The 110,301-nt window shown below is 66.1% G+C and carries 110 protein-coding genes, 1 tRNA gene and 1 rRNA gene (1 of these 112 only partly in view); 71 read left to right on the plus strand and 41 right to left on the minus strand.

The window, feature by feature from the left end; translation table 11 throughout:
• The first annotated feature begins 14 nt into the window (after nucleotides 1-14).
• Nucleotides 15-127, plus strand: a 5S ribosomal RNA gene (gene rrf / locus AvAM_RS13005).
• 186 nt (nucleotides 128-313) lie between these two features.
• On the opposite strand, the gene AvAM_RS13010 is transcribed toward rrf, so the two are convergent.
• The 5 genes from AvAM_RS13010 to AvAM_RS13030 all read right to left on the minus strand — a co-directional run bounded on the left by AvAM_RS13010 (nucleotide 314) and on the right by AvAM_RS13030 (nucleotide 5,655).
• Nucleotides 314-1,081, minus strand: a complete 768-nt coding sequence (locus tag AvAM_RS13010) for a class II glutamine amidotransferase (protein ID WP_137747469.1) — start codon at nucleotides 1,079-1,081, stop codon at nucleotides 314-316.
• A gap of 90 nt (nucleotides 1,082-1,171) precedes the next feature.
• Nucleotides 1,172-2,632, minus strand: coding sequence for a DHA2 family efflux MFS transporter permease subunit (locus AvAM_RS13015; RefSeq protein ID WP_171012218.1), 1,461 nt, complete (start codon nucleotides 2,630-2,632; stop codon nucleotides 1,172-1,174).
• 70 nt (nucleotides 2,633-2,702) lie between these two features.
• Nucleotides 2,703-2,891: a 4-oxalocrotonate tautomerase gene (locus AvAM_RS13020; RefSeq protein WP_063462131.1), complete on the minus strand. Its 189-nt coding sequence runs from the start codon at nucleotides 2,889-2,891 to the stop codon at nucleotides 2,703-2,705.
• 40 nt (nucleotides 2,892-2,931) lie between these two features.
• Nucleotides 2,932-3,183 (minus strand): cysteine-rich CWC family protein, encoded by a 252-nt coding sequence (locus AvAM_RS13025; protein ID WP_137747470.1) that lies wholly within the window; start codon nucleotides 3,181-3,183, stop codon nucleotides 2,932-2,934.
• A gap of 261 nt (nucleotides 3,184-3,444) precedes the next feature.
• Entirely contained in the window at nucleotides 3,445-5,655 is a 2,211-nt protein-coding gene (locus AvAM_RS13030) for a malate synthase G (protein ID WP_137747471.1), read from the minus strand.
• Between the two features lie 229 nt (nucleotides 5,656-5,884).
• On the opposite strand from AvAM_RS13030, the gene AvAM_RS13035 reads away from it, so the two are divergent.
• The 5 genes from AvAM_RS13035 to AvAM_RS13055 all read left to right on the plus strand — a co-directional run bounded on the left by AvAM_RS13035 (nucleotide 5,885) and on the right by AvAM_RS13055 (nucleotide 12,237).
• A complete protein-coding gene (locus tag AvAM_RS13035) occupies nucleotides 5,885-7,810 on the plus strand; it encodes an acyl CoA:acetate/3-ketoacid CoA transferase (RefSeq protein WP_137747472.1) in 1,926 nt (641 codons plus the stop codon).
• Nucleotides 7,811-7,953: 143 nt separating this feature from the next.
• Nucleotides 7,954-8,877, plus strand: a complete 924-nt coding sequence (locus AvAM_RS13040) for a LysR family transcriptional regulator (RefSeq protein WP_094290427.1) — start codon at nucleotides 7,954-7,956, stop codon at nucleotides 8,875-8,877.
• Nucleotides 8,878-8,883: 6 nt separating this feature from the next.
• Nucleotides 8,884-9,528: a response regulator transcription factor gene (locus AvAM_RS13045; RefSeq protein ID WP_137747473.1), complete on the plus strand. Its 645-nt coding sequence runs from the start codon at nucleotides 8,884-8,886 to the stop codon at nucleotides 9,526-9,528.
• Between the two features lie 38 nt (nucleotides 9,529-9,566).
• Entirely contained in the window at nucleotides 9,567-10,262 is a 696-nt protein-coding gene (locus tag AvAM_RS13050) for a response regulator transcription factor (protein ID WP_137747474.1), read from the plus strand.
• On the plus strand, nucleotides 10,228-12,237 hold the full coding sequence (locus AvAM_RS13055; RefSeq protein WP_171012219.1) for a 7TM diverse intracellular signaling domain-containing protein: 2,010 nt from the start codon (nucleotides 10,228-10,230) through the stop codon (nucleotides 12,235-12,237). Before AvAM_RS13050 ends, AvAM_RS13055 begins: the two co-directional genes overlap by 35 nt.
• 86 nt (nucleotides 12,238-12,323) lie before the next feature.
• Here AvAM_RS13055 and AvAM_RS13060 read toward each other — a convergent pair whose 3' ends face one another.
• Together AvAM_RS13060 and AvAM_RS13065 are read right to left on the minus strand one after the other, a co-directional pair.
• Nucleotides 12,324-14,924 (minus strand): FG-GAP repeat protein, encoded by a 2,601-nt coding sequence (locus AvAM_RS13060; RefSeq protein WP_249368128.1) that lies wholly within the window; start codon nucleotides 14,922-14,924, stop codon nucleotides 12,324-12,326.
• A 224-nt stretch (nucleotides 14,925-15,148) separates the two neighbouring features.
• Nucleotides 15,149-17,824 carry a PAS-domain containing protein gene (locus AvAM_RS13065; RefSeq protein ID WP_137747476.1) on the minus strand — a complete coding sequence of 892 codons (2,676 nt, stop codon included), beginning with the start codon at nucleotides 17,822-17,824 and terminating at the stop codon, nucleotides 15,149-15,151.
• Nucleotides 17,825-18,065: 241 nt separating this feature from the next.
• On the opposite strand from AvAM_RS13065, the gene AvAM_RS13070 reads away from it, so the two are divergent.
• Nucleotides 18,066-19,436, plus strand: a complete 1,371-nt coding sequence (locus AvAM_RS13070; RefSeq protein ID WP_137747477.1) for a dicarboxylate/amino acid:cation symporter — start codon at nucleotides 18,066-18,068, stop codon at nucleotides 19,434-19,436.
• Nucleotides 19,437-19,598: 162 nt separating this feature from the next.
• Entirely contained in the window at nucleotides 19,599-20,045 is a 447-nt protein-coding gene (locus tag AvAM_RS13075) for a DUF2214 family protein (protein ID WP_137747478.1), read from the plus strand.
• Nucleotides 20,046-20,135: 90 nt separating this feature from the next.
• On the opposite strand, the gene AvAM_RS13080 is transcribed toward AvAM_RS13075, so the two are convergent.
• Complete coding sequence (locus AvAM_RS13080; RefSeq protein ID WP_137747479.1) at nucleotides 20,136-20,480, minus strand: PsiF family protein; 345 nt, start codon at nucleotides 20,478-20,480, stop codon at nucleotides 20,136-20,138.
• 218 nt (nucleotides 20,481-20,698) lie between these two features.
• Between AvAM_RS13080 and argS the strand changes: the two genes are divergently transcribed.
• The 6 genes from argS to AvAM_RS13110 all read left to right on the plus strand — a co-directional run bounded on the left by argS (nucleotide 20,699) and on the right by AvAM_RS13110 (nucleotide 26,946).
• Nucleotides 20,699-22,408 (plus strand): arginine--tRNA ligase, encoded by a 1,710-nt coding sequence (gene argS / locus AvAM_RS13085; RefSeq protein WP_137747480.1) that lies wholly within the window; start codon nucleotides 20,699-20,701, stop codon nucleotides 22,406-22,408.
• Between the two features lie 15 nt (nucleotides 22,409-22,423).
• Complete coding sequence (locus AvAM_RS13090; RefSeq protein WP_137747481.1) at nucleotides 22,424-23,077, plus strand: SPOR domain-containing protein; 654 nt, start codon at nucleotides 22,424-22,426, stop codon at nucleotides 23,075-23,077.
• Nucleotides 23,078-23,144: 67 nt separating this feature from the next.
• Nucleotides 23,145-23,792: a thiol:disulfide interchange protein DsbA/DsbL gene (locus AvAM_RS13095; RefSeq protein WP_137747482.1), complete on the plus strand. Its 648-nt coding sequence runs from the start codon at nucleotides 23,145-23,147 to the stop codon at nucleotides 23,790-23,792.
• Nucleotides 23,793-23,927: 135 nt separating this feature from the next.
• Nucleotides 23,928-24,584, plus strand: coding sequence for a lipopolysaccharide transport periplasmic protein LptA (gene lptA, locus AvAM_RS13100; protein ID WP_137747483.1), 657 nt, complete (start codon nucleotides 23,928-23,930; stop codon nucleotides 24,582-24,584).
• On the plus strand, nucleotides 24,581-25,363 hold the full coding sequence (gene lptB, locus AvAM_RS13105; RefSeq protein WP_137747484.1) for an LPS export ABC transporter ATP-binding protein: 783 nt from the start codon (nucleotides 24,581-24,583) through the stop codon (nucleotides 25,361-25,363). Before lptA ends, lptB begins: the two co-directional genes overlap by 4 nt.
• Nucleotides 25,363-26,946 (plus strand): RNA polymerase factor sigma-54, encoded by a 1,584-nt coding sequence (locus tag AvAM_RS13110; RefSeq protein ID WP_137747485.1) that lies wholly within the window; start codon nucleotides 25,363-25,365, stop codon nucleotides 26,944-26,946. Before lptB ends, AvAM_RS13110 begins: the two co-directional genes overlap by 1 nt.
• Before the next feature lie 64 nt (nucleotides 26,947-27,010).
• Here AvAM_RS13110 and AvAM_RS13115 read toward each other — a convergent pair whose 3' ends face one another.
• Nucleotides 27,011-27,499, minus strand: coding sequence for a glutaredoxin domain-containing protein (locus AvAM_RS13115; RefSeq protein WP_137747486.1), 489 nt, complete (start codon nucleotides 27,497-27,499; stop codon nucleotides 27,011-27,013).
• 227 nt (nucleotides 27,500-27,726) lie between these two features.
• On the opposite strand from AvAM_RS13115, the gene AvAM_RS13120 reads away from it, so the two are divergent.
• From AvAM_RS13120 to AvAM_RS13135, 4 genes are read left to right on the plus strand one after another with little or no spacing between them, the layout of a single operon-like run.
• The gene (locus tag AvAM_RS13120) at nucleotides 27,727-28,209 is read left to right on the plus strand and encodes a thioesterase family protein (RefSeq protein WP_137747487.1); all 483 of its coding nucleotides are present in this window, start codon (nucleotides 27,727-27,729) and stop codon (nucleotides 28,207-28,209) included.
• Nucleotides 28,206-29,498: a class I SAM-dependent RNA methyltransferase gene (locus AvAM_RS13125; RefSeq protein ID WP_137747488.1), complete on the plus strand. Its 1,293-nt coding sequence runs from the start codon at nucleotides 28,206-28,208 to the stop codon at nucleotides 29,496-29,498. Before AvAM_RS13120 ends, AvAM_RS13125 begins: the two co-directional genes overlap by 4 nt.
• Entirely contained in the window at nucleotides 29,488-29,979 is a 492-nt protein-coding gene (locus AvAM_RS13130) for a putative toxin-antitoxin system toxin component, PIN family (RefSeq protein ID WP_137747489.1), read from the plus strand. The genes AvAM_RS13125 and AvAM_RS13130 overlap by 11 nt, the downstream gene beginning before the upstream one ends.
• A 16-nt stretch (nucleotides 29,980-29,995) precedes the next feature.
• On the plus strand, nucleotides 29,996-30,490 hold the full coding sequence (locus AvAM_RS13135; RefSeq protein WP_137747490.1) for a type II toxin-antitoxin system VapC family toxin: 495 nt from the start codon (nucleotides 29,996-29,998) through the stop codon (nucleotides 30,488-30,490).
• Between the two features lie 106 nt (nucleotides 30,491-30,596).
• On the opposite strand, the gene AvAM_RS13140 is transcribed toward AvAM_RS13135, so the two are convergent.
• Together AvAM_RS13140 and AvAM_RS13145 are read right to left on the minus strand one after the other, a co-directional pair.
• A complete protein-coding gene (locus AvAM_RS13140; RefSeq protein ID WP_171012220.1) occupies nucleotides 30,597-31,415 on the minus strand; it encodes a hypothetical protein in 819 nt (272 codons plus the stop codon).
• 8 nt (nucleotides 31,416-31,423) lie between these two features.
• A complete protein-coding gene (locus tag AvAM_RS13145) occupies nucleotides 31,424-33,166 on the minus strand; it encodes an FMN-binding glutamate synthase family protein (protein WP_137747492.1) in 1,743 nt (580 codons plus the stop codon).
• 216 nt (nucleotides 33,167-33,382) lie between these two features.
• On the opposite strand from AvAM_RS13145, the gene AvAM_RS13150 reads away from it, so the two are divergent.
• Both AvAM_RS13150 and AvAM_RS13155 read left to right on the plus strand, forming a co-directional pair.
• Entirely contained in the window at nucleotides 33,383-34,237 is an 855-nt protein-coding gene (locus AvAM_RS13150; RefSeq protein ID WP_137747493.1) for a YecA family protein, read from the plus strand.
• Between the two features lie 262 nt (nucleotides 34,238-34,499).
• A complete protein-coding gene (locus AvAM_RS13155; RefSeq protein WP_137747494.1) occupies nucleotides 34,500-36,011 on the plus strand; it encodes a SulP family inorganic anion transporter in 1,512 nt (503 codons plus the stop codon).
• Between the two features lie 15 nt (nucleotides 36,012-36,026).
• Here the strand turns inward: AvAM_RS13155 and AvAM_RS13160 are convergent, their stop codons facing one another.
• From AvAM_RS13160 to AvAM_RS13185, 6 genes are all read right to left on the minus strand, one after another.
• Nucleotides 36,027-36,518 carry a nuclear transport factor 2 family protein gene (locus AvAM_RS13160; protein ID WP_137747495.1) on the minus strand — a complete coding sequence of 164 codons (492 nt, stop codon included), beginning with the start codon at nucleotides 36,516-36,518 and terminating at the stop codon, nucleotides 36,027-36,029.
• Nucleotides 36,519-36,612: 94 nt separating this feature from the next.
• Entirely contained in the window at nucleotides 36,613-37,518 is a 906-nt protein-coding gene (locus AvAM_RS13165; protein ID WP_137747496.1) for an alpha/beta fold hydrolase, read from the minus strand.
• Between the two features lie 169 nt (nucleotides 37,519-37,687).
• The gene (locus AvAM_RS13170; RefSeq protein WP_137747497.1) at nucleotides 37,688-38,218 is read right to left on the minus strand and encodes a CinA family protein; all 531 of its coding nucleotides are present in this window, start codon (nucleotides 38,216-38,218) and stop codon (nucleotides 37,688-37,690) included.
• Entirely contained in the window at nucleotides 38,218-38,745 is a 528-nt protein-coding gene (locus AvAM_RS13175) for a phosphatidylglycerophosphatase A (protein WP_137747498.1), read from the minus strand. The genes AvAM_RS13170 and AvAM_RS13175 overlap by 1 nt, the downstream gene beginning before the upstream one ends.
• Before the next feature lie 166 nt (nucleotides 38,746-38,911).
• Nucleotides 38,912-40,597, minus strand: a complete 1,686-nt coding sequence (locus tag AvAM_RS13180; RefSeq protein WP_137747499.1) for a DUF4139 domain-containing protein — start codon at nucleotides 40,595-40,597, stop codon at nucleotides 38,912-38,914.
• A gap of 68 nt (nucleotides 40,598-40,665) precedes the next feature.
• Nucleotides 40,666-41,550 (minus strand): LysR family transcriptional regulator, encoded by an 885-nt coding sequence (locus tag AvAM_RS13185; RefSeq protein ID WP_137747500.1) that lies wholly within the window; start codon nucleotides 41,548-41,550, stop codon nucleotides 40,666-40,668.
• Between the two features lie 142 nt (nucleotides 41,551-41,692).
• On the opposite strand from AvAM_RS13185, the gene AvAM_RS13190 reads away from it, so the two are divergent.
• From AvAM_RS13190 to AvAM_RS13200, 3 genes are all read left to right on the plus strand, one after another.
• Nucleotides 41,693-42,733, plus strand: coding sequence for an NAD-dependent epimerase/dehydratase family protein (locus tag AvAM_RS13190; RefSeq protein ID WP_137747501.1), 1,041 nt, complete (start codon nucleotides 41,693-41,695; stop codon nucleotides 42,731-42,733).
• A 32-nt stretch (nucleotides 42,734-42,765) separates the two neighbouring features.
• Nucleotides 42,766-43,953, plus strand: a complete 1,188-nt coding sequence (locus AvAM_RS13195) for an Acg family FMN-binding oxidoreductase (RefSeq protein WP_137747502.1) — start codon at nucleotides 42,766-42,768, stop codon at nucleotides 43,951-43,953.
• 152 nt (nucleotides 43,954-44,105) lie between these two features.
• Complete coding sequence (locus AvAM_RS13200; RefSeq protein ID WP_171012221.1) at nucleotides 44,106-45,422, plus strand: ferric reductase-like transmembrane domain-containing protein; 1,317 nt, start codon at nucleotides 44,106-44,108, stop codon at nucleotides 45,420-45,422.
• Between the two features lie 23 nt (nucleotides 45,423-45,445).
• On the opposite strand, the gene AvAM_RS13205 is transcribed toward AvAM_RS13200, so the two are convergent.
• The 4 genes from AvAM_RS13205 to AvAM_RS13220 form a co-directional block, all read right to left on the minus strand.
• Complete coding sequence (locus AvAM_RS13205; protein ID WP_137747503.1) at nucleotides 45,446-45,997, minus strand: RNA polymerase sigma factor; 552 nt, start codon at nucleotides 45,995-45,997, stop codon at nucleotides 45,446-45,448.
• A 6-nt stretch (nucleotides 45,998-46,003) separates the two neighbouring features.
• Nucleotides 46,004-46,207 (minus strand): DUF2892 domain-containing protein, encoded by a 204-nt coding sequence (locus AvAM_RS13210; protein ID WP_010466405.1) that lies wholly within the window; start codon nucleotides 46,205-46,207, stop codon nucleotides 46,004-46,006.
• A gap of 120 nt (nucleotides 46,208-46,327) precedes the next feature.
• Nucleotides 46,328-47,302, minus strand: coding sequence for a thiamine-phosphate kinase (thiL, locus tag AvAM_RS13215; RefSeq protein WP_137747504.1), 975 nt, complete (start codon nucleotides 47,300-47,302; stop codon nucleotides 46,328-46,330).
• 36 nt (nucleotides 47,303-47,338) lie between these two features.
• Nucleotides 47,339-48,256 carry a LysR family transcriptional regulator gene (locus tag AvAM_RS13220; protein ID WP_137747505.1) on the minus strand — a complete coding sequence of 306 codons (918 nt, stop codon included), beginning with the start codon at nucleotides 48,254-48,256 and terminating at the stop codon, nucleotides 47,339-47,341.
• Between the two features lie 112 nt (nucleotides 48,257-48,368).
• Between AvAM_RS13220 and AvAM_RS25665 the strand changes: the two genes are divergently transcribed.
• Nucleotides 48,369-48,602, plus strand: coding sequence for a hypothetical protein (locus AvAM_RS25665; RefSeq protein WP_171012222.1), 234 nt, complete (start codon nucleotides 48,369-48,371; stop codon nucleotides 48,600-48,602).
• The gene (locus tag AvAM_RS25670) at nucleotides 48,584-48,982 is read left to right on the plus strand and encodes a tautomerase family protein (RefSeq protein WP_171012223.1); all 399 of its coding nucleotides are present in this window, start codon (nucleotides 48,584-48,586) and stop codon (nucleotides 48,980-48,982) included. Before AvAM_RS25665 ends, AvAM_RS25670 begins: the two co-directional genes overlap by 19 nt.
• Before the next feature lie 42 nt (nucleotides 48,983-49,024).
• Here the strand turns inward: AvAM_RS25670 and AvAM_RS13230 are convergent, their stop codons facing one another.
• The 4 genes from AvAM_RS13230 to apaG all read right to left on the minus strand — a co-directional run bounded on the left by AvAM_RS13230 (nucleotide 49,025) and on the right by apaG (nucleotide 54,249).
• Nucleotides 49,025-50,149 carry a YbdK family carboxylate-amine ligase gene (locus AvAM_RS13230; protein ID WP_137747690.1) on the minus strand — a complete coding sequence of 375 codons (1,125 nt, stop codon included), beginning with the start codon at nucleotides 50,147-50,149 and terminating at the stop codon, nucleotides 49,025-49,027.
• Nucleotides 50,139-51,398, minus strand: a complete 1,260-nt coding sequence (locus AvAM_RS13235) for a cation:proton antiporter (RefSeq protein WP_137747507.1) — start codon at nucleotides 51,396-51,398, stop codon at nucleotides 50,139-50,141. The genes AvAM_RS13230 and AvAM_RS13235 overlap by 11 nt, the downstream gene beginning before the upstream one ends.
• A gap of 446 nt (nucleotides 51,399-51,844) precedes the next feature.
• Nucleotides 51,845-53,845 carry a site-specific recombinase gene (locus tag AvAM_RS13245; protein ID WP_137747508.1) on the minus strand — a complete coding sequence of 667 codons (2,001 nt, stop codon included), beginning with the start codon at nucleotides 53,843-53,845 and terminating at the stop codon, nucleotides 51,845-51,847.
• A complete protein-coding gene (gene apaG / locus AvAM_RS13250; RefSeq protein WP_137747509.1) occupies nucleotides 53,842-54,249 on the minus strand; it encodes a Co2+/Mg2+ efflux protein ApaG in 408 nt (135 codons plus the stop codon). Before apaG ends, AvAM_RS13245 begins: the two co-directional genes overlap by 4 nt.
• Before the next feature lie 88 nt (nucleotides 54,250-54,337).
• On the opposite strand from apaG, the gene rpe reads away from it, so the two are divergent.
• A complete protein-coding gene (gene rpe / locus AvAM_RS13255; RefSeq protein ID WP_137747510.1) occupies nucleotides 54,338-55,021 on the plus strand; it encodes a ribulose-phosphate 3-epimerase in 684 nt (227 codons plus the stop codon).
• Nucleotides 55,022-55,066: 45 nt separating this feature from the next.
• Here the strand turns inward: rpe and AvAM_RS13260 are convergent, their stop codons facing one another.
• Together AvAM_RS13260 and AvAM_RS13265 are read right to left on the minus strand one after the other, a co-directional pair.
• The gene (locus tag AvAM_RS13260; protein ID WP_137747511.1) at nucleotides 55,067-57,280 is read right to left on the minus strand and encodes a HAMP domain-containing sensor histidine kinase; all 2,214 of its coding nucleotides are present in this window, start codon (nucleotides 57,278-57,280) and stop codon (nucleotides 55,067-55,069) included.
• Between the two features lie 166 nt (nucleotides 57,281-57,446).
• On the minus strand, nucleotides 57,447-58,145 hold the full coding sequence (locus tag AvAM_RS13265) for a response regulator transcription factor (RefSeq protein WP_137747512.1): 699 nt from the start codon (nucleotides 58,143-58,145) through the stop codon (nucleotides 57,447-57,449).
• A 228-nt stretch (nucleotides 58,146-58,373) separates the two neighbouring features.
• Between AvAM_RS13265 and AvAM_RS13270 the strand changes: the two genes are divergently transcribed.
• From AvAM_RS13270 to gph, 4 genes are all read left to right on the plus strand, one after another.
• Nucleotides 58,374-59,720, plus strand: a complete 1,347-nt coding sequence (locus tag AvAM_RS13270; RefSeq protein WP_137747513.1) for an SPFH domain-containing protein — start codon at nucleotides 58,374-58,376, stop codon at nucleotides 59,718-59,720.
• Between the two features lie 2 nt (nucleotides 59,721-59,722).
• Nucleotides 59,723-61,243 carry a hypothetical protein gene (locus AvAM_RS13275; protein ID WP_249368130.1) on the plus strand — a complete coding sequence of 507 codons (1,521 nt, stop codon included), beginning with the start codon at nucleotides 59,723-59,725 and terminating at the stop codon, nucleotides 61,241-61,243.
• Between the two features lie 52 nt (nucleotides 61,244-61,295).
• Nucleotides 61,296-61,598, plus strand: a complete 303-nt coding sequence (locus AvAM_RS13280) for a putative quinol monooxygenase (RefSeq protein ID WP_137747514.1) — start codon at nucleotides 61,296-61,298, stop codon at nucleotides 61,596-61,598.
• 81 nt (nucleotides 61,599-61,679) lie between these two features.
• Nucleotides 61,680-62,345, plus strand: coding sequence for a phosphoglycolate phosphatase (gene gph / locus AvAM_RS13285; RefSeq protein ID WP_283202040.1), 666 nt, complete (start codon nucleotides 61,680-61,682; stop codon nucleotides 62,343-62,345).
• Nucleotides 62,346-62,367: 22 nt separating this feature from the next.
• Here gph and AvAM_RS13290 read toward each other — a convergent pair whose 3' ends face one another.
• Entirely contained in the window at nucleotides 62,368-64,011 is a 1,644-nt protein-coding gene (locus tag AvAM_RS13290; protein ID WP_137747692.1) for a methyl-accepting chemotaxis protein, read from the minus strand.
• A 271-nt stretch (nucleotides 64,012-64,282) separates the two neighbouring features.
• A complete protein-coding gene (locus tag AvAM_RS13295; protein ID WP_137747516.1) occupies nucleotides 64,283-64,870 on the minus strand; it encodes a chalcone isomerase family protein in 588 nt (195 codons plus the stop codon).
• A gap of 366 nt (nucleotides 64,871-65,236) precedes the next feature.
• On the opposite strand from AvAM_RS13295, the gene trpE reads away from it, so the two are divergent.
• The 8 genes from trpE to AvAM_RS13335 all read left to right on the plus strand — a co-directional run bounded on the left by trpE (nucleotide 65,237) and on the right by AvAM_RS13335 (nucleotide 71,342).
• A complete protein-coding gene (trpE, locus tag AvAM_RS13300; RefSeq protein WP_137747517.1) occupies nucleotides 65,237-66,736 on the plus strand; it encodes an anthranilate synthase component I in 1,500 nt (499 codons plus the stop codon).
• Nucleotides 66,733-67,080, plus strand: a complete 348-nt coding sequence (locus AvAM_RS13305; protein ID WP_137747518.1) for a chorismate mutase — start codon at nucleotides 66,733-66,735, stop codon at nucleotides 67,078-67,080. The genes trpE and AvAM_RS13305 overlap by 4 nt, the downstream gene beginning before the upstream one ends.
• Complete coding sequence (locus AvAM_RS13310) at nucleotides 67,077-67,664, plus strand: aminodeoxychorismate/anthranilate synthase component II (RefSeq protein ID WP_137747519.1); 588 nt, start codon at nucleotides 67,077-67,079, stop codon at nucleotides 67,662-67,664. Before AvAM_RS13305 ends, AvAM_RS13310 begins: the two co-directional genes overlap by 4 nt.
• On the plus strand, nucleotides 67,661-68,332 hold the full coding sequence (locus tag AvAM_RS13315; protein WP_137747520.1) for a LysE family translocator: 672 nt from the start codon (nucleotides 67,661-67,663) through the stop codon (nucleotides 68,330-68,332). The genes AvAM_RS13310 and AvAM_RS13315 overlap by 4 nt, the downstream gene beginning before the upstream one ends.
• Before the next feature lie 18 nt (nucleotides 68,333-68,350).
• Nucleotides 68,351-69,391, plus strand: coding sequence for an anthranilate phosphoribosyltransferase (trpD, locus tag AvAM_RS13320; RefSeq protein ID WP_137747521.1), 1,041 nt, complete (start codon nucleotides 68,351-68,353; stop codon nucleotides 69,389-69,391).
• A gap of 22 nt (nucleotides 69,392-69,413) precedes the next feature.
• Nucleotides 69,414-70,214, plus strand: coding sequence for an indole-3-glycerol phosphate synthase TrpC (trpC, locus tag AvAM_RS13325; protein WP_137747522.1), 801 nt, complete (start codon nucleotides 69,414-69,416; stop codon nucleotides 70,212-70,214).
• Between the two features lie 69 nt (nucleotides 70,215-70,283).
• Nucleotides 70,284-71,000, plus strand: coding sequence for a uracil-DNA glycosylase (locus AvAM_RS13330; protein WP_137747523.1), 717 nt, complete (start codon nucleotides 70,284-70,286; stop codon nucleotides 70,998-71,000).
• A 66-nt stretch (nucleotides 71,001-71,066) separates the two neighbouring features.
• A complete protein-coding gene (locus AvAM_RS13335; protein WP_137747524.1) occupies nucleotides 71,067-71,342 on the plus strand; it encodes a DUF3253 domain-containing protein in 276 nt (91 codons plus the stop codon).
• A gap of 3 nt (nucleotides 71,343-71,345) precedes the next feature.
• Here the strand turns inward: AvAM_RS13335 and AvAM_RS13340 are convergent, their stop codons facing one another.
• Nucleotides 71,346-72,257, minus strand: a complete 912-nt coding sequence (locus tag AvAM_RS13340; protein WP_137747525.1) for a LysR substrate-binding domain-containing protein — start codon at nucleotides 72,255-72,257, stop codon at nucleotides 71,346-71,348.
• A 150-nt stretch (nucleotides 72,258-72,407) separates the two neighbouring features.
• Here AvAM_RS13340 and AvAM_RS13345 point away from each other — a divergent pair, with 150 nt between their 5' ends.
• A complete protein-coding gene (locus AvAM_RS13345; protein WP_056647910.1) occupies nucleotides 72,408-73,391 on the plus strand; it encodes a tripartite tricarboxylate transporter substrate binding protein in 984 nt (327 codons plus the stop codon).
• Between the two features lie 145 nt (nucleotides 73,392-73,536).
• A complete protein-coding gene (locus AvAM_RS13350) occupies nucleotides 73,537-75,147 on the plus strand; it encodes a gamma-glutamyltransferase family protein (protein ID WP_137747526.1) in 1,611 nt (536 codons plus the stop codon).
• A 74-nt stretch (nucleotides 75,148-75,221) separates the two neighbouring features.
• On the opposite strand, the gene AvAM_RS13355 is transcribed toward AvAM_RS13350, so the two are convergent.
• From AvAM_RS13355 to AvAM_RS13370, 4 genes are all read right to left on the minus strand, one after another.
• Nucleotides 75,222-76,127 carry a DMT family transporter gene (locus AvAM_RS13355; RefSeq protein WP_137747527.1) on the minus strand — a complete coding sequence of 302 codons (906 nt, stop codon included), beginning with the start codon at nucleotides 76,125-76,127 and terminating at the stop codon, nucleotides 75,222-75,224.
• Entirely contained in the window at nucleotides 76,124-77,269 is a 1,146-nt protein-coding gene (queA, locus tag AvAM_RS13360) for a tRNA preQ1(34) S-adenosylmethionine ribosyltransferase-isomerase QueA (RefSeq protein ID WP_137747528.1), read from the minus strand. Before queA ends, AvAM_RS13355 begins: the two co-directional genes overlap by 4 nt.
• A 90-nt stretch (nucleotides 77,270-77,359) precedes the next feature.
• The gene (locus AvAM_RS13365) at nucleotides 77,360-78,322 is read right to left on the minus strand and encodes a 1-phosphofructokinase family hexose kinase (RefSeq protein ID WP_137747529.1); all 963 of its coding nucleotides are present in this window, start codon (nucleotides 78,320-78,322) and stop codon (nucleotides 77,360-77,362) included.
• 51 nt (nucleotides 78,323-78,373) lie between these two features.
• Nucleotides 78,374-79,651: an HD-GYP domain-containing protein gene (locus AvAM_RS13370; protein WP_137747530.1), complete on the minus strand. Its 1,278-nt coding sequence runs from the start codon at nucleotides 79,649-79,651 to the stop codon at nucleotides 78,374-78,376.
• 100 nt (nucleotides 79,652-79,751) lie between these two features.
• On the opposite strand from AvAM_RS13370, the gene recG reads away from it, so the two are divergent.
• From recG to ubiA, 5 genes are all read left to right on the plus strand, one after another.
• Nucleotides 79,752-81,908 carry an ATP-dependent DNA helicase RecG gene (gene recG / locus AvAM_RS13375; RefSeq protein ID WP_137747531.1) on the plus strand — a complete coding sequence of 719 codons (2,157 nt, stop codon included), beginning with the start codon at nucleotides 79,752-79,754 and terminating at the stop codon, nucleotides 81,906-81,908.
• Nucleotides 81,909-81,946: 38 nt separating this feature from the next.
• Entirely contained in the window at nucleotides 81,947-82,912 is a 966-nt protein-coding gene (locus tag AvAM_RS13380) for a LysR substrate-binding domain-containing protein (protein ID WP_094290364.1), read from the plus strand.
• A 154-nt stretch (nucleotides 82,913-83,066) separates the two neighbouring features.
• Nucleotides 83,067-84,809 carry a dipeptidase gene (locus AvAM_RS13385; protein ID WP_137747532.1) on the plus strand — a complete coding sequence of 581 codons (1,743 nt, stop codon included), beginning with the start codon at nucleotides 83,067-83,069 and terminating at the stop codon, nucleotides 84,807-84,809.
• 116 nt (nucleotides 84,810-84,925) lie between these two features.
• Entirely contained in the window at nucleotides 84,926-85,429 is a 504-nt protein-coding gene (locus tag AvAM_RS13390; RefSeq protein ID WP_063462452.1) for a Dps family protein, read from the plus strand.
• Nucleotides 85,430-85,545: 116 nt separating this feature from the next.
• The gene (ubiA, locus tag AvAM_RS13395; RefSeq protein ID WP_137747533.1) at nucleotides 85,546-86,436 is read left to right on the plus strand and encodes a 4-hydroxybenzoate octaprenyltransferase; all 891 of its coding nucleotides are present in this window, start codon (nucleotides 85,546-85,548) and stop codon (nucleotides 86,434-86,436) included.
• Between the two features lie 96 nt (nucleotides 86,437-86,532).
• Here the strand turns inward: ubiA and proC are convergent, their stop codons facing one another.
• The 3 genes from proC to AvAM_RS13415 form a co-directional block, all read right to left on the minus strand.
• The gene (gene proC / locus AvAM_RS13400; RefSeq protein WP_137747534.1) at nucleotides 86,533-87,369 is read right to left on the minus strand and encodes a pyrroline-5-carboxylate reductase; all 837 of its coding nucleotides are present in this window, start codon (nucleotides 87,367-87,369) and stop codon (nucleotides 86,533-86,535) included.
• Nucleotides 87,370-87,527: 158 nt separating this feature from the next.
• A complete protein-coding gene (gene glpK / locus AvAM_RS13405) occupies nucleotides 87,528-89,021 on the minus strand; it encodes a glycerol kinase GlpK (protein WP_137747535.1) in 1,494 nt (497 codons plus the stop codon).
• Nucleotides 89,022-89,213: 192 nt separating this feature from the next.
• The gene (locus AvAM_RS13415) at nucleotides 89,214-89,978 is read right to left on the minus strand and encodes a DeoR/GlpR family DNA-binding transcription regulator (protein ID WP_137747536.1); all 765 of its coding nucleotides are present in this window, start codon (nucleotides 89,976-89,978) and stop codon (nucleotides 89,214-89,216) included.
• Nucleotides 89,979-90,171: 193 nt separating this feature from the next.
• On the opposite strand from AvAM_RS13415, the gene AvAM_RS13420 reads away from it, so the two are divergent.
• The 25 genes from AvAM_RS13420 (at nucleotide 90,172) to AvAM_RS13540 (ending at nucleotide 107,178) form a co-directional block, all read left to right on the plus strand.
• Nucleotides 90,172-91,263: an ABC transporter ATP-binding protein gene (locus AvAM_RS13420; RefSeq protein ID WP_137747537.1), complete on the plus strand. Its 1,092-nt coding sequence runs from the start codon at nucleotides 90,172-90,174 to the stop codon at nucleotides 91,261-91,263.
• Nucleotide 91,264: 1 nt separating this feature from the next.
• Nucleotides 91,265-92,341 (plus strand): ABC transporter ATP-binding protein, encoded by a 1,077-nt coding sequence (locus AvAM_RS13425; protein WP_137747538.1) that lies wholly within the window; start codon nucleotides 91,265-91,267, stop codon nucleotides 92,339-92,341.
• A complete protein-coding gene (locus AvAM_RS13430; protein ID WP_137747539.1) occupies nucleotides 92,338-93,234 on the plus strand; it encodes a carbohydrate ABC transporter permease in 897 nt (298 codons plus the stop codon). The genes AvAM_RS13425 and AvAM_RS13430 overlap by 4 nt, the downstream gene beginning before the upstream one ends.
• On the plus strand, nucleotides 93,227-94,039 hold the full coding sequence (locus tag AvAM_RS13435) for a carbohydrate ABC transporter permease (protein WP_137747540.1): 813 nt from the start codon (nucleotides 93,227-93,229) through the stop codon (nucleotides 94,037-94,039). The genes AvAM_RS13430 and AvAM_RS13435 overlap by 8 nt, the downstream gene beginning before the upstream one ends.
• A gap of 12 nt (nucleotides 94,040-94,051) precedes the next feature.
• Entirely contained in the window at nucleotides 94,052-94,360 is a 309-nt protein-coding gene (locus AvAM_RS13440; protein WP_137747541.1) for a DUF2160 domain-containing protein, read from the plus strand.
• Between the two features lie 136 nt (nucleotides 94,361-94,496).
• Complete coding sequence (locus tag AvAM_RS13445; protein ID WP_137747542.1) at nucleotides 94,497-96,230, plus strand: ABC transporter substrate-binding protein; 1,734 nt, start codon at nucleotides 94,497-94,499, stop codon at nucleotides 96,228-96,230.
• Between the two features lie 183 nt (nucleotides 96,231-96,413).
• Entirely contained in the window at nucleotides 96,414-98,006 is a 1,593-nt protein-coding gene (locus AvAM_RS13450; protein ID WP_137747543.1) for a glycerol-3-phosphate dehydrogenase/oxidase, read from the plus strand.
• 195 nt (nucleotides 98,007-98,201) lie between these two features.
• Entirely contained in the window at nucleotides 98,202-98,570 is a 369-nt protein-coding gene (gene rplN / locus AvAM_RS13455) for a 50S ribosomal protein L14 (protein ID WP_007861702.1), read from the plus strand.
• Between the two features lie 9 nt (nucleotides 98,571-98,579).
• Nucleotides 98,580-98,900, plus strand: coding sequence for a 50S ribosomal protein L24 (gene rplX / locus AvAM_RS13460; RefSeq protein ID WP_108618710.1), 321 nt, complete (start codon nucleotides 98,580-98,582; stop codon nucleotides 98,898-98,900).
• A gap of 9 nt (nucleotides 98,901-98,909) precedes the next feature.
• A complete protein-coding gene (gene rplE, locus AvAM_RS13465; protein ID WP_063462381.1) occupies nucleotides 98,910-99,449 on the plus strand; it encodes a 50S ribosomal protein L5 in 540 nt (179 codons plus the stop codon).
• A gap of 8 nt (nucleotides 99,450-99,457) precedes the next feature.
• The gene (gene rpsN, locus AvAM_RS13470; RefSeq protein WP_007861712.1) at nucleotides 99,458-99,763 is read left to right on the plus strand and encodes a 30S ribosomal protein S14; all 306 of its coding nucleotides are present in this window, start codon (nucleotides 99,458-99,460) and stop codon (nucleotides 99,761-99,763) included.
• A gap of 20 nt (nucleotides 99,764-99,783) precedes the next feature.
• Complete coding sequence (gene rpsH, locus AvAM_RS13475) at nucleotides 99,784-100,179, plus strand: 30S ribosomal protein S8 (RefSeq protein ID WP_008906523.1); 396 nt, start codon at nucleotides 99,784-99,786, stop codon at nucleotides 100,177-100,179.
• Between the two features lie 25 nt (nucleotides 100,180-100,204).
• Nucleotides 100,205-100,738, plus strand: coding sequence for a 50S ribosomal protein L6 (rplF, locus tag AvAM_RS13480; protein ID WP_137747544.1), 534 nt, complete (start codon nucleotides 100,205-100,207; stop codon nucleotides 100,736-100,738).
• A gap of 11 nt (nucleotides 100,739-100,749) precedes the next feature.
• Nucleotides 100,750-101,115, plus strand: a complete 366-nt coding sequence (gene rplR / locus AvAM_RS13485) for a 50S ribosomal protein L18 (protein ID WP_005793639.1) — start codon at nucleotides 100,750-100,752, stop codon at nucleotides 101,113-101,115.
• A gap of 17 nt (nucleotides 101,116-101,132) precedes the next feature.
• Nucleotides 101,133-101,651, plus strand: a complete 519-nt coding sequence (rpsE, locus tag AvAM_RS13490) for a 30S ribosomal protein S5 (RefSeq protein WP_034711783.1) — start codon at nucleotides 101,133-101,135, stop codon at nucleotides 101,649-101,651.
• A 14-nt stretch (nucleotides 101,652-101,665) separates the two neighbouring features.
• Nucleotides 101,666-101,848 (plus strand): 50S ribosomal protein L30, encoded by a 183-nt coding sequence (rpmD, locus tag AvAM_RS13495; protein WP_063462383.1) that lies wholly within the window; start codon nucleotides 101,666-101,668, stop codon nucleotides 101,846-101,848.
• 10 nt (nucleotides 101,849-101,858) lie between these two features.
• Nucleotides 101,859-102,290 (plus strand): 50S ribosomal protein L15, encoded by a 432-nt coding sequence (gene rplO / locus AvAM_RS13500; RefSeq protein ID WP_137747545.1) that lies wholly within the window; start codon nucleotides 101,859-101,861, stop codon nucleotides 102,288-102,290.
• A 24-nt stretch (nucleotides 102,291-102,314) separates the two neighbouring features.
• Nucleotides 102,315-103,634: a preprotein translocase subunit SecY gene (gene secY / locus AvAM_RS13505; protein WP_063462384.1), complete on the plus strand. Its 1,320-nt coding sequence runs from the start codon at nucleotides 102,315-102,317 to the stop codon at nucleotides 103,632-103,634.
• A gap of 146 nt (nucleotides 103,635-103,780) precedes the next feature.
• On the plus strand, nucleotides 103,781-103,894 hold the full coding sequence (gene rpmJ / locus AvAM_RS13510) for a 50S ribosomal protein L36 (RefSeq protein ID WP_005793651.1): 114 nt from the start codon (nucleotides 103,781-103,783) through the stop codon (nucleotides 103,892-103,894).
• A gap of 23 nt (nucleotides 103,895-103,917) precedes the next feature.
• Nucleotides 103,918-104,283 carry a 30S ribosomal protein S13 gene (rpsM, locus tag AvAM_RS13515; RefSeq protein ID WP_008906516.1) on the plus strand — a complete coding sequence of 122 codons (366 nt, stop codon included), beginning with the start codon at nucleotides 103,918-103,920 and terminating at the stop codon, nucleotides 104,281-104,283.
• Nucleotides 104,284-104,299: 16 nt separating this feature from the next.
• Nucleotides 104,300-104,704, plus strand: coding sequence for a 30S ribosomal protein S11 (gene rpsK / locus AvAM_RS13520; protein WP_005793662.1), 405 nt, complete (start codon nucleotides 104,300-104,302; stop codon nucleotides 104,702-104,704).
• 92 nt (nucleotides 104,705-104,796) lie between these two features.
• Nucleotides 104,797-105,420 carry a 30S ribosomal protein S4 gene (rpsD, locus tag AvAM_RS13525; protein ID WP_026435318.1) on the plus strand — a complete coding sequence of 208 codons (624 nt, stop codon included), beginning with the start codon at nucleotides 104,797-104,799 and terminating at the stop codon, nucleotides 105,418-105,420.
• 115 nt (nucleotides 105,421-105,535) lie between these two features.
• Complete coding sequence (locus AvAM_RS13530; RefSeq protein ID WP_137747546.1) at nucleotides 105,536-106,528, plus strand: DNA-directed RNA polymerase subunit alpha; 993 nt, start codon at nucleotides 105,536-105,538, stop codon at nucleotides 106,526-106,528.
• 158 nt (nucleotides 106,529-106,686) lie between these two features.
• Complete coding sequence (rplQ, locus tag AvAM_RS13535; RefSeq protein ID WP_063462385.1) at nucleotides 106,687-107,079, plus strand: 50S ribosomal protein L17; 393 nt, start codon at nucleotides 106,687-106,689, stop codon at nucleotides 107,077-107,079.
• Between the two features lie 22 nt (nucleotides 107,080-107,101).
• A tRNA-Met gene (locus AvAM_RS13540) sits at nucleotides 107,102-107,178 on the plus strand.
• A gap of 264 nt (nucleotides 107,179-107,442) precedes the next feature.
• Here the strand turns inward: AvAM_RS13540 and nhaR are convergent.
• Nucleotides 107,443-108,339, minus strand: coding sequence for a transcriptional activator NhaR (gene nhaR / locus AvAM_RS13545; protein WP_137747547.1), 897 nt, complete (start codon nucleotides 108,337-108,339; stop codon nucleotides 107,443-107,445).
• 169 nt (nucleotides 108,340-108,508) lie between these two features.
• Between nhaR and AvAM_RS13550 the strand changes: the two genes are divergently transcribed.
• Nucleotides 108,509-109,057 carry an Rrf2 family transcriptional regulator gene (locus AvAM_RS13550; protein WP_137747548.1) on the plus strand — a complete coding sequence of 183 codons (549 nt, stop codon included), beginning with the start codon at nucleotides 108,509-108,511 and terminating at the stop codon, nucleotides 109,055-109,057.
• Between the two features lie 35 nt (nucleotides 109,058-109,092).
• Here AvAM_RS13550 and AvAM_RS13555 read toward each other — a convergent pair whose 3' ends face one another.
• The 3 genes in view from AvAM_RS13555 to AvAM_RS13565 are tightly spaced (at most 54 nt apart) and all read right to left on the minus strand, a layout consistent with a single transcriptional unit that may run on beyond the window.
• Nucleotides 109,093-109,686, minus strand: coding sequence for a MarC family protein (locus tag AvAM_RS13555; RefSeq protein ID WP_137747549.1), 594 nt, complete (start codon nucleotides 109,684-109,686; stop codon nucleotides 109,093-109,095).
• Nucleotides 109,683-110,096, minus strand: coding sequence for a VOC family protein (locus tag AvAM_RS13560; protein ID WP_137747550.1), 414 nt, complete (start codon nucleotides 110,094-110,096; stop codon nucleotides 109,683-109,685). The genes AvAM_RS13555 and AvAM_RS13560 overlap by 4 nt, the downstream gene beginning before the upstream one ends.
• A 54-nt stretch (nucleotides 110,097-110,150) precedes the next feature.
• Nucleotides 110,151-110,301: the 3' portion of a TraR/DksA family transcriptional regulator gene (locus AvAM_RS13565; RefSeq protein ID WP_137747551.1), read on the minus strand. 221 nt of this gene lie beyond the right edge of the window; 151 of the gene's 372 nt are visible here — the last part of the coding sequence; its start codon lies beyond the right edge, outside the window; it ends in the stop codon at nucleotides 110,151-110,153.

Consider the following 110,301-nt stretch of genomic DNA (forward strand, 5'->3'; position numbering starts at 1 on the left):
AGCACCAAGTTATGCCTGATGACCATAGCAAGTTGGTACCACTCCTTCCCATCCCGAACAGGACAGTGAAACGACTTTGCGCCGATGATAGTGCGGGTTCCCGTGTGAAAGTAGGTCATCGTCAGGCTCTTACAGCCCAAACCGCCCTTCTGCTCTACCGAGTAGAAGGGCGTTTTGTTTTAGGGCATCCAGATCTTCTGCTCACAGGCCCGCGCCGAGTTTTTTTGCAGCTCAGCTCACTGTGCTGATTGAAGACCCAAGCAGATCCCTTCCCAAGGGCATTCCGCTTCTCGCGGGCTGTCTTGGGTCTGCGTCAAACAGGCCGCCGCTGGCCTTCCTCAAACACCAGCAATTCGCCCTTGCCGAACGCCGTCCACGTCTCGTTCGTCGTGAGTGGACTCGTCACGATCACTGCGACCTGATCGTTCTCGCCAGTTTCCTTGGAAAAATCCAGCTGTAAGTCTTCGTCACTCAGTTGTGCTGCGCCAAATGGATGGCGGCGCTCTATGTAGTGCAGGTTGGTGGAGGCGTGTGCCCACAGGGCCTGGCCGTTGGAAAGCAGAAAGTTGAACGTGCCATGGGGCGCTATGCGCGCAGCAAGCTCCTTGAGCGTCAAGGACAGCTCTGGAACAGAGGGGACGCTGGCGTGGGACTTCGCCAGCTCCTGCATGATCCAGCAGAACGCATGTTCACTGTCGGTGTCGCCCACAGGGCGGAAATGTGAGTGCAGGCGGGGACGGAAGTCCTTGAGGTCCCCGTTGTGGGCAAACACCCAGTAGCGGCCCCACAGCTCCCGCACAAAGGGATGGCAGTTTTGCAGGCTGACCACCCCCTGGGTGGCTTTGCGGATGTGGGCGATAACGTTCTTGCTCTTGATCGGATAGCGGCGGATCAGCTCGGCCACAGGGGAGTCCACTGCCGCCTGGTGGTCCACAAAATGCCGAAGGCCCTTGTCCTCGAAAAACGCAATGCCCCAGCCATCGCTGTGGTGGTCGGTATTGCCGCCGCGCTGCGCAAAACCTGTGAAGCTGAAGGTCACGTCGGTGGGGACATTGCAGTTCATGCCGAGCAGTTGGCACATGGCGCGGATTCCGTTTCTGGGTGTTGTTGAGGGGCCACCGAATGATGCCCTATCCGCTGAGCGCCGCTGCTGATGTGCAACCCCAACTGCTCAGCGCGGCTTGGCCTCACGCAACTGCCAGGCGGCCACCAGGGCCAGTAGGCACAACAAGGTCAGCATCAAGAACGTCTCTCCGAACGCCGCGATGCGGGCGGGGTTGCTGCCGCCAGCGGTCAGCGACGCCCCATGGGCCCCAAGCCGCCATTCCAGCACGATGCCGCACAGGCTCACCCCAGCGGCGCCGCCCAGCATGCGCAAGAAACCGATGGCACTGGAGCCCTGCGAGATCAGGGACTTATCGAGCGGCCGCATCGCTCCCAGGTTCAGCGAGGGCAGGATGAACCCGAGCCCGATGCGCCCCAGGATGGCGAAGGCCACCAGCATCCACAGCGGTGAACCCAGGCCAACAAACACCATCAGCCCAAATGAAAGTGCCAGCAGGCCCAGGCCCGTGCTGACCAGGAAATGCGTAGGTTGCCGGTCTGCAAGCCGCCCCACCAGCGCGATGGTGACCGCCAGCACAAACCCGGCGGGCAGCATGAGTGTGCCCACGTGCGAGGCGGATAGTTCCAGCCCCAGCTGCATGAACACGGGCAGCAGGTAGGTGGACCCGAACAGGGCCGTGCCATAGATAAACGCCACCACACTGCCCATGGCAAATTGCCGGTACTGGAACAGCCGCAGGTCCATCAAGGGTTTGCGGCCCTGCTGAATCTGCCGCCGTTGCCAGGCAATGAACCCGGCAACCGCCAGTGCAGCCCCCACCAGCAGGAGGGCCGCTTCAGCCGCAGAGCCCCCATGCAGCGACACCAGGCCATTGAGCAGGCACAGCGTGCCCACGGTGCCCAGCAGCAGACCGCGCCAGTCCAGCGCCTCGCCCTGTCGGTTGGCTTCCACGCCCCCGGGCGCCGTCACGGGGACAAATTTGTAGGCCAGCCAGATCGAGGCCAGGCACAGCGGCACGACCATGAAAAAAATCGAGCGCCAGCCAAACCAGTCCACCAGCAGGCCTCCGATGCTGGGGCCGATGGCAGGCGCCAGCACCACGCCCATGCCGAAGATGCCGCTGGCGCGGCCTTGTTCATGGGGCTGGAAGGCATAGAGGATGATGACGGCAGGGATGGGCTGCACGACCCCAGCCGCCAACCCCTCGGCGACCCGCGCGGCCAGCACCAGGCCAAAATCGCGCGCCAGCCCGCCCCCCACGCCGCCCAGCAGCAGCAGCAGCATCGCGCCCACATAGGTGGCGCGGTAGCCGTAGCGTGACAACAGCCAGGGTGTGGTGAGCATGGACACCGTGGTGGCCACCATGAAGCCCGATGTGACCCACTGGGCGCGCTCCTGCCCCAGGGTGAAGTAGTGGCTCATGTCCGGGATGGCCACGTTCACGATGGTGGAGGACATGATCGACGCCATGGTCCCCACCATGACCGACAGCAACAGCAGCCAGCGATAGCGCTCGCCGTAGCGCTCACGCAGCACCGACAGGGAGCCGGGGATGGCGGTTGTCATGGAGTCTTCAACCGATTCGATGCGACCAGGGGTGGCGCGGAACCACCCACGGGGGGCGCATCGTCGCAGTTCAGCTGCGTTCCAGCCAGAGCTTGCCGCCGGTGGCCCAGTTTTCGCGCTTCACATCGGTGATCAGGATGTCCACCGATTCGGGCGAGCCGCCCAGCACTTCGACGCTCACGCGGGTGATCTCTTCGACCAGCTTGCGCTTTTGCTCGACCGTGCGGCCTTCCATCATTTCAACGTGGTACGTGGGCATATCAGACTCCTTCAAGGCGCATCGCCGCAAAAAGCAGAAATCATAGCGGCGCAGACCCCGGCAGGCCTGCAAAGGGTTGCTGGGTGTCTGCAGGCATCGCGCCGCAGGCCGGGCAGATGCAGACCTGACCCCGCTGCGTCTCGGGCACCGCCGCCAGCGCGGCGGGCGCAATGGGCTGCACCATGCACCAGCAACTTTCTGGTGGGCGGCCTGCGGCGATGGCGCATTGGTTGGCCGCGCCGCACAGCGGGCAGCGGGATGGGGACGTGGGGAGCGGGTTCGGTGCGGGCATGGTGCCGTGCCGGTGGCGGCGCGAGTCACCCAGTGTAAGGCGATGACCCAGGAAGGAGCGTGTCGCTCGAACCCATTGGCATCGGCCCCCAAACGCTTCTGTATTGAGCAATGAGCATCCCGGTGCCCGGGGATGACTCAAGAGTTCAAGAAAAAATAGCTGCTTGCGCGCATTCCTATTGCGCTAGCAGCTATCAAAAGAATAGTGACCATCGCGATGGCGCCCACCGGGCGCACACCGCGTGGTGCATCGGGCCTGGGGTCAGGCCGCCTGGGCCGCCTTCAGCTTCAGGCGCCAGGCGTGCAGCAGTGGCTCGGTGTAGCCGCTGGGCTGTTCCATGCCCTTGAAGACCAGGTCGCAGGCCGCCTTGTACGCCATGCTGGTGTCAAAGTGTCCGGCCATGGGCTGGTACAGCGGGTCGCCGGCGTTCTGGCCGTCCACCACGGCAGCCATACGCTCAAACGTGGCGCGCACCTGGGCTTCGGTCACCACACCGTGGTGCAGCCAGTTGGCCAAGTGCTGGCTGCTGATGCGTAGCGTGGCGCGGTCTTCCATCAGGCCCACGTTGTGGATGTCGGGCACCTTGGAGCAGCCCACGCCCTGGTCCACCCAGCGCACCACGTAGCCCAGGATGCCCTGCGCGTTGTTGTCCAGCTCCTGCTGCTTCTCGGCATCGCTCCAGTTGGGGGCGGCGGCCACGGGCACGGTGAGCAGGCCGGTCAGCAGGTTGTCGCGTTCGGCGTTCACATCGGTCTTTTCCAGCTCGATCTGAATGTCGCTCACCTTCACCTGGTGGTAGTGCAGCGCGTGCAGCGTGGCGCCCGTGGGGCTGGGCACCCAGGCGGTGTTGGCACCGGCCTTGGGGTGGGCGATCTTCTGCTTGAGCATCTCGGCCATCAGGTCGGGCATGGCCCACATGCCTTTGCCGATCTGCGCCTTGCCGCGCAGGCCACAGCTCAGGCCCACGAGCACGTTGTTCTTCTCGTACGACTGGATCCAGGCGCTGGTCTTCATGTCGCCCTTGCGCACCATGGGGCCGGCGTGCATGGCGGTGTGCATCTCGTCGCCCGTGCGGTCCAGGAAGCCGGTGTTGATGAAGGCCACACGGCTCGATGCGGCGGCAATGCAGGCCTTGAGGTTGACGGACGTGCGGCGCTCCTCGTCCATGATGCCCAGCTTGACGGTGCTGTCGGGCAGGCCCAGCAGCTTCTCGACGCGGCCGAACAGCTCGGCGGCAAAGCCGACTTCGGCGGGGCCGTGCATCTTGGGCTTGACGATGTAAACGCTGCCCTTGCGGCTGTTGCGAATACCGTTGGCGCCGTGCCCTTGCAGGTCGTGCAGGGCGATAGCCGTGGTCACCACCGCATCCATGATGCCTTCAGGGATCTCGCGTTGTTGACCCTGTGCGTCCTTCCACAGGATGGCCGGGTTGGTCATCAGGTGGCCCACATTGCGCAGGAACATCAGCGAGCGACCATGCAGGCGCACTTCGCCGCCTTGGGGGCCCGTGTAGATGCGGTCACCGTTCAGCCCGCGTGTGATGGTCTTGCCACCCTTGGCGACCTGCTCGGTCAGCGTGGCCTGGATGATGCCCAGCCAGTTGCTGTAGCCCAGCACCTTGTCTTCGGCGTCCACGGCGGCCACGGAGTCTTCCAGGTCCAGGATGGTGGACAGAGCTGCTTCCAGCACCAGGTCGCTCACGCCAGCGGCATCAGATTGGCCGATGGGAGTGGCGCGGTTGATCTGGATATCGAGGTGCAGGCCGTTGTGCTGCAGCAGCACCGACGAAGGCGCGGCAGCGTTGCCCTGGTAGCCCTTGAATTGCGACGCGTCCTTCAGGCCTGTGGTGCTGCCGTTGGCGAGCGAAACGACCAGCTGGCCGCCCTCGACCTTGTAGCCGGTGGAGTCCTTGTGCGAGCCCGAGGCCAGGGCCGCCGTGTCATCCAGCACCTGGCGCGCAAACGCGATCACCTTGGCGCCGCGCACGGGGTTGTAGCCCTTGCCCTTTTCGGCACCGCCTTCCTCGCTGATGGCGTCCGTGCCATACAGCGCGTCATACAGGCTGCCCCAACGCGCGTTGGCGGCGTTCAGCGCATAGCGCGCGTTCAGGATGGGCACCACCAGCTGCGGGCCGGCCTGCGTGGCCAGCTCGTCGTCCACGTTGGCGGTGGTGGCCTTCACATCGGCGGGCTGGGGCACCAGGTAGCCGATCTTTTCGAGGAAGCTGCGGTAGGCCACCATGTTCTGGATGGGGCCGGGGTTGGCCTTGTGCCAGGTGTCCAGCTCGGTCTGCAGGCGGTCGCGCTCGGCCAGCAGGGCGATGTTGCGCGGGGCCAGGTCCGACACGATGGCGTCGAAGCCCTTCCAGAACGCTTCGCTGCCCACGCCCGTGCCGGGCAGCACCTTGTCTTCGACAAAGCGGTACAGGGAGGTGGCCACTTGCAGGCCGTGGATGGGGGTGCGGTCGGTCATGGAAAAGCTCGCTGAAAAAAGAGGAAAAAAGCCGCTACGAAGCGATGATGGACAGACTGTATTGCAAATATTCGCACACATAAATACGCTGAAAATCTCTAAACCAGTGACTTTTAAGCAAAAGTGGTGGGCGGCATGGGCACCACGCCATCCGTAGTCGTCCGTAGTGGTGCTGGCGCCCAGAAGCCACTACGCTGCGCGCACAACCACACCAACGGGAGACAAACCCATGCAGGCACCCCTGTCCGCTGGCGCGCTGAACGCTGCCTACAAGAACAAGATCGTGAGCGCTGCCGATGCCGTGCAGCTCATCCACGACGGCGACACCGTGGCCACGGGCGGTTTTGTGGGCATCGGCTTTGCCGAGAGCATTGCGGTGGCGCTGGCCCAGCGCTGGGAATCGACGCAAACCCCACGCGATCTCACGCTGGTTTACGCCGCAGGCCAGGGCGACGGCAAGCAGCGCGGCCTCAACCACCTGGGCCATGCGGGCCTGCTCAAGCGCGTGATCGGCGGGCACTGGAGCCTGGTGCCGCGCATCCAGAAGCTGGCGGTGGACAACCAGATCGAGGCCTGGAACCTGCCGCAGGGCGTGATCACGCACCTGTTCCGCGACATCGCTGCGGGCAAGCCCGGCACGCTCACGCGCGTGGGCCTCGACACCTTTGTGGACCCCCGCCACGGCGGCGGCAAGCTCAATGCGCGCACCACCGAAGACCTGGTGCGCATCCTGCCCATCGACGGGCAGGACTACCTGTTCTACAAGGCCTTCCCGATCCACGTGGGCATCATCCGCGCGACCACGGCCGACGCCGACGGCAACCTCACCATGGAGCGCGAGGCGCTCACGCTCGAAGCGCTGGCCATCGCCATGGCGGCGCGCAACTCGGGCGGTGTGGTCATCGCGCAGGTCGAGCGCATTGCAGAGCGCGGCACGCTCAACCCCCGGCAGGTCAAGGTGCCCGGCGTGCTGGTGGACGCCGTGGTGCTGGCCACCGAGCCCGCGCACCACCACCAGACCTTTGCTGAGCCCTACAGCGCCGCGTTTGCGGGCGAGCTGCGCGTGCCCATGGACACGCTGGAGGCGATGCCCCTCACCGAGCGCAAGATCATCGCCCGCCGCGCGGCGCTGGAGCTGTGCCCGCACCAGGTGGTGAACCTGGGCATCGGCATGCCCGAGGGCGTGGCCAACGTGGCGGCTGAAGAGCGCATCATCGACCTCGTCACGCTCACGGCCGAGCCCGGCGTGATCGGCGGCATCCCCGCCGGCGGCCTGAACTTTGGCGCGGCCGTGAACCCCCAGGCCATCATCGACCAGCCCAACCAGTTCGACTTCTACGACGGCGGTGGTCTCGACATCGCCATCCTGGGCCTGGCGCAGGCCGACCAGCACGGCAACCTCAACGTGAGCAAGTTCGGCCCGCGCCTGGCGGGTGCGGGCGGCTTCATCAACATCAGCCAGAACGCCAAGACCGTGGTGTTTGTCGGCACCTTCACGGCAGGCGCGCTGCAGGTGGAGGCGGTGGACGGCCACCTGCACATCCTGCACGAAGGGGGCGCGCGCAAGCTGGTGCGCGAAGTCGAGCACCGCACCTTCAGCGGCGCCGAAGCCCTGCGGCGCGGCCAGCGCGTGTTGTATGTGACCGAGCGCTGCGTGTTCCGCCTGGTGCCCTCGGGCGAGGCGGATGGCGGCGGTGCGCTGGAACTCATCGAGTTGGCGCCCGGCATCGACCTGCACCGCGACGTGCTGGCCCACATGGCATTCACGCCGCGCATCAGCCCCGGCCTGCAGACCATGGACCTGCGCCTGTTCGAGCCCGGCCCGCTGGGCCTGCGCGAGCAGCTGCTCAACCGCCCGCTGGTGCAGCGCTTCGAGCTGGACGCCGCGCGCCAGCTGCTGCACATCGACTTCTCGGGCCTGCAGATCAACACCGCCAGCACCATCGACGCCATCGAGCAGGAGGTGCGCCGCCTGCTCGCCCCGCTCGCCGCACAGGGCGAGCGCGTGGGCGTGATCGTGAACTACGACCACTTCACCATCGCCCCCGACCTGGCCGACGCCTACACCGCCATGGTGCAGGGCCTCACGCGCGACCACTATGCCGAAGTCAAGCGCTACGGCACGGTGGGGTTCCTCAAGTCTCGATTGGTTTGATTGCTATTGAAAATATAGCTATCAGAGCAATGTGGTCGCGCGCAGGGGCCTGTTTTTGCTTCAAACCTCTCTGCCACTGGGCAGTGCTGCGCCACCAAGGCCAGGCGCGGGCCCTGGCGTGGATGTCTCCATAATCACCGCCCATGGACAAACTCAAGGCCTTCGAATCCTTTGTGTCGGTGGCCACGCGCGGCAGCCTCACGGCAGCGGCCAAGGCCGAGGGCGTGGCGCCCGCCATCATGGGGCGGCGGCTCGATGCGCTGGAAGAGCACCTGGGCGTCAAGCTGCTGGTGCGCACCACACGCCGCATCAGCCTCACGCACGAGGGCAGCGCGTTTCTGGAAGACTGCCAGCGCCTGCTGGCCGACGTGGCCAATGCCGAAGCCAGCGTGTCCGAAGGCGGCGTCAAGGCCACGGGCCATCTGCGCATCACTGCGCCCGCCGGGTTTGGCCGCCGCCATGTGGCGCCGCTGGTGCCGCGTTTTCGCTCGGCCCACCCGGACGTGACCATCTCACTCAACCTCAGCGACCGCGTGGTGGACCTCGCGGGCGAGGGTTTTGACTGTGCGGTGCGCGTGGGTGATTTGCCCGACTCGTCCCTGGTCAGCGTGCGCATTGCCGACAACCGCCGCCTGTGTGTGGCCACCCCCGAATATCTGGCCCGGCGCGGCACCCCGCGCGCCCCGGCCGAACTGGTGCAGCACGACTGCCTCACGCTCTCCAGCGACGCATCGCAGACGCGCGGCTGGGCATTCAGGGTGCCGCATGCCGATGGCTCCACCGAAGTGATGCACCTCAAGCCAGGCGGCCCGCTCGATTGCTCCGACGGCCAGGTGCTGCACGACTGGTGCCTGGGCGGCTGGGGCATCGCCTGGCGCAGCACCTGGGAGGTCGAGGCCGAGATCGCCGCAGGCCGCCTGGTGGCGGTGCTGGAGGACTTTGCCGCCCCGCCCAACGGCATCTACGTGGTCTTCCCACAGCGCAAACACCTGCCCCTGCGCGTGCGGCTGTGGATCGAGCACCTTAAGCACCAGTACGCGCAGCCCGCGTTCTGGAAAGGCGAATGACGCGGTATGTCCGAGCCCACGCTCCTCGTCGCTGACGACCACCCGCTGTTCCGTGCGGCCGTGCTGCACGTGCTGCGCGAGCGGCTGCCGCAGTTCCGCACGCTGGAGGCCGCCAGCGCCGCCACGCTGGGCCAGGCGCTGCAGGACCACCCCGAGGTCGAGCTGGTGCTGCTGGACCTGAGCATGCCCGGCGCACGGGGCTTCTCGGCACTGCTGCATGTGCGCGGCGAATACCCCGAGCTGCCCGTGGTCATCATCTCGTCCAACGACCACCCCCGCGTCATCCGCCGCGCCCAGCAGTTTGGCGCGGCAGGCTTCATCCCCAAGTCCGCGCCCGCCGAGGCCATGGGCGAAGCGATCGAGGCCGTGCTGGACGGCGGCAGCTGGTTCCCGCCCATGGCGGCCGAGCGCTCCGAGGCCGATGCCGAGCTAGCCGCCCGGCTCGCGCAGCTCACGCCCCAGCAGTTCCGCGTGCTGCTGTGCCTGGCCGATGGTTTGCTCAACAAGCAGATCGCGAGCGCGCTGGGCCTGGCCGAGAACACCGTCAAGGTGCATGTCACCGCCATCCTGAAAAAGCTTGCGTGCTACAGCCGCACGCAGGCGGCGGTGTTGGTGAAAAGCCTGGAGGCCGAGGACGGCGGCACAGGCTGAGAACCTTCTGCGCACAGGCGCGTGGTGATAATCGCGCCATGCCCACGCCCGCCCCTTCGTCCCCGCCCACGTTGCGCGTCGGGGTGGTGGAAGACGATGCCGCCAGCCGCGAGACCCTGGTGGCCATGATTGCCGCCCAGCCCGACCTGGCGCTCGCACTGGTGGCCACCGGCCGTGCCGAGGCACTGGCCCTGCTGCCCCACGCGCCCATGGACGTGCTGCTGGTGGACCTGGGCCTGCCCGACGGCTCGGGCCTGGACGTGATCCGCGCCGCACGCGTGCAGTGGCCTGATTGCAGCATCCTGGTCAGCACCATTTTTGGCGATGAGGACCATGTGCTGCGCTCCATCGAGGCCGGGGCCATGGGCTACCTGCTCAAGGACGTGGATGCCGCCGAGCTGGCCGAAGAAATCCGCAACCTCCACGCGGGCGGCAGCCCCATCAGCCCCATGGTGGCGCGCAAGATCCTGGCGCGCGCCGCCGCCAGCCTGGCCCCAGCCAGCGAACCGGCCAGCGAACCGGCCAGCGAGCCGTCCACCCTCCTGTCGGCACGCGAACACGAGGTGCTGCGCTACGTGAGCAAGGGCTTCACCACCGAAGAAACCGCAAGCGCCATGGGCGTGTCCCGCACCACCGTGCTTACCTTTGTGCGGCGCATCTATGCCAAGCTCCAGGTCAACACCCGCGCCGAAGCCATCCATGCCGCCTACAAACAGGGCCTGTTGGCTGATTAAGGTCGCGGCCCTGTGGCTGCTGTCCGCGTGGCTTGCCGCCTGCAGCGGACAGGGGCAGGCCGGTGAGGCCCTGCATTTGAAGCAGGCGGGCTTTCGCCTGCAGGCCGGTGCGGGCTGGGAGCCACCGCCCGAGCTGCCTTTTTCCGAGCAAGAGGTGCAAGGCGCCCAAGAAGCCCAAGGCGCCCAAGACGCCCAAGACCCGCACGGCTGGGCCCAGGTGCCGCTGCCCCACGCCCGCCCCCGCAGCCTGGCAGAAGGCAACGCATCGCTGCAGGCTGCGCCCGAGGTGGCCTGGTACCGGCTCACCCTGCCGCCGGGCTTGCCGGAGCAGGAGCTATTTCTGTACCTGCCGCGCTGGCAGACCATTGGCATCGTGGCGGTGTATGTGGATGGCCGCATCGTCTACCGCACCCGGGGCAGCCGCGTCTGGAACAGCTTCAACCGGCCGCTGTGGGTCCCCCTCGGCGGCAGCAACGGCAATGGCAACAGGAGTGCTGGTGCCGAGCAGCCCCACACCGTCTGGGTGCGCATGGCCAGCCAGCAGGGCGTGGGCGGGGCCCTCTCCACCGCCTGGGTGGGCACCGAAGATGCGCTGCTGTGGCGCTACAACCTGCGCCGGTTTGTACAGACCGACCTCATCAGCCATGCGAGCGCGGCTTTCCTGGTGATCGGGCTGTTTGCGCTGGCCGTGGGGCTGGTGCGCCGCCGCGAGCCCATTTACCTGCTGTTCTTTGCTGTCGCCGTCACCTGCGGGCTGCGCAACCTGCACTACGTGGTGGACGACCGGCCCCTGCCCGTGCCGGACGACTGGTTTGGCTGGCTCACCGTCAATGCGCTGGGCTGGGCCATGGTCGCCGCCTTTGCCTTCGCCCTGCGCGTGCACCGCAAGCGCATGCCCCGGCTGGCGTTGGGCATCGTCACGCTGGTGGGGCTGTGCACCGTGCTCACCCTGCCCGTGCCGCATCTGCTGCCGCACCTCAACGCCATCCTGCCGCTGGTGTACATCGCCATCGCGCTGCTCACGGCGGTGGTGGCCATCTCGGGCCTGTGGGCCTCGTGGCAGGCGCGCTCGGGCGAAGGCATGGTGCTGTTTGCCTGGATCTCGCTCAACGTCCCCGCCGGGGTGCACGACCTGCTGCTGCAGAACTACCGCATCAACATTGAGCGCGTGTACCTGGCGCCCTACCTGTCCATCGGCCTGTTTGCCATCTTCCTGGCCATCGTCTACCGCCGCTACGTGGGCGCCATCCATGCGGTGGAGGTAGCCAACGCCGGGCTGGAGAGCCAGCTGGCCGCGCGCGAGCGCGAACTCACCGCCAGCCACGAGCAGCTGCGCACCCTGGAGCGCGAGCAAACCCTGGCCGCCGAGCGCCAGCGCATGATGCAGGACATGCACGACGGCATCGGCTCGTCCCTCATGAGCGCGCTGCGCATGGTCGAGCGCGGGCAGGCCAGCACGGCCGACACAGCCCTCGTGCTCAAGGACTGCATCGACGACCTCAAGCTCGCCATCGACTCGCTCAGCCCCGCCGACGCCGACCTGCTGGCGCTGCTGGCGGCCCTGCGGTTTCGCCTGGCGCCACGGCTCAAGGCCGCAGGCATCACCCTCACCTGGAGCGTGCAAGACCTGCCCCCGCTGCCCTGGCTCGACCCGCAGGCCGCCCTGCATGTGCTGCGCATCCTGCAAGAGGTGCTCACCAACATCCTCAAGCACAGCCAGGCGACTGTCATCGATTTGGCCACCGAGTCCCGCCCCGCAGAGGGGGCGCAGCCAGCCTGCGTGGTGGTGCGCATTCGTGACAACGGCAGTGCGTTTGTGCCCACTGCCAATGCACCGCATGCCGCAAAGGCAGGCCAGGGCTTGGCCAACGTGCGTTATCGGGCCGAGGCGCTGGGCGGGCACTGCCAATGGGCTGCGTGGGAGGGCGGGGGGGAGTTCCGCCTGGGGTTGCCGCTGGTGCGTGGGAGTAGGTAGGTTGCTATTATTTGTATATCTGTTGGCGATTGTGCAGTGCGCGGTAGGGGCTTATTTGGCTTGAGGTTTTGGTGGGTTGCATGGCGTCAGTACACGTACACCGCGCCAGAGTTGCTGGCTGAGTTGTCCGCCTGGTTGCCGCCGATACCCGTGGCATTGCTGCCCTCCCAGTACGCCCCCACGGCCAGGGTATTGCCGTCGCCCGACAGGGCCACGCTGTAGCCAAAGTTGTCATTCACCCCGGTATTACTGGCCTTCACATAGGCCTGCTGGCTCCAGGTGCTGCCGCTGCGGGTGAACACATAGACCGCGCCCGAATTGACAGCCGAGCTATCCGCCTGGTTGCCGCCGATGCCTGTGGCATTGCTGTCCTCAAGGTGCGCCCCCACTGCCAGGGTATTGCCGTCGCCCGACAGGGCCACGCTGTGGCCAAACCAGTTAAGCGTCGCCCCGGTATCGCTGGCCTTCACATAGGCCTGCTGGCTCCAGGTGATGCCGCTTCGGGTGAACACATAGACGGCGCCCGCATCGTGGGCCGAGTTGTCCGCTTGGATGCCGCCGATGCCCGTGGCATTGCTGTCCTCAAGGTGCGCCCCTACTGCCAGGGTATTGCCGTCGCCCGACAGGGCCACGCTCTTGCCAAAGTAGTCATTCCCCTCGGTATTGCTGGCCTTCACATAGGCCTGCTGACTCCAGGCGCTGCCGCTCCTGGTGAACACATAGACTGCGCCCGAACTGGAGGCCGAGTTGTCTAGCTGATCGCCATCTATGCCAATGGCGTTGCTGTCCTCAGAGTACGCCCCCACCGCCAGGGTGTGGCCATCGCCCGACAGGGTCACGCTGGTGCCAAACAGGTCATTCCCCCCGGCATTGCTGGCCTTCAAATAGGCCTGCTGGTCCCAGGTGATTCCGCTCCTTGTGAACACATAGACGGCGCCCGTAGCGCTGGCATCCCCTTGGGCTCCCACGGCGAGGGTATTGCCGTCGCCCGACAGGGCCACGCTCCAGCCAAATCGGTCACCTGCAGTGGCACTGCTGGCCTTCACATAGGCCTGCTGGCTCCAGGTGCTGCCGCTTCGGGTGAAGACATAGACGGCACCTGCAAAGCTGTCCTCATTGGGTGCTCCCACGGCCACGGTATTTCCATCGCCCGACAGGGTCACGCTGTAGCCGAACCAGTCGCCTGCCTCGGTATTGCTTGCCTTCACATAGGCCTGCTGGCTCCAGACGCCGCCGCTTCGGGTGAACACGTAGACGGCGCCTGCAGCGAAGGCCGAGTTGTCCGCTGGGTTGCCGCCGATGCCCGTGGCATTGCTGGCCTCCCTGTACGCCCCCACGGCTAGGGTGTTGCCGTCGCCCGACAGGGCCACGTTGTAGCCGAACTCATCGTACATCCCCGTATTGCTCGCCTTGAAATACCCAATGGCCTGGGTGAGGTTGACCACCTGCGCCGCCGACAACGCGCTGCACCCCCCACTGTTGCAGGCCTGCACACGGTACGTAGCATTCAGCCGCGTGTGCAGCAGCCCCGTCACCACCCGGTCGTAGCTGGTGCCCGTGAGGCCCGTGGCAATCTGCGTGGCCGCTGCAGGCCCGGCGGCTCCATCGGCGTCTTCCGTCACACGGTAGGTCACGGCGCCGCCGCCTGCAGGCGGCGCAATGGCGCCCCAGCTGAGCTTGAAGGTCTTCACGTCATACGCCAGCGTGAGCGTGGGGATGGCCGGGACGGCCACCGGAGCGGGCGGCGGTGCATCCTCCTCGCACCCCACCGTGATCTGCGTGACATCCGCCATGGCAAAGCCCGTGCCGCCGCCCACGCTGCAGGTCTGGCCTGCGCTCATGTCAAACACCGTGACGGAATAGGCCGTGCCCGCCAGCACCGGCTGGGCAAAGCTGAACGCGCCATTGCCGCCCACGGTGACCGTGTCGCCATTGGCCGAGTTGCGCAGCGCCACCACGCCGATGTTGCCGCGCACGGTGCCCGAGAGCCGGAAGGCCGTGGCTGCGCAGGCCACGCTGATGGACGGGGCAGGGCCATTGGAATCGGCCACGCCTTCGCCACCGGAGACCGTGCAGGTCTGGTTCAGCGGCTGGCTGCGCACGGTGATGCGGTAGGGCCCGGCCACCGGCTGGGCAAACACAAACAGGCCGTCGGCCGCCACGCTGGCGTCCTGCGTGGTGTCGCCCGCACTGAGCTGCAGCACCAGGGTCTTGCCCGCGCCCAGGCCAGCCACGCTGCCGCCCAGTGTGCGGGCGTTGGAAGGCACCGCGTTGTCCAGACAGGCCACGCTGATGTTGTTGACCTCGGCGCTGACGGTGCCCGCAGCGTTGGTGAGGGTGCAGGTCTGGCCCACGGGCTGGGCCGCAATGCGCAGGCTGTAGGCGGTGCCTGCGGGCAGCTGCAGGCTGTAGCTGCCGTTGGCCGAGACGGCGGCACTGGGGCCGCTGGCATCGGCAATGACCACGGTCTTGCCCACCCCGAGCCCGGCGAGCTGGCCGCCCACGCGGAAGGTGGGGGTGCCAGCGGGCGGGGCTTCGTCACCGCCACCCCCGCCGCCGCAGGCGGCCAGCACCAGGGCGGTGCCCAGCAGCCAGGTGCGGGCCAGGCCGTGGAGGGTGCGCGTTGCTGCGCCGGGCGCGGTGGGCGGGTGGGGCGTGGGCGCCTGCGCTGCTGTCTTGGCCATCATGCTGTCGCTTCTCCTCGTGTCCTTGTGAATCTGGCGCGCTGAAGCTACCGGATTCGCCGAGGGTTGTATGTCCTCAGAACTGAGGACATGGGGACTGGGGAGAGGGGGCCGTTGCCAGTGTGTGGCGAACTAAACTTTTGGCAAAAAAAGGCCCTGCCGCGCAACCAGCATGCCTTTACAGCTATTGTTTTTGATGTTCTGCGGCCGCCCTGGGCGGCCTGCCATCAGGCTTGTTCTCGCCAGCGCAGCAGCGTCTGGCTCACCAGCGCCCGCAGCGCAGGGGCGCGCACCGGCTTGGCGAGAAAGCCCCAGCCGCGCTCGGCCGCTTGGCGGCGCAGGGTGGCGTCGCGCTCGGCCGTGACCAGGATCACGGCGGGCGCCTGGCCCCAGCGCTGGCACAGCGCGGCGTACACGTCGGGGCCGTGGTGGCCCACGCCCAGGTGCACGTCCAGCAGCACCAGCTGGGGGGCCTGGCCGGGCTGGGCTGCGGCCAGTGCTTCGGGCGCGCCTGCGGCCAGCGGCACCGCGCAGCCCCAGCGCTGCAGCAGGGCCTGCGTGGCGGCGCAGGTGGGGCCATCGTCGTCGATCACCCAAGCGCTGCTGCCTTGCAGGGGGGCGTCGTCGGCGGGTTGTTGTGCGGTGGCGGGGGCCGGGGCCTGCTGCGCGGCGGCCGGGTTGCCCAGCGGCACACACACCCAGAACACGCTGCCGCGCCCCAGTTGCGAGCGCAGGCCAATTTCGTGGCCCAGCAGGCGGCCCAGGCGTTCGACGATGGCCAGGCCCAGGCCTGCGCCCCGGTCGTCGGCGCGGCCTTCGTCCAGGCGGCGGAATTCTTCAAAAATCTCGCGCTGCAGCGCCTCGGGGATGCCGGGCCCCTGGTCGTGCACCTCGATGCGCAGGTGGTCGCCCGCCACCCGCTTCACCCGTCTGCAGCCCACCACGATGCGCCCGTGGCGGCTGTAGCGGATGGCGTTGGAGACAAAGTTCTGCAGGATGCGGCGCAGCAGGTTGTCGTCGGTGCGTACCACGGCGCGGGTGGGCACGCAGCGCAGCTTTAACCCTTGGCTTTCGGCCAGCACGCCAAAGTTGTGGCCCAGCACCTGCAGCAGCGGGCCCAGCGCCACGTCGTGGATGTGCACGTCGAACTGGCCCGACTCCATGCGCGAGATGTCGAGCAGGCTGTTGAGGATGGCGTCCTGCGCGGCCAGGGCGCCGTCGATGCTGTCCACGGCGTGCCGTTCGGCATCGCCGGGCAGGTGGCTGCGCAAGAGCGAGGTGAACATGCGCGCGGCGTTCAGGGGCTGCAGCAGGTCGTGCACGGCGGCGGCCACAAAGCGGGTTTTGGAGCGGTTGGCCTGCTCGGCTTCGCGCCGCGCGGCGTCCAGGTCGCGGGTGCGGTCGGCCACGCGCTGCTCCAGCGCATCGGCCAGCGACCGCAGCTCGCGCGCGGCGTTCTTGTAGCTGGTGATGTCAGCGTAGCTGGTCACAAAGCCGCCCTCGGGCAGCGGGTTGCCCCGGATCTCCAGCACCGTGCCGTCGCCCTTGGCGCTTTCGTGCAGGTGGGGCGTGGCGCTGCGCAGGTGGGCCAGGCGGCGTTCGATGGCTTCTTCCACCGGGCCCGGGCCTAGCAGGCCCCGGCGCGCGTTGTGGCGCATCAGGTCTTCGATGGGGCGGCCCACCTGCATCAGGTCGGCGGGGTAGCGGAACAGCTGCACGTAGCGCGAGTTCCAGGCCACCAGCTTCAGGCCGGCGTCGATGATGACCACGCCCTGGGGCAGGTGCTCCAGGCTGCGGGAGAGGCCCATGTCTGCTTGCTGGGCAGCCTGCACGATGCCGTCCTGTGCGGTGCGCAGCTCCTGCGCGTGCTGTTGCAGCACGGTCTCCAGCTCCTGGCGGCTGCGCTGACGCAGGCGGGCCAGGCGCTGGCGCTGGCGCACAAACAGCACCAGCAGCGACAGAGCCAGCCAGCCGCCGCCCCCGGCTGCGGCCGCCCAGCGGCTGTCGGCAATGCTGCTGTGGGTGGTGTGCACCAAGTGCAGTTGCCAGGGTGTGCCGGGCAAGGGCTGGCTCAGCCACAGCATGCGCCCTGGGGGCACGGGCATGTCGGTAGAGGGCTGCACGCGCACCAGCCGCCCGCCGTTGTCCAGACGGTCGTCTTCGCGGTAGTCGAGCGGGCGCAAGGGCTGGTCGGAGTATTGGCGGGTGGCGTTCAGCTCGCGGCGTTCCTCATCATCCAGCGGCTCCAGCAGGCGGTAGCGCCAGGCGTCCTGGCTGGCGAGGAAGACCACGCCATGTGCGTCCGACGCCAGAACGATGTCGGTGGTTTGCAGCCACTCACGCTCCAGCTCCTGCAGCGCAATCTTGATGGCCACCAGGCCCAGGATATGGCCGCTGTCGTTGCGGATGGCCTGCGACAGAAAGTAGCCCGGCTCGCCCGTGGTCACGCCAATGCCGTAGAAGCTGCCGCGCCCCTGGGCCAGCGCCTGCTGCACATAGGGGCGAAAGCTGTAGTCCACGCCCACGTTGCTGGTGGCCGTGCGCCAGTTGCTGGCGGCCACGGCCAGGCCGTCGCGGTTGAGCAGGGTGAGGGTGGACGACTGGCTGGCGCCGTTGGCCTGCTCCAGCTTGCGGTTGAGCTGCGCCACCTCGTCGGTGCTCAGGGGGCGGCGCAGGGCGTCTTGCAGTTGGGCGTCCAGCGCCAGCACCTCGGGCAGGGTGCGGTAGCGGTCGATGCGCTGGGCCAGCGTCTGCCCGTACAGGGCCAGCTGGCGCTGCACGCTGTCGCTTTCGTCCAGCAAAGACCGGTGCCAGGCCCACTGGCCGGCCGCGAACATGCTGGCCGCTGTGCCTGCAAGCAGGATGAGCAGCGTCCAGAACTGGCGAAGGCGGGGCGTGGGCATGGAAATCCGGCGGGGTGGTTGTGCGGCGACGAGGCTAATGTGGCGCGAGTGGGAGTGTGCCGCACCAGGCTGGGGACTAAGTAGTTACCCTGATTTGGTGCACGCGTTCTCCTATGAGGCCGCTCTCGACTAATACCAATAGGTTATCGGCTGAAACAAAGTGCAGCGGTACAAACGGCACCCTGACAGCGCACCGGTGCACTCCGGCGGTGCAGTCCCAAGACTCCAGGAGACCCGTTCCATGCACAACCATTCCGCTCCCGCAGCCTCGACCTTGAAGCTGCCCTTTTATCGGCAACTGTACTTCCAGGTGGTGTTCGCCATCGTTCTGGGCGTGCTGCTGGGCCATTTCGAGCCGTCCTATGGCGAGGCGCTCAAGCCGCTGGGCGACGCGTTCATCAAGCTGGTGAAGATGATCATCGCCCCGGTGATTTTTCTGACCATCGTGACTGGTATCGCGGGCATGTCGCAGCTTTCCACCGTGGGCCGCGTGTTTGGCAAGGCCATGGCGTACTTCCTGTTCTTCTCCACACTCGCCCTGGTGGTGGGCCTGGTGGTGGCCAACGTGGTGCAGCCCGGCGCGGGCATGAACATCAACGTGGCCGATCTGGACCAGACGGCGGTGAAGGGTTATGTGGCCAAGTCGCACGAGATGACGCTCACGGGCTTTGCGCTGGACATCATCCCCAAGACGCTGGTCAGCCCCTTTGTGGGCGACAACATCCTGCAGGTGTTGCTGGTGGCCGTGCTGTTCGGCGTGGGCCTGGCGATGGTGGGTGAGGCAGGCCGTCCGGTGCTGAACTTTCTGGACGCCCTGACGACGCCTGTTTTCAAGGTGGTCGGCATCGTGATGAAGGCTGCGCCCATCGGTGCGTTTGGCGCCATGGCGTTCACCATTGGCAAGTTTGGCCTGGGCTCGCTGGTCAACCTGGCTTGGCTGGTGGGTTCGTTCTACATCACCTCGCTGCTGTTTGTGGTGGTGATCCTGGGCTTTGTGGCGCGCCTGTGCGGCTTCTCGGTGTTCAAGCTGTGCCGCTACCTCAAGGCCGAGCTGATGCTGGTGCTGGGCACGTCGTCGTCCGAATCCGCCCTGCCATCGCTGATGGAAAAGATGGAAAAGGCCGGTTGCAGCAAGTCGGTGGTGGGCCTCGTGGTGCCCACAGGCTACTCGTTCAACCTGGACGGCACCAACATCTACATGACGCTGGCCGCGCTGTTCATCGCCCAGGCCACCAACACCGAGTTGACGCTAGGCCACCAGGTGGCGCTGCTGCTGGTTGCCATGCTCAGCTCCAAGGGCGCGGCGGGGGTGACGGGCGCGGGCTTCATCACCCTGGCCGCCACGCTGGCTGTGGTGCCTGAGGTGCCGGTGGCGGGCATGGCGCTGATTCTGGGCGTGGACCGCTTCATGAGCGAATGCCGCTCGCTGACCAACTTCATCGGCAACGCTGTGGCCACGGTGGTGGTGTCGCGCTGGGAAAACGCGCTGGACCATGAGCGTCTTGATGCTGCGCTCAACGGCCACCCGCTGCCGGTGGCTGTGCCAGCCGCCGCTGCACCCGTGGTGCCTGCGGATGTGCCGGTGGGGGCTGTGGCCCGCACTGTGGCCTGACCTTTTTTCAGGATTCCGCTTGATACGGCGCAGGCCCTCCAGCCTGCGCCGTTTTCTTTTGGGCCGGGTCAGATGCCTTCGGCCACCGTGGACAATGGTGGTCGAACACGCCGTTGCCTGCGTGACCCACTGCGCGCAACCCAGTCCCCAAGGAATCTGACCATGACCCTCGAAGCCGTTCTGGCCGCTCTCCACCTTCTGGCCATCCTGACCTTTGTGGTCTTCTTGTCGAGCCAGGCGGCGCTGTGCCGCATTGAATGGCTCAACGCCGCCGTGGTCGAGCGCCTGGCCCGGCTGGATGTGATCTATGGCGTGGCCGGGGCGGTGATGATCGGCAGCGGCCTGGCGCGGGTGATCTGGGGTGTGAAGGGCGCGTCGTGGTACCTCTCGCAGCCCTTGTTCCACATCAAGATCACCATCGTGGTGGCCATGATCCTGCTGTCGTTTGTGCCCTCGGCCGCGTTTCGCCGCTGGCGCCAGAACCTGCACAGCACAGGGGCCTTGCCGCCAGCGCAGGAGGTGGCCAAAGTGCGCCGCCTGGTGATGATCCAGTCGCATGTGCTGCCGGTGGTGGCGGTGATTGCGGTGTTCTGGGCACGCGGCTGGTAAGCCCAGGCGTTCAAAAAGTAAAAGCCCGCAGGCCGGTGGTCTGCGGGCTTTTCTGCTTTTGCACCCTGGTGGCAGGGCGCGGGGCGTGTCTTACTTCTTCAGGCACTCGCTCATGAAGGCCTTGCGCTCGTCGCCCTTGAGGGTCTTGGCCTTGGCGTCGGCGTTGCAGGTTTTCATCTTGTCTTGCTGCGTGGCGGGCTTGTTGCTCAGGCAGGTTTTCATGAAGGCCTTGCGCTCGTCGCCCTTCATGTCGCCTGCCTCCTTGTTGCAGGTGCCCATCTTGGACTGCTGCTTGGTGGGCTCGGCCGCCGGCGCGGCAGATGCCGCCGTGGCAGCGGGCGCGGCGGCGGCCGCTTTGGCGGGGGTGTCGGCGGCGTGCACTGCACCGAACGAAAGGACCAGGCTCAGGGCAGACAGGGTGAGAAGCTTCTTCATGGTGGCTCCATTGGATAGTGGCATCAGACGCAACCCGCGTCGGATTGCCCGATTACAACGTACCGGGGACACGCGTGGCTGACTCGGCGATACGGGCGGAAAGAATTCCTGACAATCTGTTGCGTCTTGGCTGCGCGCGGCATGGCGCCGGGTGCTGGGCAAATGCGCCATGCACCAGCCCGCAGGGGCGGGTGCGGCCCGGCCCGTAAAATCCCCGGATGCTTTCTGTCAAATACGATCTGCTGGCCGCGCTCGCGGCCGAGCTGGACAAACTCTCCCCCGGCGCTGGCGCCAAGGCGGCCTTTGAATCCCCCAAGGTGGCGGCGCATGGCGACTTTGCCTGCACGGCGGCCATGCAGCTGGCCAAGCCGCTCAAGCTCAATCCGCGCGCTTTGGGCGAACAGCTCAAGGCGGCCCTGGAGGCCACGCCCGCATTCACCCGCTGGGTCGATGCCATCGAGATTGCCGGACCCGGTTTTCTGAACATCCGCCTCAAGCCCGCTGCCAAGCAAGAGGTGGTGCGCGAGGTGCTGGGCGCGGGCGAGCGCTTCGGCTACCAGGCCGACCGCGGCGCCAACGTGCTGGTCGAATTCGTCTCGGCCAACCCCACGGGCCCGCTGCACGTGGGCCATGGCCGCCAGGCCGCGCTGGGCGACGCCATCTGCAACCTGTTCAGCACCCAGGGCTGGAAGGTGCACCGCGAGTTCTATTACAACGACGCGGGTGTGCAGATCGACACCCTGACCAAAAGCACGCAGCTGCGCGCCAAGGGCTTCAAGCCGGGTGACGACTGCTGGCCCACCGACAGCGACAACCCGCTGGCCAAGAACTTCTACAACGGCGACTACATCGCCGACATTGCCGAGGCCTTCAAGGCCAAGGCCACTGTGAAGGCCGACGACCGCGAGTTCACGGCCAATGGCGATGTAGAGGATTACGACAACATCCGCCAGTTTGCCGTGGCCTATTTGCGCAACGAGCAGGACAAGGACCTGCAGGCGTTCAACCTGCACTTTGACGAGTACTACCTGGAGTCGAGCCTGTACACCAGCGGCCGCGTCGAGGCTACGGTGAACAAGCTCGTCGCCAACGGCAAGACCTATGAGCAGGACGGCGCGCTGTGGCTCAAGAGCACCGACTACGGCGACGACAAGGACCGCGTCATGCGAAAGCAGGACGGCAGCTTCACCTACTTCGTGCCCGACGTGGCCTATCACATCGCCAAGTGGGAGCGCGGCTTCACCAAGGTCGTCAACATCCAGGGCACCGACCACCACGGCACCATCGCCCGCGTGCGTGCGGGCTTGCAGGCGGCCGATGTGGGCATCCCGCAGGGCTACCCCGACTACGTGCTGCACACCATGGTGCGCGTGGTCAAGGGAGGCGAAGAGGTCAAGATCAGCAAGCGCGCGGGCAGCTACGTCACGCTGCGCGATTTGATCGAGTGGACCAGCAAGGACGCGGTGCGCTTCTTCCTGCTCAGCCGCAAGCCCGACACCGAGTACACCTTCGACGTGGACCTGGCCGTGGCGCAGAACAACGACAACCCGGTGTACTACGTGCAGTACGCGCACGCACGCATCCAGTCGGTGCTGCGCGCCTGGCAGGAGGCCGGCGGTGGCGACGTGGCCTCACTCCAAAACGTTGACCTGTCGGCTCTGGAAGGCCCGCAGGCCCAGGCCCTGATGCTGCAGCTGGCCAAGTACCCCGAGATGCTCACGGCTGCTGCCGAGGGCGAAGCCCCGCACGACGTGACCTTCTACCTGCGCGACCTGGCCGCCAGCTACCACAGCTATTACGATGCCGAGCGCATCCTGGTGGACGACGAAGCGGTGAAGAAGGCCCGCCTGGCGCTGGTCGCCGCCACCGCGCAGGTATTGCACAATGGGCTGGCCGTGCTGGGCGTGTCGGCTCCAGCCAGAATGTAAGCAGTTACTACCAATATGAAAAAGCAACAGACGGGCGGGACCATCATCGGCTTTATCGTCGGCGTCATCGTGGGCCTGGGCGCCGCGCTGGCGGTGGCCGTGTATGTGACCAAGGTGCCGGTGCCTTTTCTGAACAAGGGCGGCGGGCGCACGGCAGACATGGACGCCGCCGAGTCGCAGAAGAACAAGAACTGGGACCCGAACTCGCCGTTGTATGGCAAGAACCCGGCCCGGCCCGCAACGCCGCCCGTGGCGGCTGCCGCGTCTGCACCCGCTTCGGCCGCTGCGCCAGCGCCCGAGGTGCGCGCTGCGGCATCTGCCCCCAAGCCCGCCGCCAGCAAACCCGAGGCCGCCAAGGCCGAAACCAAGTCGGGTGCCGACCCGCTGGGCGATCTGGCCGTGGCCAAGGCGGCTGCCAAGGGCAACGTGGACCCGTTTGACTACTTCGTGCAGGCTGGTGCCTTCCGCACCCAGGCCGACGCCGATGCCCAGCGCGCCAAGCTGGCCATGATGGGCTGGGAGGCCCGTGTGAGCGAGCGCGAACAAAACGGCCGCGCGGTCTTCCGTGTGCGCGTGGGCCCGTTCACCAAACGGGACGATGCCGAGCAGCTCAAGGAAAAACTCGACGGCGCGGGGCTGGAGTCCGCCCTGGTGCGTGTGCAGCGCTGACGCTGCGTGAACTTTTTGCGGGGGCCCGGCTCCCATCCCCCAGACCTGAACTAGGAGAGTCTTTGCCATGAAACGCCGTGAGTTTTCTTTGTCCGCTGCCTCGGCAGTTGCCGCTTCCGCCCTGACGCTGCCCGTCGCCACCCCTGCGCTGGCCCAGGCCCGCCAGTTCAAGGAGGGCAAGGACTACAAGCGGCTGGACAAGCCCGTGGCGCCCGATGCTCCCGCTGGCAAGGTCGATGTGATCGAGTTCTTCTGGTACAGCTGCCCCCACTGCAATGCTTTTGAGCCCACGCTGGACGCCTGGGTCAAGGCCGCTCCCAAGGACCTGTTCATCCGCCGGGTGCCCGTGGCCTTCAACGCCAGCTTTGTGCCCCAGCAAAAGCTTTTCTACACGCTGGAAGGCATGGGCAAGCTCGAAGCGCTGCACGCCAAGGTGTTCCGCGCGATCCATGTAGAAAAGGCCAAGCTCGCCAAGGACGACGAAATTTTTGCCTGGGTGGCTCAGCAGGGTGTGGATGCCGCCAAGTTCAAGGAGGTCTACACCTCGTTCACCGTGTCCAACCAGGTCCGCCGCGCTTCGCAGCTGCAGGACGCCTATGGCGTGGAAGGCGTGCCCTCGATGGGCGTGGCGGGCAAGTTCTACACCGACGGCACCATGGCAGGCAACATGCAGAACGTGCTGCAGGTGGTGGAAGCGCTGGTCAAGCAAAAGTAAGCCCCAGGCCGACCTGGGCGCAGGTTGCAACGCGCCAAAGGCCCTGGATACCCTGCGAAGAAAGCCCGCTGATGCGGGCTTTCTTCATGGAGGGCGTGTGGGGATGGCTACAATGAACTGCAAGATTCGTGCCCTATGAACCACCGCCTCCTTCCGACCCTCCTGCTCGCGGCCCTGGCCTGCCTTCACGGCGTGGCCTATGCTGAAAAAGCCGACCGCGCCAAGCCCATGAACATCGAGGCCGACGCTTTGCGCCACGATGAACTCAAGCAGACCAGCGTGTTCTCGGGGCGCGTGGTCATGACCAAGGGCACCATCGTGCTGCGCGGCGCGCGGCTGGATGTGCGCCAGGACGCCGATGGCTACCAGTTCGGCGTGGTCACGGCCGAGGCGGGCAAACGCGCCTTCTTCCGCCAGAAGCGCGACACCTTGCCTGGCGCGCCCGATGAATACATCGAGGGCGAGAGCGAGGTCATCGAATACGACGGCAAGGCAGACAACGTGCGCTTCATCACCCGCGCCGAGCTGCGCCGCTACCGGGGCGCCGCGCTCAGCGACGAGATCACTGGCGCTGTGATCGTCTACAACAACCTCACCGACGTGTTCACCGTGGACGGCCAGCGCGCTCCCGCCACCAATGCGGCGGGCGATGCCCCGGCCCCCGGCAACCGCGTGCGCGCGGTGCTGGCGCCCAAGGACCCGCCCGCAGGCGCTGCGGCGCCCGCTCCCACCACACCGGGTGCGGCACCCGTGCTGCGCCCCAGCAGCAACCTTGGTGGCGGCTCCAAGTGAGCGCGGTGCCCGTTCATCCCGGCCCTGACACCCAGGCCGGCAGCCGCCTGGAGGTGCAGAATCTGGCCAAGTCCTATGGCAGCCGCAAGGTCGTCAAGGATGTGTCGCTGGTGGTGCAAAAAGGCGAGGTGGTGGGGCTGCTCGGGCCCAATGGCGCTGGCAAGACCACATCGTTCTACATGATCGTCGGCCTGGTGCGCAGCGATGCGGGCGACATCCGCATCGACGGCCATTCGGTGGCCCACATGCCCATCCACCGCCGCTCGCGCCTGGGGCTGTCGTACCTGCCGCAGGAAGCCTCGATTTTTCGCAAGCTCACGGTCGAAGAAAACGTGCGCGCCGTGCTCGAACTGCAGCGTGGCGACGACGGCCAGCCGCTCTCGCGCGATGCCATCGAAGAGCGCCTCACGGCCCTGCTGGAAGAGCTGCGCGTGCAGCATCTGCGCGCCTCGCCTGCCATGGCGCTGTCGGGGGGCGAGCGCCGCCGGGTGGAGATCGCCCGCGCCCTGGCCACCCAGCCGCGTTTCATCCTGCTGGACGAGCCCTTTGCGGGCATTGACCCCATCGCCGTGATCGAGATCCAGCGCATCATCGGCTTCCTGAAGGCGCGCGGTATTGGCGTGCTGATCACGGACCACAACGTGCGCGAGACGCTCGGCATCTGCGACCACGCCTTCATCATCAGCGACGGCCGCGTGCTGGCGCAGGGCACGCCGTCCGAGATCGTGGACAACGCCGAAGTGCGCCGGGTGTACCTGGGCGAACACTTCAGGATGTGATGAAGCCTGGACTGTCGCTGCGCGTCTCGCAGCACCTCGCACTGACCCCCCAGCTCCAGCAGTCCATCCGGCTGTTGCAGTTGTCCACGCTCGAACTCTCGCAGGAAGTCGAGCAGATGCTCGACGAAAACCCGTTCCTCGAACGCAATGCCGACGAAGCCCCGCGCGAGGAGTTTGGCCTGGAAGCTGCCGATACCCCCGCGCAGGCCGATGACTACAGTGCAGATGATGCTATATTTTCGGGAGCATCCAGCGCAAGTGCAGCAGGCGCAGAGCCCCAAAATGATACTGAAACGCCGGGTGCTGGCGCCGACGAACCCGACTGGAGCGGCGACGGCACCGTGGAGATGGTGCCCAACGATGCCGAGTGGGGCGGCGATGCCCCGGCACGCACCCACAACGGTGCCGAAGGCGACGAGGCCGACGCCACCGAGCTGGCCCGTTCGCACGAATCGCTCACCGCCTTCCTGCACCGCCAGGCGCTGTCGCTGCGCCTGTCCGAGGTGGACTGCGCCGCGCTGCGGTTCCTGATCGAATCGCTGAACGACGATGGCTACCTCGAAGAGCCGCTCGAGGAACTCGCTGCCGCCCTGGCAGGCCCCGAGGACCTGGAGCAGATCGAGGAACTGGTGCACCGCTTCACGGTGGCCCAGCGCCTGCTGCAAAGCCTGGAGCCCACGGGCGTGGGCGCGCGCGACCTGGCTGAATGCCTCACGCTGCAGCTCAAGGCGCTGGACGCTGACGAAGAGGCCGACCCTGACACCGTGCAGACGGCGCTGCGCATCTGCCAGCAGCCGCTGGAGATGCTGGCCCGCCGCGATGTGCGCCGCCTCACCCAGGCCTGTGGTGATGGCGAGGAGCGCACCCGCGCCGCCATGGCGCTCATCGCCCGCCTGGAGCCCCGCCCCGGCCGCCGTTTTGCGGATGTGGAACGCAACATCGTCATCCCCGACGTCATCGTGCGCAAGGCCGGGCGCGCCAACGGGCGGGATGGCCAGCACAACTTCATCGTGCAACTCAATCCCGATGTGATGCCGCGCCTGCGCGTGCACGACATCTACGCCGGTGCGCTGCGCGGCCACAAGGGCGGCGAAGGCCACCAGGGCATGCAGCAGCGCCTGCAGGAGGCGCGCTGGTTCATCAAGAACATCCAGCAGCGCTTTGACACCATCCTGCGCGTCTCGCGCGCCATCGTGGAGCGGCAGAAGAACTTCTTCACCCACGGCGAACTGGCCATGCGCCCCCTGGTGCTGCGCGACATCGCCGACGAGCTGGGCCTGCACGAGTCCACCATCAGCCGCGTGACCACTGCCAAGTACATGGCCACGCCGATTGGCACCTACGAGCTGAAGTATTTCTTCGGCTCGGGCCTGGGCACCGAGACCGGTGGCAACGCATCGAGCACCGCCGTGCGCGCGCTCATCAAGCAGTTCGTGTCGGCCGAGAGCCCGACCAAACCGCTGTCGGACAGCCAGATCGCCGAGATGCTCAAGGAGCAGGGCATCGAATGCGCACGCCGCACCGTGGCCAAGTACCGCGAGGCGCTCAAGATTGCGCCAGCGAATTTGCGCAAGGCGCTGTAGCGCTGCTGCGTTGAGGGGCGCGCGTGTTGCCTGGGCGCGCTGAAGGTGGCGGGATGGTGTCCGATTACTTGCGCGCCGCGAACACCGCGTCATACGCCTGCGGCGTGAATCCCGCGATCTTCTGGCCGTTGGTCAGCAAGACGGGCACGCCCCGGGCACCCAGTTGCTTGAATGCAGCTTTGCCCGAAGGCGTGTCGATGTCCAGCTCCCGGTACGCGATGCCCTTGCCCGCCAGGTAGGCCTTCGCCGCCTTGCAGTAGCCGCACCAGGTGGCCATGTAGAGCACGACATCGCCCCTGGGGGCTGTGGTTTGTGCGGTCTGTGTGGTGTCTGGGGGCGCTGGGCTGGGTGCGGGCGATGCGCCCGGCACCACACTCACCGGCAGGTTCTCTAGCTTCATGGCCTTTTCCACGGCGCCTGTCACCGGGGGCTTGTCGCTGTAGACAACGCGGCCGTCCGTGCCCACCGATTTGTAGAGCGTCTGGGCGCCTGCTGCCAAAGGCACGGCGGCCAGCACCAGCACGGTCAGCAGGGTCCGATGGAAAGGGCGCATAGGGGGCTCCAGTAAAATCCGCTGCCCGAGAGCATAAGAGACAAGGGGCACACCTCATCTGCAGTACCCCTGTGCTGCACACACCCTTGCGGCGCGATCCGTGGTTCCTGGGCGTGCATGCCGCCCCTCGGCCGGTTGTTACGCAAGCCCCAGCAACCCTCGCCGCGTGACATTCCTGCACGCGCTCCCGCTCTCTGCCTCCTGTTTTTCCTACCCCTGTCCGCCCCATGGCCCGCATCGTTTTCAACCTCCCCCCGCACTTTGGCTTTGCCACCGAGCTGCAGATCTACATCAGCCACGTGAACCAGGGCGGGCACCTGGACAATGCGCAGCTGCTCACGCTGGTGTCTGAAGCACGCGTGCGCTTCTTCCAGTCGCTGGGCTACCCCGAAGCGGATGTGGGCGGCCTGTCCATCGTGGTCGGCGACATCGTGGCGCAGTACAAGTCCGAAGGCTTCCATGGCGAGACCATGCGCGTGGAGATGGCGCCCGCAGACTTCAACCGCTACGGTTTCGACCTGGTGTTCTGCATGACCGAGAAGGCCTCAGGCCGCGAAGTGGCGCGCGGCAAGATCGGCATCGTCTTCATCGACAAGGCCGACCGCAAGGTGGCGGCTATCCCTGAATCCATCCGCCAGCTGCTGCTGGCCCGCGCGGGGGAGCCCGGTTCCCCCGCCGTGCCCGAGCGCGTATCCTCCCCATCGACATGAATCAACTCCAACTTTTTCTCCCTTGCGCTGCTGGCGTGGAGGGCTTTCTGGCCGACGAGGTGCATGGCATCACGGGCCTTACGGGGCAAGACCTGCTGGTGGGCCGGGGAGGCGTGCTGCTGCGCGCCTCGTGGCGCCAGGCCATGCAGCTCAACCTGCACAGCCGCCTGGCCCAGCGCGTGCTGGTGCAGCTGGCCCACCGCCCATACCGGTCTGAAAACGACCTCTACAACATGGCCAGCGATGTGGCCTGGGAGATCTGGTTCACCACGCGCCAGACCTTCAAGGTGGAGGTGACGGCCCAGCACAGCCCGCTGCAGAGCCTGAACTTCGCGGGCCTCAAGGTGAAAGACGCTGTGGCTGACCGCTTCCGCCACAAGAGCGGCGTGCGCCCCGATGTGAACACCCAGTGGCCCGATGTGCGCATCCACCTGCACCTGACCACCGACGAAGCCACGATCTACATCGACACCTCGGGCGAGCCGCTGTTCAAGCGCGGCTGGCGCGAGGACAAGGGCGACGCCCCGCTCAAGGAAACCCTCGCCGCCGCCATGATCGCCGCCAGCGGCTGGGACCCGCACGGCGACAACCCTCAGCCCCTGTACGACCCCTGCTGCGGCAGCGGCACCATCGTGGTCGAGGCCGCACAGATCGCCTGCCGCATCCCGGCGGGCATGTTGCGTCGCTTTGCGTTTGAAAAGCTGCTGCCCTTCCAGGCCCATGTCTGGGGTGCTATCAAAAGCGAAGCTGAAAGCGCAATACAGACCAGCGCAGTGCCCATTTTTGGCAGTGATGTGGCCTTCCGCATGGTCGATTTCGCCCAGCGCAACGCCGAGCGCGCGGGTGTGGCCCAGGCCGTGCAGCTGCGCGGTGGCGACGCCCTGCAGCGCATGCCACCCTGCGACCAGCCCGGCGTGATGCTGCTCAACCCCCCCTATGGCGAGCGCATTGCCGCCGCAGGCAGCGCCGGCCGCAACGCCAGCGAACGCGCGGCCGACCGCGCCCAGGGCATGGCCGTGGGCCGTGAAGAGGCGCAGACCGAAGACGGTGGCGAATTCTTCAGTCAGCTCGCCACGCACTGGAAGAAGAACTACAGCGGCTGGACGGCCTGGATGCTCACGCCCGACCTCAAGCTGCCCGGCAAGATGCGCCTGAAGGAATCGCGCCGCGTACCGATGTGGAATGGCCCCATCGAATGCCGCATGTTCCGCTTCGACATGATCAAGGGCGCCGTGCGTGACCGGGCCGCCAAGGCCGCCCCCGACGGCGGCCCGCGCCATGAAGGTTGAATTGCGCCTGCCCGCCGAGGCGCCAGCGGACGAACCCACGCGCCCCGTGGTGGTGGACACCAATGTGGCGCTCGACCTGCTGATCTTCAGCGACCCGCGCACCGCCCCCCTGCGCGCGCTGCTGGCCCAGGGGCGCCTGACCTGGATCGCCACCCAGGTCATGCGTGACGAGCTGGAGCGCGTGCTGGCCTACCCGCACATCGTTGAGCGCATGGACTACTACCGCGTGGATGCAGTGCAGGTGCTGACGGCGTTTGATGCGCAGTCGCGGCGGGTGGACATCGCACCCAAGGTGGCCTATGTGTGCAAGGACGCGGACGACCAGAAGTTCATCGACCTGGCGGCGGCCCACAGGGCGATCTTGCTGAGCAAGGACAAGGCGGTGATCTGCATGCGCAAGCGGTTGGCGAACCTGGGGGCGGATGTGGCGACGGCGCTGGTGTTGAAGGACGCGGACCAGGACCAGGGTGCTAAATCCTAGACGGAGTGAGCCCTCAATGACGAAACCCTCCGCTCGGGCGAACTGTTTTGATGCGTCTGCCTTGGTCAAGGTGTACGCAGAAGAGCCGGGCAGTGCCATTGTTCGTGAGTACTTCTTCCATCAAGCACCTACTCGGTATACGACGCCATTTTGCTTTTACGAAGCACTGAACATTTTGAAGACCAAATGGCGTTTTCGTGACCAACTTTCGGAGGCTCAATACCGAAGCGCCTGTTTCGCGCTGACGGCGTGGTTCCGTTCAAGCTCTCGCTACATCAAGGACATTGACCTTACAGATATTCAAGTCTTCAACGACGTCCAAGAAATTGCCAACAAGCATTCGCTGGACATATCCGATGCTTTTCAGATAGTCAGCGTCAAGAGCGGATATTTCTCCGCGCTCGCAAATGAATCGCAGACCTTGCTCATTACTGCTGACCAAGGGCTTGCTACTGCTGCGCGTGCTGAAGGTGCTAAGGTCTGGTACATCCTTGGGGAGCCACCCCCATAGGTCAGTCTTAGGTCGGGTTAGTGAAGCGTAACCCGACGATTTCTTGTTTGGTCGCTGCATGCCGATTTACGCCTACGGCTAACCGGACCTACCTGATTTGGATGCATCAGGCCAGCAAGTCATACGCAGCCCGCACCCGCTGCAAGTCCCGCCCTAGCCTCCGGCTCGAAGGCAATCGCCGCATCCACCCCATCCGCCGCACGCTGGTCGCCAGCACCTCCTGCATTTCCGCGCTCCCTTGCGCCACCCACGCCGCCCAGCGCGCGCGCCCCTCGGCCAGCGTGCCGCTGGTCTGCAGGTAGATCGCGGTGGAGTGCGCATAACACAGCGCATCGCGCACATGGCACACCGCCAGGGGCAGCACGGCGGCGGGGTCGTCTTCAAAGTCGATGCAGGCCACCTCGCCATCGGGGCAGCGCACCAGGTTGCGTGCGAACGCCTGGCTCAGGCAGGTACCCTGGTGGTGCACCTGGGTGAGCGTGTCCAGTCCTTGTTGCCACAGCGCCAGCACGGTGGCCGTGTCGCCCGCCTGCACAGCGTGGTCGATCTCGTTGCCCAGCGAATGGATCTCTTCGCCCGTGTGGCCCAGGTGGCGCATGGCAAAGCCATTCGTGGATGCGGCCAGCACCACGGGCACGCGGATGCCGCGCGCGGCCAAGTCCCGCAGGCGCTGCACTTCGGTGGCGATGGCCGTGGGGCCGCCAGGGTTGGGCACGGGGCGCAGGGCGTCCAGCCGCAGCAGGGCGGCCAGCACGGCCATGGCGCGGTAGCGGCCCGTGCCGTGGGGCGCGCCCGCACGCTTGATCCAGATCTGTTCGTGGCCCAGCACATGGGCCATCACGTTGTGGGGCTGGGTGGCCAGTTGCTGCTGCAAAAAGGCGGCGTAGTCCGGGGCGGTGGTGTGGGTAGGGGCGGATGCGTCCATCGTCAAATTCATACTGCGGCGTCCCCCGCCACCGCCGCTGCGGTGCCCACGGCTGCGGCGTGCACCAGCTCGACATGGTGGGGGATGGAGGGCTCCAGCGCAGGCTCGCTGGCCTGAAAACTGTGGGCATTGGCCAGGGGCCAGTACAGGCGGAACACGTTGTGCTGCGCATCCAGCGGCCCCAGCAGCGCGCCCGGTTGCATGCGGGTGATGAGGTTGGACAGCAGGCGCACCTCGGTGTCGGTGATGCGGCGCACGATGTGGTGGGCCGTGATCTCCTTGGGGTGGCGCAGCCCGGCGGCCTGCACCAGCTCCTGCAGCGCGTGCAGCGTGCTGCGGTGGAACTGCGCCACGCGCGTGGCCTTGTCGGGCACCACCAGCGCCTGCTGGCGCAGTGGGTCTTGTGTTGTCACGCCCGTGGGGCAGTGGCCGGTGTGGCAGCTCTGCGCCTGGATGCAGCCCAGCGCCATCATGAAGCCGCGCCCCGCGTTGCACCAGTCGGCACCCAGCGCCATCATGCGCGCGATGTCAAAAGCGCTGATGACCTTGCCCGCGCAGCCAATGCGCACGCGGTCGCGCAGGTTCACGCCCACCAGGGTGTTGTGCACCAGCAGCAGGCCTTCTTGCAGCGGCGCGCCCACATGGTCGCTGAACTCCACCGGCGCCGCCCCCGTGCCGCCCTCGGCGCCATCGACCACGATGAAGTCGGGCGTGATGCCCGTGACCAGCATGGCCTTGACGATGGCAAACCACTCCCACGGGTGGCCCAGGCAGAACTTGAAGCCCGTGGGCTTGCCGCCCGAGAGCGTGCGCAACTTGGCGATGAAATGCATCATCTCCACCGGCGTGCGGAACGCGCTGTGGCTGGCGGGCGAGATGCAGGCCTCGCCCTCTTTCACACCGCGCGCTGCAGCGATCTCAGCCGTCACCTTGGCGCCGGGCAGCACACCGCCGTGGCCCGGCTTGGCGCCCTGGCTGAGCTTCAGCTCGATCATCTTGACCTGCGGGTCGGTGGCATTGGCCGCGAAGCGCTCTTCGCTGAAAGTGCCATCGGGGTTGCGGCAGCCAAAGTAGCCCGAGCCGATTTCCCAGATCAGGTCACCGCCATGCACCTGGTGGTGCTGGCTGATGCTGCCCTCGCCCGTGTCGTGCGCAAAGCCGCCTTTTTTTGCGCCCTGGTTGAGCGCCAGGATGGCATTGGCCGACAGTGCGCCAAAGCTCATGGCCGAGATGTTGAACACGCTCGCGTGGTAAGGCTGGGTGCAGGGCGATGCGGACGGTGACGGCGCATCGGGGCTGCCGCCGATCCACACGCGGAAGTCGTGCGACGGCAGTTGTGTGGGCGCGAGCGAGTGGTTCACCCATTCATAGCCATGCGCCCCCACGTCCAGGTGCGTGCCAAACGGGCGGTTGTCCGGATCGCCTTTGGCGCGCTGGTAGACCAGCGAGCGCTGCGCGCGCGAAAACGGTGCGGCCTCGCTGTCGCTCTCGATGAAATACTGGCGCACCTCGGGCCGCACATATTCGAGCATGAAGCGGATGTGGCCGATGACCGGGTAGTTGCGCAGGATGGCGTGGCGCGTCTGCTGCAGGTCGTACACGCCCAGGGCCACCAGCGCCGCAAACACCAGCACCACGGGCAGACCCACTTGAAAAGCCACCAGCGCAAACAGCGACAGCAGCAGCCCGAAAACGCACAGCGCAAAGGCCGTGTAGCGCACCGGGTACAGGGAGTTCAGTTGGTGGATCATGGGGGTCCTGGTTCTGGGCGGTGGCGCGGGAGGGCTACACTGACCGCCTTTTTATCGGGTTGCCATGTTGCGCGCGGCTCTTTTTCACGCCCTGGCCTTGCCTGGGCCGCCTTGCATTCGCCGCTGCGCCAGCGCAACGGCACAAGGCCAGCGCATCATAAAAGTAAAACATTGTTTTGCCGCTCCCGCTTTCTCGCTTGACGACCGGAGCCTCCCATGACCGAACCCACATCGCCCACCCCCGCTAACGACGACCTCGACACCTCCGCTGCACCGGCTGCCGCACTGGGCCCCGATGAGCTGGAGGAGATGGACAACATCCTCGACGACCTGCGCGCGCGCGGCGAGGAAATCCCGCAGTGGGAGTTCTGCGACGGCTTCATGACCGCGCTGATCTGCAGCCGCCGCCCCATCGGCCCGGCCGAATACCTGCCCATGCTGCTGGGCGACGGCGCAGAGCTGGACGTGGCCGAGGGCGAGCCGCTGCCCCTGCTGCCCGCGTTTGCCGACGCCGCCCAGCAAGCCCGCTTCATGGACCTGTGGATGCGCCGCTGGAACGAGATCGTGGCCCAGCTCGACACCGACGTGAAGACGCTGGACGACGACCGCACCTTCCAGCCCGAAGCCATGGACATGCGCGGCGCCGTGGCCAGCCTGACCGACGAGCAACGCGCCGAGATGGGCGACGACCAGGAGATCCCGTCCTTCGGCCAGGTCTGGGCGCTGGGCTTCATGTTCGCTGTCGAAAACTGGCCCGAAGACTGGGCCGCCCCGCGCGACAAGGAAGCCGCCAAGTGGCTGGACGACGCGCTGGACCGCATCGTGGCCCTGACCGAAGACGACACTGGCAAGCCCGAAGTCTGCATGTACGACGAAGACGGCGCCCCCAGCACCAGCCAGGCGCGCGTCGAAGCCTTCGGCGAAGCCATCTGGGCCGTGTACGACCTGCGCCAACTGTGGAAGAGCATGGGACCGCGTGTGGAGACCGTGCGCAAGGCGCCCGAGCCCGGGCGGAACGACCCTTGCCACTGCGGCAGCGGCAAGAAGTACAAGAAGTGCCACGGGGCGTGAGTACAACGCCCTGAGGCGCTGCGCGCCGTCCCCAGCGCGGCGGGGCGGCCCTTGCGCGGTGGCCGCTGGTAAGGGCCCGCGCGCTGCAGAGATCAGAATCGGTGCGAACGCGTGGCCTCCAGCCCGAGGACGTTGCCTTGCATTTTTTGCTATTAAATTTGTAGCTGTATTCGATTGATAGACGCGCGGTAGCCCCTGTTTTTGTTTGAAATCCATCGCGGCGCGCCTTCGGGCGCGCTTTGCTTTTTGCCTGGCGGCCCATATGAACTCCTCCACCCTGACCCGACTGCGCGCTGAATGGGCGCCCAGCATTCCGCGCGAGCTGCTGGCCGGGGCTGTGGCCACGTTTGCGCTCATCCCCGAAGTCATCGCTTTCTCGTTTGTGGCGGGAGTCGATCCGTCGGTGGGGCTCTTTGCCTCGTTTGTCATCAGCCTGGTGATCGCTTTCACCGGAGGGCGGCCCGCCATGGTGTCTGCCGCTGCGGGCTCGGTGGCGCTGGTGGCCGCGCCGCTGGTGCAGTCGCATGGGCTGGGCTACCTGCTGGCAGCCGGGTTGCTGGCCGGGGCGGTGCAGGTGGCGTTTGGGCTGATGAAGCTGGGTGTGCTGATGCGCTTCGTCTCCAGCTCGGTGCGCACCGGGTTTGTGAATGCGCTGGCGATCCTGATCTTTGCCGCGCAGCTGCCGCACTTGCACGGGGCCAGCGCGGCCACCTGGGGCGCGTTGGCGCTGGGGCTCGCGCTCATCTACGGCCTGCCATGGCTGGGCCAGCGGCTGGCGTGGCCTGCGCTGTCTGTGATCCCGTCACCACTCATTTGTGTGGTGGTACTCACGGTGCTGGCGTCTGCCCTGGGGCTGAAACTGCCCACGGTGGGCGACCTGGGCCAACTGCCCGATGCGCTGCCCGTGTTTGCGTTGCCGCAGGTACCTGTGTCGCTGGACACGCTGCGCATCATCCTGCTGCCCGCGCTGGCGATTGCCATGGTGGGCCTGCTCGAATCGGTGCTCACCGCCGCCGTGGTCGATGAACTGACCGACACCCCCAGCGACAAGAACCGCGAATGTGCGGGCCTGGGCGTGGCCAACATCGCAGCCAGCTGCTTTGGCGGCATTGCGGGCTGCGGAATGATTGGTCAGGCCGTGGGCAACGTGAAGTACGGCGGGCGCGGGCGCCTGTCCACGCTGTTTGCTGGGGTGTTTCTGCTCATCCTGATGGTGGCGCTCAAGCCCTGGGTGTCGCAGGTGCCGGTGATTGCGCTGGTGGCCATCATGGTCATGGTGTCGGCCGAAACGTTCGACTGGAAGTCGCTCGGCGCCCTGGTGCGCCACCCGCGCCTGTCCAGCGCCGCCATGCTGGCCACCGTGGCGGTCACCATCGCCACCCACAACCTGGCCGCTGGCGTGGCCGTGGGCGTGGTGCTCAGCGGTGTGTTCTTTGCGTTCAAGGTCTCGCGCATGCTCGACGTGCGCATGCACGACGATGACCAGTCCGGCCAACGGATGTGGCGTGTGTCTGGTCAGGTGTTCTTTGCCTCGGCCGATGCGTTCATCGAGGCGTTTGACGTGTTGGGAGCCGAAGGCCGCCCGGTGGTGATCGATGTGACGCACGCCCACTTCTGGGACATCACTGCCGTGGCTGCGCTTGACAAAGTAGTGGAGCGCCTGCGCCACCACGGCTGCACAGTGCAAGTGCTGGGTCTGAACGAGGCCAGTGCGGTGCTGATCGACCGCCTGGCGGGCGACGCAGCGCCAGCCAAATCGCCTGCTGGCTCCTAGGGGTCTGACAGGCTCCTAGCCGCCCTGCGCCAGAAACTTCTTCAAATTCCCCGCCGCCGTACTCCGCACCTTGCGCTTGAGTGACGGCGACCAGCCCAGCAGCAGCCCCGGTGCACCCAGCGCCTGGCGGGACCAACTCCAGAAGTTGAAGCGGTCGCGGTGCGTGGCGATCAGCCCCTCGGGCGTGAAGGTGAAGGTGCCGTCGATGATGTTGTGCACTTGGCGCCCCGTGGCGCTGAAGCGGTAGTGCGCCTCCCAGTGTGCCTTGCCACCGTTGGCATCGGCGTCGATGCCGCTGAACTCCAGCTTCCAGTGTTCGGCGGCGCCGGGCTTTTGGGTGGCAGTGCACAGCATGCGCCACATGCCGCTCACTTCGTCGCGGCCTTTGAGGGAGAAGGCCTCGTCGTCAAACGTGGCATTGGGCGCATAGCAAGCGGCCATGGTGGCATGGTCGAGCTGGGCAAAGGCGGTGTAGAAGCGCTGCAGGGTCTGGGCGTTGGGGTGCATGGGGTCTCCTCCTCGGGGGGCCATGCTACACCGGGGTGGCGCGGTGTGGGTGCCGCTTGGGTGACCCTGGTGTTGCGTCTGGCGCGGCCACCGTTCAGCGCATGTAGTTGCGCAGCGCATCGGCGGTCTCGCCAGGCAATTGCTCGGGGATGAAATGCCCCGCAGGCACGGCCTGGCCTGTGACCACGCCCGCACACTGCGCTTGCCACAGTGCCAGCGGTTCAAACAACCGGTGCACCACACCGTGTTTGCCCCAGATCACCAGGGTGTCGCACGCGATCTTCTCGCCGCGCGCGCGGCCTTCGCGGTCGTGGTCCAGGTCGATGCCCGCGCTGGCGCGGTAGTCCTCGCAGGCGGTGTGAATGGCTTCGGGCGTGCAGAAGCAGCGCTCGTAGTCGGCCAGGGCCTGGGGCTCGATGTGGCCCAGGCCTGCGCTGCCCCAGCCGCCCAGCTTGGCGTGCAGGTAGGCACGCGCGTTGCCGCCGATCATGGTCTCGGGCAGCGGCGCGGGCTGGATCAGGTGGAACCAGTGGTAGTAGGCGCGCGCAAACTCCATGTCGGTGCGGGCGTACATGTCGAGCGTGGGGGCGATGTCGATCACGCACAGCTTCTTCACACGCGCGGCGTGGTCCAGCGCCAGGCGGTGGGCCACACGGCCGCCCCGGTCATGCCCGCACAGGTAGAAGCTGTCGTGGCCCAGTACGGTCATCACCTCGGCCATGTCCTGCGCCATGGCGCGTTTGCTGTAGTTGCTGTGGTCGGGTTGGCCGGGCGCGTGGGATGAATCGCCATAGCCGCGCAGATCGGGCAGCACCAGAAAGTAGTCGCGCGCCAGTTGCTGCGCCACGCGGTGCCACAGCGCGTGCGTTTGCGGAAAGCCGTGCAACAGCAGCAGCGGGGGCGCGCCCACCGTGCCGCCGGTGCGCACAAAAATCTCGGCGCCCGTGGTGGCGATGCGGTGGGGGGTGAAGCCTTCAAACCAGGGAGATGCGATTGTCATGCGATGAGGAGGTGAGGGAGCTGTGGGACGGATGGAGTGTCGCGCCGCGTTGGCGCCTCCGCCGGGCTCATTCCGTTTCCCAATCATTCGTGCCTAGGCGCGAAGCCGCAGACAGTGCTGTAGCACGGCAAGGCGAAGCAACAACGACACGGATGATTGGGAGACGGAATCAAGCGAGCAGGTGGCCCAGCAGCCGCTGCAGCGCATAGCGCAGCGTGGCCGCGCGGATCGTGGCGCGGTCGCCCCCGGCAAAGTGCTGCATCTCGCTGTGGGTTTCGCCGCCCACGCACCAGGCAAACCACACGGTGCCCACGGGCTTGGCGTCGCTGCCGCCTGTGGGGCCTGCCACGCCGGTCACGGCCAGGCTGACATGGGCGCGCGAGTGGGCCAGAGCGCCGTCGGCCATGGCGCGGGCCACGGCTTCGCTCACGGCGCCTTCTTGCTCGATGAGCGCGGCGGGCACGCCCAGCATCTCGATCTTGGCAGCGTTGGAGTAGGTCACAAAGCCGCGCTCGAACCAGTCGCTTGCGCCCGCGAGGTCGGTGCAGGCCGCAGCGATCATGCCGCCGGTGCAGCTTTCAGCCGTGGCCAGCATGCGCCGCTGCTTCACCAGTTGCAGAGAAATCTGGGTCAGATTGGCCTCTAGCGCCGATGTATCCAGCGCTAGTTGCTCTTGATTGGATAGCGATTTGATCGTCATCAAAACCTCCACACTGCAATGACCAGCAAGGTACAGAAGGCTGCCACAAAGTCGTCCCACAAGATACCCCAGCCGCCGCGCCAGCCAAAGCCCTTGAACAGGCTGTCGGCCCAGCCCACGGGGCCGGGCTTGGCCGCATCAAAAAAGCGGAACAGTGCAAAGGCCACGAGCTGCCCCCAGAACCCCATGGGCATGGCCAGCCACAGCACCAGCCAGAAGGCCACGACCTCGTCCCACACGATGCTGCCCGGATCGGCCACCGCCATGTGGCGCGCCGTGGTGGTGCAGGCCCACCAGCCCACCACGGTGCTGGCGGCAATCAGCCAGCCCATGTGTTGCGGCGACAGCCATTGCTGTAACACCAGGTAGGCCAGCCACGCCCACAGCGTGCCCACGGTGCCCGGCGCCTTGCGCGACAGCCCCGCACCAAAGCCCAGGGCGATGAAATGGGCCGGGTGGCCCAGCAGGAAGGCCACCGTGGGGCGGCGGGGGGCGGAGGAGGGGGTGTGGGGCGGAATGGAGGTCATATCAGTGCAGTGGTCAGCGGTGCGTTGCCGCACACGCAGAGTTTGACACTGGCGCAGCCAAGCTCAGTGCACCCGTGGAACTGGCTCCGCCAGGCCACCGGGTGCGTCCCCCTCCTGCGCAGCGAGAGAGGGGTGAAGGCGCGTGGCGCCTCAGGGGGGGCGTCATCTACTGGCGTTCTAGCAGCTCAATGTCCTTGGGGTAGCGGATGGTGTGCTCGGCGCTGAACTGTGCCGTGGCGCCTGCCGTCAGCGGCTGCTGCCAGGACACGGTGCCGGGCGTGCGGTTCCAGGTGGTTTCGGCGGGCTGGGGCTGGTAGCGCGACTCGACCTCGATCTTCTCGTTGCGCGAGACCGGCGATGCATGCAGCACCTGTAGCGTGATGACCGCCTTGTGGCGGTTTTCCACGCTGTAGGCCCGGCGCGTCTTGCGTTCCACGCGCGAGCCGGTAAAGCCGCTGCTGCCCGTCAGATCCTGCACGGGCTCGGCCCGCACGGTGACCAGTTCATCGCGGCCGAACGACAGGCTGGTGCTGTCCGCCGGGGCGCCTGCGCTGGGCGCGCCAAAGTCGATGCGGCCATTGCCCACAAAGGCGCCGTCGCGGTACAGGCCCGCTGCACCCGCGGGCCACACGCCGGGCGGCTGGGCGATCTGCGCGACCAAATAGGCTGCTTCTTCCATGGCGGGTGCCGTGCGGGTGATCAGCGTGGCGGGGGTGCTGTGGCTGCCCAGCGCCAGCGTCACGCGCTGGCCGCTGGAGGGCACGGTGATGCGCTGGGGCACGGCGAACTCGGTGGCAAACCCCTTGTCGAGGGCGCTCACATCAAACGTGGGCATGGCTTCCTCGGCGGCATTGCGGGACCGCGACAGTGGCGCCATGGCAGGCGCTGGTGCAGGCATCATGGCCACGGCGGCCGCCTGAGTGCCCGCGCCTTGCGGCGGCGCGACATTCAGCCACCAGGGGCGTGGCAGCTGCCCCTGCGTGGCGCGCCCGGGCTGACCAGTGGAGAGCGTGAGCTGCACGCCTGCCCAGTCTTCACCACTGTTCTGCGCCACCAGCGCCTGGCGCTCGATCAGCACCGTGGATTTGTTCGCATCCAGCGTGGCCCGGTAGCTGGGCTGCCAGCCGGGGCCGCGCACCTGGTAGGAAAGGCGCAACTCGGCCTCGCGCTCGGCGGCCAGGTTGATGCTGACCGACACCACCCGCGCACGCTGGCTGGCCACGCGGTCGCGCTCGGCCACCAGGGGTTTGAGTGCCAGTTCCAATGCCTCCTGCTTGCGCTGGAGCTGGTGCGCGCGTGCAGCGCTGTCCTGCCCGGACTTGCGCAGCACCTCGGCGGTGGCGGTGATCTGTGCGGGCGTTGGGGTGGCGGCACGGGGGGCGGTGCTGGCAGGCGCTGGCGCCTCCGATCCCGCGCCGGTTTGGGCCACGCTGCGCAGGTAGCCATCCACCAGCTGCAGGGCCGAGGCCTCGGCCTTCACCCCGGCGATCTGGTCCTCCAGCTCACGGATGCGGCCGTCCAGCGGGCTGGCGCAGCCTGCCGCCACATCGCGGTCCTCGGTGAGCACATTGAACTCGCCCACGCGCACGGCGGGGTCGGCGTTGATCTGCAGGCTTTGCACATCCAGCGACGCGGGCAGGCAGGCCAGCGTGAGGCTGCGGGCGCCAGCGGCCACCTTGGCCACACGCTCCACCGTGGCGCTGCCGGGGTAGACGGTGACGCGGGCGATGCGGGAGGTGTCTTGGGCTTGGGCGGCAGCGGGCAGCGGGGCCAGGACGGCCAAACCCAGGGCCACCAGGGCGGGGCGCGCTGGAAGGCGAAGGAAGGGGAGTGGGGGGCTCACGGGGCGCATGGGGCTCCTTGGGCGCAATGGACAAAGGGACTGGGATGCTAGCAGCCACGCAGCGTGCAGCCGGTGGTTCACAGCACCAGAGGCACCTCTGCCGCCAAAAAGTCATACACCGCCCGGATCTTGCGGCTGGTGCGTATCTCGCGGTGCACCGTGAGCCAGATGGGCAGATCGGGCAGGGGCAGCATAGGCAGCACGGCCACCACGTTCGGGTCGGTGCGGGCCATGTAGTTGCCCACAAAGCCAATGCCCAGCCCTGCGCGCACAGCCTCCCAGTAGGCCATGAGGTCGTCGGTGCGGAACGCAAAGTGCTGGCGCTCCACGGGGTAGCCCATGGCGGCAAAACCTTGCTGGATGTCCTCGTGCCGGTCGTTGCCCACCAGCTCGTGCTGCAGCAGGTCGGGCGGCTGCCGGGGCGTGCCCTTGCGGCGCAGGTAGTCGCGGTGGGCATAGGCGCCCAGCGTCACCGCGCCGATGCGCTTGGCCACCAGGCTGGCCTGGTCGGGGCGCACCATGCGCAGCGCAATGTCGGCCTCGCGGCGCAGCAGGTTGGTGACCTGGTTGCTGGCCACCAGCTCCACCTGCACCTCGGGCAGCGCCTGGCGCATGCGCGCCAGCACGGGCGGCAGTAGCACGCAGGCCACGGGCTGGCTGGCGGTGATGCGCACGGTGCCGCTCACCCCCTCCTCGGCGCCCGACACGCTGCGTGCCAGCTGGTGGGCGCCCATCTCCATGGCGCGGGCTGATTCGGCCAGCCGCAGCGCCGTGGCCGTGGGCAGCAGGCCACGCCCGGTGCGCTCGAACAGCACCACGCCCAGCTGCGATTCCAGCTCGGCAATGTGGCGGCCGATGGTGGGCTGGCTGGCGTTGAGTGCGCGTGCGGCGCCCAGCAGGCTGCCCTGGTCGAGCGCGGCCAGGAAGGACTGCACGAGGCTCCAGTCAAAGGTCTGGTTCATTGCAATAGCGTGCCCGCAATCGGGCAGCAGCGGGGTGGTTGGTGGTATTCATATTTGCATTGCTGGTATGAATGCTTAGCCAATTGTGTAACGGTGTCTGCGTTTCCACAATCGCTCCATCCCTTGTGAATGGAGCCCTGGCATGACCCCCGATTCTCTTTCCCGACCCTCCACGGACCACCCGTCCACCGTGCTGATCCTCGGCGCCCGGGGCCGCCTGGGCCTGGCCGCCACCCGTGCGTTTGCACAGGCGGGCTGGCAGGTGCTGGCCCAGGTGCGGCCCGGCGCGCAGCGCGCCACCCTGCCTGCCATTGCCGGGGTGTGGTGGATGCCCGTGGCGGTGGATGACACCGCAGCACTGGCCGCCCAGGCGCAGGGCGCGCAGGTGGTGGTGCATGCGCTCAACCCCGCCTACACCCACAAGGCCTGGCGCGAAGAAGCCCCCGCGTTGATGGAAGCGGCCATTGCTGTCACCCGCCAGCTGCGCGCCACGCTGATGCTGCCGGGCAACGTCTACAACTTTGGCGAAGCCATGCCGCCCGTGCTGCGCGAGGACACGCCCCAGGCTGCCACGGGCTTCAAGGGCCGCATGCGGGTGCAACTGGAGCAGCGCTTGCAGGCCGCCACGCAAGGGGGCGAGATGCGCGCCGTGGTGCTGCGCGCCGGGGACTTCTTTGGCAGCGGCACCGGCAGCTGGATCGACCAGGCCATCGCCAAGGACCTGCCCCGGGGCCGCATCACCTGGCCCGGCCCGCTGGACGTGGCCACGCCCTGGGCCTACCTGCCCGATCTGGCCCGCACGCTGGTGCGCGTGGCGCAGGAGCGGCACCGGCTGGCCGCCTTTGAGTGCCTGCACTTCGCGGGCCACCACGTCACTGCGCAGCAGTGGCTGCACAGCTTCACGGCCATCGCGGCAGAACAGGGCTGGCTGCCCGCAACGGGCGCGCTGCGGGTGGGGCAGTTGCCTTGGCCCTTGCTGCGCGTGGCGGGCCTGGTGGCGCCCACGTTTGCGGCGCTGGCGGCCATGCGCTACCTGTGGACCACACCGCACCGGCTGGACAACACCCGCCTGCGCGCCCTGATCGGCGACGAACCCAAGACCCCGTTTGACCAGGCCGTGCGCCAGGCGCTGGCAGACCTGGGGCTGGTGGCCATTCGCACGCCCCGTGCCGCGCTGGCCTGACAAGACAACCGTTGAATCACTGGAGCACTCTCATGAACCGTCGCAACTTCATTCGCCTTGCCGGTGGCGGCACCATTGCCGCTGCCACGGCAGGCTCGATCACCGCTTGCGGCACGGCAGGATCGCACTATCCCGCCGAGGCGGTGGAGGCTTGGAACGGCCCGGTGGGCGAGACCGACCTGCGCCGCCGCGCCGTGGCTTACGCCATCACCGCGCCCAACCCGCACAACCTGCAGCCCTGGCTGGTGGACCTGCGCGAGCAGGGCGTGATCACCTTGCGCACCGACCGCGAGCGCGTGCTGCCCCACACCGACCCGCTGGGCCGCCAAATCCTGATTGGCCACGGCGCATTTCTGGAGCTGCTGGTGATGGCGCTGGCCCAGCAGGGTGTGGCCAGCGAGGTGCAGCTGTGGCCGCAGGGCGAGCTGCCCCTGGCGCTGAAAGACTGGGACGACCGCCCGGTGGCGCGCATCACGCTACAGCCCGGCGGCCAGCCCGACCCGCTGTTTGCCCAGGTGCTGTTGCGCCGCACGCCCAAGACCGACTTCGACACCACCCGCCCCATAGCGCCCGAACTGCTGGTGCGCCTGCTGGCCAGCGCCCCAGCCTCCGGGCAGGCCGCATTGCGCGTGGGCGGCACCGTGGCGGCCGACCAGTTGCCCGCATTGCGCACGCTGTGCTGGGAGTCCGCCCAGGTCGAGCTGCTCACGCCGCGCACCATGATGGAAAGCATCCACCTCACCCGCGTGGGCCCGTCCGAAATCCTGCAGCACCGCGACGGCATCTCCATCAACTCGCCCTTTGTGCGCGCCGTGGCCGCGCTGGGCCTGTTCGACCGGACCCAGCCCCCGGCTGAAGGCAGCGCTGCCTACAAAAGCGCCATGGGGCGCTTTGAGGGCCACAGCCGCACGGCCATGGGGTTTGTGTGGATCACCGGCCCCAACACGCGCAGCGACCAGGTCCAGGCCGGGCGCGCCTATGTGCGGCTGCAGCTGCAGGCCACCGCGCTGGGCGTGGGCATGCATCCCATGAGCCAGGCCCTGCAGGAGTTTGCCGAGATGGCGCCGCACTACGAGCGTGTGCACCAGCAGGTGCTGGGCCAGCCCGCACCGCGCACGCCGCACGATGCCACGGTGCAGATGTTCTGCCGCATGGGCTATGCGGCCGACCTGGTACCCGCCACGCCACGCAGGCCGCTGGCGCGCTTTGTGCGGACCTGAGTTCGAGCCTGGCCGCCCTCTGCGCCGAGGGCTGATGCAGATCAACTTTCGGCCACAGGGGGCGGCGCTTTGCCGCCGCTTCACACACCGTTCAGGTGGCGTTCATCGCAGGTTTCTACAGTTGCTGCATTGCAACAAATGGTGGACTGGCGATGTGGAAGAAGGTTTTGGGGGGCTCCCTGGCGCTGGCAGTTGGGGCGTGGCTGATGGCACTGTGGGGGCCCCAGCCATCGCCGCCCGCGTGGGGCGATGTCTGGTGGTGGCGCAACCAGCTAATGCTGCTGACTGGCGTGGCGGCCTGGGCGCTGATGTCGCTGATCATGGTGCTGGCAGTGCGTCCCGCGTGGCTGGAAAAGCCCTTGGACGGCCTGGACAAGAGCTACCGCCTGCACAAGTGGGCGGGCATCGGGGCCATCGTGCTGGCGCTGCTGCACTATGGGCTGCAACTATCGCGCAGCCTGCTGGTCGCCTGGGTTGGGCGCCCGGTGCGCACGCCGCGCGCGGACTGGTGGCTCAACACCTTTCGACACCTGGCTGAGGAGATGGGCGAGTGGGCGGTGTGGTTCCTCGCGGCGATGCTGGTCATCACGCTGTGGCAGCGCTTCCCGTACCACGTGTGGCGCTACCTGCACAAGCTGCTGGCGGGGGTGTACCTGGTGCTGGCGTTTCATGCCGTGGTGCTGACGCCGCCCGCCTGGTGGGCGCAGCCTGCGGGCGTGCTGGTGGGCCTGTGCACGCTGGTGGGGGTGTTGTGCGCCGTGCGCTCGCTGGCCGGGGCCATCGGGCGCAGCCGCCGCCATGTGGCCCGCGTGGTGAGCGTGTCGCCGCAAGGGGCCCGCGTGCTGGAGGTGACTTGCCTGGTCCGCCCCGCCAGCGCCTGGCGGCACACGGCAGGGCAGTTTGCGTTTGTCACGTTTGGCAAGGCCGAAGGCGCGCACCCTTTCACCCTGCTCAACGCCGACCAGGGCGACGGCACGCTGCGTTTTGCGATCAAGGCGCTGGGCGATCACACGGGGCAATTGCCTTTGCAAGTGCAGCCGGGCCAGCGGGTGGACATCGAGGGGCCGTATGGCTGTTTTGACTTTCGCAGCGACAGCGCGCCCGAGCAGGTGTGGGTGGCTGCGGGCATTGGCGCCACGCCGTTCATGGCCTGGTTGGAGTCGCTGCAATCCACGCCCGCGCTGGCGCCCCGGGTGCACCTGCACTACTGCGTGCGCCATGTGGGTGAGGCGGTGTTTGCCGAGCGCATGGCGGCGCTGTGCGCCCACCTGCCCAGCGTGACGCTGGAGATTCACTACAGCGACGACGCAGGACCCGTGACACCGGCTGCATTGCTGGCGGGCACCAGCCCGGCGGCGAGTGTGTGGTTCTGCGGGCCGCAGGGGTTTGCCGAAGCCGTGCGCCAGGGCATGGAGCACCTGGGGCGCCCATCTGCGCGCTTCCATCAGGAGCTGTTTCAGATGCGCTGAGGTAGGTTCTCTGCGCCGCAGCGCTATGTGGCGCCCGCGCGGTCCGTGGGCACCAGGTACTCCCGCACCAGCGCCCGCGCACGGTGCAGGCGGCTCTTGGCGGCCTCGCGCGTCACGCCCAGTCGTTCGCTCATCTCTTCGATGGTCAGCTCCTCGAAGTCACGCAGCAGCAGCGCCTCGCGGTAGATGTGCGGCAGCGAGTCGATGGCCAGGGCCAGGTCGTGGCGCAGCTCGTGGTCGGGGCGGTGCGACCAGGCGAGGTTGTCCTCCACCTGCGCCAGCGGCTCGCCCTTGAGCCAGGCCAGCATGGGGCGCATGCACAGCCGCTGCACGATGCGCACCACCCAGCCGCCGAATGCCGCCACCTCGCGCAGTGCGCCCACGCGGCGGTAGACGATGATGAGGGCCTCCTGCACCACGTCGTCCGTCGCGGTGGTGGCCGCGCAGTGGCGCAGCGCATAGCGGCGGATGTCGGGGCGGGTGAGGCGCAGCAGCTGCTCCATGGCCGCTGCGTCACCGCTGCGTGCGGCGGGCAGCAGCTGGGCCACGGTGGGGGCTGGGTGGGTGGTGGCCATGGGAGGTCACTCGACAGGCTTGCGGCCCACCATGGCACAGGCGGGGCAGTAGCCGAACGCGCCGCTCAGGATGCTGCCCACGCCCGAGGCGGCCAGCGCCAGGCCCAGCGGCGATGCGGCCAGCCACCACAATCCGGCGGCGATGAGGGCCACGCCCCCCACAACGCGCAGCAGGCTTTCGGGGCGGGTGATGTTCTTGCGGTACAGCATGGTGATTAGCTCCTTGGTGGGGTGACGAAGGCGCCAGCACAGGGCGCCTTCCCCACCAAGAGCAGCCGGTTGCGCAAAAGGATTCATGGTTTGCAAAAAATTTTTGCTGGCCACCATCCCTCACCGGAAATGGTCGAACGAGGCATAGTGGTTTTCCACCGCCTGTCCCTGTGCGTCCACCAGCTGCAGGCCGGGCTCGGCCAGCACCGTGCCGATGCGCGTGACGGGCGTGCCGCTGGCTTGCGAGGCGGCGGCTACGGCATCGCGCCGTGCGGGCGGGGCGGTGAAGGCCAGTTCGTAGTCATCACCGCCCGCCAGGGTGCATTGGCGGAAAAATTCAAGGTCAAAATGGCCGTTTCCGCGCGATGGACATGCCTTTTCAACTATCAAATTGGAAGTAATGTGGGTATCGATGCGCGCGCCCACGCCCGAGGCCTTCAGGATGTGCGACAGGTCGCCCAGCAGGCCGTCGGAGAGGTCCATGGCGCTGCTGGCCACGCCGCGCAACTGCAGGCCCAGGGCCACACGCGGCGTAGGGCGCTCCAGCCGCTCTCGCGCGCGGGCCAGCACCTCGGCGGGTAGGGCGATATGGCCGAGCAGCGCCTCCAGCGCCAGCCGGGCGTCGCCCAGCGTGCCGCTTACATAGATGTCGTCACCGGGCCGTGCGCCGCTGCGCAGCAGGGTCTGGCCGGTGGGCACCTCGCCAAACACGGTGATGCAGATATTGAGCGGGCCCTGCGTGGTATCGCCGCCCACCAGTTCGCAGCCATGGGCATCGGCCAGCGCCAGCAGCCCGCGCGAGAAGCCTGCGAGCCACGCTTCATCCACCCGGGGCAGCGACAGGGCCAGGGTGAAAGCGAGCGGCTTGGCGCCGCAGGCCGCCAGGTCCGACAGGTTCACGGCCAGCGCCTTGTGGCCCAGGGCTTCGGGGTCCACGTCGGCAAAAAAGTGGCGGCCCTCCACCAGCATGTCGCTGGAGACGGCCAGTTGCATGCCGGGCGCGGGCGCGATCAGCGCGCAGTCGTCGCCCACACCCAGGGCCGCCTTGCGCACGGGACGGGTGAAGTAGCGGGCAATCAGGTCGAACTCACCCATGGCAATGCTCGGCAATCCAGAAAAGGTCAAAAAGGGTCATGGGTATCCAGCACCGTTGACTTGCGGAGAAAACCACTGCACCCAGTGGTCGATGCAGGCCTGGATCTTGGGCAGCCGGTGCCTGCGCGTGAGGGTGATGGCGTGGATGGGCGTGGGCTGCAGGTCCACGCACTCGGCCAGCACGGGCGCCAGCAGGCCCTGGCGCACGAGGGGATCGGCCACCACCGTGGCCAGGCGCGCGATGCCCAGGCCCTGCAGCGCCAGGCGCGCGGTGATGGCCGTGCTGCCCGAGCGCCAATGGCCTTCGGCCACCAGCACCTGGGGCGCGCCATCGACCAGAAAGGGCCAGTGGTTCAGAAAAGCCACCGCGCTGTTGGTGATAAGCCGGTGCTGGCGCAGGTCGCCCGGCTGCTGCGGCACACCCCGGGCTTGCAGATAGCCCGGGGTGGCGTACAGCGCACGGGCCAGCATGCCCAGCGGGCGCGCCACCACGGTGTCGGTCAGCGGCGGGCCGGTGCGGATGGCGATGTCGATGCCGTCACGCGCCATGTCGGCCATGCGGTCGTCCACCACCAGCTCCACGCGCAGCTGCGGGTGTTGCTGCTGCAGGCTCTCGAAGCTGGGGATGAGCAGGTGCTCGGCCACCACCGAGCTGGAGGCTACGCGCACCCAGCCGCTGGGCTGGCCGCTTTGTTGGGCGAACTCGCCTTCCAGCTCGTCGAGCGTGCCGGTGATGCGGCGACAGTAGTCCAGAAAGGTCTGCCCCTCGGCCGTGAGCGTGAGGCCGTGCGTGCTGCGGTGGACCAGTCGCGCGCCGCAGGATTGTTCGATGCGCGCCAGCGTGCGCGAGACCTGGCTCACCGGTGCATCGCGCTCGCGCGCCACGGCCGACAGCGAGCCCAGGTCGGCCACGCGGGCAAACAGGTGCATGTCTTCAAAGCGGATGTCGCGCATCGGGCAATGGTAACGGCGGGGCTTCGCATGCCGCGCAAAACGGTATTGCCCCACGGGCCGTTTCCGCTGTGCGCCACGCTGCCTACAGTGGCTCCACCCCGAAAGGAATGCCATGCAACCCCACCTGCACCCCGACGACTATCAGCGCATGCGCGATGCCGCCAAGCGCCACGCCCTGCAATTGCGCCAGGAGGCGATCCGCGATGCCCATGCCTGGGTGGTGCGGGGGCTCCTGCGCCTGACCCGACGGGTTCTTCATGCGCTGCGGACCCGGTCTGCACCCGCAAATCCGTCCACCACCCCATCCACCCTGAAGGCCGTGACACCATGCCCACCCTTGTCCTGAAACTGACCCCGTTGCACAACCCCGAGCGTTACCAGGCGCTGGCCAGTGCGCTGACTGACCTCACGGTCCAGCTATTGGGCAAACGCCGCGAGGTGACGGCCGTGGTCATCGACGACCTGCCCGCCGCGCGCTGGCACATTGGCGGTGCGCCCGTGGCGCAGCCCACGGCTTTGCTGGAGATCAGCATCACCCAAGGCACGAACACCGAGGAAGAGAAGGCCGCTTTCATCGCCGCCGCGTTTGCCGAGTTACAGCGCCAGCTGGCGGGTGGTGGCGCGCTGGCTGCGGCCAGCTACGTGGTGGTGCGGGAGCTGCCTGCCAGCGACTGGGGCTATGGCGGGCTTACGCAGCAAGCGCGCAGGTTGGCGCTGGCTGCGTGAGATGGCGAGCTCGCGCGAGGCGACCAGCGCCGGGGGCGCGGATCAGACCGCTGCGCCGCGAAAGCGCTGCGCCGCCTGGCGGCTCACCTCGGCCAGCAGCTGCTCTTCGCTCTGGCGCTGGCGCAGCCAGCGGGCATCGTTCTGCCCCGCCTCGACCTCGGTGCGCAGCATGTGCATCGCGCTCGACGCGCCCTGCACGGCCGCGTGGCCTGCGATCTTGTCCATGGTGCGCAGGATGTGCTCGCGCAGCGGCATGTGGTCGCCCGTGGCCGGGTCCACATACACCGCGTCCATGCCAAAACGGCAGGCCTGGAAGCGGTTGTAGGTGTAGACGAGATAGTCGTCCTCTTCGGGCATGAAGGGCTGGTCGGCCAGGAACCAGGCGCCCAGCGACTGCACGTAGCCTGCGAGGGCAGCAGCGCGTTCGATGGTCAGCGGCGTGTCGAACACGCGGATCTCGATGGTGCCGAACTCGGGCTTGGGGCGGATGTCCCAGTAGAAGTCCTTCATGCTTTTGACCACGCCCGTGCGTGTCATCTTGTCGAAGTAGTGCGTGAAGTCGTCCCAGGTCAGCGCCATGGGTGCACGGCCTGACAGCGGGAACGCAAACACCGAGTTCAGCCGCGCTGAATCAAACGCCGTGTCCTGCCCCTGCACATAAGGGCTGGAGGCCGACAGTGCAATGAAATGCGGGATGTAGCGGCTCATGCGGTGCAGCATCAGCAGTGCGGCATTGGCATCGGGGCAGCCGATGTGCACATGCTGGCCGAAGATGGTGAACTGCTTGGAGAGGTAGCCATACAGCTCCGACAGCTCGCGAAAACGTGGCTTGTCGTAGATGCGGCGCTCGTGCCATTGCTGGAAGGGGTGCGTGCCGCCGCCCACCACGGCAATGTTGAGCTTGTCGGCGCTCTTGACCAGCGCATCGCGGATCGGCGTGAGCTGGCCCAGCACCTCGCTGGCCGAGTGGCAGATGCCGGTGGAGATCTCGATCATGCTGTTCGTCATCTCGGGCACCACGCTGCCGGGCAGCGGGGTCTTCTTCATGAGGCGCAGCATGTCCTCGGCGTAGGGCGCGAGGTCGTAGTCGTTGGTGTTGACGAGCTGCAGCTCCAGCTCCACGCCCAGCGTCAGCGGTTCGGAATGGTTGAAGGCTTCAAGACTCACGGTGGTTGTCTCCATGGTTGGCACGGGTCAGCGGCGCCCAGGGTTTGGAGCTTTCGCCCGCACGGTAAATGGCCACGGTGGCAATGACGGCACCAAACACTTCCATCAGCAAGATAGCGGGCAAGGCGACGCCCGCAATGACGTGTCCGGTGGAGGGCGACGCCAGCACGAACTGCGAGGCGATGAGCAGGGCGATGGACGACATGGGGGTCATTGCGCAGCCCACCCACAGCGCCTGCTTCCAGCTCGCGCCGCTGCCCACGTTGCCCAAGGCCACGCCCAGGGCCTTGGCCAGCAGGCGCACGGCAATCAGGGCCAGCACCACGCCAGCCACGGGGGCGCTCCAGTCGGCCTGTGCGGCCACGGTGGAGACCAGCACAAACATCAGCATGGTGAGCAGTGACGAGGCATTGCCCAGCTGGCGCGGCCAGGCCCAGGGGCGGGGGTTGAGCTGCTTGAGCAGCATGCCCCCCAGCAATGCCGCCAGCGGTGCCGAGCCGCCCATGTGCGCGGCCACGGCCGTGCCCGCCGCCACCAGGGCGAGGAACAGCATGGAGGTGTTTTCGCTCGTGGGGCTCATGACGCGCAGCGCCATGCGCAGCACCAGGGCCAGCACGGCTGCCACCACAATCGACACGCCCAGCACCACCACCACGGGCGAGACGGTTTCGAGCACCGTGAGGCTCTGGCGGTTGATGAGTTCGGCCTTGGCGCTGCCCAGCGTCAGGGCATACAGCGTAGAGAGCGTGGTGAGCACAATCGCGCGCTCGGTCACAGGCCCGGCCGCACGGGTGTCGGCCACCACGCGGGTGAGCACAGCGGGCGATGCGGCCAGCGCCACCAGCGCCAGCGGCCCGGCCACCTGCGTGGGCAGCTGCAGCCACACCAGTACCCAGTACACGGCAAAGTAGGTCAGCACCGACTCGGCAATGCTCTGCACCAGCACCATGGGGTTGTGGCGGAACCAGCGCAGCGGAATGCGTCCGCCGCATTCAAACAGCACGATGGCCACGCCCAGCTCCAGCAGGAACAGGCCGATGCCTTGCAGCGGCCACACGGCGCCACTGAAGCCGGCCAGGCCCGCCAACGTGCCCACCAGCGAGTAGCCCACCACCTTGGGCAGGCCGGTGTGGCGCTGGGTGAGATAGCCCGCCATGGCGGCCACGGCCAGCAGCAGCGACCATTGCACCGTGGGCAGCCCGGCCGAGGGGCGCAGCCACTGCGCCCAAAAGCTCAGGATTTCATTCATGTCATGGGACCTCTGCGTCAGACGGGCAACGGGTGCCCGGTGGTGTGAAGGGGCAGGCACACAAGCCCTCCGCCAGGGGGAGGGGGTGTGCTTGGGAGTAGTCCCCCGAATTTACAGGCGGAAACACATCGCCCGTGTAGGACAGGGGCGGTGCTTGCTGCGGCCGGCCTTGCTACTAAGAGCCTGTTCAAAGTCTTTTTGGAGATCGCATTGGAGTGCAATCGGGATGCGTGGATGCTTCGGATGCACCGCATGGGCTCGTACCTATGCAAGCACCCGAGGCTTCCAATCGCCCGATTTCACTCCAACCCTTCGGGCAAGTGCCTTGCCGGGCGGTCTGCGGCGTTGCGGCGCTTGTGGATAGCCGTGCTATCCACTGCACACCGCGCCTTGCATCCCATCCCGGCAAGGCACTTGTGCGACCCCAACAAGACCTTGAACAGGCTCTAAGAAGCGCTGGCGGGTGTGTTGCGCGCGGGCTTGAAGAAGCTCAGCGGCGCAGTGCGCATGCGCGCGCGGATGGCCGCGTAGATGCGCGAGCGGTCCACGCCGCTCACGTTCTGGGCGCGCAGCGCAAGGCGGAAGGCCAAGTAAAAGCTCACCGACACGTTCAATGCCCCCAGGAACGGCAGCGAGGCCACGGCCCACCAGAAGGCGGGCATCTGCAGCACCTGCAGGCCCAGCGTGGCGCTGGCGGCAGCCACCTGGCCCGTGGAAAGCGTGACGTGGCGCACGTCCAGCCCCAACCCGAAGAATGCGGCAAAGACGGGCACCAGGCCCAGCATGAAACCGAGCGAGATGTTGGCCGCAAAACCCGAGAGGTTCTCGCGCAGGAAGCGGGCCCAGCGTGTGGCGCGCTCGGCCCCCAGCAGCCGCGTGATGCGCGGGTTGTAGTGCATGGCCGAGTCCAGGCGGTGCAGCACGAACCAGTTCTCCGTCCAGCCCGCAATGATGCTGGACGCAAACAGCAACACCCCGGTGAAGGCTGCAAAGAACAGCGATGGGCCGAGCAGGTGCAGGGACTCGAACACATGCTCGGCCTGCTTCTCGCTGATGGCCGGGCCTCCGGTAGCCAGCGCAATTGCCGTGGCCAATGCCAGCACGGCCGGGAACACCACCAGCACATTGCCCAGCACGGCCGCCACCTGAGAGCGCACCAGGTGCGTGATCTCGTCCACAAAGGACTCGATGGCATCGCCCGAGCCCAGCTCCTTGAGCTTGGCCGCCATGGCGGGCGCTGTCATGGCGGGCTGTTTGGTGGCCACCGTGAAGTGCAGCAGCTGGATCAGCACAAAACTCACGGCGTAGTTGACGCCTGCCATGAACCCACCCCAGAACGCTGACAGTGCCAGGGCATAGAGGCCGAACTTGGCCATGGTGGTGAAGGCCATCAGTGCACCACCGCCTGCCGCCTTTCTGAGCATGGAGCTGTATTCGGCACCGGTGCGGGTGATGTAGTGCTCGCCGGTTTCGGCACTGCGCTCAGCCACCTTGGCCGCCAGCAGGGAGGAGTTGGCGGCGAACAGGGCACGCAGGCTGCGCCGCTCTTGCCCCACCATCACCAGGTGCGCCATGAGGCGTGCGGCGGTGACGGCCGGTTTGGGCGACAGCAGGCAGTCGAGCAGCTCGCGCACACGCAGGATGCGCTCGCGCAGCTGGCGCAGGCGAAACACCAGCCCCACCGAGATCCCGTTCTGTTCAAAGTGTGCGTACACGGTGGCTGCTGCGGCGCGGCAGGCCTCCAGTCGCTCGCGCAGGCGCTGGGCGCACTCGTTGAGGCGGTCGGGCGTGCGTAGTGCGTGCAGCACTTCCACGCGCAGGCTTTCCACGTCACGGATCAGGGCGTGAAAAGGCTGGCCTTCGCGCGCGGATTCGGTCATGCGCAGCCGCAGCTCTGGGGCGAAACCGGTCGAGAGGATCTGGCCTGCGCAGTAGGTGATGGCATCCAGCAAGGCCCGGTGCCAGAGCGTGGCGCCGCCGGTGGGGCCTTCGGTGTCGGCGGGTGCCAGCAGGCCGACCAGGCGGTTGAGCTGGGTTTCGTCGAGTGCAGCCAGCCATTGCGCGTCAAAGGCGCTGGGCAACGCCAGCATGAAGAGCTCGGATGCATCGATGGTCTCGGGGCTGCCCGGCAGCAGCTTGGTGCGCAGCCGCTCGGCCACCTCGCTGGCCAGGGCGGTGCGGGGCGCAAAACCAAAATCGGCCAGCAGGGTGGTGATGTCCACCTGGTCCACCAGCGTGGCCCACCAGGCCTGCAGCCGCTGCTGGGTGTCTGGGCGGGCCGCCACAGTGTCCAGGAACAGCTGCACCCGCTCCAGTGATGCGGGCACCGAGTCGCGCTTTCCGCGCACCCAGTCCAGCAGATTGATGAGCCACAGGTGGCGGTGGGCCAGCTCGGCTGCAGGGTCCAGCGCTGCGAGCAGGCTGGCCAGGTCTTTGGGCGTGCTCAATGGAGCACCCGACCGCTCAGAGGATTGCCTGAAGGTCCTTGGCCCAATGCTTCCAGCACAAAGAGGGGCACAGGGGTGTTGAAGGGCGCGCCATCTTCGGCCACGCAGTGGAAGGTGCCATGCATGGTGCCGCTGGCGGTGCGCAGCCGGCAGCCGCTGGTGTACTGGAACGACTCGCCGGGCTTGAGCAGTGGCTGCTGTCCCACCACCCCCAGGCCCTTGACCTCTTCGGTGTGGCCCCGGGCGTCGCTGATGATCCAGTGCCGGGAGATCAGCTGCGCAGGCTCTTCCCCGGAGTTGGTGATGGTGATGGTGTAGGCGAAGCTGAACACCCCGGAGTCCGGCGCAGACTGCTCGGGCAGGTATTCGGGCAGCACTTCCACGTCAAACTGGTGCTTTGGCATGGGGCGAATGGTAACGCTGCAGGCCCATTTTCTGGGGACTTGCAGCCCCCAAAGCCCCACGCTTTCTGCGCTTTGCGACAATTGGGGGATGAGCCGCACATTCCAAATCGCCCCCTCCATCCTCTCTGCCGACTTTGCCCGCCTGGGTGAAGAAGTGCGCAACGTCATTGCCGCTGGCGCCGACTGGATCCACTTCGACGTGATGGACAACCATTACGTGCCCAACCTCACCTTTGGCCCCATGGTCTGCCAGGCCCTGAAGCCCCATGCCAAAACCCCTGCGGGCGTGGCCGTGCCGATCGACGTGCATCTGATGATCCAGCCTGTGGACGCCCTGGCCGCCGCGTTTGCCGATGCGGGTGCGGACTACATCAGCTTCCACCCCGACGCCTCTGGCCATGTGCACCGCAGCATCCAGGCCATCCGCTCCAAGGGCGTCAAGCCCGGCCTGGTGTTCAACCCGGCCGAGCCGCTGGATGTGCTGGACTGGGTGATCGACGACATCGACCTCATCCTCATCATGAGCGTGAACCCTGGTTTTGGCGGCCAGAGCTTCATCGACTCGGCCCTGCGCAAGATCGAAGCCGTGCGCAAGCGCATCGACGCCTCGGGCAAGGACATTCGCCTGGAAGTGGACGGCGGCATCAAGACCGACAACATCCGCCGCGTGGCCGATGCGGGCGCCGACACCTTTGTGGCGGGCAGCGCAATTTTTGGCAAGCCTGACTACCAGGGCGTGATCGACGCCATGCGCGTGCAGTTGGCTGCCTGAGGGCCGGTTGAGGCGGTACTGGGTAGCCCACCACGGGCGGTGGTGCTATCCCAGCCGCTGGAATGTCAGCACAAACGCCACGCCCCCCTCAGTGTTGCGGGCGTTGATGGTGCCACCCATCTTGGCCATGTAGGTCTTGGCCACGAACAGGCCCTGGCCCCTGTGTTCGCCCTCACCCAGAGGTGTGGGGCTGGTGGGGTCTGATACGCCCAGTTCAAAAATCCGCTCCAGCAGGTCTTCGGCAATGGTCGAGCCCTGGTTGTGCAGCGTGGCGCTGGCGGTGGATTCTGATGCGGTGAGCGTCAGCGTGATCGGGCTGCCCGTGGGGCGGTAGCGGTCGGCGTTGCGCAGGATGTGGGTCACCACGTCTTCGAGTGCAAACTCGTCGGCGCGCACGATCACCGGGCCTGGCTGGTCAGTGCTTGGTGCATACACCACATTCATGATGCCTGCAAAGTGCGCGTTGTCGGCCACGTTGCGCAAGAAGGCATCCAGGTCCAGCCGCCCTTCGGGCACATCGGCAGCCTGCAGCGCCTCGGCGGGCGATGCAGTGCCATAGAGCACATGGATGGCCTGCTGCATGCGCTGCACGTAGCGGTTGCCGGGGTCTTGCGGGCCGTTCAGCGCCATCAGAGACTGCAAGGGCGACATGATCTCGTGCCCCACGGCGTGCCACATGTCGCGCTCTTGCTGGGCGCGCAGTTGTTCGCGTTGCAGGTCGTCCTTCACGCGCTGCAGCAGGTCGGCCAGGCCGCCAGCCAAAATGCCCAGCTCGTCCGATCCGCGCAGGTCGGACACGTCCAGGTCGCCCAACCGGGGCCCGGTGTGGCCGGGCTGCACGTTGTATGACACCGCAGCGGCGCGGCGGGTGAGGGCCGTCACGCGGCGGATCAGGCCCACTTCCACCACCAGCCAGGCCAACGCAATCGCCCCCAGCATGGCGCCCAGGTACCACGACAGGCGCGTGGCCACAGCAGCCAGGCCCTGCTCCACCCCGCGCAGGTGGCCGGTGAAATTGACCACATAGTTGCCGGTAGGCGTGTCCAGAATATCCAGCCCCGTGGGCGCTACGGGTGTTACCGCCGCCGGGCCCACGCCTGCGGCTTCCAGCGGCAGCCAGCGGATCAGGCGCAGCAGCCAGGGCGCTGAGGGCTCGGCCTGCACTTCGACGCCCTTGAGGGTGATGGCGCTGGCCTCGTCGCTGCCCATTTTGCGGATCTGCACCCGCTCGCCCGGCAGCAGGCTGCGCGAGAGGTCGCCCAGCGATGCGGCCAATTGCGCACCGGGCGCGTTGCTATCAAACAGCGGCCTGGCGTCTTCGCCCGGCGCCAGCATCTCCACCCGCACACGCATTTGCCCCAGATCCTCGGGCGGCCAGACCAGGCGCTCGTCCTTGCGGAACAGCGCTTCGCGGAACAGCTCGACGGGCAGGCGGATCGAGTAGTGGGTGCGGCGCAGGCAGTCTGTCGCTGCAGCCTCGCCAGTGAGGGCGCCAGCAGAGGTGCCAGTGGAGGCTTGGTTGATGGGGTTTGGCGGCAGATCACGGCACTGGCCGTTTTGCCACAGCCAGCCGCGAAAGTCGCGCACGGGCCGTGCACGGGCATCGAGCTGCGGTGCGCCGGTGTCCACAAACCCCGTGAGCCGACCGCGCACCGCCGCACTGCCTTGTGGGGGCATGGCTTCGTACGGCGCAATCCAGCGGTAGGTGGCGCCGCGCATGTCCAGGCTGATGCGCGCACGGTGCGCCTCGGCGGGCACCAGTGCGCCGCGCTCGCGGGGCGTCAACTCGCCCGAATAAAAGCTGCCCACCAGGTAAATGAAGCCGCCCGCGTACGGGTTGTTGCCAATCGCCGCGCATACCGAGGCCCCATCGGGATACTGCACCGAGCAGCCCGCCATCTCCACCGCCTGCTGCGATTTTTGCGGGTCGTCAAAGTCGATGGCTGCGTAGGGCAGCAGCAGCGGCGCCAGCGGCGTCACGCCCTGGCCCAGGTGGCTGGCGTTGAGCAGTGCCAACTGGCCCGAGGGATGGCGCAGCCGCGCCATGACCTCGGCCTGGCTGCGCACAAAGCCATGCTGGTAGGCCTGCCAGGCGCGCTCTTTTTCGTCCTTGAGCACCACCACGCTCAGCGCCACTGTGGCCAGGGCCAGCAGCACAAACACACTGCGCACCAAGATGCGCAGGCGAAACGCAGGCAGGCCCAGGCGGGGCATTTCCAGGCGTGATATTTCAAGTGCGGGGTGCAGTAGGCGTTTCACTCCATTCCTCTCGCGTGAAAGTACCGTGCAGGGCGGCCAAAACTGGCGCGGCCCAGGCCAGGGTCGCCGCGCAAGGGCCGCCCCGCCGCGCTGGCGGCGTCCCCCTGCCCGCATTGCGCAGCCATGCGAGAGCGGGGGGAAGGCCCGCAGGGCCTCAGGGGGGTGTTCACCTTCCCGTCCAGCGGAAACCGCGCATGGGCACGTTTTCTATTCCCTCAAACCCAGGATCGACTTCACGCAGCGCCTCGCGGATGGTACTCACATGCTTGCGCACGTTGTCGCGGTTGCGGCCGCTTTTCACCACCTCGAACAGTTCGTCGTAAGACACCACCTCGCCACTGCGCTGGTGCAGCGTGGCCAGGATGCGCTGGGCCGTCAGGGGCAGGTTGATGCGCTCGCCGCGCCAGGTGGGGGTGCGTTGCCACAGCGGGTCCAGCACCAGTGCGTCGCCCACCGGGGCAGGGGCTGCGCTGGCCGGGGCCTGCGCCTGCGTGGTGCGCAGGATGTCGAGAAAGGTCTCGATGAAATCGGCCTCTTCAAACGTGGTTTTCTGCAGGTAGTCCCACGCGTCCAGCGCTTTCATGATGCTGCGGTAAATGGCTGCAGGCATGGCTGACACCACCAGCACCGGCGTGCCCTGGCGCAGCTTGTTGATAGCGTTGATGAGGGCCACGCCCGCATGGCGCTCGCGGCCCAGTTCGATGTCCAGCACTACGGCGTCGTAGTGCTCGCGGGCCAGCGCGGTCTCGGCCTCGTCGCGGGTGAACCACTGGTCGATGACGATGCCGCTCTTGGCGCTGCGTATCCACCCGGCCAACTGGTTGCTGGTGGGCAGGTCGTCTTCGATCACGGCAATGCGGGTCATGGGCAGGGCGGGCAGTAGGAGGTGGACGGATTATCCCGGCGCCCCGCGCGGGCCGGTGTGAGTTTTTCTTCCGGGGCCGGAAGGTTCGTGCGGGCGGTGTGAGCGCATTGGGGGCTGCGCTGCATTGTTGCTTCCGGGGTGGATCCGAACAATCGGTCCTCAATGAGTCAGCCACTTTGACTGCTCAGAACCGACAACAACACCGAAACCACCTGAGAGAGAAACACCATGAAAACCACCTGGAACCGCATCGTGCAGACCCTGAAGGGCCGTCGCTCTACCCCCTTGCCTGAGGCGGGCACGGAACCCGTGATGGACGCTGATCTGCAAGGCATCCCTCCCACGACGGGCACCGTATCGGCCACCCCGTTGAACTGGGCTTACCTGCTGCCCACGGCCCGCACGGTGCGCTGGCTGACCGCTGGTGCCGTGGTGGCTGCAGCGGGCCTGATGGTGTATCGCAATCCGCCCGTGCAACACCTGGCGCAAGGCGACCTGGGTGTGCGCCTGAACCAGTTCACCGGCTCTGTGAGCCTGTGGCGCGATGGCAGCGTGTGGGTGGTGCCCGGCTTGCACACGGTGCGGGTGTTTACGCTGCGCGACCAGAGCTACCGCCCCGAAGCCATGCGCCAGGCCACGGGCAGCGCGCCGCTCCAGTCGGTCGAAGGCCTGTCGCTGGGGCTGGATCTGAGCGTGCGCTATGCGCTGGACCCCAACTCGCCCGCGGTGAAGGCTGGCAACCTGCCCGACAACGTGGGCGCCGACATCGTCGAGCCCGCTGTGCAAGGCCTGGTCTACAAGGTGTTTGCCCGCTACACGGTGCGTGAAATTTTCTCGTCCAAGCGCGCCGAGATTGCGCAGATCATCGAAACCGAACTGCGCGCCCGTCTGGCGGCCGATGGCGTCACGCTGCGCAGCCTGCAGATTGGCAAGGTAGACCTGCCTGCCGAGTACCGCCGGGGCATGGACAGCCTGCTGGCTGAAGAGCTGGCCTCCGAAAAAATGCGCTACACGTTGGAGCTGAAAGACAAGCGCGTGAAAGAAACTGAGCTGGACGCCAACGCCGACAAGGTACGCCGCGAAGTGGCTGCCGAAGCCGCCGCCCGCGAGCAGGTCATCGCCGCCAAGGCCCAGGAAGAAGCCATGAAGCATGTGCTGCCCTTCAAGCAGCGCCAGATCGAGCAGCGCCAGCTGGAGGCCGAAGCCGAGCGCGTGGCCCGTGTGAAGGCCGCCGAAGGCAACGCCCAGGCCCGCCGCATCGAAGCCAACGGCGAGGCCGATGCCCGCCAGAAGCTGGCCGAAGCCGAGGCCTATCGCATGGACCGCGTGGGCAAGGTCAACGCCGAGCAAATGGCCCGCGAAGGCGCGCTGGTGACCAAGCACCCGCTGCTCATCCAGAAGACGCTGGCCGACAAGCTCTCGGACAAGATCCAGGTCATCATCGCGCCCCCGCCCACCAATGGCGACTTCATCGGTGCCGCGCTGTTGGGCGGCAACCGCAATGCCCAGGCCGGTGCCGCCCAGGCTGCAGCCGTGGCCGACGATGCCACCACCACCCAAGCCGTGGAGCAGTGAACATGAACGCCACCCTCGCTACCTTGCTGGCCGCCGTCGCCAGCGCCGCAGTGACCGTGGCGGCCGAGGCCGCCCCACAGCCATCTCCCAACGCCCAGGGCAGCGCCATCGTGGTGCAAGACCAGGCCAGCCTGCGCGCCGCCCCGCGCGACGGCGCCCAGCAGCAGGCCAGCCTGTGGCAGGGCGAAGTGCTGGAAGTGCGCGGCGAGCGCCTGGACTACCTGCAGGTGTGGGACCACAAGCGCGAGCGCGGTGGCTTCATCCGCGCCAGCGATGTGCGCCGCGTGGCCCTGACCGAGGCCGAAGGCCCCGCGCTGCTGGCCGTGATGCGCTTTGTGCAAGACGCGCCGGGCGCCGAGGCGCTGGGCATTGGCATGACTGCCGCCTACCTGCAAGCCGCGCCCGCCAAGGCTTTGGCTGGCGTGGAGGGCGCGCAGGCCTTCGACGCGCTGGGTACCTTTGCAGACCGGCTGGCCCGCCGCGCCTCGGTGGCTGTGCCGGGCAAGGCCTCGGGCGCCACGCTGTCGGCCCACCTGGATGTGGCCAACGGCTATGGCGTGCGCTTTGCCACCTACGAGGTCGAAGGGCGCATGCAGGTCTGCTACGAGGGCGAGGCCTTTCGCCGCCTGCTGGCCATGCCCGTGGCCGATGCTGAGCAGCGCGCCCGCGCCGCCCTGGCGCTGACCCGCCCCGAGTGCATCAACCCCGACCTGCCCGCGCACGAACGTGCCAAGGTCACCACCTGGCAGGCAGAGGTGCTGGAGCGCGTGGACGTGGCCAACCTGCCTGGCTACCTGCGCAACCGCGTGCAAATGCGCCGCGCCAGCGTGTGGGGCGCCGCCGCCTTTCAACAGGCGCGCAAGAACGTTGCCGACCCCGCGGTGGCCGCTGCCGCTGCCCGCGCATTGACGGAACTCAGCGGCGTGAGCAAGGCCGAACTGCCCGACGAAGACCAGGCCGCCTACAACGACGCCGCCATGCGCGTGAGCGCCGTGCGCTGGGCCTTGGTGCCTGCTGTAGCGACCACGGCCGCCGCCGGCGCCCGCCCCACCCTGCTGACCGAACCCGGCGCCCCGGGCGAAACCTGCGTGCTGCTGGTGGACGCGCAGCACAACGCCAAGGCCCCGTTGCTGCGCCGCTGCACCTACGGCGTGGTGTGGGCCGCATCGGCCAGCACCAACCGCGAAGGCACGGCCGTGGCCCTGGCGGTGCAACCGATGGAAGGTTGGCGCGAGCTGTGGGTGCTGCGCAAAACCGAAGGCGGCTGGCTGGCCGATGTGCTGCCCCCCGCTGCCACCACGCCCGAGACCGGCGTGGCTGAATGGGCGGGCTGGGTGCCCGGCGGCCAGCAAATGCTGGTGGCCCGCGAAGCCCGGGGCCAGGGCCGCTACCGCAAGAGCTTTGAAGTGGTGCGGCTGGATGGCCTGACCACCGAGCGCGTGACCGGCGATGTGACCGCGCTGCCCCTGTTCCAGCGCTGGCAAGACCCGGCCTGGAAGCGGCAGACGCTGAGTCTGCGGTGATTGGGGCTTGGCGGAATAATCCGGGCATCCCCACCCACCACAAGGCAAGACCATGATCATCGTTACCGGCCACGCCATCGCACGCCCAGACACGGAAGCTAAAGTGGAGCACTTGGCCGTGGAACATGTCCTGCGCTCCCGTGCGGAGCCTGGATGTGTGTCCCACGAAGTCAGCCGCGACGTGTTGCAGCCGCTGCGCTTCGTGTTTGTAGAACGCTGGGGCGACATGGCCACGCTGCAGGCCCACTTCCGGCTGGAGGCCTCGCGGAAGTTTGCGCATGCCATTGCCGGACTCTGCGACGCCAGCCCGCAGATGGCCATCTACCAGGCGGATGCCATCCACACGGGTGGATGAGGGTGGCGCCCTTACCATGCAGGACATTCCAAACCCCTTCATCCGCCTGTTGTGAACCTTATCCCGCTTTCCCCGTCCCGCGTGGACGCCGCAATCATCGACCTGGACGGCACCATGGTGGACACATTGGGTGACTTCAGCGAAGCACTCAACCGTATGCTGCAGGACCTGGGCCTGCCTCCCATCGACGCGGGCTCCATCGAGTCCATGGTGGGCAAAGGCTCGGAGCATTTGCTGCGATCGGTGCTGAAACACGTGCTCCCGCGCGATGGTATTGATAATGTTGCTATCAAAGTTGAAGAAATGTACCCATCGGCCTGGGCCAGCTACCAGCGCCACTACCTGACAATCAATGGCCAGTTTGCCGGGGTGTATGACGGTGTGGTGGCGGGCCTGCAGGCGCTGCGTGCCCAAGGCCTGCGCCTGGCTTGCCTGACCAACAAACCCACGGGTTTTGCGCTGCCGCTGCTGGAGTCCAAGGGGCTGGCCGGGTATTTCCAGTGTGTGTTCGGGGGCGACGCCTTTGAGCGCAAGAAACCCGATCCGCTGCCCCTTCTCAAGACCTGCGAGGCGCTGGGCACCATCCCTGCACGCACCGTGATGGTGGGCGATTCCAGTAACGACGCGCAGGCGGCGCGGGCCGCAGGGTGCCCGGTTGTGCTGGTCACCTACGGCTACAACCACGGCCAACCCGTGCGGGCCGTCGATGCCGATGGTTTTGTGGACTCGCTGGTGCAGCTGACCTGAGTTCCGCCCTGCGGGCAGGCGTTCAGGCAGTCAGCTGGCGCGGCGCCACGCTGCGGTAGTCCAGGCGCGATGCTGCGGGGGCGCTGCCCGGCACAGGCACGGAGCCACTGTGGCGGGCGGCGCTGTCCGAGAGGCGGAACACCGCCACGGCATCCACCAGTTGCCCCGCCTGCGTCTTGAGGCTGTCGGCGGCGGCGGCACTTTGCTCCACCAAGGCGGCGTTTTGCTGCGTGGCCTGGTCCATCTGGGTGATGGCCTCGCCGACCTGCGAGACACCCTGGCTTTGTTCGCTGCTGGCGGCGCTGATCTCGCCCATGATGTCGGTTACGCGGCGGATGGAGGCGACCACTTCGCTCATCGTGGCGCCCGCCTTGTCCACCAGGGCCGTGCCGCGCTCCACACGTTCCACGCTGGTGCCAATCAGGCCCTTGATCTCTTTCGCCGCCTCGGCACTGCGCTGGGCCAGGCTGCGCACCTCGCCCGCCACCACCGCAAAACCCCGGCCTTGTTCGCCTGCACGGGCGGCTTCCACAGCCGCGTTCAGCGCGAGGATGTTGGTCTGGAAGGCGATGCCGTCGATCACGCTGATGATGTCGGCGATCTTCTTGCTGCTGTCGTTGATGCCCTTCATGGTGTCCACCACCTCGGCCACCACATCGCCGCCCTGCTGGGCCACGGTCGATGCGCTCATCGCCAGCTGGTTGGCCTGGCGCGCGTTGTCGGCGTTCTGGCGCACGGTGGAGCCCAGTTGCTCCATGGAGGCAGCCGTCTCCTGCAGTGCGCTGGCCTGTTGCTCGGTGCGGGCCGAGAGGTCGTTGTTGCCCGAGGCGATCTCGGTGCTGGCGGTGGCCACGCCCTCGGCGTTGTGGCGCACATTGCCCACGATGGAGGCCAGGCGCGATTGCATGGTGGCCAGCGCCTGCAGCAGTTGCCCGGTTTCATCATTGCCACTGGCGTTGATGGGGTGGGTCAGGTCGCCATCGGCGATGTTCTCGGCAGCCTGTTTGCCCTGCTGCACGGGGCGCACGATGGAGCGCGTGACGGTGAAGGCCAGCAGCGCACCCAGCGCCACGGCAATCAGCGTGCCCACGCCCAGCAGCACCTGGCTGGCACGGGCCAGGGCGGAGGTGTCGGCCTGGCTCTCGGTGAGCTGGGTGCCCATGGCCCGGCGCAGGTCATCCAGCGACTTGAGGTACTTGTCGGCCAGCGGGCGCAGGTCCTTGTCCACCATGGCGGGCACGTTGGGCTCGCCGCCCCGGTGAAGTTCGCGAATCTCTGCGAGCTTGTCGTTATAGGCCTGGCGCGCCGTGGCAATGGCGGCCAGCAGGCCCCGCGCCTGCTCGCCTTGCACCAGGGCCTCGATGCGCTTGACCTTGGCCTCCATGCCCGTGGCGGTGGCCTGGGTGTCGGCCGTGAGCTTGTCCATGTAGTCCCGGTCGATGGCCTTGAGGAAGGCCTCGGTGCGCACCCAGTTCAGGCGGATGTCCGAGGCCCAGTCTTCGACCAGCGTCTGCTGCTCGATTTCTTGCGTGGCAACGCGCTCGCTCGCGCCTTGCAGGCTGGCAATGCGCCACATGCCGGTCGCCGCGATCAGGGCAGTGATGAGCAGGATGGCGCCAAAGGATGCGCCCAGGCGCAGGCCGACGGAGAGATTGCTGAGTTTCATGGTCATGTCAGGCGCGGAAAAGGGCAGGGAGCTGGGGGCGAGGGCGGCCCAGACAGCACGCGTTGCGAAGGGCCCGGGTGCGGGCGCCTGCGTGGCGGCGAGTGGGCTGAACGGAACAGGAAGGGCGGCGAAGAAAAAAGAGAGGCCAAGGACAAGCCTCAGCGTACGCCCCGGCCCGGCTTGCTGGTGTCGGGCGAGTGACAGCCAGGGGACTGTGAGCGTCGGGGTTTGTCCGTAGGGGGCGTTCGGGCTTGATGGGGGTCACGCCCTCTCAGGCGGGTTTGCCCAGCAGGGCGTCCTTGAGCTTCCAGTCGGCGGGTGTGTTGCCCAGCCAGATTCCCAGCAGCGCGTTGAAGAATTCAGGTTCCTTGAAGGGCTCGCCCTGCGGCTTGCCCTTGACGGTGATCACCGTGCCCGTGCCGGGGATCCAGTCGATCTGGAACTGGTCGCCGGCCACCAGCTTCTTGTGGTCCGAGAAGATCTGGCTCATGCGCAGCACGCCGGGGATCAGCTTGGAAAACGCTGCGCGGTCCATGTTGTCCTCCATGCCGCGCGAGAACAGCTTGCCCAGCTCGGTGGAATCGATCTCGCGCAGCATGGTGATGCTCATGCGCTTGGGGCCCTTGAGGGCCGCGATGTCCTGGGGCGTGTGCGCCTTCTTCTCCAGGTACAGGCCCGCCGTGTAGACCTTGAACACGGCCTTGTAGCGCACGCCTGCGCCGTTGAGTTGCAGGGTGCTGCCGCTCAGGTTGGCCGTCTCTTCGTATTTCACATCGGACACGGTGATGGGCTGGGCGGTGGCGGTGGCTGCCAGCAGGCAGGCACCGGCCATCAAAGCGCATCGCTGGAGGAAATTCATGCACAGCTCCTAAAAAAGAACGGTCGTTCGTTTCTAATTGTTGCAGCGCTCCCGGCGGCCCGCAACAGGGTTTTCGAGCGGTTGTGCGATCTCGGTCTTGCGGCCCGTCAAATCGGTCCGCCAAAAAAGCTTTGCTACACTTTGGCCCATGTTCATTCACCACGTGTTCATCACAGGTTGCAGCGACCGGGGAGCCTGGCCCTGGCGTCAGCCTGTCTCTTTGAACGCCTGATGGCACCTGGGCCGACGACGCCCCAGCGTGCACCCGTGGCCTCTACCCTGATGCGGTGAGGCCGATTGAATGGACCGCAGCGCCCCTTTTTCATTGCACTGGGACACGCGCTGCGACTGCTGGGAGCCCTCCCCGTGATCACAGAACTTGAATTCAAAAGCCTGGCCAGCGAAGGCTATAACCGCATTCCGCTCATGGTCGAGGCCTTTGCGGACCTGGAAACCCCGCTCTCGCTCTATCTGAAGCTGGCGCACACCAAGGACGGCGGCAAGCACAGCTTCCTGCTCGAATCCGTGGTGGGCGGCGAGCGCTTTGGGCGCTACAGCTTCATCGGCCTGCCCGCCCGCACCCTGCTGCGGGCCAGCGGCTTCGGGGCCGCAGCGCGCACCGAGGTGGTGACCGACGGCCAGGTGGTCGAGACCGCCCAGGGCAACCCGCTCGACTTCATTGCCGATTACCAAAAACGCTTCAAGGTGGCCCTGCGCCCCGGCCTGCCGCGTTTTTGCGGCGGCCTGGCCGGTTACTTCGGCTACGACGCGGTGCGCTACATCGAGAAAAAGCTCGAAACCACCTGCCCACCCGACACCCTGGGCTGCCCCGACATCCTGCTGCTGCAGTGCGAGGAGCTGGCGGTCATCGACAACCTCTCGGGCAAGCTCTACCTCATCGTGTATGCCGACCCGGCCCAGCCCGAGGCGTATGCCAAGGCTAAGAAGCGCCTGCGCGAGCTGAAAGAACAGCTCAAGTATTCGGTGAGCGCCCCCGTGGTCAAGGCCACCGAAAGCCACCCCGCCCAACGCGACTTTGCCAAGGCCGACTACCTGGCCGCCGTGGACCGCGCCAAAGAGCTGATTGCTGCCGGAGATTTCATGCAGGTGCAGGTGGGCCAGCGCATCCACAAGCGCTACACCGAAAGCCCCCTCTCCCTTTACCGCGCGCTGCGTTCGCTGAACCCGTCGCCGTACATGTACTTCTACGACTTTGGCGACTTCCACGTGGTGGGCGCCAGCCCTGAAATTTTGGTGCGCCAGGAAAAAACCGACGAAGGCACCAAGGTCACCATCCGCCCCCTGGCTGGCACCCGCCCGCGCGGCGCAACGCCCGAGAAGGACAAGGCCACCGAGGTTGAACTCATCAACGACCCCAAGGAACGCGCTGAGCACGTGATGCTCATCGATCTGGCACGCAACGACATCGGCCGCATCGCCAAGACCGGCACCGTGAAGGTGACCGAGGCCTTTGCCGTGGAACGCTACAGCCACGTGATGCACATCGTGAGCAATGTGGAGGGCATCCTGCACGACGGCATGACCAGCATGGACGTGCTCAAGGCCACCTTCCCCGCAGGCACGCTCACCGGCGCGCCCAAGGTGCACGCCATGGAGCTGATCGACCAGCTCGAACCCACCAAGCGCGGCCTGTACGGCGGCGCGTGTGGCTACCTGAGCTACGCGGGCGACATGGACGTGGCCATTGCCATCCGCACCGGCATCATCAAGAACGGCACGCTCTATGTGCAGGCTGCTGCGGGTGTGGTGGCCGATTCGGTGCCCGAGCTGGAATGGAAGGAAACCGAACACAAGGCCCGCGCACTGTTGCGCGCTGCAGAGTTGGTCGAGGAGGGCCTGGAATGACGACCCGCACCCCCAAAGCCATCGAGAAGGTCAAACCCTGCAACACCATGCAGGACGTGCGCCGCGAAGTGAACGCGCTGGACGACGTGCTGGTGCCCCTGCTGGTGGAGCGTGTGGGCTACATGACCCAGGCCGCCCGCATCAAGCAGGGTGTGGAACAGGTGCGCGACGAAGCCCGCATCGAAGCCATCGTGGCCCGCGTGCGCGAACGCGCCCAGGCCGAAGGCGGCGACGCCGATGTGATGGAAGCCATCTACCGCAGCCTCATGGAAGCCTGCATTGCCTATGAACACCGCGAGTTCGCCCGTCTGCGCGAGCCCGCCCTTGCCGGGAGCGCCGCATGACAAAACTCTTGATGGTCGATAACTACGACAGCTTCACCTACAACATCGTCCAGTACTTCGGTGAACTGGGTGCCGAGGTGGAGGTGTTCCGCAATGACGAAATCACCGTGGCCGAAATCGAAGCACGCCTGAATGCTGGGCAGCTCGACCGCCTGGTGATTTCACCCGGCCCTTGCTCGCCCGCCGAGGCAGGCATTTCGGTGGCTGCGATCCAGCACTTTGCCGGCAAGCTGCCTATTCTGGGTGTGTGCCTGGGCCACCAGAGCATTGGCGCGGCGTTCGGCGGCACCATCATCCGCGCGCAGGAGCTGATGCACGGCAAGACCAGCGTCATCACCACCACACAAAAGGGCGTGTTTGCGGGCCTGCCGGAGAAGTTCACCGTCAACCGCTACCACTCGCTGGCCATCGAGCGCGCCACCTGCCCCGATGTGCTGGAGGTGACGGCGTGGACCGATGACGGCGAAATCATGGGCGTGCGCCACAAGACGCTGCCCATCGAAGGCGTGCAGTTCCACCCCGAAAGCATCCTCACCGAACATGGCCACGCCATGCTCAAGAACTTTCTGGAGCAGCGCGCATGAACTTCATCGACGCCCACCAGCTGGTGATGTTCATCGCCGCAGGCTGGTTGCTGAACCTCACGCCGGGCCCTGATGTGCTCTATATCGTGACTAACGCGCTGCGCTCTGGCACCCGTGCGGGCATCGTGGCGGGGCTGGGCATTACGGCCGGGTGTTTTGTGCACATCTTTGCTGCGGCGGTGGGGGTTGGGGCGCTGCTGGCCACCTCGGCCACGGCGTTCACCGTGCTCAAGTGGGTGGGCGCTGCCTACCTGATGTGGATGGGCGTGCGCATGCTGCTGTCCAAGCCCGCTGCCGACGGAGGCAGCAGCGCTGCCCTGGTGGCGGCGCAGGCCGCACCAGCGCAGCACACGCCGCTGCGCAAGGTGTTCCTGGGTGGCTTCTGGACCAATGTGCTCAACCCCAAGGTCGCCATCTTCTTCCTGGCCTTTGTGCCGCAGTTCATCGCGCCGGGCACCGACAACAAGGCGCTGGCTTTTGTATTGCTGGGCGTGCTGTTCAACATCAACGCCATCCCCGTCAACGTGGGCTGGGCGCTGGCCGCATCGTGGATGGCGCGTCGCGCTGGCGTCATCCAGCGCGGCATGCACTGGCTGGACCGCGTGGCGGGTGCCATGTTCATCGGCTTCGGACTCAAGCTGGCCCTGACGGACCAGCCCTCCGCATAAATCACTGGAGACACCGTCATGCCCATTACCCCCCAGGAAGCGCTGCAGCGCACCATCGAGCACCGCGAAATCTTCCACGACGAGATGCTGCATCTGATGCGCATGATCATGAACGGCGAGCTGTCGCCCGTCATGACGGCGTCCATCATCACCGGCCTGCGCGTGAAGAAGGAGACCATTGGCGAGATCACCGCCGCCGCGCAGGTGATGCGCGAGTTCTCCACCAAGGTCCACGTGCCCGACAGCACACACCTGGTGGACATCGTGGGCACGGGCGGCGACGGCGCCAACACCTTCAACATCTCCACCTGCTCCATGTTCGTGGCCGCCGCTGCGGGCGCCAAGGTCAGCAAACATGGCGGGCGCGGCGTGTCGAGCAAAAGCGGCAGCGCGGATGTGATGGAAGCCCTGGGCATCCACATCAACCTCAAGCCCGAGCAGATCGCACAGTGCGTGGCAGACGTCGGCATCGGCTTCATGTTCGCGCCCAACCACCATCCGGCCATGAAGAACGTGGCCCCCGTGCGCAAGGAGTTGGGCGTGCGCACCATCTTCAACATCCTGGGCCCGCTCACCAACCCTGCGGGTGCGCCCAACATCTTGATGGGCGTGTTCCACCCCGACCTGGTCGGCATCCAGGTGCGCGCGCTGCAGCGCCTGGGCGCCGAACACGCGCTGGTGGTCTACGGCCGCGACGGCATGGACGAAGTGAGCCTGGGCGCCGCCACGCTGGTGGGCGAGCTGAAAAACGGCCAGATCACCGAATACGAAATCCACCCCGAGGACTTTGGCCTCAGTATGGCCAGCAACCGCGCCCTCAAGGTCGAAACCCCCGAACAATCGCGCGAGATGCTGATCGGCGTGCTCAAGGGCGAGCCGGGCGCGGCGCAGGACATCGTCTGCCTGAACGCCGGTGTGGCGCTGTACGCCGCCAATGTGGTCGATTCCATCCCTGGCGGCATTGCCAAGGCACGCGCTGCCATTGCCTCCGGTGCCGCGCTGGCCAAGCTGGAGCAAATGGTCACGCGCACGCACGCGCTGGCTGGCGCCGCCGCGTGATCACAACAACCAAGGTTTCCCCATGAGCGACATCCTCAACAAAATCGTGGCCGTCAAGCACGAAGAAGTGGCAGCCGCCAAAAAGCGCCTGCCGCTGCCCGCCATGCGCGCCGATGCCGAGAGCCGCGTGCTCACACGCGACTTTGAAGGCGCGCTGCGCGCCAAGATCGCCAAAGGCCAGGCGGCGGTGATTGCCGAGGTCAAGAAGGCCAGCCCCAGCAAGGGCGTGTTGCGCGCCGATTTCGAGCCCGCCGACATTGCCCAGAGCTACATGGAAGGCGACGGCAAGGTCAGCGCAGCCTGCCTGTCGGTGCTGACCGACCGGCAGTTCTTCCAGGGCCAGCCCGACTACCTGAAGCAAGCCCGCGCCAGCACGTTGCTGCCGGTGCTGCGCAAGGACTTCATGGTGGACGCGTACCAGATCTACGAATCGCGGGCCATGGGCGCCGACGCGATTTTGCTGATCGCGGCCTGCCTGGATGACGCGCAGATGGCCGACTTTGAAGCCATCGCCCGCAGCCTGGACATGGCCGTGCTGGTAGAAGTGCATGACCGCCCCGAGCTGGAGCGCGCGCTGAAGCTCAAGACCCCGCTGGTCGGCATCAACAACCGCAACCTGCGCACGTTCGAGGTGACGCTGGACACCACGCTCTCCATGCTGAAAGACGTGCCGCAGGACCGCCTGCTGGTCACAGAGTCGGGCATCCTCAAGCCTGCCGATGTGAAGACCATGCGCGATGCGGGTGTGCACGCCTTCCTGGTGGGCGAAGCCTTCATGCGCGCTGATGACCCGGGCCTTGCCCTGGCCAAGCTGTTTGCGTGAATGTATTGAATACTATTGTTTTGATAGCTGCTTGCGCTTTTCTGTAGCGCGCAGAAGGCCATTTTGACTATGAATTCACCCGTGCAAACCCCCACCCAGCTCCAGAGTGCGGACCCGGCCCACTGGCCCGTGGCGCCCGGGTGGCAACCCCTGGTGGACGCCTACTTTGCGGGCGCACGGGGCCAGGCGCTGCAGGGTTTTCTGCAGGATCGGCTGGGTGCCGGTGCGGTGATCTTCCCGCCCCAGCCGCTGCGCGCGCTGGAGCTGACGCCGCCCGACGCCGTGCGTGTGGTCATCCTGGGCCAGGACCCGTACCACGGCCGGGGCCAGGCCGAGGGGCTGGCGTTTTCCGTCGCCTCTGGCGTGCGCCTGCCGCCTTCGCTGCAGAACATCTTCAAGGAAATGCAGCGCGACCTGGGCGTGCCGTTTCCGCCCTTTCCCACGCCGGGCGGTAGCCTGGTGAAGTGGGCCCAGAACGGCGTGCTGCTGCTCAACACCGGCCTCACGGTGGAAGAGGGCCAACCCGCCAGCCATGCAGGCAAAGGCTGGGAGGCGCTCACCGACGCCGTGATCCGCCATGTGGCCGAAGGCCCGCGCCCGGTGGTGTTCATGCTGTGGGGCTCGCACGCGCAATCCAAGCGCGCCTTCATCCCGCAGGACCGGGGGCACCTCGTGCTCACGTCCAACCACCCCTCGCCGCTGTCGGCCCTGCGCCCCCCTGTGCCCTTCATTGGCAACGGGCACTTTGGCAAGGCGCGCGCGTTCCGCGAGCAGCACGGCTACTGAACGGGACATGCCCGGCTGGCGATCCGTCCGGCAAAGCGCTGACGTTCTGCAAGACGGCAGCCCGCCATGACCGACGCCGACATCGAAGCGCAGATCTTCGCGCTGCTCGCGCAGCGGTCACAGGGTGCAACGATCTGCCCCTCGGAGGTGGCCCGTGCGCTGGCGCCCGAAGGCGACTCGTGGCGCGAACAGATGCCCCAGGTCCGGCAGGTGGCGCAGGCCTTGGCGCAGCAGCGCCGTCTGCGCGTCACACGCAGCGGTGTCCCGGTGAATGCAACGGCGCCCGGCGGGCCGATTCGTCTGGGGCTGGTGCGCGGTGACCCCGGTGGGGAGTCACGCTGAGCGTTACCACTGCTGCTGTAGCCGTTCCTTGAGCAGTTCCAGAAACGCCTGCGCCGCCACCGGCAGGCTGCGCCCGGCCAGGGTCTGGATCTCGATGTCGCGCAGGTCCATGCCGGGGTCGCTGATGGGCAGGGCCACGATGGCGCCTTCGGCCACCAGGTGGCGCACGGCGATCTCGCTGGCTACCGACAGCCCGCCGCCCAGTTGCACAAAGTTGACCACCGTCTTGGCATGGTTGCTGATGAGCACGGCTTCGAGCTGCAGGCCCTGGCGGCTGCAGACGATGTCGATCATCTGGCGCACCGTGGTTTCGGCCGGGGGCAGGGCCAGCGGGTAGGCGGCCATCTGCGCCAGGGTCACGCTGCCTGCGCTGGCCAGCGGGTGGCCGGGCGGCAGCAGGGCCAGCACCGGGGCGCTCTGGCGGTAGGCCACGTCGATGTCCTTGTGCGGCGCGCGGCTGAAGCACAGGCCGATGTCGGCCGCGCCGCTGCGCACGGCGTCGGGCACCTGGGCCGTGGGCAGGGCGATCACGCTGAACTGCACCCCGGCATAGGTGCGCTGGAACTCCACGCACAGGCGTGGCACCAGCTCGTTGGCAAATGCGTCGGACGTGGCCAGGCGCACCTGCCCGGCCCGCAGGCCCTGCAGCGCACCGATCTCGCCCAGCGCGCGCTCGGCGTCCAGCAGGGTGCGGCGCGCGTGCACCGCCAGGATCTCGCCCGCCGCCGTCAGCACCATGCCGCGCGGGTGGCGCTCGAACAGGGGCGTTCCCAGTTGCGCCTCCAGCCCCGCGATCTGGCGGCTCAGCGCCGAGGCGGCCACATGCAGGCGGGCCGAGGCCTCGGTGAGCGAACCGCTCTGCGCCACAGCCAGAAAGTAGCGCAGGGTGGTGTCTTGCAGCAGGTGGGGGCGCATGGGGGAAGGGGCAGAGGGAAGCCCGCAGTATGCGCCGGTTTGCCGTGGCGGCAAAGCAGGTTGCTGAAATGCTGGTGGTCAAGCAAGGCGCAGCTTCCTAAGATGGTTCCATCCTTTGTTGTGTCCGATTTCTTTGCGGGAGTGCTCTGTATGCGTCTACTTTCCTGGGGCCGTGGTGTCTGGGGCCTGGCCGGCCTGCTGGTGCTGGCGTCTGCCGCACACGCGCAAGCGAATTGGCCGGACCGCCCCGTGCGGGTGATCGTGCCCTTCCCGGCCAGCGGCGCGACCGACCTGGTGGCCCGCGTGGTCACCCAGCGCGTGGCGGCCGACCTGGGCCAGCAGCTGGTGGTGGACAACAAGCCTGGCGCGGGCGGCACCCTGGGCACGGCCGAGGCGGCCAAGGCCGCACCCGACGGCTACACCCTGCTACTGACCACCAGCAGCACGCACGCCATCTCGCCCCACCTGATGCCCAAGCTGGCCTACGACCCGCGCAAAGACTTCACGCCCGTGGCCCATGTGGCTGACGCGCCCAGCGTTTTGCTGGTCACCAACTCGCTGCCCGTCAAGACCGTGGGCGAACTGATTGCCTATGCCAAGGCCCACCCTGGCAAGCTCAACTACGCCACCAGCGGCAACGGCACCATCGTGCACCTGAACACGGCCGCCTTCAGCGCCCAGGCGGGTGTGGAGATGACGCACATCCCTTACAAGGGCACGGCGCTGGCCATCCCTGATCTGATTGCCGGGCAGACGCATGTGCTGTTTGACTCCCTGCCCACCGGCATGCCCCACGCCAAGGCCGGACGCCTGCGCGCCATCGCGGTGACCAGCGAGAAGCGCAGCACCCTGGCGCCCGAGCTGCCCACGCTGGCCGAGTCCGGCCTGCCCGGTTATTCGTCGGTGACCTGGTTTGGTGTGTACCTGCCTGCAGGTGCGCCGCCCGCGCTGGTCGAGAAGGTGCACAAGGCCTTTGCCAAGGCCGTGCAGGCGCCTGAAGTGGCCGAGAGCCTGGCCAAGCTGGGCGTGGAGCCCGCTGCGCCGCGCACGCCCGCGCAGTTCGCCAGCATGGTGCAGGCCGACAGCAACCGCTGGGCGGCGGTGATTCGCCAGCACAAAATAAATATTGATTAACCCCCTGAGTCGCCTTCGGCGCCTTCCCCCAAGGGGGACGACGCCCTCGGTGCGGGGCGGCCCTTCCTCGGCGTCTCTCGCCTGCGCCATGCCTGATCTACCCGCGTCTGGCTCACCGGACATGGGCCCTGGAGACACACGCTTTATGAATTCCAATTCTCTCGACTGGTCCCTTCCCTACGCCTCCAACCGCAGTGCGGTCATGGGGCGCAACGTGGTCTCCACCTCGCAGCCGCTGGCGGCGCAGGCGGGGCTGCGCATGCTGCTGGCGGGTGGCAACGCGGTGGATGCCGCCATTGCCGCCGCCATGGCGCTCACGGTGGTGGAGCCCACGGGCTGCGGCCTGGGCAGCGACGGGTTTGCCATCGTGTGGGATGGCAAGGAGTTGCATGGCCTGAACGCCTCGGGCCGCTCGCCTGCGGCGTGGACGCCTGAATACTTCGAGAAGCTGGGCGGCATCCCGGAGACGGGCTGGAACGCCGTCACCGTGCCGGGCGCCGTGTCGGCCTGGGTGGCACTGTCCAAGCGCCTGGGCAAGCTGCCATTTGCGCAGCTGGCCCAGCCCGCCATCGACTACGCGCGCAACGGTTTTCCGGTGTCGCCCACCATCGCCCGCCTGTGGGCGCTGGGCGCGGCCAAGCTGGGCACGCAGCCCGGGTTTGCAGAGTGCTTCATGCCTGACTACCTGGGTGGCCGCGTGCCCCAGGCGGGCGAAATCTTCCGCAGCGAAGCCCATGCGCGCACGTTGGAGCTGATCGCCGAAACCGAGGGCGAGGCCTTCTACCGGGGCGTGATTGCCGAGCGCATCGCCGCGCATGCGCAAGCCAACGGCGGCGCCATGACCATGGCCGACCTGGCCGCCCACCAGGCCGATTGGGTGGGCACCATCCAGCAGCGCTTTGGTGACTCGGTCATCCACGAAATTCCGCCCAACGGCCAAGGCATCGCCGCACTGATGGCGCTGGGAATGCTCGACGCGCATGGCATCGGCGCACACCCGGTGGACGATGTGGAGACGGTGCACGCCAGCATCGAGGCCATGAAACTCGCGTTCGCCGACCTGCACCAGTACAACGCCGACATCGACGCCATGCCGGTGAAGCCGGATGCGCTGCTGAACCCCGACTACCTGCGCAGCCGCGCCGCGCTGATCGACACTACACGCGCTGGCGACCCCGGCTATGGCGCGCCGCGCCCCGGCGGCACGGTGTACCTGGCAGCGGCCGATGCGTCCGGCATGATGGTCTCCTTCATCCAGTCCAACTACATGGGTTTTGGCTCGGGCGTGGTGGTGCCGGGCACGGGCATCAGCCTGCAGAACCGGGGCCACGGCTTCAACCTGACTCCGGGCCACGCCAACCAGGTGGCGCCGCGCAAGCGCCCCTCGCACACCATCATCCCGGCCTTTGCCATGCATGCCGACGGCACGCCGCAGATGGCTTTTGGCGTGATGGGCGGCCCCATGCAGAGCCAGGGCCACACGCAGATGGCGCTGCGCGTGCTGCGCTACGGCCAGAACCCGCAGGCGGCGGCCGATGCGCCCCGCTGGCGCATCACCGGTGGCAAGGGCGTGGCCGTGGAGCCAGGCTTTGACCCCGCCGTGGTCGCCGCGCTGCGCGCGCGCGGGCACGAGGTGACGGTGGAAGAGGGCAACGGCGTGTTCGCCTTTGGCGGCGCCCAGCTGGTGCTGAAGAGCGGCAACAGCTACATCGCAGGCTCCGATCCGCGCAAGGACGGATGCGCTGTGGTGTACTGAGTTTGCTATAAAAATAGGAGCTATCTGCGCTTGTTGGTCGCGCGCAGAGGCCCTTTTTTTCAATAAGCTGGCGCCTACCGGGTCTCGCGCACGGTCAGCCAGGCGCTGGCTGCGCCGCTGAGCACGATGGCTGCAATGCCCGCCATCGACCATGCATCCGGCACATGGCGGTACACCAGCCAGCCCGCCAGCATGGCAAACCCGATCTGCGAATACAGAAACGGCGCAATCGTCACCGGCGTGGTGCGTGCATAGGCGTTGAGCAGCAGCATGTGGCCCACCGCGCTCGACAGGCCCATGGTGAACATGCCCGCCCACAGCCACGGATCGCTCACCGGTTGCCAGAAGAACGGCGCGCCCAGCGACACCAGCGCGGTAGCGATCCAGCTGGTGTAGAGCTGCGTGGTGGCGGGGCTTTCCTGGCCCGCCATCTTGCTGCTCAGCACCTGGTAGCCCGTGCCCGAGGCCAGCATGCACAGCGGCCACAGCAGTGCCCAGGTGAAGGCCTCGCCGCCGGGCCGGATGATGGCCAGCGTGCCCGCCAGGCCCGTCACCACCAGCAGCCAGCGCAAAGGGCTTACAGGCTGGTGCAGCCACAGGGCCGCCACCACCGTCACACACAAGGGCACCGTGGCCACGATGGCCGTGAACTCCGCCAGCGGCAGGGCCGTGAGGCTGATGAAGCCGAACAGGCTGGTCATGGCGAACAGCGCGCCGCGCAGAACCTGAAAGCGGGGCTGTGTGGTGCGCAGCGCCGAGCGCCCCGCGCGCTGCAGCACAAAGGCCGTGGTCAGCAGCGACTGGAACACGTAGCGCATCCACAGTGCCATGACGATGGGCACACCCACGCTGACCAGCTTGCTGGCGGTGTCCAGCAAGGCAAAGAAAGCGCAGGCCACCACGGCCAACGCGATGCCTGCCAGCGCCGCACGCCGGCGGGCTGCAGGGCTGGTCGATAACGCAGGGCTGGTGGGGCTCACGGCGTGCCGCGTGCGCGCTCCAGCAGCATGGCGTCGCCGTAGCTGAAGAAGCGGTACTGCTGCGCAATCGCGTGCCGGTACAGGCCCATGATGTGGGCGTAGCCCGCAAACGCGCTCACCAGCATCATCAGCGTGCTCTTGGGCAGGTGGAAGTTGGTGATCAGGACATCCACCACCTGGAACGCAAAGCCCGGCGTGATGAAGATGTTGGTGTCGCCCGAGGCCTGACCGGTCTTGGCCCACGACTCCAGCGTGCGCACGGTGGTGGTGCCCACGGCCACCACGCGGCCGCCGCGCTGGCGGCAACGCTCCAGCGCCGCGAGCGTGGCCAGCGGAATCTCATACCACTCGCTGTGCATCTGGTGCTCGGCCAGGTTTTCGGTCTTGCAAGGCTGGAAGGTGCCTGCGCCCACATGCAGCGTGACACTCGCGCGCTCGATGCCGCGCGCGGCCATGTCGGCCAGCACGCCTTCGTCAAAGTGCAGCGCGGCCGTGGGCGCGGCCACGGCGCCGGGGTTGCGGGCAAACACGGTCTGGTAGCGCTGGCTGTCCTCGGCCTCGTCGGGGTCGTGGTCGGTGTTCTGGTGGCGCTCGATGTAGGGCGGCAGCGGCAGGTGGCCGTGGCGGTCCATCAGCTCCCAGGGCGACTCGCCCGCCGGGCCGTGCAGTGCAAAGCGGAACAGCGGGCCGTCTTCGGTGGGCCAGCGGCCCAGCAGCTGCGCGTCAAAGCCGCCCGCCTGGCGGCCACCGGCCATGTGCACCACGCTGCCGGGCAGGGGCTTCTTGCTGACCTTCATGTGGGCCACGACTTCGTTGCCCTGGCCACCGGCTTCGGCGGGCAGCACGCGCTCGATCAGCAGCTCCAGCTTGCCGCCGCTGGCCTTTTCACCAAAGATGCGCGCCTTGACCACGCGCGTGTCGTTGAAGACGAGCAGGTCACCCTCGCGCAGCAGGCCGGGCAGCTCGCGGAAAACGCGGTCCACCGGCTGCATGGCGCGGCCGTCGAGCAGGCGCGAGGCGCTGCGCTCGGGCGCGGGGTGCTGGGCAATGAGTTCGGGGGGCAGCGAGAAGTCGAAGTCGCTGAGGGTGAACACGCGGGGAGCGTGGGGCGCGCTGGCTGCGCCGGGGGAAAAATCAGTCATCGTGCTTGAGGGCCGAACGGGCCCGTGCCAAGGTAAAAATTGCGGAAGGCGCGATTGTCCCACGGGGCTGCAGGCCCTGCAGGTACGGTGCTATGGCTGGGGCGTGAACGCCACCGGAGCGGGCACGCTGCGCACCAGCCGCTGCACATCGTCGGCCTGGGCCAGGGTGGTGCCCGGATGCAGCAGGGCCGCTGCCCCGGCCGCCACGCCCCAGCGCAGCGCCTCGGCAGGCGCATCGCCCCGGTCCAGCGCCCAGACCAGCGCCGCCAGAAAGCAGTCCCCCGCGCCCGTGGTGCCGGTGGTGGCAGGCACATTCAGCGCCGGGGCCTGCCACACGCCTTCCCGTGTGGCGAGCACCGCGCCTTGTTCGCCCAGCGACAGGGCCACGGTCTCGGCCGCACCGCTGCGCACCAGTGACTGGGCGGCGGTGCACCAGTCGGCGGCGTGCTCCAGCGGCTGCTGCACCAGCTCGCGCAGCTCTCGCAAGCTGGGCTTGGCCAGCGCCACCCCGGCCTGCAGCGCGGCGGCCAGCGGCGGGCCCGAGGTGTCCACCACCAGGCGGGTGGGAGCGCCCTGCAGGGCCAGCGCGCGGGCCAGCCGGGCGTAGAAGTCCTCCGGTGTGCCGGGCGGCAGGCTGCCGCTGGCAATGAGCCAGCGCGGCGGTGTGGTTTGGCGGGCCAGCCCGTCCAGGCAGCCTTGCCATTCAGCGGGCTGCAGCGTGGGGCCGGGCAACACAAACCGGAACTCCTGGCCTGTGCCGGTCTCGACCACCGAGAAGTTCTCGCGCGTGTCGCCCGCAATGGGTTGCAGCGCCGTGGGCACCCCCTCGTCGGCCAGCAGTTGTTGCACCTGCGCGCCCGCAGCACCACCCGCCAGCGCCCAGGCCGTCACGTCGGCGCCCAGCCGCTGCAGCACGCGGGCCACGTTGATGCCACCGCCCCCGGCAAAACGCTGCACCGGGCCACAGCGCAGCTTGTGCGTGGGCGCAACCTGGGCGGTGGTGGTGGCCAGGTCGAGCGCGGGGTTCAGGGTCAGGGTGATCAGGGCGGGCACGAAGGGGCCGGGCGAGGAGGACGGGGCGGTAGTCAGGGCAACCGGGCCGGGCTACCAGGCCTTTTCGGCAAAGCCCGACCAGAGTTCATTGATGTCCGGGAAGCGCCACTTCTCGGGGTCTTCGCGCGCCACGATCTTTTCGGTGCAGCCGGGGGCGGCCAGGTCCACCAGTTCAGGGGGGATGCGCAGATCGGACTTGGTCGAGAAGAAAACCTTGACGATGGGGGTGGTGAGGGCCGTGGGGGCCTGTTCGGTCACCACGCCAATGCGCCCCGAGGTCAGCCGCACCAGCGAGCCCACGGGGTAGATGCCGATGCTCTTGACGAAGGCCTGGAACAGCCGCGCGTCGAAGTGGTCGTTGGTCCACTCGGCCATGCGGCGCAGCGACTCGGACGGGTCCCAGCCGCTTTTGTAGGGGCGGTCGGAAGTGACGGCGTCGTACACGTCGCAGATGGCCGTCATGCGGGCGATCACGCTGATGCCATCGCCCTTGAGTTTGTCGGGGTAGCCCGAGCCGTCGATTTTTTCGTGGTGGTGCAGGCAGGCGTCGAGCACGGCATCGGGCACGTTGCCGCCTTCCTTGAGCATGTGAAAGCCTTCCACCGGATGGCTGCGCACCACGGTGAACTCCTTGTCGGTGAGCTTGCCCGGCTTGTTGAGCACCGACAGCGGGATGGCTGCCTTGCCCAGGTCGTGCAGCAGGCCCGCCATGCCCGCCAGGCGGGTCTGTTCATCGTTGAGCTTGAGCTGGCGCGCCAGCGCCACCATCAGCGCACACACGGCCACCGAGTGCATGTAGGTGTAGTCGTCGGCGGTCTTGAGGCGCGCCAGGCTGATCAGCGCGCCCGGGTTGCGGGTGACGGAGTCCGAGATTTCTTCCACCAGGCTCTGCGCACCGGCCGAGTCCACCGCACGGCCCATGCGGGCTTCGCTGAACATCGACACCACGGCTTTCTTGGACTTCACGCAGATGGCGGCGGCCATCTTGAGTTCGCCCTGCATGTCGGTGGGGGTGCGATTGCGCACCGGAGGGGGCGGCACGGGCAGGCTCACCTGGATGGGGGGCAGGTCTTCAAGGCGGCCAAAGTCGGTTTCTATCCTGGCATCCACTTCTTCGCGCGAAACTGAGGTGGTGCCAACGGCTACATCCAGGCCTTTTGAGGTGTCAATCCAACACTCCTGGATGGCGGTGGCCTGGATGCGCGCCAGGTCCTTGGGATCTTTGAGCACAAACTTGGCGCGCCAGAACGGGTGGTCCATCCATGAGCCGCAGAACTCGTGCAGGTACATGCCCAGGGTGAGGTGTTGGATTTGGATGCGCTTGAGCATGTTGTGGCAGGACCCGCAAAAACCGCCCATCGTCAGGCGTGACTAACGGTAACCATGTTAGCCTTTTTGCCCCGTCCTTGTCGTTCGTAAAACCCGTTACATGCCGTCTGCAGCCCCCAGAGTTTCCCCTAGCGCCAAGCCCCCGGCGGCCCCTGCTGCGGCCAAAGGCGGGGCCTCGGTGGCACAGAAGGCGCTGCAGAAACTCGGGCTGCGCCGCGACATCGACCTCGCCCTGCATTTGCCGCTGCGCTACGAAGACGAAACGCGCATCATTCCACTGGCCAATGCGCGTGATGGGCAGATGGCCCAGATCGAGGCCACGGTGGTGGCGAGTGAAGTGCAGCTGCGCCCGCGCCGCCAGCTGGTGGTGCAGGTGGAGGACGGCAGTGGCAGCTGCGAGCTGCGTTTTTTCAGCTTCTACCCTTCGCACCAGAAGACCCTGGCCGTGGGCGCGCGCCTGCGCATCCGGGGCGAGGTCAAAGGCGGCTTCTGGGGGCGGCAGATGCTGCACCCGGCGTTTCGCCTGGCTGGCGGGGAGCTGCCCGCCGCGCTCACGCCCGTCTACCCCACCACCGCCGGGCTGCCCCAGCCGTACCTGCGCCGCGCCGTGGTCAGTGCGCTGACCCGCGTGGACTTGTCGGACACGCTGCCGCCGGGGGCCGAGCCACCCTGGGCGCGTTTTCATGGTCAAAATGGCCTCCACCGCGCGTTCAGCTTGCGTGAAGCGCTCACTTTTTTGCACCACCCCACGCCCGACGTGGCGCTGTCCACGCTGGAGGACCACAGCCACCCTGCCTGGCAGCGCCTGAAGGCCGAAGAGCTGCTGGCCCAGCAGCTGTCGCAGCAACAGTCGCGGCGCGAACGCGACATGCTGCGTGCCCCCGTGCTGCGGCCCCGGCCCAGTGCCGAGGGCGCCTTGCCCTTGCACGAACAGCTGATGGCCGTGTTGCCATTCGACCTGACCGCTGCCCAGCGCCGCGTGGGCGAAGAGATTGCCGCCGACCTGGCCCGCCAGGTGCCCATGCACCGTTTGTTGCAGGGCGATGTCGGCTCGGGCAAAACCGTGGTGTCGGCCCTGGCCGCCTGCCTGGCCATGGACGCGGGCTGGCAGTGCGCGCTGATGGCGCCCACCGAAATCCTGGCCGAGCAGCACTTCGCCAAGATGATCGGCTGGCTCGAACCCCTGCTGGCCGCACGCGGCCGCAAGGTGGCCTGGCTGGTGGGCGGGCAAAAGAAGAAGGACCGCACCGCCATGCTGGCCCTGGTGGCCAGCGGCGAGGCCGCACTGGTGGTGGGCACCCACGCCGTGATCCAGGAGCAGGTGCAGTTCAAGAACCTGGCGCTGGCCATCATCGACGAGCAACACCGCTTTGGCGTGGCGCAGCGGCTGGCCTTGCGGCAAAAGCTCGCAGCCCACGGCATGGAGCCGCACATGCTGATGATGAGCGCCACCCCGATTCCGCGCACCTTGGCGATGAGCTACTACGCCGACCTGGATGTCTCCGTCATCGACGAATTGCCCCCGGGCCGCACCCCCATCGTCACCAAGCTGATCGCCGACAGCCGCAAGGACGAGGTGATCGAGCGCATTGGCGCGCAGGTGGAATCCGGCCGGCAGGTGTACTGGGTGTGCCCGCTGATCGAAGAGAGCGAGGCGCTGGACCTCTCCAACGCCACCGCCACGCACGCCGACCTGAGCGAGGCCCTGCCCGGAGTGATGGTCGGTCTGCTGCATTCGCGCATGCCCACCGCCGAGAAAAAGGCGGTGATGGCGCTCTTCACCAGCGGCCAGATGGGCGTGCTGGTCAGCACCACCGTGATCGAAGTGGGCGTGGACGTTCCCAATGCCTCGCTCATGGTCATCGAACATGCCGAGCGTTTTGGCCTGAGCCAGCTGCACCAACTGCGCGGCCGGGTGGGGCGCGGCGCGGCAGCGTCGGCCTGCGTGCTGCTCTACGCCACCAACGACAGCGGCCGCGTGGGCGAAACCGCCAAGGAGCGCCTGCGCGCCATGGCCGAGACCAATGACGGCTTCGAGATCGCCCGGCGCGACCTGGAGATCCGTGGCCCCGGCGAGTTTCTGGGCGCGCGTCAGTCGGGCGACGCGCTGCTGCGTTTTGCCGACCTGGCCACCGACACCCACCTGCTCGAATGGGCGCGCGAACTGGCCCCGCAGATGCTGGACCGCCACCCGGATTTGGCCGCCAAACACGTGGCGCGCTGGTTGGGTGGAAAATCGGACTATCTCAAGGCGTGAGACGTTCACGACGCTGACGTGGCCCGCAGGAACACACCATGACCCTCACCGAACTCAAGTACATCGTTGCGGTGGCCCGCGAAAAGCACTTTGGCCATGCGGCCGATGCCTGCTATGTCTCGCAACCCACGCTCTCGGTGGCCATCAAGAAGCTGGAAGAAGAGCTGGACGTGAAGCTGTTCGAGCGCAGCGCGGGCGAGGTGACGGTGACGCCGCTGGGCGAAGACATCGTGCGACAGGCGCAGAGCGTGCTGGAGCAGGCAGCGGCCATCAAGGAAATCGCCAAGCGCGGCAAGGACCCGCTGGCCGGGCCGCTCACGCTGGGGGTGATCTACACCATCGGCCCCTACCTGTTGCCCGAACTGGTGCGCCAGTCCATCACGCGCACGCCGCAGATGCCGCTGATGCTGCAGGAGAACTTCACCGTCAAGCTGCTGGAGATGCTGCGCACGGGCGAGATCGACTGCGCCATCCTGGCTGAGCCTTTCCCCGATACCGGCCTGGCCATGGCGCCGCTGTATGACGAGCCCTTCATGGCGGCCGTGCCCAGCACCCATGCGCTGGCGGCGCAGCGCTCGGTCACGGCGGCCGAGCTGAAAAGCGAGACCATGCTGCTGCTGGGCGCGGGCCACTGCTTCCGCGACCATGTGCTGGAGGTCTGCCCCGAGTTCGCACGCTTTGCGAGCAACGCCGAGGGCATCCGCAAGTCGTTCGAGGGCTCGTCGCTGGAGACCATCAAGCACATGGTGGCGGCTGGCATGGGCGTGACGCTGGTGCCGCGCCTGTCGGTGCCGCGCGATGCGCTGCTCACCGTGTCGCGCCGCCGCAAGAGCGACGAGACCTACATCCGCTACCTGCCCATCCGCGAGGAGGACGGCAGCCCGCCGCCCATGCGCCGCGTGGTGCTGGCCTGGCGGCGCAGCTTCACCCGCTATGAGGCCATTGCCGCGCTGCGCAATGCCATTTATGCCTGCGAACTACCGGGCGTGAACCGCCTGTCCTGACCCCGCCCTGTCGCAGCGTGGAGCCGGGGGAATCGGCGCTACACTCGCGCCGCCCCTGTGCTGGCCGACCTGGCCCCGCGCGTTGAGGCATGCATCTGGCGCAGTGCCCGTGGACCATCGTCCGGCTGCGTCCCGCTTTCTACAGAAGGTTCCCATGAAGAAGCTCTGGCTTACCGCCACCCTGGCCGCCGCGTTGACGGCGTGCTCGTCCATCCCCTCCGCCACGGCACCCACGGCCGCCACGCTCAAGAAGCCCACGCTCGACCGCATCGCGGCGGCGCCCACGGCAACGACGGCTGCGGATTTCCGCCAGTTCCTGGCGCTGGCTGCGCAGATGCAGCCCGAGTTGCAGCCCGCCGTGGCGGCCTATGCAGAGAAGAAGCCCCTGGCGGGCGATGACCTGGTCAACATCAGCCGCCTGCTGGGCCTGCACAACCGCCTGCGCAACCAGGCAGCCGTGATCGATGCCACGGCGAAGATGGTGGCCATCCCCACCGTGCGGTCTGCCAAGGTGCCGCCCCATGAAGACCCCGCCATCATTGCCTTCGGCACCCTGGTTGAAGGCATGGCGCGCGACTTTGGCCTGCAGTACCGCAATGTGGACAACCGCATCTTTGAAGTGAAGCTGCCTGGCAGCGGCCCCGAGGAATTCGGCATCCTCACGCACGCCGACGTGGTGCCCGTGGTGGCCGACGAATGGGTGCTGGACGACGGTACCAAGCTTGACCCCTTCAAGTTGACCCGCGTGGGCGGCAACCTGTATGGCCGGGGCTCCATCGACGACAAGGGCTCCATCGCCACCGTGCTGTTTGCGATGAAGGCCGTGAAGGACAGCGGCCTGCCGCTGGCCCGCACCATCCGCCTCATGATCGAGACCACCGAGGAAACCGGTGGCGACGCGATGAAGTACTACCGCGCCAAGACCGCACTGCCCGAGTACAACATCGTGCTCGACAGCAAGTACCCCGCCGTGGTGGCCGAAAAGGGCTCGGGCGCGCTGCGCGCATCCTTCCCGCTGCAGTCCACGGCCAGCACCGACGCGACGGCGATCACGGCCATGGCCGGGGCCGCCTCGACCAACGCCGTGCCCCAAACGGCCACCGCCCGCCTGCAGGGCGGCAACCTGGCCGATGTGGCCGCGCGGCTGGATGCAGCCAAGGCCGGTTTTGTCGAGAAGTACCAGCCGCAGGGCGGCGCCTTCCGCATCGACGTGGCGCAGGACGGCGGTGCGGTGGTGGTGAAGGTGACGGGTGCATCGGCCCACGGCTCGCGCCCCGAAGAGGGCGTGAACCCGCTGCCGCGCCTGGCGCTGTTCCTGAAGGAAGCCGGCGTGGCGTTGGCGCCCAACGGCTACACGCAGGCCGTGCGCTACCTCACCGACCTGTACGGTGTGGACTACCTGGGCCGCACACTGGGCCTGGCCTACAGCGACGACTTCATGGGCCCGCTCACGATGTCGCCCAACCTCATCCGCGAGAAGGATGGCAAGGTCGATGTGCTGGTGAATGTGCGCATGCCCCGTGGCAGCACGCCCGAGGCACTCACGCAGGCCACGTCGGCCAAGATCAAGACCTGGGGCGCCCAGGCCGGTGTGGCGGTGGAAGTGGACCACCAGCAGGGCAACTGGATGGCGCGCGACCCCAAGGGCGCCTGGCTGGCCACGCTGCTCAACACCTTTGGCGACACCACCGGCCTGGAAGCCAAGCCCGTGCCCACGGCAGGCAGCACCACGGCCAAGCTCATGCCCAACGCCATCAACTTCGGCCCCGCCATGCCGGGCAAGAAGTACACGGCCCACAACGCCAAGGAGTTCAAGGAAGTGGTGGACCTGGACGCCGACATGCAGATGTTCACCGAGATGCTGGTGCGCATCGGGAATTTGAGCCAGATGCAATAACGGCCGGGGCGGCTGCGCTACAGTGGCCGTGAGCCGCCACGCAGCGCCCCCGGGCATCCGCCGGGGCGCCGCGTGGCAGATCCATCGATTGTTTTTCTGCCAACGAAGGAGCTTCCATGGCCAAAGCCGCCAAGACCACCGCCGCCCCCAGCATCAACATCGGCATCAGCGACAAGGACCGCGCCGCCATCGCCCAGGGCCTCTCACGCCTGCTGGCCGACACCTACACGCTGTACCTGACGACCCACAACTTCCACTGGAACGTGACGGGCCCGATGTTCAACACGCTGCACACCATGTTCATGGCGCAGTACACCGAACTGTGGAACGCGGTGGACCCGATCGCCGAGCGCATCCGCTCGCTGGGCCATGTGGCTCCCGGCTCGTACGCCGAGTTTGGCAAGCTGGCCACCGTGCCCGATGCCCCCGCCAAGCCGCCCAAGGCGCTGGAGATGGTGCGTGTGCTGGTTGAAGGCCACGAGGCCGTGGCCCGCACCGCGCGCAGCCTGTTCCCCCTGGCCGACAAGGCCAGCGACGAGCCCACGGCCGACCTGCTGACCCAGCGCCTCACGGTGCACGAGCAGACGGCCTGGATGCTGCGCTCGCTGCTGGAAGAGTAGTAAGAACATCACCATGTGGTGAACCGAACGCCCGGTGGCTGCCAAGCCCCCGGGCGTTTTCAATAGGTGCCATGGAGCAACCGGTGCCGGACCTGCATCTGGGAAAATCCCGCGCCATGACCGCCACCACCGCCCCCCGCAGCCGCTTTTCGCTTTACCTCGACCTCATCCGCTGGGACCGGCCCGCAGGCTGGCTGGTGTGCCTGTGGCCCACGCTGTCGGCGCTCTGGATCGCGGCCGACGGGTTTCCGGGCTGGCACCTGCTCACTGTGTTTGTGCTGGGCACCATCCTCATGCGCAGCGCGGGCTGCTGCGTGAACGATGTGGCCGACCGCGACTTTGACAAACATGTCAAGCGCACGGCGCAGCGCCCGGTGACCACCGGCGCCGTGAGCGTGAAGGAGGCGCTGGGCCTGGGCGCCGTGCTGGCGCTGGTGTCGTTTGGCCTGGTGCTGACCACCAACACCGCGGCCATCGCCTGGTCGGTGCCCGCCGTGCTGGTGGCCATTGCCTACCCGTTCACCAAGCGCCTCATTTCCATGCCCCAGGCGGTGCTGGGCATTGCGTTCAACTTTGGCATCGTCATCGCCTTTGCCGCCTTGCAGGGCAGCGTGCCTGCGGTGGCCTGGTGGATGTGGCTGGGCAATATGTTCTGGGTGCTGGCCTATGACACCGAATACGCCATGGTGGACCGCGATGACGACCTGAAGATCGGCATCAAAACCTCGGCCATCACGCTGGGGCGCTTCGATGTGGCGGGCATTGTGCTGTTCTACCTGCTCTTCATCGGTATTTGGGCGGTAGCGCTGGCCCCCTATGCGCTAGGCGCTATTTTTTATATAGCGCTTGCGGTGGCGCTGGCGCAGGCCGTGTGGCACTTCACGCTGATCCGCACCCGCACCCGCGAGGGCTGCTTCAAGGCGTTCCGTATCAACCACTGGCTGGGTGCCACGGTGTTTGCAGGCATTGCGGGCAGCTACCTGGTGCGATCAATACTCACAAATTGATAGCTGTCAGCGCTTGATGGACGCGCGGAGAAGGCCAAAAAAGCTATAAAAACTGTTCACGGTTCCCTGCGGCGCCGTGAACAGGGTGACCCGAGGTCAGGCGCCGAACTCGTTGCCAAGTTCGTTGGCGCGCTTTTCGGCGGCGCGCATGGCGGCCTCGAACGCCTGCGACACGCCGCTGGCTTCCATCGACTGCAGGGCTGCGTAGGTCGTGCCGCCCTTAGACGTGACGCGTTCGCGCAGCACGGACGGAGGTTCGTCAGATCGGCGGGCCAGCTCTGAGGCGCCTACAAAAGTGCCCACGGCCAGCTGGTGCGCCTGCGCTTCGGTCAGGCCCATGCCCACGCCGGCGCGCGCCATGGCTTCGAGGAAGTAGAAAACATAGGCCGGGCCCGAGCCCGAGAGGGCGGTGACGGCGTCGAGCTGGGTCTCGTTCTCCACCCACAGGAATTCGCCGGTGGACGCCATGATGGCTTCCACACTCTGGCGCTCTGCCGGGGTCACGGCGGGGCGCGCGTAGATCGCGCTCATGCCCTTGCCCACCAGCGCGGGCGTGTTGGGCATGGTGCGCACGATGCGCTCGGTGCCCAGCCACTGGGCGATGCTGTCCGAGCGGATGCCTGCGGCCACGCTCAGGTGCAGGGCCTGCTGGGTGTGTGCCTTGGCCTGCGCGGCGGCGTCCTTGAAGGTCTGGGGCTTGACCGCCCAGACCACGATGCTGGCGCGCTGCAGCGCAGAGCCTGCCTCGGCTTGTGCCGTGAGTCCGAAGTTCTTGAGCAGCGCCTCGCGCGTGGGAGCGTAGGGCTCGACCACCTCGATCTGGCTGGCCGGGTGGCCCTGGCCGATCAGGCCGCCAATGATGGCGCTGGCCATGTTGCCGCCGCCGATGAAGGCGATGGTGGGGAGGTTGTGGGAGGCGGTGGTCTGGCTCATGGTGCGTGCAGGCAAAGTGGCAAACAAGAAGGGGCCACGATGGTAGCGCCGCCGGGCCGTCAGCCCATGCCTGCAGCGGCGAAAGCGGCAGGACTCATGGGCGGAAAGGCAGGCTACTGGTGCGGCGGGCGCCTCGCCGCGCCAGCTCGGCGAGGGCCTCAGGCCGCCGTGGTCTGGCGCACGGCGTGTTCCCAGTTCGCCATCAGCTCCTGCGCACGCGCACTGCTGAGCGTGGGCACAAAGCGGCGGTCGGCGCGCCACAGCTGCGAGAGTTCATCCGTGCTGCGGTACACGCCGCTTGACAGGCCTGCGAGGTAGGCAGCGCCCAGGGCCGTGGTCTCGATGACCGCAGGCCGCACCACCGGGATGCCCAGCAGGTCCGCCTGGAACTGCATCAGCAGGTCGTTGATGCAGGCGCCGCCGTCCACGCGCAGCTCGCTCACCGGGGCGCCGCCCGCGGCCACGGCGTCGCGGCTCATGGCCAGCAGCAGGGCGGCGCTTTGGTAGGCAATGCTTTCAAGCGCAGCGCGCGCAATGTGGCCCAGCGTGGTGCCACGTGTGAGGCCCGTGATGGTGCCGCGTGCGTCGGGCTTCCAGTAGGGCGCGCCCAGGCCGGTGAAGGCGGGCACCATCATCACGCCGCCCGAATCGGGCACGCTTTGGGCCAGCGACTCGACCTCGCCGCTGGTGGAGATGGCGCGCAGGCCGTCGCGCAGCCACTGCACCACCGCGCCGCCCACAAAGACCGAGCCTTCCATGGCGAATTCGGGCTGGGACGTGGCCTGGGCCGCGCTGGTGGTGAGCAAGCCGTTTTGCGATGTCTGGAAGGTGCTGCCCGTGTGCATGAGCATGAAGCAGCCTGTGCCATAGGTGTTCTTGGCCATGCCCGCCGTGAAGCAGGCTTGGCCGAACAGCGCGCTTTGCTGGTCGCCCGCCACGCCGCCGATGCGGATGGCGTGGCCCAGCAGGTCGGCCGCAATGTCGCCAAAGTGGGCGCTGGACGGCAGCACCTCGGGCATCAGTGCCTTGGGGATGCGCAGCAACGCCAGCAGCTCGTCGTCCCACTCGTTGGTGTGCACATTGAACAGCATGGTGCGCGAGGCGTTGCTCACGTCCGTCACATGCACCTTGCCGTGGGTGAGCTTCCACATCAGCCAGCTGTCCACCGTGCCAAAGGCCAGCTCGCCGCGCTCGGCCGCATCGCGGGCGCCGGGCACGTGGTCCAGCAGCCACTGCAGCTTGGTGCCCGAGAAGTACGCATCCACCAGCAGGCCCGTCTTGGCCTGGATGGTGGCGGCGTGGCCCTGCTCGCGCAGCTGGGCGCAGGCGGGCTCGGCACGCCGGTCCTGCCACACGATGGCGTGGTGCACGGGCTGGCCGGTCTGGCGGTTCCAGAGCACCGTGGTTTCGCGCTGGTTGGTGATGCCCACGGCGCGCACGGCGCTGGCCGCTATGCCTGCCTTGGCCAGCGCATCGCGTGCGGTGGCGAGCTGGGTGCGCCAGATTTCCAGCGGATCGTGCTCCACCCAACCGGGCTGGGGGTAGATCTGCGGCAGCTCCAGCTGGGCCTGGGCCACGATGTGGCCGCGTTCGTCAAACACGATGCTGCGGGAGCTGGAGGTGCCTTGGTCGAGGGCGAGCAGGTAGGTCATAGGTAAGCAGGTTATGTCAGGCCGTTGGGTTGGCCCTTAAGTGGGATAGCCGGCCCATGAACGGGCGCTGCTCAAGCCAGCGACCGCCGCGCAAGGGCCGCCCCGCCGCGCTGGCGGTGTCCCCCTTCCCGAATTGCGCAGCAATTCGAGAGAAGGGGGAAGGCGCGAAGCGCCACAGGGGGGTGTCCCGATTCATGCGGCCACGGTGCAGATCACCCCTGCGTCTTGCAACAAGGCCGGGAAAGGCTCGGGCGGTGGTGCGTCGGTGAACAGGCGGCCGATCTGGCCCAGCGTGGCCAGCTGCACCATGGCCGGGCGGTTGAACTTGCTGTGGTCGGCCGCCAGCCAGACCTCGCGCGACTGTTTGATGATGGTTTGCGCCACCTTCACCTCGCGGTAGTCAAAGTCGCGCAGCGAGCCGTCGGGCTCGACCCCCGAGATGCCGATGAGCGCAATGTCCACCTTGAACTGGCGGATGAAGTCCACGGCGGCCTCGCCCACGATGCCCCGGTCGCGCGCGCGCACCACGCCACCGGCCACGATGACTTCGCACTCGGGGTTGCCGCTCAGGATGGCGGCTACGTTCAGGTTGTTGGTGATCACGCGCAGGCCCCGGTGGTGCAGCAGCGCCTTGGCGATGGCCTCGGTGGTGGTGCCGATGTTCAGGATCAGCGAGCAGTCGTTGGGCACCTGCTCGGCCACGGCGCGCGCAATGCGCGCCTTGCCTTCGGCATTGAGCGTTTCGCGCTGGGTGTGGGCCAGGTTCTCCACCGTGGAGCTGGGCACGCGCACGCCGCCATGAAAGCGCGTGAGCAGGCCGGACTCGGCCAGGCGCTGCACATCGCGGCGCACGGTCTGCAGCGTCACGCCCAGGGTGTCGGCGAGTTGTTCCACCGTGGCGGACTTGCGCGCACGGACTTCTTCCAGAAGCAGCAGTTGTCGGGGGTTCGTATTCACGCGAATGGGGGCAACGTAGGGTGATGGATACTTTAAATCGAACAAAAAGGAACCTGTTAAGGGTAAACCTTGATTCAATACGATCAAAAAAGAACAAAAATGAACGAAATCGAAAACGAGAGGGCGGGCTGTGTCTGGTGAGGCAGCAGCGTCCCATTCATCAGGCCTTCGGGCGACAAAGAAAGGTTGCGTGATGCAGCTGGCATTGGACAGCATCAGCAAGAAGGTGGGGGCGCAGACCTGGCTGTATGACATGAGCCTGGCGCTCCAGAGCGGCGCCGTCACGGTGCTGCTGGGCGCCACGCAGGCGGGCAAGACCAGCCTGATGCGCATCATGGCCGGGCTGGATACGCCCACTTCGGGCACGGTCAAGGTCGATGGTGTGGATGTGACCGGCATGCCCGTGCGCGACCGCAATGTGGCCATGGTCTACCAGCAGTTCATCAACTATCCCTCGATGAAGGTGGCGGCCAACATTGCGTCGCCCCTGAAGCTGCGCGGCGAAAAGAACATCGACGCCCGCGTGCGCGAGATCGCCAGCCGCCTGCACATCGACATGTTCCTGGACCGCTACCCCGCCGAGCTGTCGGGCGGCCAGCAGCAGCGCGTGGCACTGGCCCGTGCCCTGGCCAAGGGGGCGCCCCTGATGCTGCTGGACGAACCCCTGGTGAACCTGGACTACAAGCTGCGCGAAGAATTGCGCGAGGAACTGACCCAGCTGTTTGCCGCCGGCCAGTCCACCGTGGTCTACGCCACCACCGAGCCGGGCGAAGCCCTGCTGCTGGGCGGCTACACGGCCGTGCTTGACGAAGGCCAGCTGCTGCAATACGGCCCCACGGCCGAGGTGTTCCACGCGCCCAACTCGCTGCGCGTGGCGCGCGCCTTCAGCGACCCGCCGATGAACCTGGTGGCGGCTTCGGCCACGGCCCAGGGCGTGCGCCTGCAAGGCGGCGCCGAACTGGCATTGCCCCTGCCGCAAGGCGTGGCCACGGCGGCCGGTCTGACGGTGGGTGTGCGCGCCAGTGCGCTGCGCGTGCACGCACGCCCCGGGGACCTGAGCGTGGCCGGGGTGGTGGAACTGGCCGAGATTTCGGGCTCCGACACCTTTGTGCATGCCTCCACGCCCTGGGGCGACCTGGTGGCGCAGCTCACGGGCGTGCACTACTTTGAACTGGGCACGCCCATCACGCTGCACCTGGACCCCGCCCAGGTCTACGTGTTTGGCGCCGATGGCCGACTGGCGTGGGCTCCCGCCCGGCCCGTTACCGCACAAGGAGGGCGCTGACATGGCCCGCATCAGCCTGGATTTGGCGCATTCGTACAAGCCCAACCCGCAGCAGGACAGCGACTACGCGCTGCTGCCGCTCAAGATGGAATTCGAGGACGGCGGCGCCTATGCGCTGCTCGGCCCCTCGGGCTGTGGCAAGACCACCATGCTCAACATCATGTCGGGGCTGCTCGTGCCCTCGCATGGCAAGGTGCTGTTCGACGGCCGCGACGTGACGCGTGCCAGCCCGCAGGAGCGCAACATCGCCCAGGTGTTCCAGTTCCCCGTGATCTACGACACCATGACGGTGGCCGAGAACCTGGCCTTCCCGCTGCGCAACCGCAAGGTGCCCGAGGACCAGATCAAGCAGCGTGTGGGCGTGATCGCCGAGATGCTGGAGATGAGCGGGCAGCTCAACCAGCGCGCAGCAGGCCTGGCGGCCGATGCCAAGCAGAAGATATCCCTGGGTCGCGGCCTGGTGCGGGCCGACGTGGCCGCCGTGCTGTTCGACGAGCCGCTCACGGTGATCGACCCGCACCTCAAGTGGCAGCTGCGGCGCAAGCTCAAGCAGATCCACCACGAACTCAAGCTCACGCTGATCTATGTGACCCACGACCAGGTCGAGGCGCTCACGTTCGCCGATCAGGTGGTGGTGATGACGCGCGGCAAGGCGGTGCAGGTCGGCTCGGCCGACGCCTTGTTCGAGCGCCCCGCGCACACCTTCGTGGGCCACTTCATCGGCTCGCCGGGCATGAACTTCCTGCCGGCGCACAGCGAGGGCGACAGCCTCACCGTGGCTGGCAACCGCCTGGCCAGCCCCGTGGGCCGCACGCTGCCTGCTGGCGCCCTGCAGGTCGGCATCCGCCCCGAATATCTGGCGCTGGCCCAGCCGCAACAGGCCGGTGCACTGCCCGGCACGGTGGTGCAGGTGCAGGACATCGGCACCTACCAGATGCTGACCGCCAAGGTGGGCGAGCACACCGTCAAGGCGCGTTTCACGCCCGAGTCCCGTCTGCCATCGGCCGGTGACACGGCCTGGCTGCAGGTGCTGGGCGAGCACACGTGCTTTTACAAGAATGAGGAGTTGCTGGCATGAGCGCAACCACCAAACCCGTCAACCAGAAGGCCTGGTTCCTGATCCTGCCCGTGATTCTCTGTGTGGCCTTCTCGGCCATCCTGCCGCTGATGACGGTGGTGAACTACTCGGTGCAGGACATCATCAGCCCCGAGCGGCGCGTGTTCGTCGGCACCGAATGGTTCACCGCTGTGATGCGCGATGAGGAGCTGCACGCGGCGCTGTGGCGCCAGCTGACATTCTCGCTGGCCGTGCTGGCGGTAGAGATTCCGCTGGGCATCCTGCTCGCGCTGTCCATGCCCGCGCAGGGCTGGAAGTCATCCGCCGTGCTGGTGGTGGTGGCGCTGTCGCTGCTGATCCCCTGGAACGTGGTGGGCACCATCTGGCAGATCTATGGCCGGGCCGACATCGGCCTGATGGGCCGCATGCTGCAGGAGGCGGGCATCGAGTACAGCTACACCGGCAATGCCACGCAGGCCTGGCTCACGGTGCTGCTGATGGACGTGTGGCACTGGACGCCGCTGGTGGCGCTGCTGGCGTTTGCCGGGCTGCGTTCCATTCCCGATGCGTACTACCAGGCCGCCCGCATCGACGGCGCGAGCAAGTTCGCGGTGTTCCGCTACATCCAGCTGCCCAAGATGCGCGGCGTGCTGATGATTGCGGTGTTGCTGCGCTTCATGGACAGCTTCATGATCTACACCGAGCCCTTCGTGCTCACGGGCGGCGGGCCAGGCAATGCGACCACCTTCCTCTCGCAGTACCTCACGACCAAGGCGGTCGGCCAGTTCGACCTGGGCCCTGCGGCTGCCTTCTCGCTGATCTATTTCTTCATCATCCTGCTGCTGTGCTTCATCCTCTACAACTGGATGCAACGCGTGGGCACCGTCAGCGACGAGGGAGCCGGCCATGAATGAAAAACGTTTTCAAAAGCGCACGCTGTTCCTGATTGCATACCTGCTGTTCGCGCTGTTGCCCATCTACTGGATGGTCAACATGAGCTTCAAGACGAACGAGGAGATCCTGTCGAGCTTCTCGTTCTTCCCGCAGCACTTCACCTGGGCCAACTACAAGACCATCTTTACCGATGCGTCCTGGTACTCGGGCTACATCAACAGCCTGATCTATGTGGGCATCAACACGGTGATCTCGCTCACCGTGGCGCTGCCAGCGGCCTATGCATTCAGCCGCTACCAGTTCATGGGCGACAAGCATGTGTTCTTCTGGCTGCTGACCAACCGGATGACGCCCCCTGCGGTGTTCCTGCTGCCGTTCTTCCAGCTCTACACCACCGTGGGCCTGATGGACACGCACATTGCCGTGGCGCTGGCGCACCTGCTGTTCAACGTGCCGTTGGCGGTGTGGATTCTGGAAGGTTTCATGAGCGGCATCCCGCGCGAGATCGACGAGACGGCGTACATCGATGGCTACAGCTTCCCGCGTTTCTTCATGACCATCTTCCTGCCGCTGATCAAGGCGGGCGTGGGTGTGGCGGCGTTCTTCTGCTTCATGTTCAGCTGGGTGGAGCTGCTGCTGGCCCGCACGCTGACCAGCGTGAACGCCAAGCCCATCGTGGCCACCATGACGCGCACCGTGAGCGCCTCGGGCATGGACTGGGCGACGCTGGCGGCGGCCGGGGTGCTGACCATCGTGCCGGGCGCCATCGTGATCTGGTTTGTGCGGCACTACATCGCGAAGGGTTTCGCGATGGGCCGGGTTTAAGGAGATATCGCCATGTTCGAGTGGATGGCCTGGACGTTGCCGGTGGCAGTGTTCTTTGTCTGCATCGTGTTGATGCTGGTGGGCATGACCGTGTGGGAGTTCAAGTCGCCCACGTCGATGCGCAAGGGCTTCCTGCCGCTGGAGACCACGCGCGGCGACCGGCTCTTTATCGGCCTGCTGTCGGCGGCCTATGTAAATCTGATTTTTGTGGGCATCAGCGGCAAGCTGGCCCAGTGGTTCAGCCTGTCGGCGGAGCCCTCGGTGTGGATCAGCTTTGTGGTGTCGATGGCGTTGCTGGGGCTGATTTTGCGCAAGGGTTAATGCAAAAAATGGCCGTTTGCGCCTGATAGGTAAGCGTTTGTAGCTATTGTTTTTGTAGTGTCGAAGGCCTGGCCTGGTTCCCCCCCGGGTTGGTGCCGGTCTACCAATGGGGGTCTCAATCTGAGAGGAGACAGCAATGAAGATGCAGTTCAAGGCGATCGCTTTCGCCGCCGCGGCTCTGGCGATGGGGCAGGCTGCCTGGGCCGGCGAGGCCGAGGCCAAGAAGTGGATCGACAGCGAATTCCAGCCATCCACGCTGAGCAAAGACCAGCAGATGGCCGAGATGAAGTGGTTCATCGACGCAGCCAAAAAACTCCAGGCCAAGGGCGTGAAGGAAATTTCGGTCGTTTCCGAAACCATCACCACGCACGAGTACGAATCCAAGACGCTGGCCAAAGCCTTTGAGGAAATCACCGGCATCAAGGTCAAGCACGACCTGATCCAGGAAGGCGACGTGGTCGAGAAGCTGCAGACCTCCATGCAGTCGGGCAAGTCCATCTATGACGGCTGGATCTCGGACTCGGACCTGATCGGTACGCACTACCGCTACGGCAAGATCATGAACCTGACCGACTACATGGGTGGCGCGGGCAAGGAATGGACCAACCCCGGCATCGACCTGAAGGACTACATCGGCACCAAGTTCACCACCGGCCCTGATGGCAAGCTGTATCAGCTGCCCGACCAGCAGTTCGCCAACCTGTACTGGTTCCGCGCCGACCTGTTCGACCGCAAGGACATCAAGGACAAGTTCAAGGCCAAGTACGGCTACGACCTGGGCGTGCCGCTGAACTGGAGCGCCTACGAAGACATCGCCGAGTTCTTCACCAACGACGTGAAGAACATCGACGGCAAGCCGATCTATGGCCACATGGACTACGGCAAGAAGGATCCATCCCTGGGCTGGCGCTTCACCGATGCCTGGCTGTCCATGGCCGGTACCGCCGATATCGGCGCGCCCAACGGCCTGCCGATCGACGAGTGGGGCATCCGCGTGGCTGACGACAAGTGCACGCCCGTGGGCGCCTCGGTGGCCCGTGGTGGTGCGACCAACTCTCCCGCCGCTGTCTACGCGCTGACCAAGTACGTGGACTGGATGAAGAAGTACGCGCCCAAGGAAGCCACGGGCATGACCTTCGGCGAAGCCGGCCCCGTGCCCGCCCAGGGCCAGATCGCCCAGCAGATCTTCTGGTACACCGCTTTCACCGCCGACATGACCAAGCCCGGCCTGCCCGTGGTGAACGCCGACGGCACGCCCAAGTGGCGCATGGCCCCTGGCCCGAACGGCCCCTACTGGAAGCAAGGCATGCAGAACGGCTACCAAGACGTGGGCAGCTGGACCTTCTTCAAGGACCACGACGCCAACAAGACGGCAGCCGCCTGGCTTTACGCCCAGTTCGTGACGGCCAAGACCACTTCGCTCAAGAAGACCATGGTGGGCCTGACCCCGATCCGCGAGTCCGACATCCAGTCCAAGGCCATGACCGACATGGCGCCCAAGCTGGGTGGCCTGGTGGAGTTCTACCGCAGCCCCGCCCGCGTGGCATGGTCGCCCACCGGCACCAACGTGCCCGACTACCCCAAGCTGGCCCAGCTGTGGTGGAAGAACGTGGCCCAGGCTGTGACGGGTGAAAAGACGCCCCAGGGCGCCATGGACACGCTGGCCGACGAAATGGACCAGGTGATGGCCCGCCTGGAGCGCGCTGGCATGGCCCACTGCGCACCCAAGCTGAACCCCAAGAGCGACAACGCCAAGTGGCTGAGCGACAAGCAGGCGCCATGGGCCAAGTTGGCCAATGAAAAGCCAAAGGGCCAGACGATTGCGTACGGCACGCTGTTGCAGGCTTGGAAGGATGGCAAGACGCGTTGAGTCTGTGACCGCCGCGTTTTGACAATCTCCACAGGCAGCCAGGGCTCATAAGGTCTCTGGCTGCCTTTTTCACTCCATACCGCCCTCGACGGTTTCTGCGTCGAGGGGGGTTTTCTCTCCGGAAGTGTCAAGAATTCAAGGGTAAACCCTTAATTCTTGCCCCGCCCATGGACAATCACCCCCATGACCACTGCCTCTGCCCCCCTTCCTACGCGACGTGCCGACTTGCTGGCCCGTCTGGCCCAGCCGCACCACTATGACCTCGCCGTGATCGGCGGGGGGGCGACGGGGTTGGGGGTTGCGCTGGATGCGGCGGCTCGCGGTTTCAGCGTGGTCCTGGTGGATTCGCACGACTTTGCCAAAGGGACCTCGTCCCGCGCCACCAAGCTGGTTCATGGCGGGGTTCGCTACCTGGCGCAGGGCAACATCGCCCTGGTGCGCGAAGCGCTGCATGAGCGCACGACCCTGTTGCACAACGCGCCCCACCTGGCGCAGCCCCTGCCGTTTGTGATGCCGTCGTACCGTTTCTGGGAGACGCCGTTTTATGGTGCAGGGCTTGTGATGTATGACGCCCTGGCGGGCAAGGCCGGGCTGGGGTCCACCCAGTTCCTGGGGCGCGCCCGCACCATCGAATGCCTGCCGACGGCCCGTACCGAGGGGCTCAAGGGTGGGGTCAAATACTGGGACGGGCAGTTCGACGATGCCCGTCTGGCATTGGCGCTGGCACGCACGGCGGCCAGCCTGGGCGCCCTGGTGGTCAATTACTGCCCTGCGCGTGCGCTGGTGCACGAAGCCGGGAAGGTCGCCGGTTTTGTGTGCGAGGACGTCGACAGCGGGCAGCAGTTCACGGTCCGTGCCCGCACGGTGGTGAATGCCACGGGCGTGTGGGTGGACGCCCTGCGCCAGATGGATGGCGAGGCGATTGGCCGCCCCGTCAAGCCCATCGTGGCGCCCAGCCAGGGGGTGCACATCGTGGTGGACCGGGAGTTCTTGCCTTCCGACCACGCCTTGATGGTGCCCAAGACGGCCGACGGCCGGGTGCTGTTTGCCGTGCCGTGGCTGGGCAAGCTCATCCTGGGCACCACCGACAGTCCGCGCCAGGACATCGTGCGGGAGCCGGAGCCCTTCCGGGAGGAAGTCCGCTTCATCCTGGAAGAATCCGCCCGCTATCTCACCCGCGCCCCCAAGGCCGAGGACATTCGCAGCATCTGGGTGGGCCTGCGCCCCCTGGTGAAGCCGCAGGACGACGATGGCGACAACACCAAGAAGATCAGCCGCGAGCACACCGTGCTGGCCAGCCGCAGCGGGCTGATCACCGTGACCGGGGGCAAATGGACCACTTACCGGGCCATGGCCGAGGATGTGTTGCAAAAATGCTTCACCACGGGCCTGTTGCCAGAGAAACCAGCGGGCGTAACCAACCATCTGCCCCTGGTGGGCACGCCCCAGGGGCCTGTCAAACATCGCATCAGTGACGCCCAAGGGCTGCATTCTTATGGCAGCGAGGCGGCTGCTGTCCAAGAGACTCCGGGGGCACAGACGGAGCTGGGCGGTGGCCTGACCGAGGCGATGGTGCGCTTTGCTGCCCGGCATGAATACGCCCGCACGGTGGAGGATGTGTTGGCCCGCCGCTCCAGGCTGTTGTTCCTGGATGCGCGCCAGGCCATCCAGCTGGCCCCGTCTGTGGCGGGCATCCTGCGTGAGGAATTGGGGGGCGATCCCCAGCTGGAGGCCTTCCTGGCCCTGGCGCAGCAGTACCTGCACGCTCCTTTGTGATAGAGCACTTGACTTCGAAAAAGTCCTTTGCCATAATCGAGGGCTTCGCGTTCAAAGCGTGAAGTTTCTGCCCAGCGGGAAGTGCTGCAAATGGTTTGCAGTGCGGACGACGGGCCCAAGACTGACTGGCTGATTTGCAGCCCTTGAGAAGTTCTCTGGGGCTGTTGTCTTCTGGTGCAAGTTGGGAATATTGAAATGATCCAGACAGAATCTCGGTTAGAGGTTGCCGACAATACCGGCGCCAAGTCCGTCCTTTGCATTAAGGTGCTGGGTGGCTCGAAGCGTCGCTATGCAAGCGTGGGCGACATCATCAAGGTGAGCATCAAAGAAGCCGCTCCACGTGGCCGCGTCAAAAAAGGCGAGGTTTACAGCGCAGTGGTGGTTCGCACGGCGAAGGGTATTCGTCGCGGCGATGGTTCGCTCGTCAAATTCGATGGCAACGCTGCAGTGTTGCTGAATGCAAAGTTGGAGCCTATCGGCACTCGTATCTTTGGACCCGTGACGCGTGAACTGCGTACCGAGAAGTTCATGAAGATCGTGTCCCTGGCTCCTGAAGTTCTCTAAGGACGCGCCATGAACAAGATTCGCAAGGGCGACGAAGTCATCGTGCTGACCGGCCGTGACAAAGGCAAGCGCGGCACTGTGTCGCTGCGCAAAGATGACTCCCACCTCGTCATCGACGGCATCAACCTCGTCAAGAAGCACGCCAAGCCAAACCCCATGAAGGGCACGACCGGCGGCATTATTGAAAAGGCAATGCCGATTCACCAGTCCAACGTGGCTATCTTCAATGCCGCTACCGGCAAGGCTGATCGCGTGGGCATCAAGGTGCAGGCTGACGGTTCGCGCGTTCGCGTGTTCAAGTCCAGCGGCGCTGAAATCAAGGCGGCCTAAGGGGTAAACATGGCACGACTGCAAGACATTTACCGCGACAAAGTCGCACCCGAGCTGACCAAGCAGTTCGGTTACACCTCGCCCATGCAGGTTCCACGTCTGACCAAGATCACCCTCAACATGGGTGTGAGCGAAGCCGTGTCGGACAAGAAGGTGATGGACAACGCCGTGGCTGATCTGACCAAGATTGCTGGTCAAAAGCCCGTTGTGACCAAGGCCAAGAAGGCTATCGCCGGTTTCAAGATCCGCGAAGGCCAGGCCATCGGTTGCATGGTCACGCTGCGTGGCGTGCAGATGTATGAGTTCCTGGACCGTTTCGTGACTGTGGCTCTGCCCCGCGTCCGTGACTTCCGTGGTATCTCTGGCCGCGCTTTTGATGGCCGTGGCAACTACAACATCGGCGTCAAAGAACAGATCATCTTCCCTGAAATTGAGTACGACAAGGTTGACGCCCTGCGCGGTCTCAATATCAGCATCACCACGACGGCCAAGTCCGACGAAGAAGCCAAGGCGCTTCTCGCTGGTTTCCGTTTCCCGTTCAAGAACTGAGGCGAAGCATGGCTAAAGTAGCTTTGATCCAGCGCGAACTGAAGCGCGAAAAACTGGCAGCCAAGTACGCAACCAAGTATGCGGAACTGAAGGCGATCGCTGGCGATGCCAAGCGCAGCGACGAAGAGCGTGATGCAGCCCGTCTGGGCCTGCAGAAGCTCCCTCGCAATGCCAACCCTACGCGTCAGCGTAACCGTTGCGAAATCACCGGTCGTCCACGCGGCACCTTCCGTCAATTCGGTCTGGCTCGCGCCAAGATCCGCGAACTGGCTTTTGCAGGCGACATCCCTGGTGTCACCAAAGCCAGCTGGTAAGCAGGCAGGAGAGATTAAACATGAGCATGAGTGATCCCATCGCTGACTTGCTGACCCGCATCCGTAATGCACAGATGGTCGCCAAGGCCACGGTTCTGGTGCCTTCTTCCAAAGTGAAGATCGCCATCGCCCAGGTGCTGAAGGACGAAGGTTATATCGACGGCTTCCAGGTGAAAACCGAAGCTGGCAAGTCGGAACTCGAAATTGCCCTGAAGTACTACGCAGGCCGTCCCGTGATTGAGCGCATCGAGCGCGTCAGCCGCCCTGGTCTGCGTGTCTACAAAGGCCGTGATTCCATTCCACAAGTCATGAACGGTCTGGGTGTGGCAATTGTCACGACGCCCAAGGGCGTGATGACCGACCGCAAGGCGCGCGCTACCGGTGTTGGTGGCGAAGTGCTGTGCTACGTGGCCTAACCCGCGGCATTGAGGAGAAACTGAAATGTCCCGAGTAGGAAAAATGCCCGTGACCATCCCCGCAGGTGTGGATGTGTCCGTGAAAGATGACCAGATCTCCGTCAAGGGTTCTGGTGGTGTCCTGTCACTTGCACAAAACGTGCTGGTGAAGGTGTCGAGCAATGAAGGCAAGCTCAGCTTTGAGCCTGTCAATGACTCCCGCGAAGCCAATGCCATGAGCGGCACGATTCGCCAGTTGGTCAACAACATGGTGGTCGGTGTCAGCAAGGGCTTTGAAAAGAAGCTGAGCCTGGTGGGCGTGGGCTACAAGGCCGCCGCTTCGGGTTCCAAGCTGAATCTGGCTGTCGGTTACTCGCATCCGGTCAACATCGAAATGCCCGCTGGTATCACGGTGGCTACCCCGACCCCCACGGAAGTGGTGATCAAGGGTGCTGACCGTCAACGCGTCGGTCAAATCGCTGCTGAGATCCGTGCTGTTCGTCCTCCCGAGCCTTACAAGGGCAAGGGCATCCGTTATGCGGACGAAAAGATCACGATCAAAGAGACCAAGAAGAAATAAGGAGCTGCAACATGTTGACCAAGAAAGAGCAGCGTCTTCGTCGTTCGCGTCAGACCCGCATCCGCATTGCACAGCAAGGCGTGGCCCGTCTCACCGTGAACCGTACGAACCTCCATATCTACGCCAGTGTGATTTCCGGCGACGGCAGCAAGGTGCTGGCCAGCGCTTCCACTGCCGAAGCCGATGTGCGCAAGTCGCTCGGCGGTTCGGGCAAGGGTGGCAATGCCGCTGCAGCCCAGATCATCGGCAAGCGCATCGCTGAAAAGGCGAAGGCAGCAGGCGTCGAGAAGGTTGCATTTGATCGCGCAGGCTTTGCCTACCACGGTCGCGTCAAGGCCTTGGCCGACGCAGCCCGTGAAGCCGGCCTGCAGTTCTAAGCGGAGCGGAATACAAAATGGCTAAATTTCAACCCAAAGTGCAGAGCGAAGGTCAAGACGACGGTCTGCGCGAAAAAATGATCGCGGTCAACCGCGTGACCAAAGTCGTGAAGGGTGGCCGTATTCTCGGTTTCGCCGCACTGACTGTGGTTGGCGACGGTGACGGCCGCGTTGGCATGGGCAAGGGCAAGTCCAAGGAAGTGCCTGCTGCTGTGCAGAAGGCGATGGAAGAAGCCCGCCGCAACATGGTCAAGGTGTCCCTGAAGAACGGCACCATTCACCACAATGTGACGGGCCACCATGGCGCCGCTGTTGTGATGATGGCGCCCGCCCCCAAGGGTACCGGTATCATCGCCGGCGGTCCTATGCGCGCAGTCTTCGAAGTGCTGGGTGTGACCGATATTGTGGCCAAGAGCCATGGTTCGTCCAATCCGTACAACATGGTTCGCGCCACGTTCGATGCGCTCGTCAATTCGACCACTCCGTCGAATGTTGCTGCCAAGCGCGGCAAGACGGTCGAAGACATCTTCGCCTGAACCGGAGTTTGAATATGACTACGCAACAAACCGTCAAGATTCAACTGGTGCGCAGCCCGATTGGCACCAAGGAATCGCACCGCGCCACCGTCCGTGGCCTGGGTCTGCGCAAGCTCAACAGCGTGAGCGAACTGCAGGACACGCCCGAAGTGCGCGGCATGATTAACAAGATCAGCTACCTGGTCAAAATCGTCTGAGAGATAGATCATGGAACTCAATAGCATCAAGCCCGCAGACGGCGCCAAGCATGCCAAGCGCCGTGTAGGCCGTGGTATCGGCTCCGGCCTGGGCAAGACCGCTGGCCGTGGTCACAAGGGTCAGAAGTCCCGCTCCGGTGGTTACCACAAGGTGGGTTTCGAAGGCGGTCAAATGCCTCTGCAACGTCGCTTGCCCAAGCGCGGCTTCAAGTCGCACCTGCTCAAGTTCAATGCAGAAGTGACGCTGACTGCTCTGGACCAACTCGGCCTGGCCGAAGTGGACGTCCTGGCGCTCAAGCAAGCCGGTCTGATCGGTGAGCTGGCCAAGGTGGTCAAGGTGATCAAGAGCGGTTCCCTCACCAAGGCTGTCAAGCTGAGCGGTGTGGGCGCTACGGCAGGTGCCAAGGCAGCCATCGAAGCTGCTGGCGGCAGCGTCGCCTGAGTCTGACACTGAAGGAAAGCACCTGTGGCTACTAGCGCGGCTCAAATTGCAAAGACCGGCAAGTTCGGCGACCTGCGTCGTCGTCTGGTTTTTCTGTTGCTTGCGCTGGTCGTGTATCGCATCGGGGCTCATATCCCTGTGCCCGGTATCGATCCAGCCCAGCTTCAGCAGCTTTTCAGCGGCCAGCAAGGCGGCATCCTGAACCTGTTCAACATGTTCTCGGGTGGTGCCCTGTCGCGCTTCACGGTTTTCGCTCTGGGGATCATGCCGTACATCTCGGCATCGATCATCATGCAGCTGATGACCTATGTGTTGCCCGCGTTCGAGCAGCTGAAAAAAGAAGGTGAGGCCGGTCGTCGGAAGATCACACAGTACACCCGTTATGGAACCTTGGGCTTGGCCCTGTTCCAGTCGCTGGGCATTGCTGTGGCGCTGGAAAGCTCGGCCGGTTTGGTGTTGAGCCCTGGCTTTGGTTTCCGTCTGACGGCTGTGGTGAGTTTGACCGCCGGCACGATGTTCCTGATGTGGCTGGGTGAGCAAATCACCGAGCGGGGTCTGGGGAATGGTATTTCCATCCTTATCTTCGCTGGCATCGCTGCGGGTTTGCCGAGTTCGATCGGTGGGCTGCTGGAACTGGTACGTACAGGTGCGATGAGCATCCTGGCTGCCATCTTCATCGTCCTCGTGGTCGGTCTGGTGACTTACTTCGTGGTGTTCGTTGAACGTGGTCAGCGCAAGATTTTGGTGAACTATGCCCGTCGTCAGGTGGGGAACAAGGTGTACGGTGGTCAATCGTCGCACTTGCCCCTCAAGCTGAACATGGCAGGTGTGATTCCTCCGATCTTTGCCTCGTCGATCATCCTGTTGCCTGCAACGGTGGTGAACTGGTTCAGTGCTGGTGAGTCGATGCGTTGGTTGAAGGACATTTCGGGTGCACTGACTCCTGGTCAGCCCATCTATGTGATGTTCTACGCTGCAGCGATCATCTTCTTCTGTTTCTTCTACACGGCGCTGGTTTTCAACAGCCGTGAAACTGCAGACAACCTGAAGAAGAGTGGCGCGTTCATTCCGGGTATTCGCCCAGGTGAGCAGACCGCGCGCTACATCGATAAAATCCTGGTCCGCCTGACTTTGGCCGGTGCCGTGTACATCACCTTCGTGTGCCTGCTGCCAGAGTTTCTGATCTTGAAGTACAACGTTCCGTTTTACTTCGGCGGGACATCGCTGCTGATCATCGTGGTCGTGACCATGGACTTCATGGCCCAGGTCCAGAACTACATGATGTCGCAGCAGTACGAATCGCTGCTCAAGAAAGCCAATTTCAAGGGCAATCCTGGCGGTTGAGGATGATGGAAAGCGGTAGCCGCATGGCGGTGCCGCTTTCAAACGACTGAATGTCGATTAGGTTGGCGCCCCACGATTTTTCGCGGGCACAAATTGTGTTCCGTGCGAAGCAGCCGGGACGGATGGAAAAGTTTTAGGAGAATGCAATGAGAGTTTCGGCTTCGGTCAAAAAAATCTGCCGCAACTGCAAGATCATCCGCCGCAAGGGTGTGGTGCGTGTGATCTGCACGGATCTGCGTCACAAGCAGCGCCAAGGTTGATTGGAAAGTATTAGAGGACGCATATGGCACGTATCGCTGGCATTAACATTCCGCCGCACAAGCACGCGGAAATCGGTTTGACCGCCATTTTTGGCATTGGTCGCACCCGCGCTCGCAAGATCTGCGAAGCAACTGGTATCGCTTACTCCAAGAAGATCAAGGATCTGACGGACGGCGATCTGGAAAAAATTCGCGAGCAAATCGAGCAGTTCACCATCGAAGGTGACCTGCGCCGCGAAACCACGATGAACATCAAGCGTTTGATGGACATCGGCTGCTATCGTGGCTTCCGCCATCGCCGCGGTCTGCCAATGCGTGGTCAGCGCACCCGTACCAATGCACGCACTCGCAAGGGTCCGCGCAAGGGTGCTGCTGCACTGAAGAAATAAAGATTGAAAGATCATCATGGCTAAGTCTCCTGCCAATAACGCAGCTCAGCGCGTTCGCAAGAAGGTCCGGAAGAACGTTTCGGACGGCATTGCCCACGTGCACGCCTCGTTCAACAACACCATCATCACGATCACCGATCGCCAGGGCAATGCTCTGTCGTGGGCTTCGTCCGGTGGCCAAGGTTTCAAGGGCTCCCGCAAGTCCACGCCTTTCGCAGCCCAGGTGGCTTCGGAAGTGGCTGGCCGCGCTGCCATCGACCAAGGCATCAAGAACCTGGACGTCGAGATCAAGGGCCCAGGTCCTGGTCGCGAGTCCTCGGTGCGTGCGCTGGGTGCCCTGGGCATCCGCATCACGTCGATCTCCGATGTGACGCCAGTTCCGCACAACGGCTGCCGCCCTCAAAAGCGTCGTCGTATCTAATTTCTCTCTAAGCCCACCGCCGCCTGTGAACGCGCAAGCGCCTCAGGCGGCTCCCGCAATGGTTTGCGGTAGATGACACAAAGGAAGCTCAAGTGGCACGTTACCTCGGCCCCAAGGCCAAACTCTCCCGCCGTGAAGGCACGGACCTGTTCCTGAAGAGCGCCCGCCGCTCGATCGCCGACAAGTCCAAGTTCGACTCCAAGCCAGGCCAACACGGCCGTACCTCCGGTGCACGCACGTCCGACTACGGCCTGCAACTGCGTGAAAAGCAGAAGGTCAAGCGCATGTATGGCGTGCTGGAAAAGCAATTCCGCCGCTACTTCGAAGCCGCCGACGGCAAGAAGGGCAACACCGGCGCCAACTTGCTGTTCCTGCTGGAATCGCGTCTGGACAACGTCGTGTACCGCATGGGTTTCGGCTCGACCCGCGCTGAAGCGCGTCAGCTGGTGTCCCACAAGGCGATCACCGTGAACGGCAAGTCCGTGAACATCGCTTCGTATCTGGTTAAGGCCGGCGACGTGGTGGCTGTGCGAGAAAAGTCCAAGAAGCAAGCTCGCGTTGTGGAAGCCCTGCAACTGGCTGCTCAAGTGGGTATGCCTGCCTGGGTGGAAGTGAATGCTGACAAGGCTGAAGGCATCTTCAAGAAGACGCCAGACCGTGATGAGTTCGGTGCCGACATCAACGAATCCCTGATCGTTGAGTTGTACTCGCGCTAATCGCTCGGTACATAGTATTTCGAGAAAACCGTCCCTGAACCGCGAGGCATCGCGGTTTAGGCGCTTCACCAGCCTTACCGGTGTAACGAGCTGGGGGTATTGAGAGGAAGTCTGAATGCAAACCAATTTGCTGAAACCCAAGGCGATCAATGTCGAGCAGCTTGGCCACAACCGTGCCAAGGTCGCACTGGAGCCGTTCGAGCGTGGCTACGGTCACACGCTGGGCAATGCCATCCGGCGCGTCCTGCTCTCGTCCATGGTGGGTTACGCAGCGACGGAAGTCACCATTGCGGGCGTTCTGCATGAGTACTCGTCGATCGACGGTGTCCAGGAAGATGTAGTCAACATCCTTCTGAACCTCAAGGGTGTGGTGTTCAAGCTGCACAACCGTGACGAAGTCACGCTGAGCCTGCGCAAGGACGGCGAAGGTGTGGTGACGGCCCGTGATATCCAGACCCCTCACGATGTCGAAATCGTGAACCCTGATCACGTGATCGCCAACCTGTCTGCTGGCGGCAAGCTGGACATGCAGATCAAGGTCGAGAAGGGCCGTGGCTACGTGCCGGGCAACCTGCGCCGCTACGCCGACGAATCGACCAAGTCGATCGGCCGCATCGTGCTGGACGCATCGTTCTCCCCCGTGAAGCGCGTGAGCTACACCGTGGAAAGCGCCCGTGTGGAGCAACGTACTGACCTGGATAAGCTGGTTGTCGAGATCGAGACCAACGGCGCTATCACTGCTGAAGACGCCGTGCGTGCATCGGCCAAGATCCTGGTGGAGCAGCTGGCCGTGTTCGCCCAGCTGGAAGGTGGCGAACTGGCTGCGTTCGATGCACCTGCGGGCCCACGCGGCAGTGCAACGTTCGATCCGATCCTGCTGCGCCCTGTGGACGAGCTGGAATTGACAGTGCGTTCTGCCAACTGCCTGAAGGCCGAAAACATCTACTACATCGGTGATCTGATCCAGCGCACCGAGAACGAGCTGCTCAAGACGCCTAACCTAGGTCGCAAGTCGCTCAACGAAATCAAGGAAGTGCTCGCCTCGCGTGGTCTCACGCTCGGCATGAAACTCGAGAACTGGCCGCCAGCAGGTCTGGACAAGCGCTAAGCAGACGCTATAATCCTGAGTTGCCTGAAAAAACGGGCAACTCGGTTTGAGGTCCCCCGCGAGGGGGACTTTTCGTTCCTGTAGCAAGGAACAGTGCCTCGGACAGTACCTGACACGGCTGGCCGATTTAATTACATAGACAGTAGAAGGAAAGCACCATGCGCCACGGACACGGCCTCCGCAAACTCAACCGCACCAGCTCGCACCGCCTTGCGATGCTGCAGAACATGATGAATTCGCTCATTGAGCACGAAGCCATCAAGACCACGGTCCCCAAGGCCAAAGAACTGCGCCGCGTGATCGAACCCATGATCACCCTGGCCAAGGAAGACTCTGTTGCCAACCGTCGCCTGGCATTCAATCGTCTGCGCGACCGTGACAGCGTGACCAAGCTCTTCAACGACCTGGGCCCCCGTTTCAAGGTGCGCCCCGGTGGCTACACCCGCATCCTGAAGATGGGTTTCCGCGTGGGCGACAATGCGCCTATGGCTCTGGTCGAATTGGTCGATCGCGCTGCAGAAACCGAAAATAATTCGGCAGCAGCTGAATAATAGGGTATAATTTATTTCTTACCGCGCGATGGAGCAGTCTGGTAGCTCGTTGGGCTCATAACCCAAAGGTCGGAGGTTCAAATCCTTCTCGCGCAACCAAATACAGCGGTAACCGCTTAACAAAACGCCCACTAAACAGTGGGCGTTTTTGTTTGTGCCGTCGGCTCAGGCGCTGGATCTGACGGCCTGCTTCGTGCTGAGGCGCCGGTTCCGTGAGGTTTGGGCCTTAGCTGTTGCGAGTGAACCTGACGGATGCGATGCTCCGACGTGGTCTAGTCTGTCTGTCTACCCAGCCACCCTCCAGGCGTAAATCCCCCTAGGTCCGTAGAGCGGATATGTGGCTCGGGCCGCGCTGGGCTTTTTTCAGTGCGCAAAAAGATCCGCCTTCGCCGCTTTGGTGATGGCAACGACGCAGGGGTGGGTGATTCGCCGCTCGATAGAAATTGCGAAAAACTCCTCCACCAGGTCTGTGGATCTGCCGATGACTTCCACCCCGAACTGTGCGGTGGTCTCGTCATCCAGCACTGTGGGAGAGGTAAAGACGCCCCTGCCTTGGCGGCCGAATGCGTTCATGAGTGCGCTGTCGTCAAACTCTCCCACCAGGCGGGGCTGCAGGTGGTGCTTGTTAAGCCAATGGTCCAGCTGTTGCCGCACGGATGACATGGGCCCCTGGATCAGCATGGGTGCGCCGTGCAGGCACTGGGGAAACGGGCCCTCCAGCTGGGCGCGGAGGCTGGGGGCGCACAAGAAGCTCATGCCGCTGGTTCCCAGAGGGTGATTGAAGGCCTTTACCCCGATCTTCTTGGACACCGGCTCGTCAGCCAACACCAGGTCGAGTTTGTGCAGACTTAGCTGGGCGATCAACTCGGGGAACTTACCCTCGTGGCAAGTCATGTGCACCCGTTGCGGCATGCCTAAAGAGGGTTCCAGCAGGTGGTAGGCGACCGACTTGGCAATCGAGTCGGCGACCCCTACCCGGAATTCCAGCGGCTTTTCCTGGCCGCGCGACAGGCGGATGGACTTTTCCAGTTCATCTCCCAGCGCAAAAATCTGCTCGGCATAGCCCAGAGCGACCCGGCCTTCTGCTGTCAGTTCCAGGCCACGGCCTCGTTTCCTGAACAGATCGTGGCCCAGCCATTCCTCCAGCTGTTTGATCTGCCCGGACAGGGTCTGGGGGGTTGTGTGCAACTGTTCCCCGGCGCGCATCACACCGCCGGCCTTGGCTGCAGTCCAGAAATACCGCAAGTGCTTGAAGTTCATGACTGAGTGAGTGAAACACTTCGAAAAAAGCGAGCAATAAAACTCAATAAAACGAATATACGCGAAGTGTCAAAATCTCTACATTGAAGGCTTGGCCCTTTCCGTGGCTCCCAGCACCGGAGAAGGAACTGTCAGCGTTCTTGAAAACACACTCTAAGGAGTAGCAACGATGCGGATCACGACCAGAGGACAACTTGCAGTGTCGGCAATGACCGATCTGGCCTTGCGCCAGAAGATGCGGCCGGTGGCCCTGTCCACCATCAGTGCGCGCCAGGGCACGTCCCTTTCCTACCTGGAGCAGCTGTTCAGCGCCCTGCGCCGTGCCGGACTGGTAGACAGCACGCGCGGGCCCGGTGGCGGCTACACGCTGGCGCGCCGGGCAGACCAGGTATCGGTGGCAGAGATCATCCTGGCAGTCGAAAACCTGAAGGCAGACGATCTGCAGAACCTGGGCGCTGGCCAGGCCGCGCAGGTAAAGTCCATGACCGGCGACCTGTGGTCCACCTTCAACCTGCGTGTGATGGAGTACCTGCAATCGGTGACCCTGCAGGACCTGGTGGCCCAGCAGCTCGAAAAAGGTGTGGCGTTTGAAGACCCTGCTCCCGCTGCGGCAGCAAAGCCCAAGCTCATCCCCAAGCCCCGGCCCCTGATGGCCCGGGTGGGGGTGCCCAACTCGGTGTTTGCGCTGGGCTCGATGCCCTTGCTGCAGCGCCGCTGAATCGGCCCCGGGGGGTGCGCCCCGCAGGCTGCGAGCTACATCTGGTGTGCGAACTGCTTGATGCCGCGCAGCAGCATTTCCACCGAAATGGCGACGAGGATCAGCCCCATCAGGCGTTCAAACGCCATCACCACGCGCTCACCCACCAGGCGCTGGATGCGCTCGGCCATCAGCAGCACGATGGCGCACACCGCCATGGTGACGCACAGGGCGCCCACCCATTCGAGCTTGCGCTCGGGCGCCTGGGCGACCAGCAGCATCACCGTGGCCAGGGCCGAGGGGCCTGCCAGCGCAGGAATAGCCAGCGGCACGATCAGCGGTTCGCCGGGCAACTCGGCCTGCGGGCCAACGGCTGCCGGGAAGATCATGCGCAGCGCGATGAGGAACAGCACCACCGCACCGGCGATCTGTAGTGACAGATCGCTCAGGTTCATCACCCGCAGAAACTCCGCACCGAAGAACAGGAACACCAGCAGCAGCGCAAATGCGATCAGCACCTCGCGCAGGATCACCCGCGCCCGGCGTTCGGGTGCCACGCCACGCAGCGCATTGGCAAAGATGGGGATGTTGCCCAGCGGATCCGTGATCAGCAGAAGCAGGATGGTGGCGGACGCGAAGGTGTAGCTCACGTGGCGTACACCGCGTCCAGCGAGCGGAACCCCTTGATCTCGATCGGGTTGCCGCTGGGGTCGTGGAAGAACATCGTCCACTGCTCGCCCGGCTGGCCTTCAAAGCGCACCTGCGGCTCCAGCACAAAGGCGGTGTCCGCCGCCTTCAGGCGTGCCGCCAGCGCGTGCCAGTCGGCCAGCTCCAGGATGGCGCCGAAGTGGGGCATGGGCACCAGGTGGTCGCCCACATGGCCGGTACGGGCACTGGCAAACGGGGTGCCCAGGTGCAGCGAGATCTGGTGGCCGAAAAAATCGAAATCTACCCAGGTGTCGGTGCTCCGCCCCTCCTGGCAACCCAGCACGCCGCCATAGAAGCGGCGGGCGGCGTCGAGATCGGTGACGTGGAAGGCGAGGTGAAAGAGGCTGCGCATCCGGCGAAGGATAGCAGCCAGGGTTCTGTTCAATGCGTGGCGTGGCGTGGCGGCTCAGGCCGCGTGGCGGTGCTGCTCGGCTTTCTCCTGGCAATGCACGCAACGCGCTGCCTCGGGCGTGGCGTGCAGGCGGGCAGCGGTGATGTGAGCTCCGCAATCCGTGCACTCGCCATAGGTGCCCGCCTCGACGCGGGCCAGGGCTGCT

The organism is Acidovorax sp. NB1 (assembly GCF_005405905.1).
GTDB lineage: Bacteria > Pseudomonadota > Gammaproteobacteria > Burkholderiales > Burkholderiaceae_C > Acidovorax.

Bases quoted from the DNA above. Each gene is read 5' to 3' on its own strand.
- AvAM_RS13010 (WP_137747469.1), bottom strand. From the start codon at position 1,081: ATGTGCCAACTGCTCGGCATGAACTGCAATGTCCCCACCGACGTGACC.
- AvAM_RS13015 (WP_171012218.1), bottom strand. From the start codon at position 2,632: ATGACAACCGCCATCCCCGGCTCCCTGTCGGTGCTGCGTGAGCGCTAC.
- AvAM_RS13020 (WP_063462131.1), bottom strand. From the start codon at position 2,891: ATGCCCACGTACCACGTTGAAATGATGGAAGGCCGCACGGTCGAGCAA.
- AvAM_RS13025 (WP_137747470.1), bottom strand. From the start codon at position 3,183: ATGCCCGCACCGAACCCGCTCCCCACGTCCCCATCCCGCTGCCCGCTG.
- AvAM_RS13030 (WP_137747471.1), bottom strand. From the start codon at position 5,655: ATGACCGACCGCACCCCCATCCACGGCCTGCAAGTGGCCACCTCCCTG.
- AvAM_RS13035 (WP_137747472.1), top strand. From the start codon at position 5,885: ATGCAGGCACCCCTGTCCGCTGGCGCGCTGAACGCTGCCTACAAGAAC.
- AvAM_RS13040 (WP_094290427.1), top strand. From the start codon at position 7,954: ATGGACAAACTCAAGGCCTTCGAATCCTTTGTGTCGGTGGCCACGCGC.
- AvAM_RS13045 (WP_137747473.1), top strand. From the start codon at position 8,884: ATGTCCGAGCCCACGCTCCTCGTCGCTGACGACCACCCGCTGTTCCGT.
- AvAM_RS13050 (WP_137747474.1), top strand. From the start codon at position 9,567: ATGCCCACGCCCGCCCCTTCGTCCCCGCCCACGTTGCGCGTCGGGGTG.
- AvAM_RS13055 (WP_171012219.1), top strand. From the start codon at position 10,228: ATGCCGCCTACAAACAGGGCCTGTTGGCTGATTAAGGTCGCGGCCCTG.
- AvAM_RS13060 (WP_249368128.1), bottom strand. From the start codon at position 14,924: ATGATGGCCAAGACAGCAGCGCAGGCGCCCACGCCCCACCCGCCCACC.
- AvAM_RS13065 (WP_137747476.1), bottom strand. From the start codon at position 17,824: ATGCCCACGCCCCGCCTTCGCCAGTTCTGGACGCTGCTCATCCTGCTT.
- AvAM_RS13070 (WP_137747477.1), top strand. From the start codon at position 18,066: ATGCACAACCATTCCGCTCCCGCAGCCTCGACCTTGAAGCTGCCCTTT.
- AvAM_RS13075 (WP_137747478.1), top strand. From the start codon at position 19,599: ATGACCCTCGAAGCCGTTCTGGCCGCTCTCCACCTTCTGGCCATCCTG.
- AvAM_RS13080 (WP_137747479.1), bottom strand. From the start codon at position 20,480: ATGAAGAAGCTTCTCACCCTGTCTGCCCTGAGCCTGGTCCTTTCGTTC.
- argS (WP_137747480.1), top strand. From the start codon at position 20,699: ATGCTTTCTGTCAAATACGATCTGCTGGCCGCGCTCGCGGCCGAGCTG.
- AvAM_RS13090 (WP_137747481.1), top strand. From the start codon at position 22,424: ATGAAAAAGCAACAGACGGGCGGGACCATCATCGGCTTTATCGTCGGC.
- AvAM_RS13095 (WP_137747482.1), top strand. From the start codon at position 23,145: ATGAAACGCCGTGAGTTTTCTTTGTCCGCTGCCTCGGCAGTTGCCGCT.
- lptA (WP_137747483.1), top strand. From the start codon at position 23,928: ATGAACCACCGCCTCCTTCCGACCCTCCTGCTCGCGGCCCTGGCCTGC.
- AvAM_RS13110 (WP_137747485.1), top strand. From the start codon at position 25,363: ATGAAGCCTGGACTGTCGCTGCGCGTCTCGCAGCACCTCGCACTGACC.
- AvAM_RS13115 (WP_137747486.1), bottom strand. From the start codon at position 27,499: ATGCGCCCTTTCCATCGGACCCTGCTGACCGTGCTGGTGCTGGCCGCC.
- AvAM_RS13120 (WP_137747487.1), top strand. From the start codon at position 27,727: ATGGCCCGCATCGTTTTCAACCTCCCCCCGCACTTTGGCTTTGCCACC.
- AvAM_RS13125 (WP_137747488.1), top strand. From the start codon at position 28,206: ATGAATCAACTCCAACTTTTTCTCCCTTGCGCTGCTGGCGTGGAGGGC.
- AvAM_RS13130 (WP_137747489.1), top strand. From the start codon at position 29,488: ATGAAGGTTGAATTGCGCCTGCCCGCCGAGGCGCCAGCGGACGAACCC.
- AvAM_RS13135 (WP_137747490.1), top strand. From the start codon at position 29,996: ATGACGAAACCCTCCGCTCGGGCGAACTGTTTTGATGCGTCTGCCTTG.
- AvAM_RS13140 (WP_171012220.1), bottom strand. From the start codon at position 31,415: ATGGACGCATCCGCCCCTACCCACACCACCGCCCCGGACTACGCCGCC.
- AvAM_RS13145 (WP_137747492.1), bottom strand. From the start codon at position 33,166: ATGATCCACCAACTGAACTCCCTGTACCCGGTGCGCTACACGGCCTTT.
- AvAM_RS13150 (WP_137747493.1), top strand. From the start codon at position 33,383: ATGACCGAACCCACATCGCCCACCCCCGCTAACGACGACCTCGACACC.
- AvAM_RS13155 (WP_137747494.1), top strand. From the start codon at position 34,500: ATGAACTCCTCCACCCTGACCCGACTGCGCGCTGAATGGGCGCCCAGC.
- AvAM_RS13160 (WP_137747495.1), bottom strand. From the start codon at position 36,518: ATGCACCCCAACGCCCAGACCCTGCAGCGCTTCTACACCGCCTTTGCC.
- AvAM_RS13165 (WP_137747496.1), bottom strand. From the start codon at position 37,518: ATGACAATCGCATCTCCCTGGTTTGAAGGCTTCACCCCCCACCGCATC.
- AvAM_RS13170 (WP_137747497.1), bottom strand. From the start codon at position 38,218: ATGACGATCAAATCGCTATCCAATCAAGAGCAACTAGCGCTGGATACA.
- AvAM_RS13175 (WP_137747498.1), bottom strand. From the start codon at position 38,745: ATGACCTCCATTCCGCCCCACACCCCCTCCTCCGCCCCCCGCCGCCCC.
- AvAM_RS13180 (WP_137747499.1), bottom strand. From the start codon at position 40,597: ATGCGCCCCGTGAGCCCCCCACTCCCCTTCCTTCGCCTTCCAGCGCGC.
- AvAM_RS13185 (WP_137747500.1), bottom strand. From the start codon at position 41,550: ATGAACCAGACCTTTGACTGGAGCCTCGTGCAGTCCTTCCTGGCCGCG.
- AvAM_RS13190 (WP_137747501.1), top strand. From the start codon at position 41,693: ATGACCCCCGATTCTCTTTCCCGACCCTCCACGGACCACCCGTCCACC.
- AvAM_RS13195 (WP_137747502.1), top strand. From the start codon at position 42,766: ATGAACCGTCGCAACTTCATTCGCCTTGCCGGTGGCGGCACCATTGCC.
- AvAM_RS13200 (WP_171012221.1), top strand. From the start codon at position 44,106: ATGTGGAAGAAGGTTTTGGGGGGCTCCCTGGCGCTGGCAGTTGGGGCG.
- AvAM_RS13205 (WP_137747503.1), bottom strand. From the start codon at position 45,997: ATGGCCACCACCCACCCAGCCCCCACCGTGGCCCAGCTGCTGCCCGCC.
- AvAM_RS13210 (WP_010466405.1), bottom strand. From the start codon at position 46,207: ATGCTGTACCGCAAGAACATCACCCGCCCCGAAAGCCTGCTGCGCGTT.
- thiL (WP_137747504.1), bottom strand. From the start codon at position 47,302: ATGGGTGAGTTCGACCTGATTGCCCGCTACTTCACCCGTCCCGTGCGC.
- AvAM_RS13220 (WP_137747505.1), bottom strand. From the start codon at position 48,256: ATGCGCGACATCCGCTTTGAAGACATGCACCTGTTTGCCCGCGTGGCC.
- AvAM_RS25665 (WP_171012222.1), top strand. From the start codon at position 48,369: ATGCAACCCCACCTGCACCCCGACGACTATCAGCGCATGCGCGATGCC.
- AvAM_RS25670 (WP_171012223.1), top strand. From the start codon at position 48,584: ATGCCCACCCTTGTCCTGAAACTGACCCCGTTGCACAACCCCGAGCGT.
- AvAM_RS13235 (WP_137747507.1), bottom strand. From the start codon at position 51,398: ATGAATGAAATCCTGAGCTTTTGGGCGCAGTGGCTGCGCCCCTCGGCC.
- apaG (WP_137747509.1), bottom strand. From the start codon at position 54,249: ATGCCAAAGCACCAGTTTGACGTGGAAGTGCTGCCCGAATACCTGCCC.
- rpe (WP_137747510.1), top strand. From the start codon at position 54,338: ATGAGCCGCACATTCCAAATCGCCCCCTCCATCCTCTCTGCCGACTTT.
- AvAM_RS13265 (WP_137747512.1), bottom strand. From the start codon at position 58,145: ATGACCCGCATTGCCGTGATCGAAGACGACCTGCCCACCAGCAACCAG.
- AvAM_RS13270 (WP_137747513.1), top strand. From the start codon at position 58,374: ATGAAAACCACCTGGAACCGCATCGTGCAGACCCTGAAGGGCCGTCGC.
- AvAM_RS13275 (WP_249368130.1), top strand. From the start codon at position 59,723: ATGAACGCCACCCTCGCTACCTTGCTGGCCGCCGTCGCCAGCGCCGCA.
- AvAM_RS13280 (WP_137747514.1), top strand. From the start codon at position 61,296: ATGATCATCGTTACCGGCCACGCCATCGCACGCCCAGACACGGAAGCT.
- AvAM_RS13290 (WP_137747692.1), bottom strand. From the start codon at position 64,011: ATGAAACTCAGCAATCTCTCCGTCGGCCTGCGCCTGGGCGCATCCTTT.
- AvAM_RS13295 (WP_137747516.1), bottom strand. From the start codon at position 64,870: ATGAATTTCCTCCAGCGATGCGCTTTGATGGCCGGTGCCTGCCTGCTG.
- AvAM_RS13305 (WP_137747518.1), top strand. From the start codon at position 66,733: ATGACGACCCGCACCCCCAAAGCCATCGAGAAGGTCAAACCCTGCAAC.
- AvAM_RS13310 (WP_137747519.1), top strand. From the start codon at position 67,077: ATGACAAAACTCTTGATGGTCGATAACTACGACAGCTTCACCTACAAC.
- AvAM_RS13315 (WP_137747520.1), top strand. From the start codon at position 67,661: ATGAACTTCATCGACGCCCACCAGCTGGTGATGTTCATCGCCGCAGGC.
- trpD (WP_137747521.1), top strand. From the start codon at position 68,351: ATGCCCATTACCCCCCAGGAAGCGCTGCAGCGCACCATCGAGCACCGC.
- trpC (WP_137747522.1), top strand. From the start codon at position 69,414: ATGAGCGACATCCTCAACAAAATCGTGGCCGTCAAGCACGAAGAAGTG.
- AvAM_RS13330 (WP_137747523.1), top strand. From the start codon at position 70,284: ATGAATTCACCCGTGCAAACCCCCACCCAGCTCCAGAGTGCGGACCCG.
- AvAM_RS13335 (WP_137747524.1), top strand. From the start codon at position 71,067: ATGACCGACGCCGACATCGAAGCGCAGATCTTCGCGCTGCTCGCGCAG.
- AvAM_RS13340 (WP_137747525.1), bottom strand. From the start codon at position 72,257: ATGCGCCCCCACCTGCTGCAAGACACCACCCTGCGCTACTTTCTGGCT.
- AvAM_RS13345 (WP_056647910.1), top strand. From the start codon at position 72,408: ATGCGTCTACTTTCCTGGGGCCGTGGTGTCTGGGGCCTGGCCGGCCTG.
- AvAM_RS13350 (WP_137747526.1), top strand. From the start codon at position 73,537: ATGAATTCCAATTCTCTCGACTGGTCCCTTCCCTACGCCTCCAACCGC.
- queA (WP_137747528.1), bottom strand. From the start codon at position 77,269: ATGACTGATTTTTCCCCCGGCGCAGCCAGCGCGCCCCACGCTCCCCGC.
- AvAM_RS13370 (WP_137747530.1), bottom strand. From the start codon at position 79,651: ATGCTCAAGCGCATCCAAATCCAACACCTCACCCTGGGCATGTACCTG.
- recG (WP_137747531.1), top strand. From the start codon at position 79,752: ATGCCGTCTGCAGCCCCCAGAGTTTCCCCTAGCGCCAAGCCCCCGGCG.
- AvAM_RS13380 (WP_094290364.1), top strand. From the start codon at position 81,947: ATGACCCTCACCGAACTCAAGTACATCGTTGCGGTGGCCCGCGAAAAG.
- AvAM_RS13385 (WP_137747532.1), top strand. From the start codon at position 83,067: ATGAAGAAGCTCTGGCTTACCGCCACCCTGGCCGCCGCGTTGACGGCG.
- AvAM_RS13390 (WP_063462452.1), top strand. From the start codon at position 84,926: ATGGCCAAAGCCGCCAAGACCACCGCCGCCCCCAGCATCAACATCGGC.
- ubiA (WP_137747533.1), top strand. From the start codon at position 85,546: ATGACCGCCACCACCGCCCCCCGCAGCCGCTTTTCGCTTTACCTCGAC.
- proC (WP_137747534.1), bottom strand. From the start codon at position 87,369: ATGAGCCAGACCACCGCCTCCCACAACCTCCCCACCATCGCCTTCATC.
- glpK (WP_137747535.1), bottom strand. From the start codon at position 89,021: ATGACCTACCTGCTCGCCCTCGACCAAGGCACCTCCAGCTCCCGCAGC.
- AvAM_RS13420 (WP_137747537.1), top strand. From the start codon at position 90,172: ATGCAGCTGGCATTGGACAGCATCAGCAAGAAGGTGGGGGCGCAGACC.
- AvAM_RS13425 (WP_137747538.1), top strand. From the start codon at position 91,265: ATGGCCCGCATCAGCCTGGATTTGGCGCATTCGTACAAGCCCAACCCG.
- AvAM_RS13430 (WP_137747539.1), top strand. From the start codon at position 92,338: ATGAGCGCAACCACCAAACCCGTCAACCAGAAGGCCTGGTTCCTGATC.
- AvAM_RS13435 (WP_137747540.1), top strand. From the start codon at position 93,227: ATGAATGAAAAACGTTTTCAAAAGCGCACGCTGTTCCTGATTGCATAC.
- AvAM_RS13440 (WP_137747541.1), top strand. From the start codon at position 94,052: ATGTTCGAGTGGATGGCCTGGACGTTGCCGGTGGCAGTGTTCTTTGTC.
- AvAM_RS13445 (WP_137747542.1), top strand. From the start codon at position 94,497: ATGAAGATGCAGTTCAAGGCGATCGCTTTCGCCGCCGCGGCTCTGGCG.
- AvAM_RS13450 (WP_137747543.1), top strand. From the start codon at position 96,414: ATGACCACTGCCTCTGCCCCCCTTCCTACGCGACGTGCCGACTTGCTG.
- rplN (WP_007861702.1), top strand. From the start codon at position 98,202: ATGATCCAGACAGAATCTCGGTTAGAGGTTGCCGACAATACCGGCGCC.
- rplX (WP_108618710.1), top strand. From the start codon at position 98,580: ATGAACAAGATTCGCAAGGGCGACGAAGTCATCGTGCTGACCGGCCGT.
- rplE (WP_063462381.1), top strand. From the start codon at position 98,910: ATGGCACGACTGCAAGACATTTACCGCGACAAAGTCGCACCCGAGCTG.
- rpsN (WP_007861712.1), top strand. From the start codon at position 99,458: ATGGCTAAAGTAGCTTTGATCCAGCGCGAACTGAAGCGCGAAAAACTG.
- rpsH (WP_008906523.1), top strand. From the start codon at position 99,784: ATGAGCATGAGTGATCCCATCGCTGACTTGCTGACCCGCATCCGTAAT.
- rplF (WP_137747544.1), top strand. From the start codon at position 100,205: ATGTCCCGAGTAGGAAAAATGCCCGTGACCATCCCCGCAGGTGTGGAT.
- rplR (WP_005793639.1), top strand. From the start codon at position 100,750: ATGTTGACCAAGAAAGAGCAGCGTCTTCGTCGTTCGCGTCAGACCCGC.
- rpsE (WP_034711783.1), top strand. From the start codon at position 101,133: ATGGCTAAATTTCAACCCAAAGTGCAGAGCGAAGGTCAAGACGACGGT.
- rpmD (WP_063462383.1), top strand. From the start codon at position 101,666: ATGACTACGCAACAAACCGTCAAGATTCAACTGGTGCGCAGCCCGATT.
- rplO (WP_137747545.1), top strand. From the start codon at position 101,859: ATGGAACTCAATAGCATCAAGCCCGCAGACGGCGCCAAGCATGCCAAG.
- rpmJ (WP_005793651.1), top strand. From the start codon at position 103,781: ATGAGAGTTTCGGCTTCGGTCAAAAAAATCTGCCGCAACTGCAAGATC.
- rpsM (WP_008906516.1), top strand. From the start codon at position 103,918: ATGGCACGTATCGCTGGCATTAACATTCCGCCGCACAAGCACGCGGAA.
- rpsK (WP_005793662.1), top strand. From the start codon at position 104,300: ATGGCTAAGTCTCCTGCCAATAACGCAGCTCAGCGCGTTCGCAAGAAG.
- AvAM_RS13530 (WP_137747546.1), top strand. From the start codon at position 105,536: ATGCAAACCAATTTGCTGAAACCCAAGGCGATCAATGTCGAGCAGCTT.
- rplQ (WP_063462385.1), top strand. From the start codon at position 106,687: ATGCGCCACGGACACGGCCTCCGCAAACTCAACCGCACCAGCTCGCAC.
- nhaR (WP_137747547.1), bottom strand. From the start codon at position 108,339: ATGAACTTCAAGCACTTGCGGTATTTCTGGACTGCAGCCAAGGCCGGC.
- AvAM_RS13550 (WP_137747548.1), top strand. From the start codon at position 108,509: ATGCGGATCACGACCAGAGGACAACTTGCAGTGTCGGCAATGACCGAT.
- AvAM_RS13560 (WP_137747550.1), bottom strand. From the start codon at position 110,096: ATGCGCAGCCTCTTTCACCTCGCCTTCCACGTCACCGATCTCGACGCC.